Source organism: Streptomyces sp. NRRL F-525, from assembly GCF_000716605.1.
Lineage (GTDB): Bacteria > Actinomycetota > Actinomycetes > Streptomycetales > Streptomycetaceae > Streptomyces.
Map to the genome: position 1 here is coordinate 1 of NZ_JNXE01000037.1, position 103,957 is coordinate 103,957.

The following is a 103,957-nucleotide window of genomic DNA, read 5'->3' on the forward strand; positions in this document are numbered from 1 at the left end:
CCCCCCACTTCGTCCAGCTCCACGCCCCCCACGAGCCACGCGCCCTCGTCGTCATGGAGGCAGTCGCCCGCATCCTGCGTTCGCAGGGCTCGCTCGTGCGCACCAGCTGTGAGGGCCGGCCCGAATCCGAGTGGGTGGCCGTCCTCGGTGTTGAGGTCGACGCGCACGGGACCCCGGTGGCACCGGCTCCTCTCGATGTCAACGTGCGGCCCGTGCCGGTATCCGATCCCGCGGAACTGCTTCCCCTCGGCCGCGACGCCGCGCTCTGGGCCCTCCTTCACCCCGCCGCTCACGACCGGCCCCGCCTCACCGCCGACCACCTCGTGCAGCGGGAGAGCAACCCTCTCTTCCGGGTCCGTTACGCCTACGCCCGCACCCGGGCCGTCAGCCGTAACGCCGCCGCCCTCGGCTTCACCCCGGCACCGGGCGACGTACCAGAGGACACCGCCCCGCTCCTCACCCACCTCGCCGACCACCCCCGCCTCCTCGCCCGCGCGGCAGCGCACCGCGCGCCCGACCTGCTCGCCCGTCACCTGGTCGCCGTAGCCGACGCGACCCTCGTGCTCCTGCCCGCCACGCTTCCGCTCGGGGACGAGAAACCCTCGGCCGCCCACCGTGCCCGGCTCGCGCTCGCCGAAGCCGCCGGGGCGGTGCTCGCCGGTGGCCTGTCCCTGCTCGGCATCGATGCCCCCGAACACCTCTGAGCGCCAGGACCGACAAGACTCCGCACGATCTGCGCGCCAGGAAGAGACAGAAGAGAAGACGACATGAGCCGTTCCGCACACCCCGCCGGTCCCCGTCACGCCGACGTCCTGCCCGAGGGGCACTACTCCGCCCCGGCCGCCGACCTCAACGAACTCGACCCCAAGGTGTGGGCGCAGACCGTCGGCCGGGACGCGGACGGTGTCGTCACCGTCGGCGGGATCGACGTGAAGACGCTCGCCGAGCAGCACGGCACCCCGGCCTACGTTCTCGACGAGGCCGATTTCCGGGAGCGCGCCCGGGCCTGGCGTACCGCGTTCGGGCCGGACGCCGACGTCTTCTACGCCGGCAAGGCGTTCCTGTCCCGTGCCGTCGTGCGGTGGCTGCACGAGGAGGGGCTCAATCTTGATGTGTGTTCCGGGGGTGAGCTCGTCACCGCGCTTTCCGCCGGTATGCCCGCCGACCGCATCGCTTTTCACGGCAACAACAAGTCCGTGAGTGAGATTACGCGGGCCGTCGAGGCCGGTGTCGGGCGGATCGTGCTCGACTCCTTCCAGGAGATCGTGCGGGTCGCCCATATCGCGCAGTCCCTCGGCAAGCGGCAGCCGGTGCAGATCCGGATCACCGTGGGCGTGGAAGCGCACACCCATGAGTTCATCGCCACCGCCCATGAAGACCAGAAGTTCGGGATTCCGCTTGCCGGCGGGCAGGCCGCCGAAGCCGTACGGCGCGCTCTTCAGCTCGACGGGCTCGAAGTCATCGGGATCCACAGCCACATCGGGTCGCAGATCTTCGACATGTCCGGGTTCGAGGTCGCGGCCCATCGGGTGGTCGGGCTGCTGAAGGCCGTTCGCGACGAGCATGGCGTGGAACTGCCCGAGATCGACCTCGGGGGTGGGCTCGGGATCGCCTACACCAGCGACGACGACCCCCGCGAGCCGCACGAGATCGCCAAGGCGCTCACCGAGATCGTCACCCGTGAGTGCGAGTCCGCCAAGCTGCGGACTCCTCGTATCTCCGTCGAGCCGGGGCGCGCCATCGTCGGGCCGACCGCCTTCACGCTCTACGAGGTCGGCACCGTCAAGCCCCTCGACGGGCTGCGGACGTATGTGTCGGTCGACGGGGGCATGTCCGACAACATCAGGACGGCTCTCTACGACGCCGAGTACAGCGTCGCGCTCGTGTCCCGCCGCTCCGACGCCGAGCCCATGCTCGCCCGCGTCGTCGGCAAGCACTGCGAGAGCGGGGACATCGTGGTCAAGGACGCTTTCCTGCCTGGGGACCTGGCACCGGGTGACCTGATCGCCGTACCGGCCACGGGCGCGTACTGCCGTTCCATGGCGAGCAATTACAACCATGTGCTCCGGCCGCCGGTCGTCGCCGTGAAGGATGGGGAGTCGCGGGTCATCGTCCGCCGGGAGACGGAGGAGGACCTCCTGCGTCTCGACGTCGGCTGAACAAGAGGAAGCAGGAGAAGCAGGAAAGGGGTGGAAGATCTCCCGTCTTCCACCCCCGCGGAAATGAAATCGATGTCTCACGATCCGGACCATGGATAGAAACTCCCGTCCGGTGAGTGAGACTGGTCCAACCGATGACGGTATGAGGAAACGAGGTCGGATGATGCGTACGCGTCCGCTGAAGGTGGCGCTGCTGGGCTGTGGAGTGGTCGGCTCAGAGGTGGCGCGCATCATGACGACGCACGCCGACGACCTCGCCGCCCGCATCGGCGCACCCGTCGAGCTCGCGGGCGTCGCCGTACGGCGGCCCTCCAAGGTCCGCGAAGGCATCGACCCCGCCCTCGTCACCACCGACGCCACCGCCCTCGTCAAGCGCGGGGACATCGACGTCGTGGTGGAGGTCATCGGGGGGATCGAGCCCGCCCGTTCCCTCATCACCACCGCCTTCGAGCACGGCGCCTCCGTCGTCTCCGCCAACAAGGCGCTGCTCGCCCAGGACGGCGCCGCTCTGCACGCCGCCGCCGAGCAGCAGGGCAAGGACCTGTACTACGAGGCCGCCGTCGCCGGGGCGATCCCGCTGATCCGGCCGCTGCGCGAGTCCCTCGCCGGTGACAAGGTCAACCGGGTGCTCGGGATCGTCAACGGCACCACCAACTTCATCCTCGACAAGATGGACAGCACGGGCGCGGGCTATCAGGAGGCCCTCGACGAGGCCACCGCGCTCGGGTACGCCGAGGCCGACCCCACCGCCGACGTCGAGGGCTTCGACGCCGCCGCCAAGGCCGCCATCCTCGCCGGGATCGCCTTCCACACGCGCGTGCGTCTCGACGACGTCTACCGCGAGGGCATGACCGAGGTCACCGCCTCCGACTTCGCCTCCGCGAAGAACATGGGCTGCACCATCAAGCTGCTCGCCATCTGCGAGCGGGCCGAGGACGGTGGCAGCGTCACCGCGCGCGTGCATCCCGCGATGATCCCGCTCAGCCACCCGCTCGCCTCCGTCCGCGGCGCCTACAACGCCGTGTTCGTCGAGTCCGACGCCTCCGGCCAGCTGATGTTCTACGGCCCCGGCGCGGGCGGCGCCCCCACCGCCTCCGCCGTGCTCGGCGACCTCGTCGCCGTGTGCCGCAACCGGCTCAACGGGACCACCGGGCCCGGCGAGTCGGCGTACGCCGGACTGCCCGTGTCGGGCATGGGCGAGGTCGTCACGCGGTACCACATCAGCCTCGACGTCGCCGACAAACCAGGTGTTCTCGCACAGGTCGCCACCGTGTTCGCCGAGCACGGTGTCTCGATCGATACGGTTCGGCAGCAGGGGAAGGACGGCGAGGCATCCCTCGTCGTCGTCACGCACCGCGCGTCCGACGCCGCCCTGGGCGGGACCGTCGAGGCGTTGCGCAAGCTCGACACCGTGCGGGGTGTCGCCAGCATCATGCGGGTTGAAGGAGAGTAACCAGCAATGACCCACCAGTGGCGCGGAATCATCGAGGAGTACCGGGACCGGCTCCCGGTGTCCGACAGCACGCCGGTCGTCTCCCTCCGCGAGGGCGGCACGCCCCTCGTGCCCGCGCAGGTGCTCTCCGAGCGCACCGGCTGCGAGGTCCACCTCAAGGTGGAGGGTGCCAACCCGACCGGGTCCTTCAAGGACCGCGGTATGACCATGGCCATCACGCGGGCCAAGGAGGAGGGCGCGCAGGCCGTCATCTGCGCCTCCACCGGCAACACGTCGGCCTCCGCCGCCGCCTACGCCGTACGCGCCGGGATGGTCTGTGCCGTCCTCGTGCCGCGCGGCAAGATCGCGCTCGGCAAGATGGGCCAGGCCCTCGTGCACGGCGCGAAGATCCTCCAGGTCGACGGAAACTTCGACGACTGCCTCACCCTCGCCCGCGAGCTGAGCGACAACTACCCTGTGGCGCTGGTGAATTCGGTCAACCCGGTGCGCATCGAGGGCCAGAAGACGGCTGCCTTCGAGATCGTCGACATGCTCGGCGACGCGCCCGACATCCACGTCCTGCCGGTGGGCAACGCGGGCAACATCACCGCGTACTGGAAGGGCTACAAGGAGTACGCCGGCGACGGCATCGCCGCCAAGTCGCCCCGCATGTGGGGCTTCCAGGCGTCCGGTTCCGCGCCCATCGTGCGCGGCGAGATCGTCAAGGACCCCTCGACGATCGCCACCGCGATCCGCATCGGCAACCCGGCTTCCTGGCAGTTCGCGCTGGACGCGCGGGACGAGTCCGGCGGGTTCATCGACGAGGTGACGGACCGTGAGATCCTGCGCGCCTACCGGCTGTTGGCCGCTCAGGAGGGCGTCTTCGTCGAGCCCGCTTCTGCCGCTTCCGTCGCCGGTCTGCTGAAGGCGGCCGAGCAGGGCAAGGTCGACCCGGGCCAGACCATCGTCTGCACGGTGACCGGAAACGGTCTGAAGGACCCCGACTGGGCGGTCGCGGGTGCCCCGCAGCCGGTCACGATCCCGGTCGACGCGCCGACCGCGGCCGAGCGCCTCGGTCTGGCGTAAAGCCGCCTGGCGGGTATTCGCCACGGGGGGTGCACAGGGGGCTTACGACACGCATCGTGCGCCTCCTGTGCGCCCTATGTCGCCACAGAACCTTCCTTCGATAGGCTGTACCGAACCCGCCCGCCGCATATGCCTGCGCGCATGGCTCGGCACCGCGCCGTCTCCACGGCCCGAGGGTCTTCACGTACCTATCGAATCTCATCGAATGTCTTCGACAGTCACGCAGCTCAAGGAGAGTCATCGAGCGATGGCCGGTCCAGCCTTCCGCGCCGCCGCCGTCCGGGTGCGCGTCCCCGCCACCAGCGCCAACCTCGGCCCGGGCTTCGACGCCTTCGGCCTCTCGCTGGGGCTCTACGACGACGTCGTCGTCCGTGTCGCCGACTCCGGGCTGCTCATCGACATCGCGGGCGAGGGCAGCGAGACCCTCCCGCGCGACGAGAACCACCTCCTCGTACGGTCCCTGCGCACCGCCTTCGACCTGCTCGGCGGACAGCCGCGCGGCCTCGAGATCGTGTGCGCCAACCGCATTCCGCACGGCCGCGGCCTGGGCTCCTCCTCCGCCGCCATCTGCGCCGGCATCGTCGCCGCGCGCGCCGTGACCATAGGCGGGGACTCCCGGCTCGACGACACGGCCCTGCTGGAACTCGCCACCGAGATTGAGGGCCACCCCGACAACGTCGCGGCCTGTCTGCTGGGCGGATTCACGCTCTCCTGGATGGACGGGGGAGCCGCGCGGGCGATCAGGATGGACCCGGCCGATTCCATCGTTCCGGTGGTTTTCGTGCCCGGGAAACCGGTGCTCACCGAGACCGCGCGCGGCCTGCTCCCGCGCAGCGTCCCGCACGTCGACGCCGCCGCCAACGCGGGCCGCGCCGCCCTGCTCGTCGAGGCGCTCACCCGGCGCCCCGAGCTGCTGCTGCCCGCCACCGAGGACCGGCTGCACCAGGAGTACCGCGCTCCGGCGATGCCCGAAAGTGCCGCGCTCGTCGACCGGTTGAGGGCGGACGGGGTGCCGGCCGTGATTTCCGGCGCCGGACCGACCGTGCTCGCACTGGTCGACGCCGACAACGCCGACAAGGTGTCCCACCTCGCCGGCGAGGGCTGGGCCGCCAACCGGCTTGATCTCGACGCACAGGGCGCCTGCGTACTGCCGCTCGCGGCCCCCAGCGCCAATTGACTACGTACCGTCGCCGGATTTCGAGAGGGGGAATGTTTGTTGGATCCGGTAGTGTTAATCTCAAGTCTGCACCCGACCCCACCATGGCGAGGTGCTTGTTGTCCCCGTCCGGGACAGACATTCTTCCGGGAGCCTCCCAAGCCGCACCGTGTTCTGTAGGGGCACAGAGCGGTTCGCCGGGCACGCTCCGGAATTGGTGCGACCAAGCCACGTGACACAGACACTCGGTGCCACTGCTTCGGGAAGCGCCGTCACCAGCAATCTCTTCCGCCGCTTAGGCGGACCACCGCCCCGGCACGGTTCACACAGCAAGAACCGAAGCCGGACAGCACAACCGGTCGCCGAGCCAGACAGGCCGACGTCCGCTCCAGGGAAGGACCCTTCGTGAGCGACACCACCGATCTGATGGGCGCGCGTGTCGAGGAGACCGCTGCCGCGCCCGCCACGGACGCCTCCGCGCCTGCCACCGGTGCCGGCTCCCGGCGGCGCCGCGGTACCGGCCTCGACGGCATGGTGCTGGCCGAGCTGCAGCAGGTCGCATCCGGCCTCGGCATCAGGGGCACCGCGCGGATGCGCAAGAGCCAGCTGATCGAGGTCATCAAGGACGCGCAGGCTGGGGGTGCTCCGGCCAAGGCCGAGACCGCCACCGAGACCAAGCCGAAGCGCCGCGCCACCTCCAAGACCCGTACGGGCGACGAGGCGGTTGCCCCGGCCGAGCAGAAGGCCGAGAAGGTCGCCGCAGAGAAGGCCGTGGCCCAGCAGCAGATCGAGATCCCCGGCCAGCCCGCTGGGGGCCCCTCCCGCTCGAGCGAAGCCGAGAGTGGGGGAGACGACGCCCCCGTCGAGCGCCGTCGTCGCCGTGCGACCGCCGAGGCCGGCAGCCCCGAGACGATCACCGCCGAGGCGAAGAACGAGCCGAAGGCCGAGACGCCCGCCGCCGCGCAGGGCGAGGCCCGTGGCGACGCCGGTGACGACGGCCGTCAGGGCCGCCGGGACCGTCGCGACCGCGACCGCGGTGGCCGTCAGGACCGCCAGGACCGCGACCGCGGCGACCGCCGCAAGGACAACGAGCAGCAGGGCGGCGGCCAGCAGCAGAGCAGCGGCCGTCAGGACCGCCAGCAGGGCGGTCAGCAGCAGGACCGTCAGCAGCAGAGCGGTGGCCGCCAGGACCGTCAGGACCGGCAGCAGCGCGACAACGGCCCGCAGGACGACGACGACTTCGAGGGCGGCCGGCGCGGCCGTCGCGGCCGGTACCGGGACCGCCGGGGCCGTCGCGGACGTGACGAGTTCGGCGGCGGTGCCGCGGGCGAGCCGCAGGTCGCCGACGACGACGTCCTGATCCCCGTCGCGGGCATCCTCGACATCCTCGACAACTACGCGTTCATCCGGACCTCCGGCTACCTGCCGGGCCCGAACGACGTGTACGTCTCCCTCGCCCAGGTCCGTAAGAACGGCCTGCGCAAGGGCGACCACGTCACCGGCGCGGTCCGTCAGCCGAAGGAGGGCGAGCGCCGCGAGAAGTTCAACGCGCTCGTGCGCCTGGACTCGACCAACGGCATGGCCCCCGACTCCGGGCGCGGTCGGCCGGAGTTCAACAAGCTGACGCCGCTGTACCCGCAGGACCGGCTCCGCCTGGAGACCGACCCGGGTGTGCTGACGACCCGCATCATCGACCTCGTCGCGCCGATCGGCAAGGGCCAGCGCGGTCTGATCGTGGCCCCGCCGAAGACCGGCAAGACCATGATCATGCAGGCCATCGCCAACGCGATCACGCACAACAACCCCGAGTGCCACCTGATGGTCGTCCTGGTCGACGAGCGTCCGGAAGAGGTCACCGACATGCAGCGGTCGGTGAAGGGCGAGGTCATCTCCTCGACCTTCGACCGTCCCGCCGAGGACCACACCACGGTCGCCGAGCTCGCCATCGAGCGCGCCAAGCGGCTGGTGGAGCTGGGCCACGACGTCGTCGTACTCCTGGACTCCATCACGCGTCTGGGCCGTGCGTACAACCTCGCGGCGCCCGCCTCCGGCCGCATCCTGTCCGGTGGTGTCGACTCCACGGCGCTGTACCCGCCCAAGCGCTTCTTCGGTGCCGCGCGCAACATCGAGGACGGCGGTTCGCTGACCATCCTCGCCACGGCGCTCGTCGACACCGGCTCGCGCATGGACGAGGTCATCTTCGAGGAGTTCAAGGGCACGGGCAACGCCGAGCTGAAGCTCGACCGGAAGCTCGCCGACAAGCGCATCTTCCCGGCGGTGGACGTCGACGCGTCCGGTACCCGTAAGGAAGAGATCCTGCTCGGCAGCGACGAGTTGGCCGTCACCTGGAAGCTGCGCCGGGTGCTGCACGCGCTCGACCAGCAGCAGGCGATCGAGCTGCTCCTCGACAAAATGAAGCAGACGAAGTCGAACGCCGAGTTCCTGCTCCAGATCCAGAAGACCACTCCTGGCAACGGCGACTAAGGCAAGTCAGCGTTATCAAAGGGCCGCTCCCTGTTAAGGGGGCGGCCCTTCGCGTTGTCAGTGGCTCGCTGTACGATCGCGCCCTTCGGACTTGCTTTCGACAATCGTCCGAACTTCTGATCCCGAGGGGGGACTTGAGTGGGTACGCCCATGCCTGGGGCTGGTCGGCACAGACGCCGGATACGTTTCGGCCTGCCTGTCGCCGCGGCCGGTATCGCCGCCGCCGTGACCGCCGCACTGATGACGACGTCCGCCGGCGCGGCCACCGCGCTGCCGACGCCGACCGTGAAGCCCGCCGTGAGCACGACGTCGCTCGCCACGCTGAAGAAGCGCATCGTGGGCGCCGAGGCCGGTGACGACATCGCCGGGGAGAAGACCAAGAAGGCCTCCCTGAGCGCGAGCACCACCGGCACGGCGGCCGTCAGCCCGAAGATCATCGGCGGCACGACGACCACCATCAACACCGCGCCGTTCATGGCGCAGCTCTGGTACTACGACGACAAGGGCACCGCCGACGAGAGCGACGACCTCGGCTTCTTCTGCGGCGGCTCGGTCATCTCGCCGTCGAAGATCCTGACGGCCGGGCACTGCACCAAGGACGAGCACGGCAAGGCCTACGACTGGGCCAAGTACGGCGCCGTCGTCACCAGCGCCACGGTGCTGCCGACCACGGACGCCGACGGCAACGCCGACCTGCACGGCGGCCAGGCCACCGCGGTCCTGCGCCAGTGGACCCACCCGTCGTACAGCCCGACGACCATCGACAACGACATCGCGGTCCTCACCCTGGCGGCCCCCGTCAAGGCGACCCCGATCCGCATGACGACGAACACCGACACGGCGTCGTACACGGGCACGCCCGCGAAGACCGCCAAGGTCTACGGCTGGGGCCGCACCAGCTCCCAGACCGAGGACATCTCCGAGACGCTGAAGACGGCCACGCTGCCGATCCAGTCGGACGCCACCTGCACCGGCGCCTACGGCAGCCTCGTCATCAAGGCGCACATGATCTGCGCGGGCACGCCCGCCACCGGCAGCGACACCGGTACGACGGCGATCTGCAACGGCGACTCCGGCGGCCCGCTGGTCGTCGGCGGCCGGATCGTCGGTGTCGTCTCCTGGAGCGGCGACGACGGTGACGCCACCACCGTCAACGACTGCGTCGTCGAGGGCACCTACGGCGTCTTCACGAAGGTCAGCGCCTACGTCGGCGCGGCCTACGCGCAGGTCGACGACGGCAACCTGAGCTACAGCGACAACAAGGCCGACGTCTACGCCCGCAAGTCCTCCAACAAGGTGGGCTACGAGCTGGACTCCAGGGGCACCTCGCTGGCCACGCGCGTCTCCCTGGGCGACTGGGGCGGCGTCAACCTGGTCCGCTCGGCCGACCTGAACCGGGACGGCTACCAGGACTGGATCTACCGGACCGCCGCCGGCGCGGTCTACTGGGACCACTTCCAGCTCAACAGCGCGCGGGACGACGGCAGTTGGGTCAGCACGAAGATCTTCGCCAACTGGAAGACCCGCACCCGGATCATCGCCCCCGGCGATGTCACCGGCGACTACCTGCCCGACCTGGTCTCGGTCGACAGCGCCGGCGTGCTGTGGATCTACCCGGGCAAGGGCAACGGCACCTTCAGTTCGCCGTCGCGGGTCGGCGGGGGCTGGAGCCAGTACAACACGCTGGTCGGCCACGGCGACTTCAACGGTGACGGCAAGGCCGACCTGCTCGCCCGCAACAAGAGCACCGGAGTCGTCTACCTGTACAAGGGCGCCGGCAAGTCCGGCACGGGTGCCTTCGCGGCCCGTGTGAAGGTGCGCACCTGGGGCAGCTACAACGCCTTCGACGCCGTCGGTGACTTCACCGGCGACGGCAAGGCGGACCTCCTGATCCGCAACGCGAGCAACACGCTGTACCTCTACCCGGGCACCGGCAAGGCCACGAGCGAGATCTTCGGCACACCGAAGTCGCTCGGCACCGGTTTCCAGCAGTACGACATCTTCGGCTGAAATCGCAGGTGAGCGGGGCGTAACCCGCTGACGTGACTACACAGAGTGCCCATCGCTGTACGCGATGGGCACTCTGCGTTGTGCAACCCTTTCCCGAGTTTCCCTGTCTGACCTGGCGGAGCGACCATAGAGCGAGGATTGAGCGGTATCAGTCGCTTCGGCCAGGCCTGACCCTGAAAGCAGGGGGTAACCGACCCGGAACGAGATGCGAGGAGCCCATGTCCGCCGAGAGCACGCCGGAGCCCGCCATACCGGGCAAGGACGGCAACGACGGCCCGCGCCACCGCGCCGGAGGCCGTAAGAAGGAGCGCAGTCCGCGTCACAAGGCCCTGCTGATCACGGCCTGGGTCGCGGCCGGCGTCGTCGTGCTGGGCGGCACCGGCGCCGGGTACGTGTACTTCAAGCTCAACGGCAACATCAAGACCGTCGACATCAACCAGGCCCTCGGCACCGACCGGCCGGTCAAGGTCGACAACGGCTCGGAGAACATCCTGGTCCTGGGCTCGGACAGCCGCTCCGGCACGAACAAGAAGCTCGGCGGCGGCACCGACGACGGCAGCGCCCGCTCCGACACCGCGATGATCATCCACGTCTACAAGGGCCACAAGAAGGCCAGCGTGGTGTCCATCCCGCGCGACACCCTCGTCGACCGCCCCGAGTGCACCGACACCAAGGGCGTCACGCACGACGCGGCGTCCGGCGTGATGTTCAACGAGGCGTACTCCACGGGCGGCGCCGCCTGCACGGTGAAGACCGTCGAGTCCGTCACCGGCCTGCGCATGGACCACTACCTGGAAGTCGACTTCGCGGGCTTCGAGAAGCTCATCGACGAACTCGGCGGCGTCCCGGTCACCACGACGAAGGCCATCAAGGACCCGCAGAGCCACCTGGACCTCAAGGCCGGCACCCACACCCTGAACGGCCAGCAGGCCCTCGGCCTGGTCCGCACCCGGCACGGCGTGGGCGACGGCTCCGACCTCGGCCGCATCCAGCTCCAGCAGGCCTTCATCAAGGCCCTGGTCAACCAGGTCAAGCACATCGGCGTCCTCACCAGCCCGACCAAGCTCTACGACCTCGCCAACACCGCCACGAAGGCCGTCACCACCGACTCCGACCTCGGCTCCGTGAACTCCCTCACGTCCTTCGCCAACGGCCTCAAGACCATCAGCTCCAAGAACATGACCATGGTCACGATGCCCGTCGAATACGACCCGGCCAACCCGAACCGGGTGATCGTGGAGAAGTCCAAGGCGCAGCTGGTCTGGACGGCCCTGAAGAACGACCGCCCGATCCCGGCAGCAGCAACAAAGGGCACGGCGACCGGTGAAGCGAAGGGCGTCGTAACAACTTCGTAAGGCGCACCCCCTAGGGGCGCGGGGAACTGCGCGACCAGCCACAACGCACCCGCGGGGAATAGACAACATCAACCCCCCGTTTTGGGAGATGGCTCCAGTGCTGGCAGACTGGACAGTCGGCCCCGGTTCACGCGACCGCACCCGCGGCAGCGACCCGGCGCCCTCCCGAAACTAGGAGACACCCTTGAAGCGCGAGATCCACCCCGAGTACGTCGAGACCCAGGTCAGCTGCACCTGTGGCGCGTCGTTCACCACCCGCAGCACGATCACGAGCGGCAACATCCGCGCCGAGGTCTGCTCCGAGTGCCACCCGTTCTACACGGGCAAGCAGAAGATCCTCGACACCGGTGGCCGCGTGGCCCGCTTCGAGGCCCGCTTCGGCAAGGCTGCTGCAGGCTCCACGAAGTAGCGAGCTTCCCTAGGGCCTGTCCGGCGGATCCTGTCGGAGACGCGGGGCCTGGCACGCACATCTGCGGCGTTGTCGTCGGTCGCCAACGCTCCGCGTTGACTCCCTCCTCCGCCTTGCAGCTGCACGCACCAGGCCCCGCTCACCGGCACTCATGAGGTTCGGCGGATTTCCTCCGACCTGATCCGCCGGACAGGCCCTAGCGCCGGTCCACGGCCACGCCCTTTTTTCGGCGTGCCGGGACCGGCGTTTTTGGTCGCCCGCCTTCCCTTCCGTACGCATTTCAGGAGCCCAAGATGTTCGAGGCTGTCGAGGACCTCATCGGCGAGCACGCCGACCTTGAGACGAAGCTCGCCGACCCGTCGGTCCACGCCGACCAGGCCAACGCGCGCAAGCTGAACAAGCGCTACGCCGAGCTCACCCCGATCGTCGCCACGTACCGCTCCTGGAAGCAGACCGGCGACGACATCGAGACCGCGCGTGAACTCGGCGCCGACGACCCGGAGTTCGCGGCCGAGGTCAAGGAGCTGGAGAAGCACCGGGACGAGATCACGGAGAAGCTGCGCCTTCTTCTCGTACCGCGCGACCCCAGTGACGACAAGGACGTCATCCTCGAGATCAAGGCGGGCGCCGGCGGTGACGAGTCCGCGCTGTTCGCGGGTGACCTGCTGCGCATGTACCTGCGGTACGCGGAGCGCGTCGGCTGGAAGACCGAGATCATCGACGCCACCGAGTCCGAGCTGGGCGGCTACAAGGACGTCCAGGTCGCCGTGAAGACCAAGGGCGGCAACGGCGCGACCGAGCCCGGCCAGGGTGTCTGGGCGCGGCTGAAGTACGAGGGCGGAGTGCACCGCGTGCAGCGCGTCCCGGCGACCGAGTCCGCGGGGCGTATCCACACCTCGGCGGCCGGTGTCCTGGTCACCCCCGAGGCGGAGGAGGTCGACGTCGAGATCAACCCGAACGACCTCCGCATCGACGTCTACCGCTCGTCCGGTCCCGGCGGGCAGTCCGTCAACACGACCGACTCCGCGGTGCGCATCACGCACATTCCGACCGGAGTCGTCGCTTCCTGCCAGAACGAGAAGAGCCAGCTGCAGAACAAGGAGCAGGCACTGCGTATCCTGCGCTCCAGGCTGCTCGCCGCGGCGCAGGAGGAGGCGGAGCGCAACGCCGCCGACGCCCGCCGCAGCCAGGTCCGCACGGTCGACCGCTCCGAGAAGATCCGTACGTACAACTTCCCGGAGAACCGCATCTCGGACCACCGCGTCGGATTCAAGGCGTACAACCTCGACCAGGTCCTGGACGGGGACCTCGACGCGATGATCCAGGCTTGCGTGGACGCGGACTCGGCCGCCAAGCTCGCGGCGGCGTAAGGCACGGCACGGTTCGGCACGGACGAGTACGACACGGAGGACTTGCGTGAACCTGCTGCTAGCAGAGGTGGCCCAGGCCACCCAGCGGCTGGCCGACGCCGGCGTGCCCTCGCCGCGCAACGACGCGGAGGAGCTCGCCGCGTTCGTGCACGGTGTGAAGCGGGGCGAGCTGCACTCCGTGAAGGACGTGGACTTCGACGCCCGCTACTGGGAGACCATCGCCCGGCGCGAGCAGCGTGAGCCGCTCCAGCACATCACCGGCCGCGCCTTCTTCCGGTACCTGGAACTCCAGGTCGGGCCGGGGGTGTTCGTGCCGCGCCCCGAGACCGAGTCGGTGGTCGGCTGGGCCATAGACGCGGTCCGCGCGATGGACGTCGTAGAGCCGCTGATCGTGGACCTCTGCACCGGCTCCGGAGCCATCGCGCTCGCCCTCGCGCAGGAGGTCCCGCGCTCCCGGGTGCACGCCGTGGAGCTGTCCGAGGACGCGCTCCAGTGGACCCGCAAGAACATGGAGGGGTCGAGGGTCGACCTGCGGCAGGGGAACGCCCTGGACGCCTTCCCCGACCTCGACGGCCATGTCGACCTGGTCATCTCCAACCCGCCGTACATCCCCCTCACGGAGTGGGAGTACGTCGCTCCCGAGGCGCGGGACTACGACCCCGAACTCGCCCTGTTCTCAGGGGAGGACGGCCTCGACCTGATCCGCGGCATCGAGCGCACCGCACACCGTCTCCTGCGTCCCGGCGGTGTCGTCGTCATCGAGCACGCCGACACCCAGGGCGGCCAGGTGCCGTGGATCTTCACCGAGGAACGTGGCTGGGCCGACGCGGCCGACCACCCCGATCTCAACAACCGCCCGCGCTTCGCGACCGCCCGCAGGGCGACGCCATGACCAGCGCCCCGACTTTCGACCCGCAGCAGTACGTGTACGAGGAGGCCCGCTAGATATGGCACGGCGATACGACACCAATGACGCGACCGACCGCACGACGGGTCTGCGCGAGGCCGCATCCGCCGTCCGCCGGGGCGAACTCGTGGTCCTGCCGACCGACACGGTCTACGGCATCGGGGCCGACGCGTTCTCCTCGGAGGCCGTCGCCGATCTCCTGGACGCCAAGGGCCGGGGCCGCAACATGCCCACCCCCGTCCTCATCGGCTCCCCGAACACGCTGCACGGCCTCGTCACGGACTTCTCCGAGCTGGCCTGGGAACTCGTCGACGCGTTCTGGCCGGGCGCCCTCACGCTGGTCGCCAAGCACCAGCCGTCGCTGCAGTGGGACCTGGGGGACACCCGGGGCACGGTCGCCGTCCGCATGCCGCTGCACCCGGTCGCCATCGAGCTGCTGACGGAGGTCGGTCCGATGGCGGTCTCCTCGGCGAACCTCACCGGGCACCCCGCGCCGGAGGACTGCGACGCGGCCCAGGAGATGCTCGGCGACTCCGTCTCCGTGTACCTCGACGGCGGCCCGACGCCCGGCAACGTGCCGTCGTCGATCGTCGACGTCACGCGCGAGGTCCCGCTGCTGCTGCGCGCGGGCGCGATCTCGGCGGAGGAGCTGCGCAAGGTCGTACCCGACCTCGAGGTGGCGAATTGACAGCCCCTGACGCGGGGCGTGGCATAGGCAACGGGGAAGTGACGGGGAACCTGTTCGAACGAGGCCTCCCCATGGACAGCTTCCGCATCCTCCACGTCAGCACCGGCAACGTGTGCCGCTCGCCGATCACCGAGCGGCTGACCCGTCATGCCCTGGCGGACCGGCTCGGCGACCCGCTGTGGGGCGGGCTGATCGTGGAGAGCGCCGGCACATGGGGCCACGAGGGCGCACCCATGGAGACCAACGCGGCGACCGTCCTCACCGACTTCGGCGCGGACCCCTCCGGGTTCACCGGCCGCGAGCTGCTCGACGACCACGTGATCCGCGCCGACCTGGTCCTGACGGCCACCCGCGACCACCGCGCCCAGGTCATCTCGATGGGCCACTCGGCGGGCCTGCGCACCTTCACCCTCAAGGAGTTCACCCGCCTGGTGAAGGCGATAGACCCCACGACCCTCCCACCCCTGGAGGACGGCATGGTGGCCCGCGCCCGCGCCCTGGTCCGCGCGGCGGCGGCCCTCCGCGGCTGGCTCCTGGCCCCCACGGCGGAGGCGGACGAGGTCTTCGACCCGTACGGGGCACCCCTCCCGTTCTTCCGCTCCATCGGGGATGAGATAAACCAGGCGATCGACCCCGTGGTCACCGCCCTCACCGGCGTCCCCGCGAAGACGTAGCAACGCCCGCGCGCCCCTCCCGTCCCGGGCCTACATTGGACGTACGTCACCGTCGACGCCCGGAGCCTGCCATGTCGGTCATCCCTGTCCTCGAGGCCGATGTCCTGCGTCGGCAGGACCCCGAGCTGGCCGAGATCCTGCTCGGGGAGCTGGCGCGGCAGTCGACGACGCTCCAGCTGATCGCCGCCGAGAACTTCACCTCGCCCGCCGTGCTGGCCGCGCTCGGCTCCCCGCTCGCGAACAAGTACGCCGAGGGATACCCCGGCGCCCGCCACCACGGCGGCTGCGAGATCGTCGACGTCGCCGAGCGCGTCGCCGTAGACCGGGCGAAGGCGCTGTTCGGGGCCGAGCACGCCAACGTGCAGGCGCATTCCGGGTCTTCGGCCGTGCTCGCCGCCTACGCCGCGCTGCTGCGGCCCGGTGACACCGTCCTCGCGCTGGGGCTGCCGTACGGCGGGCATCTCACGCACGGGTCGCCCGCGAACTTCTCCGGGCGGTGGTTCGACTTCGTGGGCTACGGGGTCGATGCCGAGACCGGGATCGTCGACTACGCGCAGGTGCGGTCCCTTGCCCGCCTGCATCGGCCCAAGGCGATCGTCTGCGGGTCCATCGCCTATCCCCGGCACATCGACTATGCCTTCTTCCGCGAGGTCGCCGACGAGGTGGGCGCCTATCTCATCGCCGACGCCGCGCATCCCATCGGCCTGGTCGCCGGGGGAGCGGCGCCGAACCCGGTGCCGTACGCCGACGTCGTCTGCGCGACCACGCACAAGGTGCTGCGCGGGCCGCGCGGCGGGATGCTGCTGTGCGGGAGCGAGCTGGCCGAGCGGGTGGACCGGGCCGTTTTCCCGTTCACCCAGGGCGGTGCCCAGATGCACACCATCGCCGCGAAGGCCGTCGCGTTCGGCGAGGCGGCGACTCCGGCCTTCACGGCGTACGCCCATCAGGTGGTCGCCAATGCCCGGGTGCTCGCGGCCGGGCTGGCGGCGGAGGGGCTGGTCGTCACGACCGGCGGTACCGACACCCATCTCATCACCGCCGACCCGCTGCCCCTCGGCGTCGACGGACGTGCCGCACGGGGTCAACTCGCCGCCGCCGGAATGGTGTTGGACTGCTGCGCGCTCCCGCACGGGGACTCGCGCGGGCTGCGGCTGGGCACCGCCGCGGTGACCACGCAGGGCATGGGGGAGGGCGAGATGGCGGGGATCGCGGCGCTGGTCGCGGGAGTGCTCCGCGGGCGGGTCGACGCCCGGTCGGCCCGTGACGAAGTGCGGGATCTTGTGGGTGGATTCCCGCCGTATCCGGGCTGAACGGGGGTACCCGGACCCACGTGCACAGCCACACGTGCAACCATCGTCGCTACCCGGAAGTCCCCAACCATATGCGTCCCTCGCTAGGGTGTGGGGCTGTGATGGCCAGCGAGACCTGTGGGGAAGCCTGTGCGTGAATACCTGCTGACGCTCTGCGTGACGGCCGCGGTGACGTATCTGCTGACCGGGCCGGTGCGTAAGTTCGCGATCGTGGCCGGGGCGATGCCGGAGATCAGGGCCCGTGACGTGCACCGGGAACCCACTCCGCGGCTCGGCGGTATCGCCATGTTCTTCGGCCTGTGCGCCGGTCTGCTGGTCGCCGACCACCTGACCAACCTCAGCGAGGTCTTCCAGAACTCGAACGAGCCGCGCGCCCTGCTCTCCGGAGCGGCCCTGATCTGGCTGATCGGCGTCCTGGACGACAAGTTCGAGATCGACGCCCTGATCAAGCTGGGCGGCCAGATGATCGCCGCCGGCGTGATGGTCATGCAGGGTCTGACGATCCTGTGGCTGCCCATCCCGGGCATCGGCAACGTGGCGCTGACCCAGTGGCAGGGCACTCTGCTCACGGTCGCCCTGGTCGTCATCACCATCAACGCGGTCAACTTCGTCGACGGCCTCGACGGCCTCGCGTCCGGCATGGTCTGCATCGCGGCCGCCGCGTTCTTCCTGTACGCCTACCGGATCTGGTACTCGTACGGCATCGAGGCCGCCGCTCCGGCCACGCTCTTCTCGGCGATCCTGATGGGCATGTGCCTGGGCTTCCTGCCGCACAACATGCACCCCGCGCGGATCTTCATGGGCGACTCCGGCTCGATGCTGATCGGCCTGGTGCTGGCCGCGGGTGCGATCTCCATCACGGGACAGGTCGACCCGGACGCGCTCCAGCTGTTCGTCGGCTCCGAGAAGGCGGCGGTGCACCAGACGGTGCCGGTCTACATCCCGCTGCTGCTGCCGCTGACGATCATCGCGGTGCCGGCCGCCGACCTGGTGCTGGCCATCGTCCGCCGCACCTGGCGGGGCCAGTCGCCCTTCGCCGCGGACCGCGGCCATCTGCACCACCGGCTCCTGGAGATCGGCCACTCGCACAGCCGGGCGGTGCTGATCATGTACTTCTGGTCGGCGCTGATCGCGTTCGGGGCGCTGTCCTACTCGGTCAACTCGGCCTCGATGTGGATCGTCCTCGGCATCGTGTTCCTGAGCGCGATCGGACTCGTACTGCTCCTGCTGCCGCGCTTCACGCCGCGTGCGCCGCGCTGGGCCGAGCACCTGGTGCCGCCGCGATATCGCCGTCGCAGGGCCGGAGTTGACCCTGTCGTGGTGCTGGCGGAGGAAGACCGTGACCCGCGTCCTCCGGTTGTCACCGGAGTGTCAGGAGTCAACGGGGCGACCGCTGTCGGCCCCCGTTCACGCCTTCTTGACGGACGTAAAGCGGAGTCCTCGCGCTGACGCCAAGGTAAGAATCTGACTAAAGCGTTGCCATCTCGTGGGCAGACAAAGCCTCCCCATACCAGACAAGTTGGCCGCTATTTTGCACAGACGCGCACTGTCACTCTCATGTGTGACAGCAAGCACACCTTCTAGGTAAAGACCGCATCAAATAGTTTGTGATACGGTTCACGAGAACCCGGGACAGAGCCGAAGGACCGTAGTGCGACGGTCCATTGGCGTGAGGTTCTCTCTCATCCCGGGACTACGCTCGTCCATGACGACACGCCCCCCTTAGCAAGCGGAGTTGCCGCCATGCCGTCCAATGACGCCCGGATTCTCCTTCAAGCCGCTGTGCCCACAGCTGCCGTCGGCGCGATTGCCGCCGTCGTCAGTGGTGTGGTCGCCGGCGGCAAAGGAGCTATTGGGGCAGCCGTTGCGACGCTGATCGTGATCCTCTTCATGGGAATCGGGCTCTACGTTCTGCAGCGCACTGCCAAATCGCTTCCGCACCTGTTCCAGGCGATGGGCCTCATGCTCTTCGCGGCGCAGATTCTGCTGTTGTTCATTTTCCTCGCCGCGTTCAAGCACACCACGCTGTTCAATCCCAAGGCCTTCGCGTTCACGCTGCTCGCCGGAACCATCATCTGGATCGTCGCGCAGACCCGTGCCCACATGAAGGCCAAAATCCTCTACGTCGAGCCCGAGAAGTCGGAGCACTCGTCGTGAGAGGTAGGGCCGGGATAAGAGCACGTAAGCGACCCTGCTATCGTCCGGTGCCAACTGCGGCATCGCGGGCGCGGGCATCTGAGCTGACGCCTGCTCAATCGCGAGGCTCGATGCCCCACTGCCGCCCCCACATCCGTAACACCAGTCCAGTGCCGAACCGCGGCTGTCCGCCGCGCCGACACAACGAGGTTGCCGTACCTATGCGCCACGCTGAAGGAGCCCGCGGTGAGTGCTGACCCGACGCAGGTGCTCGCCTTCGAGACCGACTGCCACATCTTCGACGGCTGTGGCTTCCCGGCTCCCGGCCTGCACTCGTTCCTGTTCAAGCCCCTTCTGGGGGACGGCGACAGCAACGTGTACTTCAACAAGCCGATGCTGCTGGCGCTGATCGGCTCGGTCATCGTCGTCGGTTTCTTCTGGGCCGCCTTCCGCAAGCCGAAGGTCGTTCCCGGCAAGCTGCAGATGGTCGCCGAGTCCGGCTACGACTTCATCCGCCGCGGAGTCGTCTACGAGACGATCGGAAAGAAGGAGGGCGAGAAGTACGTACCGCTGGTCGTCTCGCTGTTCTTCTTCATCTGGATGATGAACCTCTGGTCGATCGTCCCGGTCGCCCAGTTCCCGGTGACGTCGATCATCGCGTACCCGATCGTCCTCGCGGCGATCGTGTACATCCTCTGGGTCTCGCTGACGTTCAAGCGGCACGGATTCGTCGGCGCCTTCAAGAACTTCACCGGCTACGACAAGTCGCTCGGCCCGGTTCTCCCGCTGGCCATGACGATCGAGTTCTTCTCGAACCTGCTCGTCCGGCCGTTCACCCACGCGGTGCGACTCTTCGCGAACATGTTCGCGGGCCACACCCTGCTGCTGCTCTTCACGATCGCCAGCTGGTACCTGCTGAACGGCATCGGCATCGCCTACGCGGGTGTCTCGTTCATCATGGTCATCGTGATGACGGCCTTCGAGCTCTTCATCCAGGCCCTGCAGGCCTACGTCTTCGTGCTGTTGACCTGCACCTTCATCCAGGGCGCGCTCGCCGAGAACCACTGAGCAGCACCCCCCTGCAATACCCCCTGAGCGTCCGGTGGCCAACCCCCGCCGGTCCGTATAGATAAGGAAGAATCAGCATGGCTGCCACTGAGACCCTCGCTGCCGTCTCCGGTTCGCTCGGCTCCATCGGCTACGGCCTCGCCGCCATCGGTCCCGGCGTCGGCGTCGGCATCATCTTCGGCAACGGCACCCAGGCTCTGGCCCGTCAGCCCGAAGCTGCCGGCCTGATCCGCGCCAACCAGATTCTCGGCTTCGCCTTCTGTGAGGCGCTCGCCCTCATCGGTCTGGTCATGCCGTTCGTCTACGGCCAGTGATCTGCCGTTCATCGACAGCCCACTAGACGAAAGGCACTGACATGAGCCAGATGCTCATTCTGGCGGCCGAGGCGAAGGAAAACCCCCTCGTCCCGCCGATCCCTGAGCTTGTCATCGGCCTGATCGCCTTCGTCATCGTCTTCGGCTTCCTCGCCAAGAAGCTCCTCCCGAACATCAACAAGGTTCTGGACGAGCGGCGCGAGGCCATCGAGGGCGGTATCGAGAAGGCCGAGGCCGCCCAGACCGAGGCACAGAGCGTTCTTGAGCAGTACAAGGCTCAGCTCGCCGAGGCCCGGCACGAGGCCGCGCGGCTGCGCCAGGAGGCGCAGGAGCAGGGCGCCACGCTCATCGCCGAGATGCGCGCGGAAGGCCAGCGGCAGCGCGAGGAGATCGTCGCCGCCGGTCACACGCAGATCGACGCCGACCGCAAGGCCGCTTCGCAGGCGCTGCGCCAGGACGTGGGCAAGCTCGCCACCGACCTGGCCGGCAAGCTCGTCGGCGAGTCCCTCGAGGACCACGCCCGGCAGAGCCGTGTGATCGACCGTTTCCTCGATGAACTCGAGGAGAAGGCCGAGGCCGCACGATGAACGGAGCGAGCCGCGAGGCCCTGGCAGCCGCACGTGAGCGTCTCGACGCGCTGACGGACTCCACGTCCGTGAACGCGGCGCAGCTCGCCGACGAGCTGGCCGCCGTCACCGCGCTGCTCGGCCGTGAGGTGTCCCTGCGCCGGGTCCTCACCGACCCGGCGCAGGACGGCGAGGCCAAGGCCCAGCTTGCCGAGCGCCTGCTCGGCGGCCAGGTCGGCGGCTCCGCCCTCGACCTGCTGTCCGGCATGGTGCGCTCCCGCTGGTCGCAGTCCCGCGACCTGGTGGACGCGCTGGAGGAGCTGGCGGCCACCGCCGACCTCACCGCGGCCCAGCAGTCGGGCGAGCTCGACGACGTCGAGGACGAGCTGTTCCGGTTCGGCCGGATCGTCTCCTCGAACACCGGACTGCGCGCCGCGCTGACCGACCGCGCCGCCGGCACCGCGGCCAAGAGCGAGCTGCTGCGCAGCCTGCTCGGCGGCCGTGCCAAGCCGGCCACCGAGCGACTGGTGACCCGCCTGGTGACCGCGCCCCGGGGACGTAGCCTGGAAGCGGGACTCGAGTCCCTGTCCAAGCTCGCCGCCGAGCGCCGCAGCCGCCTGGTCGCGGTCGTCACCACGGCGGTCCCGCTGAGCGACCCGCAGAAGCAGCGCCTGGGCGCCGCCCTCGCGAAGCTCTACGGCCGCCACATGCACCTGAACATCGACGTGGACCCCGAGGTCCTCGGCGGTATCCGGGTGCAGGTCGGCGACGAGGTCATCAACGGCTCCATCGCGGACCGGCTCGATGACGCCGCCCGCCGCATGGCGAGCTAGCAGCACCACAACAAAGACGTAGTAAGGCGGCCCGAGTTGGGCCGTGCAGAGGATTCACCTCGTCACGGGGGGAGTCCCCCATCCCCCCAAGTGAAACTTCGGGCCCAACAAGGAGAGCAGGGAACCCAGATGGCGGAGCTCACGATCCGGCCGGAGGAGATCCGGGACGCGCTGGAGAACTTCGTCCAGTCGTACAAGCCGGACGCGGCCTCGCGCGAGGAGGTCGGTACGGTCACCCTTGCCGGCGACGGCATCGCGAAGGTCGAGGGCCTCCCCTCGGCCATGGCCAACGAACTGCTGAAGTTCGAGGACGGCACCCTCGGTCTCGCGCTCAACCTCGAAGAGCGTGAGATCGGTACCGTCATCCTCGGCGAGTTCAGCGGTGTCGAGGAGGGCCAGCCGGTCACCCGCACCGGAGAGGTCCTGTCCGTCGCCGTCGGCGAGGGCTACCTCGGCCGCGTCGTCGACCCGCTCGGCAACCCGATCGACGGCCTCGGCGAGATCGAGACCACCGGTCGCCGCGCGCTGGAGCTGCAGGCCCCGGGCGTCATGGTCCGCAAGTCGGTGCACGAGCCGATGGAGACCGGCTACAAGGCCGTCGACGCGATGACCCCGATCGGCCGCGGCCAGCGTCAGCTGATCATCGGCGACCGCCAGACGGGCAAGACCGCCCTGGCCGTCGACACGATCATCAACCAGCGCGACAACTGGCGCTCGGGCGACGTGAACAAGCAGGTCCGCTGCATCTACGTCGCCATCGGTCAGAAGGGCTCCACCATCGCCTCCGTGCGTGGTGCGCTCGAAGAGGCCGGCGCGCTGGAGTACACGACCATCGTCGCCGCCCCGGCGTCCGACCCGGCCGGCTTCAAGTACCTGGCGCCGTACACCGGTTCGGCCATCGGCCAGCACTGGATGTACGACGGCAAGCACGTCCTCATCATCTTCGACGACCTCTCGAAGCAGGCCGACGCCTACCGCGCCGTGTCCCTGCTGCTGCGCCGTCCGCCGGGCCGCGAGGCCTACCCGGGTGACGTCTTCTACCTGCACTCCCGTCTGCTGGAGCGCTGCGCGAAGCTCTCCGACGAGATGGGCAAGGGCTCGATGACCGGTCTGCCGATCGTCGAGACCAAGGCCAACGACGTGTCGGCGTTCATCCCGACCAACGTCATCTCCATCACCGACGGCCAGTGCTTCCTGGAGTCGGACCTCTTCAACGCCGGTCAGCGCCCCGCGCTGAACGTCGGTATCTCCGTCTCCCGAGTCGGTGGTTCCGCGCAGCACAAGGCGATGAAGCAGGTCTCCGGCCGACTGCGCCTCGACCTCGCCCAGTACCGCGAGCTGGAGGCGTTCGCCGCCTTCGGTTCCGACCTGGACGCCGCGTCGAAGGCCCAGCTGGAGCGCGGTCAGCGGCTGGTCGAGCTGCTCAAGCAGCCGCAGTACCAGCCGATGCCCACCGAGGACCAGGTCGTCTCCGTGTGGTCCGCGACCACCGGCAAGATGGACGACGTACCGGTCGAGGACATCCGCCGCTTCGAGAAGGAGCTCCTGGAGTACCTGCACCGCAAGGAGCAGGGCCTCATGACCTCCATCAAGGAGGGCGGCAAGATGTCGGACGACACCCTCACCGCCGCCGCGGACGCGATCACCGAGTTCAAGAAGCAGTTCGAGACCTCGGACGGCAAGCTCCTCGGCGAGGACGCCCCGGCCGCGGCCAAGTGACGTAGGAAGGGACCTGACTCATGGGAGCCCAGCTCCGGGTCTACAAGCGTCGCATCCGATCCGTCACCGCGACCAAGAAGATCACCAAGGCGATGGAGATGATCGCCGCCTCGCGCGTCGTCAAGGCGCACCGCAAGGTGCAGGCCTCGACGCCGTACGCGAAGGAACTGACGCGTGCGGTCACGGCGGTCGGTACGGGTTCCAACACCCGGCACCCGCTGACCACCGAGGCCGAGACGCCGACCCGTTCCGCGGTCCTGCTCCTCACGAGCGACCGCGGTCTGGCCGGCGCCTTCAACTCCAACGCCATCAAGGCCGCGGAGCAGCTGACCGCGCGTCTGGTCGCGGAGGGCAAGGAGGTCGACACGTACATCGTCGGCCGCCGCGGTGTCGCCCACTACAACTTCCGTGAGCGCAAGATCTCGGAGCAGTGGACCGGCTTCACCGACGAGCCCACGTACGCGGACGCGAAGAAGGTCGCGGGTCCGCTGATCGAGGCGATCGAGCTGGACACGGCGGAGGGCGGCGTGGACGAACTCCACATCGTCTACACCGAGTTCGTCTCGATGATGACGCAGACGCCGATCGACAGCCGGCTGCTGCCCCTCAGCCTCGAAGAGGTCGCGGAAGAGGCGACGCCCCAGGGCGAGATCCTTCCGCTGTACGACTTCGAGCCGTCGGCGGAGGACGTCCTGGACGCCCTGCTGCCGCGGTACGTCGAGAGCCGTATCTACAACGCGCTGCTCCAGTCGGCTGCCTCCAAGCACGCCGCCACCCGCCGCGCGATGAAGTCGGCGACCGACAACGCGGGAGACCTGATCACCACGCTCTCCCGTCTTGCCAACGCGGCCCGCCAGGCCGAAATCACCCAGGAAATCAGCGAGATCGTCGGTGGCTCCGCAGCCCTGGCCGACGCGACCGCGGGGAGTGACAAGTAATGACGACGACAGTTGAGACGGCCGTTGCCACGGGCCGCGTCGCCCGGGTCATCGGCCCGGTCGTCGACGTGGAGTTCCCCGTCGACGCGATGCCGGAGATCTACAACGCTCTGCACGTCGAGGTGGCCGACCCGGCCCTGGACGGCGCGAAGAAGACGCTGACCCTGGAGGTCGCCCAGCACCTGGGTGACGGCTTGGTCCGCACGATCTCGATGCAGCCCACCGACGGTCTGGTCCGCCAGGCCGCGGTCACCGACACCGGCACGGGCATCACCGTCCCGGTCGGCGACTTCACCAAGGGCAAGGTGTTCAACACCCTCGGTGAGGTGCTGAACAGCGACGAGAAGTACACGGGCGAGCGCTGGTCCATCCACCGCAAGGCCCCGCGCTTCGACGAGCTCGAGTCGAAGACCGAGATGTTCGAGACCGGCGTCAAGGTCATCGACCTGCTGACCCCGTACGTCAAGGGCGGCAAGATCGGCCTGTTCGGCGGTGCCGGTGTCGGCAAGACGGTGCTCATCCAGGAGATGATCTACCGCGTCGCCAACAACCACGACGGTGTCTCCGTGTTCGCCGGTGTCGGCGAGCGCACCCGTGAGGGCAACGACCTCATCGAGGAGATGGCCGACTCGGGCGTCATCGACAAGACGGCGCTCGTCTTCGGCCAGATGGACGAGCCCCCGGGCACCCGTCTGCGCGTGGCCCTGGCCGGTCTGACCATGGCGGAGTACTTCCGCGATGTGCAGAACCAGGACGTGCTGTTCTTCATCGACAACATCTTCCGCTTCACGCAGGCCGGTTCCGAGGTCTCGACCCTGCTCGGCCGCATGCCCTCCGCGGTGGGCTACCAGCCGAACCTGGCCGACGAGATGGGTCTCCTCCAGGAGCGCATCACCTCGACCCGCGGTCACTCGATCACCTCGATGCAGGCGATCTACGTCCCCGCGGACGACCTGACCGACCCGGCCCCGGCCACCACGTTCGCCCACCTCGACGCGACGACGGTTCTGTCCCGTCCGATCTCCGAGAAGGGCATCTACCCGGCCGTGGACCCGCTGGACTCCACGTCCCGCATCCTCGACCCGCGGTACATCGCGGCCGAGCACTACAACACCGCGATGCGCGTCAAGACGGTCCTGCAGAAGTACAAGGACCTTCAGGACATCATCGCGATCCTCGGTATCGACGAGCTGGGCGAGGAGGACAAGCTCACCGTCCACCGTGCCCGTCGCGTGGAGCGCTTCCTGTCCCAGAACACCCACGTCGCCAAGCAGTTCACCGGCGTCGACGGGTCGGACGTCCCGCTGGACGAGTCGATCGTGGCCTTCAACGCGATCATCGACGGCGAGTACGACCACTTCCCGGAGCAGGCGTTCTTCCTCTGCGGTGGTATCGAGGACCTGAAGGCGAACGCGAAGGAGCTGGGCGTCTCCTGACCCCGTGCTTCACCTGAGGGGGTGGGGCGTGTCCCACCCCCTCTTCCATGCCTACTAGAATTGAACCCACACCCGGCACGACCGCCGGGTGGTGACCCGAGGAGCCCACCTTGGCTGCTGAGCTGCATGTCGAGCTCGTCGCCGCGGACCGCCAGGTCTGGTCCGGCGAGGCCACCCTGGTCGTCGCGCGCACCACGTCCGGCGACATCGGCGTCATGCCCGGTCACCAGCCGCTGCTCGGTGTGCTGGAGTCGGGCCCGGTGACCATCCGCACGAGCGACGGAGGGACGGTCGTCGCCGCGGTGCACGGCGGTTTCATCTCGTTCGCGGACAACAAGCTGTCGCTGCTCGCCGAGATCGCCGAGCTGTCGGACGAGATCGACGTCCAGCGCGTGGAGCGCGAGCTGGAGCAGGCGAAGGCGGCGGGCGACGAGTCCGCCGAGCGCCGCGCGGACGTCCGACTGCGTGCGGTGGAAACGCGCTGAACCCAGTTCTGACGCGATGACGTGACTCAGCCGCGGCTGGGACCGGAGGAATCCGGCCCCAGCCGCGGCTGAGGCGAATGTGGGTGTTTTTTCCGTTCCGTTACCTGTTTTACCTAGGAGACGAGGAGGTCGGTGTCGATGGTCCTCGCTCTGACTGCGTGCGGAATCGTGGTGGCCCTGGTAGTGGTGGGGCTGTTCGTCTTCGGCCTGCGCCGCAGACTCATCCAGCGCTCCGGCGGCACCTTCGACTGTTCGCTGCGCTGGGACGTCCCGGAGAAACCCGACACCAACGGCAAGGGCTGGAGCTACGGCGTCGCCCGCTACAACGGCGACCGCATCGAGTGGTACCGCGTCTTCTCCTACGCCTACCGCCCGCGCCGCACGCTGGAACGCTCCGCGATCGAGGTCGCCGGCCGCCGCCTCCCCGAGGGCGAGGAGGAGCTGGCCCTGCTCTCCGACGCGCTCATCCTGACCTGCCTGCACCGGGGCACGCGCCTCGAACTCGCCATGAGCGAAGACGCGTTGACGGGTTTCCTGGCCTGGCTGGAGGCGGCCCCTCCCGGCCAGCGGGTCAACGTGGCGTGATCCGGCACACCGGGTTGGGTACGTCGGCCTGACTGACGACGACCGCGTGGGGCGCGGAGCCGAGGGTCACGGTGACGTCGACCGGGCAGGCTGCCATGACAGCGGCGGCGACCGCTGTGGCGAGGGCACTGGCCGGCGCGGCCCAGGCATGGGCGGACTTCTTGGTGGTGCGGGACGTGGACCTGCGCGTCATGGTTTCCCCCGTGGTGCGGTGTTCCTCTTGCTGTCGTAGGACCAAGATGCCCACGTCAAAGAGCTGGTCACCGGCGCCGATCGGCCTTCGTTCCGGGCCGAAGAGCCCCCTGAGGTGCACGCCGGGGGCGCGCGTCACGAACAACGCGCCGCGGACAGACCCGTGAGGTCCGCCCGCGGCGCTGTCGTGCTGAGCGGTGTGGGGATCAGCTCAGCCCGCTGTTGATGGCGGTCACCAGCTCACCGTTGCTGGTGTCGCCGCTGAAGTCCCAGAAGAACGCGCCGCCCAGACCCTGGGTCTTGGCCCAGCTCATCTTGCCGGCGATCGTGCTCGGGGTGTCGTAGGACCACCAGTTGTTGCCGCAGTAGGCGTACGCCGTGCCGGCGATCGTGCCGGTGGCCGGGCAGGACGTCTTGAGGACCTTGTAGTCCTCGATGCCCTGTTCGTAGGTGCCCGCCGCCGGGCCGGTCGCCGAGCCGCCGGGTGCGGCCTGGGTCACGCCGGTCCAGCCTCTGCCGTAGAAGCCGATGCCGATGAGCAGCTTGTTGGCGGGGACGCCCTTCGACTTGAACTTGGCGATCGCGTCGGCCGTGGTGAAGCCGGGGGTCGGGATGCCGCTGTAGGTGGTGAGCGGGGAGTGCGGGGCGGTCGGGCCGTCCGCGTCGAAGGCGCCGAAGAAGTCGTACGTCATCACGTTGTACCAGTCGACGTACTGGGCCGCGCCCGCGTAGTCGGCGGCGTCGATCTTGCCGCCGGAGGTGCCGTCGGCCGTGGTGGCCGCGGTGACCAGGTTGTTGCTGCCGAACTTGGCGCGCAGGGCCTGCATCAGGTTCTTGTAGGCCGCGGCGCCGCTGGTGTCGCAGGAGAGGCCGCAGGCGTTCGGGTACTCCCAGTCGATGTCGATGCCGTCGAAGACGTCGGCCCAGCGCGGGTCCTCGACCAGGTTGTAGCAGGAGTTGGCGAACGCGGTCGGGTTGGCCGCCGCCTGCGCGAAGCCGCCGGACCAGGTCCAGCCGCCGAAGGACCACAGGATCTTGATGTTCGGGTACTTGGCCTTCAGCTCGCGCAGCTGGTTGAAGTTGCCCGCGATCGGCTGGTCCCAGGTGTCGGCGACGCCGCTGACCGACTGGTCGGCGGTGAACGTCTTCTGGTAGTCGGCGTAGGCGTCGCCGATCGCGCACTGCCCGTTCGTGACGTTGCCGAACGCGTAGTTGATGTGCGTGATCTTCGCGGCCGAGCCGGAGGTCACCAGGTTCTTGACCTGGTAGTTGCGCTGGTACGTGCCCCACTCGGTGAGGTACCCCAGCTTGACCTTGCTGCCGGTGGTCGGGGGAGTGGTCGTACCGCCCGTGGTGTGCACGGCGACCGCGCCGCTGACCGGTCCTGTCTGGTCGGCGGTGTCGCGGGCCTGCACGGTGTACGAGTAGTCGGTGCCGGCGGTCAGGCCGGTGTTCGTGTACGACGTCGTCGTCACGGTGGCGACCTTGGTGCCGTCGCGCAGGACGTCGTAGTTCTTGACGCCCTTGTCGTCGGTGGCCGCGCTCCAGGAGAGGTTCACCGAGGTGTCGGTGATCGAGGAGGCGGTGGGGGTGCCGGGCGCGGAGGGGGCCGCGTCACCGGGGACGGTGGTGCCGCCGTCACAACTGCCGCCGTTGAGCAGACAGTTGGAGGGCGAGCCGCTGCCGGCGCCGTTGAAGCCGAAGGAGACGGAGGCGCCCGCGGCGATGGTGCCGTTGTAGGACTTGTTCTTCGCGGTCCAGTGGTTGCCGGAGCTGGTGACGTCCGCGTCCCAGGCCGAGGTGACCGACGTGCCGGAGGGGAAGTCCCACTCGACCGTCCATGAACTGATCGCGCTGGTACCGGTGTTCTTGACGGTCCACTGCCCGCCGAAGCCGGTGCCCCAGTCGCTGGACTTGGTGAAGGTGGCGGTGGCGGTCGACGCGGCCTCGGCGGGCGCGGCCAGACCGACGAGAGCGGCGAGCGGAAGCAGCAGGGTCGTGAACCCGGCAACTGCTCGATGTCTGAAGCGCATTGAGCGCCTCCTCGGGGGTAAGGGGGCGCGACTGAGCCTTCGCACCCACAGTCCCGTGAGAATAGGAAGGTCTGGACCACCGGTCAATAGGTCTGGACCACTTGGGAGTTGGGGGTCAGCGCTCCCCGCCGGGCACCCAAAGGACGTCCCCTGTCTCCTTGTTGGCCGACCGGGCCAGGATGAACAGAAGGTCCGACAGGCGGTTCAAGTAGGTCGCCGTCAGGGGGTTCATCACCTCGCCGTACGCCTCCAGCGCCGACCACGTCGACCGCTCCGCCCGCCGTACGACCGTGCACGCCTGGTGGAGCAGGGCCGCGCCCGGGGTGCCGCCGGGGAGGATGAAGGAGCGGAGTTTCTCCAGCCGCTCGTTGAAGTGGTCGCAGTCCGACTCCAGCTTGTCGATGTAGAACTGCTCGACCCGCAGGGGCGGGAACTCCGGGTTCTCCACCACCGGCGTGCACAGGTCCGCGCCCACGTCGAAGAGGTCGTTCTGGACGCGGGTGAGGACCTTGACGATGTCCTCGGGGAGGGCGCCGAGGGCGATGGCGGTGCCGATCGCCGCGTTCGCCTCGTTGGCGTCGGCGTACGCCGAGATCCGGATGTCCGTCTTGGCGACCCGGCTCATGTCGCCGAGGGCGGTGGTGCCCTGGTCGCCGGTCCTGGTGTAGATGCGCGTCAGATTGACCATGCGGCCAGCGTAGTTAGGCCCCGGCCGTCCGGAACACGCGTGTGCCCACCGTCACGGCGACCGCGGCGAAGCCGAGGGCCACGAGAACGCCGTAGAGCATGTGGGCGGTGGCGTACGAGCCGACGTAGGCGTCCCGCACCGCGTCCACCAGATAGCGGAACGGCATGAGGTGCGAGAGGGCGTCCAGCCACGCCGGCGCGAGGGTCATCGGGAGCATCAGGCCGGACAGGAGCATGGACGGCATCGTCGTCGCGTTGACGAGCGGACCGAACTCCTGCGGTGTCGCCACCTTCATGGCGATGGCGTACGACAGCGACCCCAGCGAGACCGTCAGCAGCGCCACGAACGCGAAGCCGATCAGGATGCCCGGCAGCGGGGCGCGCAGACCCAGCGCCACCGCCGCCAGGACCAGCGCGACCGCCTGGACGACGAGGACCGTGGCGTCGCGCAGCACCCGGCCGAGCAGCAGCGCCGGCCGGCTCACGGGGGTCACGCGCATCCGCTCCACCACGCCCTGGTTCTTCTCGATGATCACCGAGAAACCCGCGAACGCCGAGCCGAACAGCCCGAGTTGGAGCAGCACCCCGGGAACGAGGGTCTGCCACGAACTGCCCTGCGCGCGCAACGGCAGGTGTGTCAGGAGCGGACCGAAGAAGACGAGATAGAGCAGCGGCACCAGCATCCCGAAGACCAGCGCGAAGCGGGAACGCAGCGTCTGGCGGAGACAGCGGCCGTAGATGAGCGAGGTGTCGTGCAGCAGCATGTCGTCGTCCGTCCTGTGCTTTCCGTCGTTGTTCTCATACGGCCACGGGGGCGGCGTCGGGCCGGGCCGGGCCGCGGCCGGTGATCGCGAGGAACGTGTCCTGGAGGCTCGCGTCGATCGAGCCGCCGTGCCGCAGCTTCAGCGCGGTCGGGGTGCCCTCGGCCACCACGACTCCCCGGTCGACGATGACCAGCCGGTCGGAGAGGGCGTCCGCCTCGTCGAGGTAGTGGGTGGTCAGGAAGACGGTGGTGCCGTGCTCGTCGCGCAGCCGCCGGACCAGGTCCCAGAGGCCGGCGCGGCTCGCGGGGTCCAGGCCGGTCGTCGGCTCGTCGAGGAACAGCACCTCGGGGCGGTGGGTGAGGGCGAGCGCGATGTCCAGGCGGCGCCGCCGGCCGCCGGAGAGCGTGGCCGTCCTGCGGTCGAGCTGCTCGGTGAAGTCCAGGTCGTGAGCCAACTCCTCGGCGCGCTCGGCCGCCTGACGTTTCGTCAGACGGTAGAGGCGGCCCTGGGTGACGAGTTCCTCCCGGGCGGTGATCTGCGGGTCCACGCCTCCCGACTGGGCGACGTAGCCGCACGCCCGCCGCACCCCGGCCGGGTCGGTCACGAGGTCGCGGCCCGCGACGGTGGCCGCGCCGCCGGTGGGCGGGAGCAGGGTCGTGAGCATGCGCAGGGTGGTCGTCTTGCCGGCGCCGTTCGGTCCCAGGAAGCCGAGGATCTCGCCGGGCCGTACGGCCAGGTCGATACCGCGCACCGCCTCTACGAGGCCCTGTTTCGTCCGGAAGGAGCGGGCCAGGCCGGCCGCGCTGATGATTGCCATGACCCCAGAAAAACAGAGTCCCTGAAATTTTGCAATGACCCCAAAAAACAAGCGACGCCAAAGTGACTAGCATGGACGGCATGGTCGAAGGGCTCAGGGAGCGGAAGAAGCGGCAGACCAGGCAGTACATCTCCGATGTTGCCACCGGCCTGTTCATGGAGCGCGGCTTCGACGCGGTCACCGTCGCCGAGGTCGCCGAGGCGGCCGACGTCTCGGTCAACACGGTCTACAACTACTTCTCCACCAAGGAGGACCTGTTCCTCGACCGCGCCGACGACCAGCGCGAACGGCTCGCCCGCTGGGTGCGCGCCCGGGACGCGGGGGAGTCCGCCGCCGCGGCCGTCCTGCGGGAACTGCGCGCCGAACTGGAGGCCGTCTCGCCGCGCGTGGGCCTGATGCCGGGATTCGAGCGGTTCATGGCGGTCGTCGAGGCCGCGCCCACGCTCCGGCTGCGCCTCATGGCCGTCCGGCACGAGCTGATCGAACGCCTGGAGGCCGCCCTGCGCGAGGAGACCGCGGCAACGGACGAGGACATCACCCCGCGGCTGATGGCCGGCCAGATCAACTGGCTGCACGAGGCGCTGACGGACTTCGTCCGCCGCGGCATGACCGCCGGCCGCGCACCCGGCGAGGTCTCCCGTGAGGCCCTCGGTCTACTCGACGACCTGGAGGACCTCTTGAGCGAGAGAGTCCTCAACTACGCCGTACGGGGGGTCGAATGACCCGTGCCGGTGTGATGTCCGTCAGATGAGACGTGACGCGCGTTACTAACCGGTCACACAGCGCCGCACCTTCGCTAGTGTCCGCCGAGAGGCATACGGATACACGCTGTAAGCGTTTCAAAGGGGAGTCGCACAGTGGCACGGAAGCTTGCCGTCATCGGCGCCGGACTCATGGGTTCCGGTATCGCCCAGGTCTCCGCGCAGGCGGGCTGGGACGTCGTCCTGCGCGATGTCACCGACGAGGCCCTGAAGCGTGGCACCGACGGCATCAAGGCCTCGTACGACAAGTTCGTGAGCAAGGGCAGGTTGGAGGCGCACGACGCCGACGCGGCTCTTGGGCGCATCACCGCGACCACCGATCTCGACGCCGTCGCCGACGCGGACATCGTCGTCGAGGCCGTCTTCGAGAAGCTCGAGATCAAGCACGAGATCTTCCGCGCGCTGGACAAGATCGTGCGCGAGGACGCCGTCCTCGCCTCCAACACCTCCGCCATCCCGATCACGAAGATCGCGGCCGTGACGGAGCGTCCGGAGCGCGTCGTGGGAACGCACTTCTTCTCGCCGGTCCCGATGATGGGCCTGTGCGAGCTGGTGCGCGGATACAAGACGAGCGACGAAACCCTGGCCACCGCAAGGGAGTTCGCCGAATCCGTCGGCAAGACCTGCATCGTCGTCAATCGTGACGTGGCCGGGTTCGTGACGACCCGTCTCATCTCGGCGCTCGTCGTCGAGGCGGCGAAGCTGTACGAGTCGGGCGTCGCCACCGCCGAGGACATCGACCTCGCCTGCAAGCTGGGCTTCGGCCACGCGATGGGCCCGCTGGCCACCGCGGACCTCACCGGCGTCGACATCCTGCTGCACGCGACGAGCAACATCTACACCGAGTCACAGGACGAGAAGTTCGCCCCGCCGGAGCTGATGCGCCGAATGGTGGACGCCGGTGACATCGGACGCAAGAGCGGGCAGGGCTTCTACAAGCACTGAAACCGCACACGCCCCTGCCCCATCACACGCAGGGGTGAATTCGGTATCGGTTCGCTCACAGACGGCAACTTCGTGGCGCTTCACGCAGTCAGAGGTTGCATCACCGACTTCGCCGATATCACCGAGTACGCCACCGCACTCACGGGGAGCGCATATGTACATCAGGGGCGACCACGTCGAGCTGGTCGTCGGGGGCCGCCTCGACGTCCGCAGCGCGGCGGACGCCCGTACGGTCCTGCACTCGGCCGTCGACGACGGAGTCGGCGATCTGGTGCTGGACCTGTCCGAGCTCGACTCCTGGGACGCCACCGGCCTCGGCGTCATCATGGGGGCCCACCGACGGGCCGGCCGCTGCGGCCGCCGCCTGGTGCTGCGCCGCGTACCGCCGCAGATGCAGCGCCTGCTCGTGGCCACCCGGCTGCACCGCATCCTCGCCATCGAGGGCGGGATCGGGGTCGAGTCCCTTCCCAGGGTGTGATCCCAAAGCGTGTCACTTTCGCCGAAAGTGACACACTTTTCGGAAGAGGCCCGGTCGGGGGCTCGCGAAACACGCACCGCGCACAATCCTCATGAGACTGTGACGTCTCGGACGGCGCGGTACCCCGGGCTGTCGTAGATACTGTGCGAAGGTTTAGGGTTCGGTCGCCCGCTGCCTTACAACCCTTCGAGCGGGCCCGGACCAGAAGCGACAGCGCGGTGTGCACAAGGCCGGGAGGGGCCTTGGGTCCTGTCGACCCGCACACGACGCTTTTGGGGGGCTTGGACCTATGGACCCGATCGACCGGGGACCCGAGGAGTACGGCCATGACGGCGACGACACGTCGTCACGTCAGCGCCCGCCCCGGGAACCCCTCACACCCGACTTCGGCCAGCACACACCCGCGCTCGCCCGCACCGTGCAACTGGTCACCGGTGACTTCCTGCTCACCGTCAACCCCGTCGACGGCAGCGAGATCGAGGTCTGCCCGCCCGGACAGCGGCCCGGCCGGCCCGCGAAGTTCGGCGCCGCCGAGCGCGCCGAGGCGGCCCGCGCCGCCAGGCCGCCCGTCCCGCCCGGCCTGAACCGCCCCGAACCGCCGCTCCTGGAGCGCCAGGAGGAGCGCGAGCGTCTCGTACGGCTGCTCGCCCGCGGCCGTTCGGTCCGTCTCACCGGCCCCTCGGGCTCCGGCCGCACCAGCCTGCTCGACCTCGTCGCCGAGGACTGCCTGGACCTCGCCCCCGACGGCGTGATCCGCCTCACGGGCTTCCACCGCACGTCCACCGACCTCCTGTACGACCTCTTCTACGCCGTCTACGACGCACCCCTGCACCGGCCCGGCCGGGAGGAACTCCTCGCGCTGACACGGGAGATCGGCGCCGTCGTCGTCCTGGACGACATCGAGTTCGGCGCCGCCGCCCTCGACGAACTCCTCGACGCGACGCCCGAGTGCGCGTTCCTGATCGCCGCGACCCCGGAGATCCCGGCACCGTCCGCGGACTCCGCGATCGAGGAGGTCTTCCTCGGCGGTCTGGGCCGGCCCGGCGCCGTGGAGGTCCTGGAGCGTGCCGTGGGCCGCGTCCTCACCGAGGAGGAGGCGAACTGGGCGGGCGACCTCTACTTCGAGTCCGAGGGCCTGCCCCTGCGCTTCGTCCAGGCCGGCGCCCTGCTCCGCCAGCGCGACCAACTGCGCGTCGGCACCAGCGCCGTCGAGGAGTTCGGCGTCTTCCAGGACGCGCCCCCGGTCGACGAGCCCTTCGACGCCCCGCCGCTCGACCCGGACGAGGCCGACGCCGTACCCCTGCCGTCGCTCGGGGAGGCCGCCGCGCCCGCGCCGCTGCTCGCCTCGCGGCTCTCCACCTCGGCGCGGGCCACCCTGCGCTTCGCCGTCGCGCTCGGCGGTGAGGTGCCGCACCAGGCGCATCTGCCCGCGCTCGTCGGCGACACCCACGCGGACGCCGCCCTCGGCGAACTCGCGGGCTGCGGACTGGTCTCCCCGGTCGGCTCCCGCTACCGGCTCGCCGCCGGCGTCCAGACCCAGCTGGAGGCCGCCGGATACGGCGACGACGTCGCGTCCGGTGCCCTCATCGCCGCTCTGCACTACTCCTGGTGGGCCGGGCACCCGTCGGTCACGCCCGCGCGTGTGTGCGCCGAGGCCGACGCCCTGCTCGCTGCCCTCGTCGCACTCCTGCCGGCGACGACCCCGCCCGGCGACGGCGAGGAGAGCACCACCGTCCATCTCGCCCGCACGGCGGCGCCCGCGTTCGCCGCCGGACTGCACTGGAGCGCCTGGGAGCGGGTGCTGCGCTCCGGCTTCGAGGCCGCGGGGCTCGCCGCCGATGTGAGTGAACAGGCCTATTTCCAGCATGAGTTGGGCGTCCTCGCGCTGTGCGAGGGCGACCTCGACCGGGCCCGGGCCGAACTGGAGTCGTCCATCGGCCTGCGCGGCGAGGCCGCCGACAAGCGCGGCGCCGTCGCGGGCCGCCGCGCCCTCGCGCTGGTCGCCGACCGCTCCGGCATCGCGCTCCCCCTCGGTTCCACGGCGGGCGAGGAAGTGCCGGACGCGCACTACGAGGAGTCGGCCACGCCGCCCGGCGGCATACCGGCGCCCTTCCCGCCGCTCCAGCCGCCCGGCGACACGTACACCCTCGTCGCACACCAGCCCTCGCCCCCGAAGCCGCACAACAAGGCCCGGGGCGGCCTGCGCGGCTACGCCCGGCGCAACCTCGTCGCGGCCGGCGCGGGCGTCCTGCTCGCCGCCGTCCTCGGCACGGTCGTCACCCTCGGCGCCACGTCCAACAACAACGCCGACAACCCGTCCGACAAGGTCGGCGTCAACCCGTCCGCCAGCCAGGGCACCGACGACGACAGCCTCGGCGCGGACAAGGCGAAGAAGGACGACGGCACCGGCACGGGCACCGCGACCAGCCGACCCACCGACCCGGGCCCGGACGGGACTTACGGCACGTCGGACGATCCGACGCCGACGGACAGCGGCCGGCCCTCGGACACTCCGAGCGGGACGAGCAGTTCGGGGGGCGGGCACACGACCCCGTCGCCGAGCAAGTCCACGTCCAAGCCGCCTACGTCGAGCCCGACCACGACGAAGCCGACGGACCCGAGCTCTCCGTCGTCGCCGACTCCGAGCGATTCCCCGACGCCGACTGACACGCCCACGCCGTCGGTCACCCCGTCCATGGAGACCTCGGCAAGCGGCGCAGCCTCAAGTGCCCCGGTAGAGACGGCCAGTTCGGCCGCGCCCGAGAGCGCCGGCGCGGACACGTCGAGTAGCGCGGGTGCCGTGATCTGACTCGCGTACGACAGTCCCGTAGGACATGAAAGGGCCGGCTCCGATGATCGGAACCGGCCCTTTTCGTCGTGGTGAAGTCAGGGTGAAGTCGGTGTCTGGCGACGGGTGTTCAGAACAGGCGGAGCTTGTCGTCCTCGATGCCGCGCAGGGCGTTGTAGTCGAGGACCGTGCAGCCGATGCCGCGGTCCGTGGCGAGGACGCGGGCCTGCGGCTTGATCTCCTGGGCGGCGAAGATGCCGCGGACCGGGGCGAGATGGGGATCGCGGTTCAACAGCTCCAGGTAGCGCGTGAGTTGCTCCACGCCGTCGATCTCGCCGCGCCGCTTGATCTCGATCGCGACGGTCTGGCCCTCGCCGTCCCGGCACAGGATGTCGACCGGTCCGATGGCCGTCATGTACTCGCGGCGGATCAGCGTGTAGCCCTCGCCGAGGGTGTCGATGCGGTCGGCCAGCAGCTCCTGGAGGTGCGCTTCCACGCCGTCCTTGATCAGGCCGGGGTCCACGCCGAGTTCGTGCGAGGAGTCGTGGAGGATCTCCTCCATCGTGATGATGAGCTTCTCGCCCGCCTTGTTGATGACGGTCCAGACGCCTTCGTCGTCGCCTGAACCCTCCTTCAGCGTGCAGGGCGGAGACATCCAGTTGAGGGGCTTGTAGGCCCGGTCGTCCGCGTGGATCGAGACGCTGCCGTCCGCCTTCACCAGGATCAGACGGGGGGCGGAGGCGAGGTGGGCGGTGAGCCGGCCCGCGTAGTCCACGGAACACCGGGCAATGACGAGACGCATGGTCGGCAACGCTACTCGACGGGCGTAGGTGCACGCGATTCGCCCTGGAAGACCCGTGACGCCCGTTGTTCATTCTTGGCCGATTGTGGGCCCATTGAGAGTTCCCTATGTACGCATTCTCCTGGTGCCGCCCTCCTCCGTTGCCTACCGTATAAGCGGGAGGTCGCGAGACATGTACGCAGCGTGTTCGTCATCGCGGACTCCCTTACCTGTCCGGCAACCCCCGCGCGTTGGGGGTGCGAGAGGAGAACCCATGTCGCTCGACGTCTCACCGGCCCTACTCGAAAAGGCCGAGCGAGGCGAGGTCGACGAAGCTGAATTCGTCGACTGCGTCCGGACCTCCCTGCCTTACGCATGGGAGATGGTCAGCTCCCTGGTGGCTCAGCTGAAGGTCGACGGCGGTGCGTTCGCCGACAACCAGACGCCGCCGCCGGACGAGCAGGCACGCGGTCAGTTGCTGCGTGCGCTCGCGAGTGACGCGATACGCGGCGCGCTGCAGCGGCACTTCGGTGTACGCCTCGCCTTCCAGAACTGCCACCGGGTGGCGGTGTTCCCGCTGGACGGCTCGGTCGACGAGACGCTGGCCCGCTTCACCTCGGTGCGCAGTCAGCTGCTGAACCAGTCCCCGGAGTTCAGGGACTGCTGACGCGGCGGACGGCGCACTGCTTGCCGCTCCGTACGCGGGAGGTGCTCTGTACGGGGCGGCAAGCTCCCCGCGGAACGTCCAGCGCGGTTCGCTCAGCCGAGGTGAGGGAGCACCTCGGCTCCGAGCCGCCGTACGTTCTCCTCGGTCGCCGCGAGGTCCCCGGACCCCTCGACGAGCAGCGCGAAACGGGAGATGCCGGTCCGCTCCGAGGTCGCCGCGAGCCGGTCGACGCACAGCCGCGGGGTGCCCACCGGGTGCAGCCCGCAGAGGAGTTCGGTGTACGCGAGCGGGTCGCGCATGCGGCGCTCGCGGTCATCGACCGTCACATGGGCGTCCAGCCCCTGCTTGAGCCAGCCCGGCATCGCCTTCACCAGGGCCTCCACCGCGTCGGCACGCTTGTCCGCGATCTGGCAGACACCGGCCGACACATGGGCCGCCCCGCGGATCTCCTCCGCCGGCCGCCCCGCCGCCCGCGCCAACTGCCGCCACAGGGCGACCATTTCGGCTTTCTCCTCGTCCCCGACATGCATGCCCAGCAGCATCGGAAGGCCCCGCTCGGCCGCCAGCCGCACGCTCGCGGGGGAGGTGCAGGCGACGACGACCTCGGGGCCCGGCGCGTCCGACAGCGCCTCCGACGGCCTTGGTACGACGGGTACTTCACGGAACGCGAAGCGGTCCCCGGTGCCCGCGACCGACGGCTCACGCAGCCAGCTCATCAGCAGATCGAGTGATTCCGGGAACCCCTGTTCGTACGCGGCGAGGCCCGAACCGAACACCTCCAGGTCGACCCACGGCCCGCCGCGCCCCACGCCCAGCGAGAAGCGCCCCCCGCTCGTCACGTGCAGCAGCGCGGCCTGCTCGCCGAGGGCGACCGGGTGGACGGTGGGCAGCACGCTGACCGCGGTGCCGACGCGGATGCGCTGGGTGCGGCCCAGCAGTAACGCGGCCAGGGTGACCGCGGACGGGCAGGTGCCGTAGGGCACGAAGTGGTGCTCGGCCAGCCAGGCCGTGTCGAGACCGGCCTCCTCCGCGACCTCCACCGAGCGGACCGCGCGGTGCAGGGCCTCCCCCTGGCCCTGCCCCGGGAACTGGGCCGCCAACACAAAACTTCCGACGCGCATGGCTTTTCCTGCTTCCTTGGCTCCGACACGGAGCTCCCCCACCGGGCATAACCGCCCGACACGTGCCGAGGACACGGCCTGGCAAAGAGATTTGCGGATTGTCTGCAGAATGCGCGGTCCCGAGGGGGACTTGTACGGGTTGATGCCCTTCGCGTACCCCTGTCCGCGCCACGTAGGCTGGACACAGCCCTTGCCTCCTGTATAGCCCCGTGAGGTGTTCTGTGTCCCCGCGTCGCAACCGACCCAAGGAGTCCGGTTCCTCCGGCCAGAGTGCCGACGACGAGCGCTCGGGCCGCTACGGCGGCTGGCAGTCCACGGAAGCCTGGCAGGGCGAGGAGTGGAGCGTGCGCCATGTCGCCGGGGCGAGCTCCGAGGGCAAGACGTACCGCTGCCCCGGCTGCGACCAGCAGATCCCCTCCGGCGTCCCGCACGTCGTGGCCTGGCCGGAGCACGCGGGCGTCGACGACCGCCGCCACTGGCACAAGGCCTGCTGGAACGCGAAGGACCGCCGCACCACACGGGTGCAGCGGTCCAGGAACGCGCCCAGGTTCTAGCCGGTCCTACGGCTCAGACGTCCCGCTGCTCCAGCAGCGCGACCGCGCCCGCGAACGCCACGGCCGTCACGCCGACGATGATCCACAGCGGGTCCCAGCCCGAAGGGCCGGACTCCGTCAGGGAGTTGGAGTAGAAGACGCTCAGCTGGTTCGGGATCGAGTACTCGAACAGCGCCTGGCGCACGCCCTCCAGGGACTGCGAGAACATGAACAGCGCGATGACCAGCGGGGCGAGGACCGCGCCGATCATGACGGTGATCGCGCCCGCCGAGTGCCGGATGATCGAGCCGACGATCAGCGAGAGCAGCCCGAGCAGCGCGATGTAGAGCGAGACGCCGACCGTCCCCTTGAACCACTCGCCGGCGGACGGGTCCTTCGCGCCGTTGTTCTCCAGCAGCGAGGCGTCCACGAAGGCGATGAACCCCGAGGCCACCAGCGTCACCACGAAGGCGACCCCGAAGAACACGATCGACTTCGCCGCGAGGACCCGGCCGCGGCTGGGGCAGGCGGTCATCGTCGTGCGGATCATGCCCGTGCCGTACTCGGAGGCCGTGGTCAGCACGCCGAGCGTGATGATGCACATGGAGCCGAGCAGCAGCCCGAAGAAGCCGAGGGAGAGCGGGTTCTCGCCGTTCATCTCGGACGAGGAGCTGCTGACCACGAGGGCGGCGAGCAGGCCGATGCCGACGACGAGGACCACGAACACGCCGAGCGTCCAGATCGTCGAGCGCACCGACTTGATCTTCGTCCACTCGGAGGCGAGCGCGTGCCCGAGATGCGTGCGCACCACCGGGATCGGCGAGGTGTACCCGCCGTACGAAGGACCGTTCGGCGCCTGCCAGTTGGGCACGGCTGCCTGCGGCATCGGGGGCTGGGGCGTACTCATCGGGCGTCCTCGGGCTTGGTCAGGTCGGCGGCGGGTGCGGGGGAGGAGGGCTGCGCGGGCGCGGCCGGAGCCGGAGCGGCAGCCGGGGCCTGATCCGCCGGGGCACCCTGAGCCGGGCCCTGGGGCGGCTGTGCCGCCGTCTGCGGGGTCACGGGTGCCGGAGGCCCGTACGGGCCCGGCGCGGGCGCCACGGGCGCCGCAGGGGCGCCGTACGGATTCGGGGCGCCGTAAGGATTCGCCGGGGGCCGGCCCATCGCGAACGGCTGACCGCCGTGCTGCGGTGACGGCGGCGCGTACCAGCCCGGCTGGCCCTGGCCCGGTACCGGCATCGGCGGCTGCGCGCCCGGCGGCAGCTGCTGCATCAGACCGGCCTTCTGGTCGGTCGTCGAGCGGTAGTCGACCGCGCCCTGCGTCATCCGCATGTACGCCTCCTCCAGCGAGGCCTGATGCGGGGACAGCTCCCACAGGCGTACGTCTGTGTCGTGCGCGATGTCGCTGATGCGCGGCAGCGGCAGCCCCGTGACGCGCAGCCCGCCGTCCTGCTCGGGCAGCACGTGGCCGCCCGCCTCGGTCAGCGCCGAGGTCAGCTTCTCGCGCAGCTGGGGCTCGGTGTCCGGGGTGCGCACGCGCGCGAAGTCGGCGGAGTTCGCCGAGATGAAGTCCCGCACGCTCATGTCGGAGAGGAGCTGCCCGCGCCCGATCACGATGAGGTGGTCGGCGGTCAGCGCCATCTCGCTCATCAGGTGCGAGGAGACGAAGACCGTACGGCCCTCCGCCGCGAGCGCCTTCATCAGGTTCCGCACCCAGAGGATGCCCTCGGGGTCGAGGCCGTTGACCGGTTCGTCGAAGAGCAGGACCTGGGGGTCGCCGAGGAGCGCGGCGGCGATGCCCAGCCGCTGGCCCATGCCCAGGGAGAAGCCCTTGGAGCGCTTTCTCGCCACGTCCTGGAGGCCCACCACCCCGAGCACCTCGTCCACCCGCCGGGCCGGGATGCCCGAGAGCTGGGCCAGGCTGAGCAGGTGGCTGCGGGCGCTGCGGCCGCCGTGCACGGCCTTGGCGTCGAGCAGGGCACCGACCTGTCTGGGCGCGTTCGGCAGCTTGCGGTAGGGGAAGCCGCCGATCGTCACCTGTCCTGACGTGGGGTTGTCCAGGCCGAGGATCATGCGCATCGTCGTCGACTTGCCCGAGCCGTTGGGCCCGAGGAAACCGGTGACGGCACCGGGCCGCACCTGGAAGGAAAGGTTGTACACGGCGGTCTTGTCGCCGTAGCGCTTGGTCAGGCCGACAGCCTCGATCATGCTCCGCACCCATCGAAAGGATCAGGACAGCAGGGCACACGCCCCCGTAAGGGTTAGGAGGATATCGGGGCGCTGACGGTTCCGCCCAAGAGAAAGTAAAGCAACGTCCGAAGTCGAGACCGAGTCAGGCGTCCCGGCGCTTCAGAAGGACGTAGGCGCCCACGAGCGAGGCGAGCACCCACAGGGCCATGATCCCGAACCCGCCCCAGGGGCCGTACGGCGCCGAGTCGTCGACCGGCGTGACCACCTGCATGATCTTGCTGCCGGCCTGGTCGGGCAGGTACTGGCCGATCTTCTTCGTCGCGGAGACGTTGCCGAGGATGTTGGAGATCAGGAAGAAGAACGGCATCAGGATGCCCAGCGACAGCATCGGCGAGCGCAGCATCGAGGCGACGCCCATGGAGAACAGCGCGATCAGGGTCATGTAGAGCCCGCCGCCGATCACCGCGCGCAGCACGCCCGGGTCGCCGATCTCCGCCCGGTGGGAGCCGAGCATCGCCTGCCCGAGGAAGAACGTGAGGAAGCTCGTCACCAGGCCGACCACGAGACACAGCCCCGCGGCCACCGCGATCTTGCTGAACAGGAAGGTGCCGCGCTGCGGGACGGCCGCGAGCGAGGTGCGGATCATGCCGGTGCTGTACTCGTTCGACACGACCAGCACCCCGAACACGATCATCGCGAGCTGCCCGAGACTCATCCCGGCGAAGCTGATGAACGTCGGGTCGAAGGACAGCTTGTCCTTGGCGCTCATGTCGTCGAACTGGCTCTTCGACAGCGCTGAGATCAGCATGCCGAGCCCGATCGTCACCACCAGGGCCAGCGAGAGCGTCCACACCGTCGACGCGACGGAACGGATCTTGGTCCACTCCGAGCGGATGACCTGGGTCGCCGCCATGTCAGCCCTTCTTCCAGCCGTCGCCCCAGCCCTGCTGCTGAGCAGGCGCCCCGGGGGAGGGTGATGGTGCGTCGGAATGCGCGTGGTACTCCACCGACTCCGCGGTCAACTGCATGAACGCCTCCTCCAGGGAGGCCTGTTGGGGACTCAGCTCGTGCAGCACCAGCTGGTGCGACGCGGCCAGCTCACCGATCTGCTCGGACTTGCCCCCGTCGACTTCGAGTACCCCGCTGCCGGATTCCACGACGGTGATCCCGGCCTGGTGCAGTACATCGAGCAGCCGCTCGCGCTGCGGGGTGCGGATCCGGACGTAGGACCGCGAGTTCTGGTGGATGAAGTCCGCCATGGAGGTGTCCGCGAGGAGGCGGCCCTGGCCGATGACGACGAGGTGATCGGCCGTCAGCGCCATCTCGCTCATCAGGTGCGAGGAGACGAAGACCGTACGGCCTTGCGCGGCAAGGGACTTCATCAGGTTGCGGATCCAGTGGATGCCCTCGGGGTCGAGGCCGTTGACCGGCTCGTCGAACATCAGGATCTCCGGATCGCCGAGCAGCGCGCCCGCGATGCCGAGCCGCTGGCCCATGCCGAGCGAGAACCCCTTGGCCTTCTTCTTCGCGACGGCGGTGAGCCCGACGGTGTCGAGCACTTCACGCACCCGGGCCGTCGAGATGCCGTTGCTCTGCGCGAGACACAGCAGATGGTTGAAGGCGCTGCGGCCGCCGTGCATGGCCTTGGCGTCGAGGAGGGCGCCGATGTACTTCAGCGGGTCCTTGAGCTGGTCGTAGTGCTGGCCGTCGATGCGCACGTCACCGGCGGTCGGCCGGTCGAGACCGAGCATCATGCGCATGGTCGTCGACTTGCCGGCGCCGTTCGGGCCGAGGAAGCCCGTGACGATGCCGGGTCTGACGGTGAAGGTGAGGTTGTTCACCGCCACCTTGTCGCCGTACCGCTTGGTCAGCCCCTCGAGCTCGATCATGCGGCCACGCTAAGACGGGCGTTCGGCGGATGCCACCCGAACGGGCAAACAGAGTCCGACGAGGCAGGCAACAACGGTGAACGCCGTCGCCCAGGCGAACGCGTGCGGGAAGGCGGCGCTGCCGTGCCCGTGCGCGAGGACCGTCGCCAGTACGGCCGTTCCGACGGACCCGCCGAGCTGCTGCACGATCCGGACGGTGGTGCTCGCGTGCGGGATGCGGGCGCGGTCGAGACCTTGGTACGCGCCCACCATGACCGCCATGTTGGCCGCGCTCACCCCGAGCCCGCGCACGACCAGGGCGACGAGGAGCAGGGCGGCGCCGGGATGCGGGAGAAGGAAGGGGAGGGTGCCCAGCGCGCACAGCAGCATCCCCGCCACGGTGACCGGGCGCGGCCCGAGCCGGTCGGTCAGCGGGCCGGTGACCCGGGCCAGCAGGCTGCCCAGTCCCTGCGGTGCCAGCAGCAGCCCGGCCGCGATCACGCCCTCGCCGCGCGCCTGTTGGTAGTAGAGGGGGAGCAGGAACATCCCGCCGAACAGGGCGAGCCCGTTCAGGAACGTCAGGATCGAGGAGACGGCGAACGCGCGGTCCCTGAACAGCCGTAGATCCACGAGGGGTTCGCGGACGCGCAGCGCGTGCCGGGCGAACAGGGCGATCAGTACGGCGCCCACCGGGATCGCGGTCGCGCGTGCGGCGCCGGTCTCGGACAGGCCGTAGACCAGGGCGGCGAGGCCGGGGGAGAGGAGCAGGAGGCCGGTCAGGTCCAGGTGGTGGCCGGGGCGCGGGGTGTCCTTCGGGACGCCGCGCCAGGCCAGGGCGAGGGCGAGGAGGCAGACGGGCAGGTTGACGTAGAAGATCCAGCGCCAGCTGAGGTGACCGACGATCAGGCCGCCGCCGACCGGGCCGAGGATCGGTACGACCATGGCGGGCAGGGTGATCGCGGCCATCAGACGGCCGAGGGAGCGACCGCCGGCCGCTCGCATGACCAGGGTCTGCAGGACGGGCAGGAGCAGGCCGCCGCCGATGCCCTGGATCACCCGGAACGCGATCAGTGACTCGATGTTCCAGGCGAGCCCGCAGAGGAGCGAGCCGGCGAGGAAGAGGAGCAGCGCGCCGAGCCAGACGCGGCGGGAGTCGAAGCGTTCTACGGCCCAGCCGGAGACGGGGACGACGGTGGCGAGGGCCAGGAGATATGCCGTACTGACCCATTGCAGGCTTGTCGTGGAGGCGCCCAGGTCATGGCCCAGGGTGTGCAGGGCTATGGAGACGATCGTGCTGTCGAGGAGCGGGGCGAGGGCGCCGAGGACGAGGATGCCGGCGAGTTTGCGGACGGCCGGGTCGAGACGGGTGGTGGTGGTCGACACGGTTCCCCCTTTGGAGACGGTGCGTCTCTTAACCGCACGATAAGCTGGACGGGATAGGAGACGCAAGGTCTCTTAAGGGAGGTGTGCCGGTGCCCGGGGACAGCACACGACGGCGGGGCGCGGCCCTGGAGGCCGACATCCTGGATGCCGTATGGGACGAACTCGCCGACGTCGGCTACGCCCGCCTCACCATGGAGGGCGTCGCGGCCCGGGCCCGTACCGGCAAACAGGTCCTCTACCGGCGCTGGGCGAACCGCGCCGAACTCGTCAAGGCCGCCATGCCGCACCGCACCGGATTCCTCGCCGACCAGCTGCCCGACACCGGGGAGCTGCGCGCGGACGTGCTGGCCGTGCTGCGGCTGATGGTCGTGCGGCAACGGGAGATCGGGCCCGATGTCATCCGGGGCCTGCTCGCGGAGGCGCCCGATCTCGACCCGAAGGTGTTCGGGATCATGCACGACATCCTGCTGACGCTGCTTCAGCGGGCCGTGAGGCGCGGCGAGATCCCCACCGCGGACCTGCCCCGACGGGTCGTCACCGTCCCGGCCCAGCTGCTGCGCTACGAGATGGTCATCTCCCGCGACCCGGTCGCGGACGCCACCCTCGTCGAGATCGTGGACGACGTCTACTTGCCCCTGCTGGCCGGACACGGCTGAGGCCCGCACCCTCCGAAGGGGATGCGGGCCTCAGCGTTACGACAAACGCTTGCTCAACGGGACTGCTGAGCCGGAACTCCACGAGAGATCGGCTCGTCCTCGACCGGCGAGCTCGCGGCGGCCACCGCGGCACCGGTGAGCGTGGCGAGCATCTCGCGCACGTTCGTCAGCTGGGCGTTGATGCTGTCGCGACGGTTCGTCAGGGCGGCCAGCTCGCGCTCGGATTCCGAACGGATGCGGTCGGCCTTGGCGTTGGCGTCGGCGACGATGTCCTCGGCCTGGCGCTGAGCCGTCTCCACCGTCTGACGGGCGCGACGCTCCGCGTCCGTGCGCAGCTTCTCGGCCTCGAGCCGGAGCTGCTCCGCGCGGTGCTCGATCTCCGCGAGGCGCTTCTCGGCCTTCTGCTGACGGGACGCCAGGTCGCGCTCGGACTGCTCGCGGCGCTTGGCGAGGTTCGTCTCGAAGTCGGCGGCGGCCTGCGCGGCCTTGGCGCGGGTCTCCTCGAAGAGGGCGTCGGCCTCCTCGCGCTTCTGCTGCGCGTCCTTCTGGGCCTCGCCACGCAGCTGGGCGGAGTCGCTCTTGGCCTTCTCGACGATCCGGACGCCCTCGTCCTCCGCCTTGGACTTGCGCTCCGCAGCGAACGATTCTGCGTCGTTGCGGACCTGCTGGGCAGCGGACTCCGCGAGTTCGCGGTGCTGCTCGGCCGCGCGCCGTGCCTCCTCGCGCAGGTCCTTGGCCTCTTCCTCGGCGAGGCGGAGGATCTTCTCGACCCGCGCGCCGAGACCGGCGTACGACGGCTCGGCGTCGCTTACCTGGGCCGCGGCGTTCTGCGTTTCGAGGTGGAGCTCCTCGATGCGCTTTTCGAGAGCAGTGATACGGGCCAGAGCGCTGTCACGGTCGGAGACGAGCTTCGAGATGCGTTCGTCCACCTGAGCGCGGTCGTACCCACGCCGCACAAGCTCGAAGCCGTAGGGGGAAGTGTCGCTCATGGGGTTCCTGTCGAATGAGACCGGTGAGGTGATAGGTGGAATCCTAGGGGCCGAAGCGGTGTGTCATCGAGCGGATGCGTGTTTGATCTGGAGAATGACACCCCTTTTGAGTGGCTAACCGTCGGACCGCTTGCCAAAGACTCGGTCAAAGGCCCCGTAACACCCCGAACCTCACAGGGGTTTCTTAACCTTCAACAGACTTGCCACCCGAACGAGTTGCGCCCGCCGTGGCTGCCGCCTTGACCCCGCCGTCCTTGGCCGCTGTCGGGGCCTCGAAAGACTCCAACGCTTCCAGGACGTCCTGGACACGGGAGATTTCGGCGTTGATGTCCTCGCGGCGGCGGACGAGCACTTCGAGGTCGCGCTTGCCCTCCTCGACCGTGCGGCGGGCCTCGCGGATCGCCTCCGCCTTCAGCTCCTCGGCCTCGCGGATGAGCGTGGCCTTCTTCTGCTCGGCCTCCTTGAGGAGACCCTCGGCCTTCTTCACGGCGGCGATACGGACCTTGCCCGCCTCGGAGTTGGCCTCCGAGACCAGCTCCTTGGCCTTCATCTGGGCCTTGCCGAGCTGCTCCTCGGCCGCCTTGATGAGCGCGTCGCAGCGGTCGCCGGCCGACTTCATCGTCTCGGCGGACTCACGGCGGGCCCGCTCGTGCAGGTTCTCGATCTCCGTGGTGATGCGGTCGCGCAGTTCCTCGGAGCGCTCCCTTATGGCGGTGGCGTCCCGGCGCGCGCCGACGAGCAGCTCGTCCGCGTCCGTACGGGCCTGCTCCACCCGGGAGTTGCCCTCGACCGTGCCCTCGGACACCAGCCGGTCCGCCTCGGCGCGGGCCGCGCCGACCATGGAGTCGGCCTGTGCCTCGGCGTCCGCCGTGGTCTTCTGCGCCTGCTGCTGGGCCTCGCTGAGGAGTTTGTCGGCCTCGGCCGCGGTCTCCGTGATGAGGGTGTCGACCTGCTCGGCCGCCTCGGAGCGCCGTTTGTTGGCCTCCTTGCGGGCCTCGTCCAGCGTCCGCTCGGACTCCTCGCGCGCCGCCGAGGTGACCCGCTCGGCGTCCGCCTCCGCGTTCGCCTTGAGACGTGCGGCCTCGCTGCGGATCCGCTCGGACTGCTGCTGCGCTGAACCCACCGTGTCGGCGGCCTCGGCGCGCAGCCGCTCCGCGTCCCCGGTCGCGTCCGAGATGAGTTTCTCGGCCTTGGCCACGGCCTCCGAGCGCACCCGCTCGGCCTCGTTGATCGTCTCGGTCTGGAGCCGCTCCGCCTCCGCCGTCACCTCGGTGATGAGGGTGTCGGCCTGCGTCGCCGCGTCCGAACGGATCCGGTTGGCGTCCTCGCGGGCGTCCGCACGGGCCCGCGCCGCGTCCTGGTCGGCCTGCGCGATGGTGTCCGAGGCCTGGGCGCGTGCCTGCTGGGCGTGGTCGGCGGACTCCGCCCGCAGCCGCTCCGCCTCCGCGATCGCGTCCGAAACGGTGCGCTCCGCGAGGGCCTTGGCCGCGTCCGTCTCCTCGGCCGCCCGGCGCCGGACGCGGTTGGCGTCCTCGGTGGCCCGCTCCCGCTCGCTGTAGGCGTCGGCGCGGACCCGGTCCGCCTCCTCCTGCGCCTCGCGCCGGGTGCGGTCCGCCACGTGCTCGGCGGCCGACCTGATCCCGGCGATCTCCTCCTGGGCCTGCTCGTGCAGTCCGGCGACCGACTCCCGTACCTGCTGGGCGTGCTGCTCGGCGCCCGACACCATCTCGGTGGCGCGCCGGTCGGCCTCCTCGACCAGCCGGACGGCCTCGGACTGCGCCTCCTCGACGCGGTTGCGCGCCGAGGCCAGCAGCTCCTCGCTCTGCTCGCGGGCCCGCTCGCGCTCCTGCCCGGCCTCCTCACGGGCCGACCCGAGCAGCTCCTCGGCCTCACGACGACGTCGTACGGCCTCCTCCTGCGCGGCGGCCAGCGTCTCCGACGCCTCCGTGGCCAGCCGCTCGGCGGCGGCCTGGGCCTCCGCGCGGACGCGGTCGGCGGTGTCCTGCGCCTCGGTCTTGAGCCGCTCGGCCTCCGCGGACGCCTCGGACCGCAGGCGTACGGCGATGGCCTCGCCCTCGGCGCGGGAGGCGGACGCGTCGGCGGCTGCCTCGTTGCGCAGCCGGTCGGCCTCCGCCTCGGCCTGTGCCTGGAGGGAGCGGATGCGGTCGGCGGCCTCGCCGCGCAGGCGCTCGGTCTCCTCGGCGGCCTCGCGGCGGATCCGCTCGGCCTCCTCGCGGGCGTCGGTGAGCGCCTGTTCGGCGGCGGCGAGCCGTTCCTCGGTCTCCGTGTGCAGCCGCGTCAGGCCCTCGGCGGCCTCCTCGCGGCGTGCCTCTATGGCCCGCTCGGTCTCGTCGCGCAGATCGCGCGCGGCCTGTTCGGCGTCGGCCTTGATGCCCTCGGACTGCTCGATGACCTCCGCGCGGTGGCGCTCGGCCTCCTTGCGGGTGCGGTCGAGGGTCTCCTCGGCCTGCCGGCGCAGGGTGGTGGCGCGCTCGATGGCCTCGGTGCGGACCTTCTCGCTGTCCGTGGTGGCCGTCTGGCGCAGCTCGTCGGCGTCCGCGCGGGCCTTCGACAGCAGTTCCTCGGCGGTCTTGGCCGCCTCCTCGATCTGCTGGACGGCTTCACGGCGGGCCTCGGCGCGGATGCGCTCGCCCTCGCCGACCGCGTCGGCCCGCAGCTGCTCGGCCTCGCCGCGCAGCCGGCGGGCCTCCTCCTGCAGCTCGACCGTCTTGGCCCGGTACTCCTTGGTGTCGTCCTTCGCCGCGCCCTTGAGCCCCTCGGCGATGTCGTGCGCCTGGGCGCGCAGCCGGTCGGCCTCGGCCTCCGCCTCGGAGCGGATCCGCTCGGCCTCCTCGGTGGCGGCCTTCGTGGTGTTCTTGGCGTCCTCGGACGCCTTGTCGAGGACTTCCTCGGCGGTACGGGCGGCCTTCGCGAGCTGGGAGGCGGTCTCCTCGGCGGTGAGGCTGCGGGCGTTCTCCTCGGCCTCCGCGACGATCTTGTCGGCCTTGGCCTGGGCCTCGGCGACGACCTGCTCGGCGTCGGACTTGGTGGCCTCGGCCTCCTTGGTGGCCTCCGTGACCAGCCGGGCGACCTGTTCCTTCGCGGTCCGCGTGCGCTGCTCGTTGGCCGACTCGGCGCTGGAGAGGGCCTTGGCGGCGGCTTCCTTCGCTTCGCTGAGGACCTTCTCCGCCTCGAGCCGCGCCTCGCGCAGTGAGGTTTCGGCCTCGGCCATGCGGGTCTCGGCGGCCCGGCTCAGCTCGGTGGCCTGACGTCGGGCGGAATCCGACTCGTTGACCGTGGAGCTGCGCAGCTGCTCGGCGTGGTCGGTGGCCTCCTGGGCCTGCGAGGACGCCGCGTTCAGCAGCCGCTCGGCGTCCGTGCGGGCGCGGCGCAGCAGCTGCTCGGCCTCCGCGCGGGCCGCCTCGGCGTCCATCTCCAGCCGCTGCCGGGCCTCGGTGGCGACGCGCTCGGCCTCGGCGCGGGCGGCGGCCAGCGCTTGCTCGGCCTCGGCGCGCGACTCGTCGACGAGACGGCGGGCCTGCGACTCGGAGCGGGCGCGGAGCTGCTCGGCCCACGCCACGTTCTCGTTGACGTGCGACTCGACGGTCTGCCGGCGCTCGGCGAGCTCCTGGTCGAGCTGCTGGCGCCGGGTCACGGCCTCCGTGTGCAGCTCGGCCTGGAGGCGCGCGGCCTGCTCGGCGTGCTCCTGGAGGATGCGCTGGGTCTGCGCGCGGGCCTGGCTCAGCTCCCGCTCGGCGTCCTGCCGCAACTGGTCGGCCTGGACCTGGGCATTACGAAGCATCTGCTCGGCCTGATAGCCGATGTCACCGCCGTCGTAAGCCGGTCGGGACATGAGGGTGCGGCGCGCCTCGTGCAGCTTGGCGCGCAGCACCTCGACCTGGTAGCCGAGGTCCTCGGCATGCTGGATCGCCTTTTCCCGCTCGGTCTTCAGCCGCTCCATCTCGGCCTCGAACCGAGAGAGGTGGTCGACGTCAGCCGCCGGCTCTCGCTCCTGGCGTTCGTAGCCCCGCACTGCGCGGTCCCATCCGTCCCCTGGTCGCGGTTTACTCCAACGAGCGCCGTCCATCCACCGAACGGTGCTCCCGGGGAATGGTGTCAGATCAACGACGGAGCATGGGCTGCTGCCCGACGCTCGCCCCCCGAAACCCGGACCCCGGCATGCCGTTGCCCTGGTTGCGAGCGACGACCGACCCCAACCCTACCGGCCCATATGTACGAGGGTCAGTGCTCAGGTGACTCAACAGGCGCCGAAGTGACCAGTTCTGTCAGTACGCCATGGCAATCCTTTGGGTGCAGGAACGTGATCCGTGACCCCATGGAACCGCGCCGGGGCTCCTCGTACAGAACGCGTACGCCCTTCCCGCGGATGTCCTCGGAGTCCGTGTCGACATCCGCCGTACCGAAGGCGATGTGGTGGACCCCCTCCCCGTTCTTCGCCAGCCACTTCCCCACGGCGGAGTCCTCGCGGGTGGGTTCGAGGAGCTGGAGGTAGGAGGCGCCGCCGTCGTCCGTGTTGTTGATCTTCAACATGGCCTCGCGCACGCCCTGTTCCTCGTTGACCTCGGAGTGGAACACCTCGAAGCCGTACGTGGCCCGGTAGAACTCGACTGTCTTGTCGAGGTCGAAGCAGGCGATCCCGATGTGGTCGATTCGCGTCAGCATGTATGTAGTGCAGCGCTCGCGCGGTGGTTACGCAACGTGCGCGCGATCACACCGACGGCCCGATGACGGGGTGGACTACCGCTCAGTACATTTCAAGTAAACCCTCGTTCACTCCTCAGCTGAAACACGCTGGAAGGGGATCGCACCTCATGTCTGGAACGAACAGCACGACCTCGGTGATCGTCTCGGGCGCCCGGACGCCCATGGGACGCCTGCTGGGCTCCCTGAAGTCCTTCTCCGGCGCCGATCTCGGCGGCTTCGCGATCAAGGCCGCCCTCGACCGTGCGGGTATCGGTGGCGACCAGGTCCAGTACGTGATCATGGGCCAGGTGCTCCAGGCCGGGGCAGGGCAGATCCCGGCACGCCAGGCCGCCGTCAAGGCGGGCATCCCCATGAGCGTCCCGGCGCTCACCATCAACAAGGTCTGCCTCTCGGGCCTCGACGCCATCGCGCTCGCCGACCAGCTCATCCGTGCAGGTGAGTTCGACGTGATCGTCGCGGGCGGCCAGGAGTCCATGACCAACGCCCCCCACCTGCTCCCCAAGTCCCGCGAGGGCTACAAGTACGGCGCGATCGAGATGCTCGACGCGATGGCCTACGACGGCCTGACCGACGCCTTCGAGAACATCGCGATGGGCGAGTCCACGGAGAAGCACAACACGCGCCTGGGCATCCAGCGCCCCGAGCAGGACGAGATCGCCGCCCTGTCCCACCAGCGGGCCGCGGCCGCGCAGCAGAACGGCGTCTTCGAGGCCGAGATCACCCCGGTCGAGATCCCGCAGCGCAAGGGCGACGCGGTCGTCTTCAGCAAGGACGAGGGCATCCGCGCGGAGACCACGGTCGAGTCGCTGGGCAAGCTGCGTCCGGCGTTCACGAAGGACGGCACGATCACCGCCGGTTCCGCCTCGCAGATCTCGGACGGTGCGGCGGCCGTGGTCGTGATGAGCAAGACCAAGGCGCAGGAGCTGGGCCTGGAGTGGATCGCCGAGATCGGCGCCCACGGAAATGTGGCGGGACCCGACAACTCCCTCCAGTCGCAGCCCTCGAACGCGATCCTGCACGCCCTCAAGAAGGAGGGCCTGGAAGTCGAGAACCTCGACCTGATCGAGATCAACGAGGCCTTCGCCGCCGTAGCGGTCCAGTCAATGAAGGACCTCGGGGTGTCCACGGAAAAGGTGAACGTCAACGGCGGCGCCATCGCCCTGGGCCACCCCATCGGCATGTCCGGCGCCCGGCTCGTCCTGCACCTGGCCCTGGAGCTCAAGCGGCGCGGCGGCGGGGTCGGCGCGGCGGCACTGTGCGGCGGCGGCGGTCAGGGTGACGCGCTGATCGTGCGGGTACCCAAGGCCTGAGCCCGTACATACGTCGCTAGGAATGGAGCTGTGATGCAGGACGTCGCCTCGCTGGTGGCCCAGGCCAGGGAAGGCCGGCCGCGGGCCGTGGCCCGGCTGATCTCCCTGGTGGAGGGGGCGTCCCCCCAACTCCGGGAGGTCATGGCGACCCTCGCACCGCTGACCGGCGGGGCCTACGTCGTCGGCCTCACCGGATCGCCGGGCGTGGGCAAGTCGACATCCACGTCCGCGCTGGTCACGGCGTACCGCAAGCAGGGCAGGCGGGTCGGCGTCCTGGCCGTCGACCCGTCCTCGCCGTTCTCGGGCGGCGCCCTGCTCGGCGACCGCGTCCGCATGTCGGACCACTCCTCCGACCCCGGCGTCTACATCCGCTCGATGGCCACCCGCGGCCACCTCGGCGGCCTCGCCTGGTCGGCCCCGCAGGCGATCCGCGTCCTGGACGCGGCGGGCTGCGACGTGATCCTGGTCGAGACGGTCGGGGTGGGCCAGTCGGAGGTCGAGATCGCCTCCCAGGCGGACACGTCGGTCGTCCTCCTGGCCCCCGGGATGGGCGACGGCATCCAGGCGGCCAAGGCCGGAATCCTGGAGATCGGCGACGTCTACGTCGTCAACAAGGCCGACCGCGACGGCGCCGACGCGACCGCCCGCGAGCTGAACCACATGCTGGGCCTCGGCGAGTCCCGTGGCCCCGGCGACTGGCGCCCCCCGATCGTCAAGACGGTCGCCTCCCGCTCCGAGGGCATCGACGAGGTCGTGGAGGCGCTGGAGAAGCACCGGGCGTGGATGGAGGAGCACGGCGTCCTCGCGGAGCGCCGAACGGCCCGCGCCGCCCGCGAGGTGGAGACGATCGCGGTGACGGCCCTGCGCGCCCGCATCGGTGACCTGCACGGGGACCGACGGATCGGGGTTCTCGCCGAGCGGGTCGTGGCGGGGGAGTTGGACCCGTACCGGGCGGCGGACGAACTGATCGCGGGCATCACGGAGGGATGATCGCGGGGGCCACGGACAGCCAACTCGATGGTCAACACCCGTGTCCCGTTGGTACGTTGACCGTGTGTTCCTCCTCTTGGCATAGGGCCCGCCCCGGCCCGCGCACGGCAGACGACAGTCGCATCGCCGTCGCGCGGCCCACAGGCGTCCCCTTCTCCTGCCTCCAGTTGAGGAACTTCTCGCATGTCCGCGTCTTCTTCCACGCCGGCTCCGGCGTGCCCTTCGTATGCCGCCGTACTCCAAGTCCCGTACGCCCGCCGCACGTTCGCGGCCGCGCTCGTAGGCCGTCTGTCGTACGGCATGGTCTCCCCGGCGGTCCTGCTCGCGGTCGTCCGCGCCACCGGCTCCTACGCCGCCGCCGGCACGATCATGGCCGTCTTCGGCACCGCGACCGTCCTCCTCCTGCCCCTGCGCGCCGCCCTGGTCGACCGCCACGGCCCGCGCCGCGCCCTCCTCCCCATGGCGATGCTCTACGGCGGTCTCCTGTGCGTCCTCGCGGCGGTGAGCTGGAGCCCCGGGACGCCGGAGGTGGTGCTCGGCGCGGTGGCCGCGCTGACGGGCATGTGCGCGCCCCCGCTGGGACCCACGATGCGCTCCGTGTGGGCCGAACTCGTCGGTGACCGTGGGTTGTTGCAGCGCGCGTACAGCCTCGACGGTGTCGCGGAGGAACTCCTGTACGTCGTCGGCCCGTTGGCCGTCGGCGGCGTGCTCAGTTTCGCTCCACCGGCTGCGGGGGTGCTGCTCAGCGCGGCCCTCATCGTGACCGGGACGATCGCGTTCGTCCTGTCACCGGCGCTGTCGGGTGTGCGTGTATCGGCAGGCGCGGGGCGGGGGTTGAGGCCGGCGCGGGTTCGTGGGCTGCTCGGTCCGGTGGTCGTGGCCGGGGGGATGGGGCTCGCGTTGAGTGCGGTCTATCTGCTGGTGATGGCGTTCGTGGAGCAGCGGGGGTACGGCGATGACGTGGTGCCGTGGGTGTTGGCGGCGTTGTCGGCGGGCAGTGCGGTGGGTGGGCTTCTGAACGGGGCGGTCAACTGGCGTGTGGCTGCGCGGGTTCGGTTGTCCGGGGCCGCGTTGGGGCTTGGGGTGGCGTTGGCTGCGGCCGGTTTTGCCTCGGGGGTGTGGTCGCTCACCGTGGCGGTTGGGTGTGCGGGTCTCTTTGTGGCGCCGGCGTTGACGACTGCGTATCTGCTCGCCGATGAGGTGGCTTCGCCGGAGGTGCGGACGCAGGTGGGGGCGTGGGTCAACATGGCGGTGAACGCGGGGAGTTCGGGTGGGTCGGTGGTGACGGGGCTGCTTGTGGGGCGGGTGCCGTTGGGGGTTTGTTTCGTGGTTGCCGGGGTGGTGGCTGGGGGTGCGGGGGTCGTGTCTTGGCTGCCGGCTCGTGGTGGCTGGTCGCGCAGTTCCCCGCGCCCCTAAAAGCAGGGCGTTGTCGTGCCCCGGCATTGCAGGTCCCGGGCGGTTGCCATGCAGCCGTCCGGGACCTCTCCAGCGCAGGTGGCCAATATTCAGCCGGCCCGTCCCTGCCTCTCCACCGCAGGTCGGCGCAATCCGGTCCGTCCGGTGCCTCTCCAACGCAGGGCGGCAATATTCAGCCCGTCCGGCGTTTGAGGACGAGGCCCCTTTAGGGCCGATGGGGGTCTGGGGGCGGAGCCCCCAGAACGGCCTCGGCGCGACGGACGGTCAGGGGCGTCCCCGTTGGCCCCTCAGGTGTTCCGCGATCGGCTTCAGCGTGCTGCTGAGGTCCGACAGGCCATCGGGGCTGACGAGGTCGATGAAGTGGCGGCGTACGGAGGCGACATGGTGGGGCGCGACCTTCTTCATCGTCTCCAGGCCGTGGTCCGTCAGCACCGCGTACAGGCCCCGGCGGTCCGACTCGCAGTTCTCCCGGCGGACCAGATCCGCGTTCTCCATGCGGGTGATCTGGTGCGATAGGCGGCTCTTGGACTGGAGCGTGGCGGCCGCGAGGTCGCTCATCCGCAGCCGTACGTCCTCCGCCTCGGAGAGGTTCACCAGGATCTCGTAGTCGTTCATCGTCAGGCCGAACGGCTGCAGGTCCTTCTCGAGTTGGTACGTCAGCAGCCTGTTGACCTCCAGATGGGTGCGCCAGGCGCACTGCTCCTCATCGGTCAGCCAGCGCGTGGCCGTCTCGGTCTCCATGAATGAAGTCTACCTAAAATGTTGAAAGGCGAACTAGTGAGGGTGGCGTGACGGCGCGCACACGTTCGACGTCACACTCCGCAGACTACCGCTCACAGCCCGAAGCGACGCTGGAGGTCCCCCAGCTGTCCGGGAAGGCGCGGTGCGCCCGCTTGCTGTGCGGGGCCTGTGGGGACCCCGCCCCCGCCCGGTACCCCCGGCTCGTGCGGCACAACCCCTGTGGCCTGCTCGGGCATCAGGTTCTCCGACGACTGGAGCAGCACCGTGCCCGCCCCGACGAACTCGAACTGGTGCTCCTCCCCGGAGGCCCCGCCGATGCCCGTCATCGCACGTAGACCGCCCATCAGGCCGGTCATGTACGCGTGGTCGTAGTGATGGCAGGGGGAGGGGCAGTCGGCCCAGCCGACGAGGGCCTGCGGATCCACCCGGATCGGGGGTTCCACGAACACCACCGGGCCGCTCGACGCGGCCACGATCTTGCCCGTTCCGATGAGTGTCAGAAACCCGGGAACAATCGACTGCTTGAGAGCGAGACTTGGCTGAAAAGCGAGCAGGTTGCCCGAGCGAATGGTCATGTTGGCGTCTTCGAGGTCGTACGCGTTGACGTCGAAGGCCCGGTCGGCGAGCAGCATCTTGCCCGAGCCGTCCGCCACGACCCAGTCGCTCGCGTGCAGAGGCGAATGGAACGACGTACGGACAAGTCGGTCGAGTCGCCCGTGCCCGATGCCGTTGAACTCCATCGAGCCGTAGTAGGCGATCATCTTCCCCTTCTGCAGGAACCACTGGCTCCCCTTGAGCTCCACGCAGAAGGTGTACTTGTTGACGTTGTCGTCGACCGGGAGGGTCATCGGGTCGTAGATCGTGGGGCCCGATCCCGCGTACTGGCTCACAGCTTCTCCTCGGACGCCTGGACGTACACCGCGCCGTTGCCGCTCAGCTCCAGCTGGAACGCCTCGCCGGAGCCCCGGCCCACCATGTCGCGCCAACCGAGCGCCGCGGACAGCTTGTTGCGTACGTCGCCGTGGTGGGCGACGTAGGCCTGCGGGTCGACGTGGACGGGTCTGCCGGGGGTGATCGGGACCTCGAAGACGCCGCCGTGGGCCATCACGGCGACCGCGCCCTGACCCTGGAGGGTGGTCGTGAACAGGCCCTGGCCGGTGACCTGGCCGCGGACCATGCCCATCACGCCGCCCTGCGAGCCCATGAACATCGTGCCCTGCTGGAGGGTGCCCTCGAAGGCGAGCAGGCGGTCAGCCTCCACGTAGAGGGTGTCTCCGGTGAGGTTGATGATCTGGATGTGGTGGCCGCCGTGACCGAACATCACGGTGCCGCTGCCCTCGACGGTCATCAGGGGGGTCGCCTCGTTCGCCACCCGGCGTCCGAGCATCGACATCACACCGCCCTGGCCGCCCTGGATGTTCGGGGTGAAGGAGACGTCGCCCTTGTAGGCGAGCATCGCGCCGCGCTGACTGAACAGCCGCTGGCCCGGCACGACCGTGGCCTGGATCATCTTCGAGTTGATCTCGGTGAACGCCATGTCACACGTCCCCCGCGATCGTGTTCCGCTCGCTGGGCTGGACGTAGACGAGCCCGTCGCCCTCGAAGCGGATCTGGAAGGCCTCGCCGCCGCCCTCCCCGAAGAACGTGCGGAAGGTCACACCGGACTGGAAGGACTGCTGGAGATTCCCCTGGTGCGCGATGTACGCGCCGGGGTCGACGGTCAGCGGGTACTGCCGGCTGACCCGCAGCACCACGGCCGGACCGTCCGACATGATCGCCGCCTGGCCGTGCCCCTCGACGGTCGTCGTGAACAGCCCGTTCCCCTGCGAGGCGCCGCGCAGCCCGGTGAACGTGGTCCCCGTCCGCAGCCCGGCGTCGGTCACGAGCAGATTGCTCGACTCCACGTACAGCTTGTCCCCCTGGAGATTCACGAGGTTGATCTCGGAGGCCCGGTCCGCGAACCAGCACGTCCCCTGCCCCCTCACCTCCATCACCGTCATCTGCTCACCGGTGAGCCGCCGGGTCACCATCCCCCGGATGCCCTCACCGCCGCCGGTCATCTTCTTGAAGGCCATCTGTCCGTCGTACGCGACCATCGAGCCGTTCTTCGCCTTCACGGCGTCCCCGGTCATGTCGACGGCGAGCACCTTGCTGCCCTGGAGTCGAAACATCGCCACGCAGCGAAGGTAACCGCAGGGGCGCGGTCGAGGACAGGGCCCGTGGGTGGAGAACGACCCTGACCTGCCCCCTAAGGGCGGCCTACGCCGTGTCTCGGGGTGGGGTCAGCCGGATGACCGCGGTCCCCGCGCGCAGGTCGACGGTCGACCAGGGCGGGTCCCCGTCCTCCTCGTCGTCCCGCATGACCAGCGCGCTCTGCCGTTCCTTCAGCTCGGTCTGCTTGCCCGGCGACAGGCTCGCGTGCAGCTGCTCGAAGCCGGTCGCGGATATCTGCCCCTGCCGCCCGGAGTTCCGCCAGGGGAGCATTCCGGCGCGGCCGGCCTTCAGGAGCAGCTGGTCGAGGAACGCGAGCGCGGTCAGCAGCACCACCAGCCCGGGCAAGGTCATGAAGAAGACGAACTGCACGAGCACTCCCGAGACGTCGGCTGCGGACCCCCAGTCTCGGCTCGCTCAGCCGTTTGCCACAATGGGTGAACGTTTGTGCTCGCGTTCACAAACCGTCGACGTACCTCCCACCGAAGGTGACCCGTGGACATCAAGACCGCCTCTGCCATCCGCCGCCTCCGCCTGATCTCCGTGCCGGAGGGCATCTCCTGGCTCGTGCTCGCGACCTGCACGGTCATCAAGTACACGGTTGACTCCGGCGTCGACGTCGCCCGCTGGCTCGGGCCGATTCACGGCGTTCTGTTCATCCTGTACGTGCTTTTCTGGCTGGACGCCTGGAACCGCACCAAGTGGGACCGGAAGACCGCTGCCTGGTACTTCGCGTACTCGATCATTCCTGGCGGTGGCTTCGTCGCCGAACGTCGCCTGCACCGCGCGAGCCAGGACGCGATCATCGCGGCGCGCGCCCGCCAGGAAGGGATCGTGAACGCATGATCGTCGCCTTCTCCGTGACGCCCCTCGGCGTCGGCGAGGACGTCGGGGAGTACGTAGCCGACGCCGTTCGCGTGGTCCGCGAGTCCGGCCTGCCCAACCGCACCGACGCGATGTTCACGTCCATCGAGGGCGAGTGGGACGAGGTGATGGACGTGGTCAAGCGCGCCGTCGCCGCCGTCGAGGCCCGCGCCCCGCGCGTCTCCCTCGTCCTCAAGGCAGACATCCGCCCCACCGTGACGGACGGTCTCACGTCCAAGGTGGAGACGATCGAACGGCATCTGGCGGAGTAGTGGGGGCGTTGCCCGGGGCGGGGAAGTCGGAGGAGCCAGGGCAGTCAGGGAAGCCAGGGCTCGAGGCCCCGCCCCACCGCCTCCAGCACCTCACCCGGCGTCAGCTCATCCGCTCGTTCCACCACAACGAGCCCCCACCCATGCCCCCGCACCGAGCCAAGCGTCACCGCGTGCTCGCGCCGTAGGTAGGTCACGGCCGACGCGAGGTCCGACACCGGCGGGGTCACCTCGTACGCGGTGAGTTTGCCGACGTACCGGTCGAGCCACTCCGGTCCCTCCCGTTCCCCGGCGCGGGACAGCGCGACCCCGGCGTCCCCGTCGAGGAGGACCACCACCGGGCGGACCGGGGCCGGCACACGCGTGAGGTCGGCCATGAACGTGGCGATCGTCTCCTCGCCGTGCCCCATCGCCAGCAACGTCGGTACGAACGGCACCAGCGCGTCCGCGACCACCACGTCGTCGCCGTGAGCCGGCACGGACGCGACGAACCGCTCCGTCGCCGCGACCAGCGTCTCCAGACCGACCGCTCCCGTCGCCCCGAACTCCTCGGCCACCGCCCCGAATTGAGGCCGGGTCAGAATCTCCTCCTCGCGGAAGTGGTCCACCCGCAGCCCCGCCCCGACGAGCGACCGGGACAGCCCGGCGCACAGCGTCGACTTGCCGATCCCGGGAGCCGCTCCCCACACCGACACCAGAACCGTCACCCCCAACTCCCCACCACAGCCCCGCAGTCGCTCACCCCACCCGCCCCACCGCCGCACTCAACCGCGACACCACCCCCAACTCCGGCACCCACCCCATCGCGGCGACAGCCTGCCCGCTCCCGAACTCCCGCTGCGCCGCCGTCACCGCGGGGTCGATCGCGCACTCGGCCTGTACCCGCACATAGTTCAGCGCGGTGGCGAAGAGCATCGAGAACGACTGCGGACCCTGTACGACGGCGCGTCCCCCGGCACTGTGATACGCCCGCGCCACCCGCACGCCCACCTCCACATCCCCCTCGTTGCCGCCCGACCACATGAACAGGGCGCGGGCCAACTCCCGTTCCGCGGAAGCGGATCCGGCGTTGTCCCAGTCCAGGAGGACGGGACCGTCCCGGCCGATCAGGACGTTCTGGGGCTGCAGGTCGAGGTGGGACGTCACCAGGTCGGCGGGGTCGGACGGGGTCACCCAGGGCGCCAACTCCCTTGCGGAGGTGGCGATGAAGCGGCCCAGCTCGTCCGCCCACGGGAGACCCGCGCGCCGCACCTTCCCGTGCAGCTCCTTCCACTCCGCCTCCTCCGGGCACCGTTCGTACCAGGAACCCGGCAGCTCCCTCTCGCCCTCGCCCGCCCGGTGCAGCAGCGCCATGGTCCGCCCGAACCAGTCCAGGACGTCCGGGTCGGACACGTCCGCGGGGGTGCCGTCGATCCAGTCGTACAGCTTGATGTCAGAGCCACCGGAGGGGCCGCCGGAAGAGCCGTCGGCGTCGAGGTGTGAGACGTACGCCCCCTCCCGGTTCCGCATCAGCCGCGGCGACGCGATCCCCAGCCCCTCCGACGCCTCCCGTAACGCGGCCTCCCGGCGGACCTGGTCCTCGTCGCAGCCGAAGAGGAGTTCCTTGACGGCCCAGGAGGAACCGTTGCCCGACAGCTTCCAGATCTGTCCCAGCGCGCCCCGCGTGACGGGCGCCAACGTCCACGGTCCGGCGCCGAGCGCGTAGGTCTCGGCGATGAGATCGACGGTGTCGTGCATACGGATGCCTCCCGGGGCGCTGCTGCGGATCATGACGGGCGCATTCTTCCCGAGCCGCTCCCCGGCCGGGGTTCCGCCGCCGGAGTCAACTCCCCACCCACCTGGACGCACCCAGTTCGACACGCCCCTATATGTCCACTTGTGTGTGGGTATCGGCCCGGTCGATCTTGGGAACCCAGCGGTTCCTCGGACCCGGGCGTCGATCACTCCTCAATCATTGGAGGGCGCTGTGCGGCCGGAGGGCTACGACTACGACACCTACAGCCGACTGGCCGGGCCGCTCACCGAGCCGTCCGGTGGGTCGTACCAGGTGCAGTACACCTCGCTCCTCTCGCGCGAGCCCCACCGAATACGCGCTGTCCTCCTGATGAGCCTCGCCCCGGTGCTCACCGCCGCCCTGCTCGTCTATCTCGTCTGGCCCTCCCACTGGGTCGAGCGCGAGGGCGGTCAGGAGTGGATGGTCGGGCTCGACGTCACGATGCTGATAGCCATCGGCCTCATCGAGCTGTTCATGGTCGTCAACGTCGCCTCCGTCGCCCACGCCACGCTGGTCGCCCGCGACCCGATCCCCGTCGTCCCCGCCCCCGGCACCCGCGTCGCCTTCCTCACGACGTACGTCCCGGGCAAGGAACCCCTCTCCATGGTCCGCGCCACCCTCGAAGGCGCGGTCAGGGTCACGCACACCGGGCCGGTCGACGTCTGGCTCCTCGACGAGGGTGACGACGAGCAAGCCAAGGCCCTGTGCGCCGAGTTGGGCGTACGGCACTTCACGCGGCACGGAGTTCCCGAGTGGAACCGCCCCAAGGGTGTCCACAAGGCCCGTACGAAGCACGGGAATTACAACGCCTGGATCGCCATGCACGGCGGCGACTACGAGTTCTTCGCCTCCGTCGACACCGACCACGTGCCGCTCCCCAACTTCCTTGAGCGGATGATGGGTTACTTCCGCGACCCGGACGTCGCCTTCGTCGTAGGACCGCAGGTGTACGGGAACTACCACAACCCCGTCACCAAGGCCGCCGAGTCGCAGCAGTTCCTCTTCCACGCGCTGATCCAGCGCGCCGGAAACCGCTACCGGGCCCCCATGTTCGTCGGCACCAACAACGTCGTACGGATGGCCGCCGTCAAGCAGATCGGCGGGCTGTACGACTCCATCACCGAGGACATGGCCACCGGCTTCGAGCTGCATCGGCACCGCAATCCCCTGACGCGTACGCACTGGCGGTCCGTCTACACGCCCGACGTGCTCGCGGTGGGGGAGGGGCCGGCCTCCTGGACCGACTTCTTCACGCAGCAGATGCGGTGGTCGCGCGGGACGTACGAGACGCTGATCAAGCAGTACTGGAAGGCGCCGTTCACGATGCCTCCGGGGCGGCTGTTCTCGTACACGATGATGCTCGTCTACTACCCGATGACGGCCGTCAACTGGCTGCTGGGCATCATGAGTTGCTTCCTGTTCCTGTGGTTCGGGGCGTCCGGTACGCAGGTCGCCGCGTCCGTGTGGCTGATGCTCTACAGCGACGCTGCCGCGCTTCAGATCGGGCTGTATCTGTGGAACCGGCGGCACAACGTCTCCCCGCACGAGCCGGAGGGGTCGGGCGGTCTGGCGGGCATGGCGATGTCCGCGCTCTCCGCGCCCATCTATCTGAAGTCCTTCGGTGAGGCGCTGATCCGTCGGCCGAGCCGGTTCGTCGTCACCCCCAAGGGCGGCGACGCCAGTCCGGACCGGGTGATGACCTTCCGGATCCACCTCTTCTGGGCGATCCTCCTGGCGACCTCGCTGGCCGCCTCGGTCGTCCTCGACCACACCCACGCGGCCATGCGCACCTGGGCCGTCCTCGCGATGGTCATCTCCCTTGCCCCGCTGGGGGTCTGGGTCGGCTCGCTGCTCAAGGAGCGCCGGGAGCGGCGGTCGTTGCTCGGCGGCACGCGCACCCTCGACACCGCCGAGCCCGCGCTCGCCACCACCGGGGCCGGTCCGTCCGTCTCCAGCACCACGACAGGGGGCAACTAGACCATGGCCTTCCAGCCGTCCCAGAAAACCAGGAAGACCGTCCTCGGTATCGGCGGCATCGCCGTCCTGGCCGGTCTCAACGCCCCGGCCGCCCTGGACTTCGCCGGTGAGCAGTACCACGAGTACAAGATCACGCGGCCCGACTACATGGCCAAGTACGGCTCCTGGGACCAGATCGACATCCCGAAGGAGTACCGCACCAACGCCATCCACGCCTCGCTGCTGCACACCGGCAAGGTGCTGATCGTGGCCGGGTCGGGGAACGAGCAGAAGAAGTTCAACGCGGGTTCGTTCGACACCGTGCTGTGGGATCCGAAGGCCAACACCTTCAAGAAGATCCCGACCCCGGTCGACTTCTTCTGCGGCGGACACAGCCAACTCCCCAGCGGCAACCTGCTGGTGGCCGGTGGTACAGCTCGCTACGAACTGCTCGACGGCGAGGTCAAGCGGGCCGGCGGCGGTATGCGCGTCAAGAACGAGAGCCCGAACAAGGCGATGTTCCTGAAGAAGGGCACCGTCTTCCGCTCCCCGGCCGGCGTCGACTACGTCAGCAAGTTCGACGTGACCGTCCCCAAGGCCAAGCGCGAGTTCAAGGTGACGTACAACGCCCGCGGTGTGATGCAGCCCTGGCAGACCAAGGTCACCGCGAGCGAGGTCCGCGTCTTCGTCGAGGCCGCCGAGGCGGGCCCGATGTCGGTCACCGAGAACCAGGCCCAGTACGACATCGTCGGCCTCAAGGGCAAGGACGCGAACAACACGTACGGCCTCTCCGAGAAGATCACCCTGGAGAAGCAGGACTACCAAGGCATCCGCGCCGCCTACGAGTTCGACCCGAGGGCCGAGCGGTACATCCCCGTCGACCCGATGGAGAAGGCCCGTTGGTACCCGACCCTCGTCGGCCTCGACGACGGCCGCGTCCTCGCCGTCTCCGGCCTCGACGACGTCGGCGTGATCGACCAGGGCGACAACGAGATCTACGACCCGAAGACCAAGAAGTGGACCCCGGGCCCCAAGCGGTACTTCCCGACCTACCCGGCCCTCTTCCTCACCAAGGGCGGCAAGCTCTTCTACCCGGCCTCGAACGCCGGCTACGGACCCGCCAACAAGGGCCGTGAGCCCGGCATTTGGGACCTGAAGACCAACAAGTTCACCAAGGTCGCGGGCCTCAACGACCCCGACGAGACCGAGACCTCGTCCTCCCTCCTCCTGCCGCCCGCGCAGGACCAGAAGGTGATGATCCTCGGCGGCGGAGGCGTCGGCGAGTCCAAGAAGTCGACCCCGCGCACCGCGGTCGTCGACCTCAAGCAGGACAGCCCGGTCTTCAAGGACGGCCCCAACCTCCCCCAGGGCACCCGGTACTTGAACAGCGTGATCATGCCGGACGACTCGGTCTTCACCACCAACGGCTCCTCGGACTACCGCGGCCGCAGCGCCAGCAACATCTTCAAGGCGCAGTTCTACGACCCGAAGGGCAACGCCTTCCGTGAGGCCGCCGCCCCGATGGTCGGCCGCAACTACCATTCCGAGGCACTGCTGTTGCCCGACGGCCGGGTCGTCACGTTCGGCTCCGACCCGCTCTTCGACGACCAGGCCAACACCAAACTGGGCCACTTCGAGCAGCGCATGGAGATCTTCACCCCGCCCGCGCTGCACAAGAACGGCACCAACAGGCCGGTCCTGCAGGACGGTCCGGAGACCCTGGACCGGCACCACCGCGCGACCTTCCGCACCGACCACCCCGAACGGGTCGTCAAGGCCCGTCTGATGCGGCCGAGTTCGGTCACGCACACGACGGACGTCGAGCAGCGCTCCATCGAACTCGGCCTCGTCAAGGACGGCAAGTCGGTGACGGTGGACGTCCCGAACGACCGGGCCCTGGTGCCGCCCGGCTGGTACATGCTCTTCGTGACGGACGCGCAGGGCACGCCGTCGGAGGCCAAGTGGATCCAGGTCCAGTGACCAACCGGGTTGCTACGCCTTGGAGTTGCGCGCCAGCTCCAAGGCGTACTCCGGCCACCACTGACCGGCGTCCGGGCCGCCCTCGCAGGTGCCGTCCGAGGCGCCGGGCCGCTTGATCCACAGATAGGCGTCCAGGGCCTGCTCGCCGGTGTCGGTCGTCGGCCGGGTGCCGAGGCCCCGGCCGGGCGGGTTGCACCAGGCGCCGTCCAGCGGGCCGTTGCCGTTGCGGCTGGTGTCGACGACGAAGTGCTTGCCGCCGAGGTCGCGCGACAGTTGGACGCCGTACTTCTTCGTCACCGCGTCCGTCTGGAAGTTGGACACGTTGAGCGAGAACCCGTCGGCCTCCTCGACCCCGGCCCGCTTCAACGGCTCCACGAGCTTCGAGGAGTCCTGGATCCAGGACGGGTTGCCCGCGTCGAGATACACCCGCGTCCCCGACTGCTGCTTCAGCCGGACGACCGCCTCGCTCAGCAACTGCTCCCGCTCGCCCTGGTATTCGCCGGGCGTGCAGCCGTCCACCATGTGCGCGACGGCGTCGGGTTCGAGCACGACGAGTGCCTTCGCGTCACCCAGCGCGTCGGCGAACTTCCCGATCCACGCCCGGTAGGCGTCGGCGTCCCCCGCTCCGCCGGCCGAGTGCTGACCGCAATCGCGGTGCGGGATGTCGTACGCCACGAAGAGCGCCGTCCGCCCCTCCTGGCGCGCGGCCGCGGTCGCCGCCGTGATCACCGGGCCGGGGTCGATCTCACCGGCCGGCCACAGCGCGGTCGGCTGGTCGGCGATCCGCTTGAGCAGGGCGGCGTCCTGCTTGCGCCCCTCCCGCTCCCACATCTGGATCTGCTCGGCCGCCGGGCTCGCCGGGTCGACCCAGAAGGTCGTGTCGCCCATCGGCCCCTTGGACCGGGCACCGGCGACGGAGGCCTCGTCGACGTCGGACGCGGACGAACAGCCCACCGCGAGCCCGAGGACCGTGAGTGCCGCGAACGTGCGGATCAGCCGGGACATGCTGCTCCCTTGCGCGAGGAGATATTCAGTGACAATCAGTCAGTAAGCCTGGCAATCCTGACACAGGGCGGTTGGTCCGCCCGGGCGCGACACCGGGTGCGTCGGCGCGGCCCCCGGGACCGATGGGCGAGACGGGGCTGACCACGATGTGACCGGCCGGTAAGGTCTGGTGCCGTGTCAAAGCCGCTCAGTCTTCCTTTCGACCCCATCGCCCGCGCCGACGAACACTGGAAACAGCGCTGGGGAAACGTGCCGTCCATGGCCGCCATCACCTCGATCATGCGGGCGCAGCAGATCCTGCTCGCCGAGGTCGACGCGGTCGTCAAGCCGTACGGACTGACCTTCGCGCGTTACGAGGCACTCGTTCTCCTCACCTTCTCCAAGGCGGGCGAGCTGCCGATGTCCAAGATCGGCGAGCGGCTCATGGTGCACCCCACGTCGGTGACGAACACCGTGGACCGGCTGGCGAAGTCCGGTCTCGTCGCCCGGCGCCCCAACCCCAACGACGGCCGCGGCACCCTCGCCTCCATCACCGACAAGGGCCGCGAGGTCTGCGACGCGGCCACCCGCGACCTGATGGAGATGGACTTCGGGCTGAGTGCCTACGACGCCGAGGAGTGCGGGGAGATCTTCGCGATGCTGCGGCCGCTGAGGGTCGCCGCGGCGGACTTCGACGAGGAGTGAGCCGGGCCGCCGACCCGGGGAAAGATCGCCCGGAACGGGTGGTTACGCTCGTCCTCATGAAAAAGAGCGTGTTCACCCGCTACCGCGTTTTGGCGTACACCACGGGTGTGCTGCTGGTCCTGCTCTGCCTGAGCATGATCGCCAAGTACCTCCTGAAGATCGACGGCGCCGGGAGCTTCACCGAGGTCGTCGCGATCGCGCACGGCTGGCTCTACGTCGTCTACCTCCTCTTCGCCTTCGACCTGGGCTCCAAGGCGAAGTGGCCGGTCGGCAAGCAGCTGTGGGTGCTCCTCGCGGGCACGATCCCGACGGCCGCGTTCTTCGTCGAGCGGAAGATCAGCCACGAGCTGGAGGGCCGCTTCGCCGAGCCGGCCCCGGTCGCCGCGAAGGTCTGAGCCGCACCGCTTCCACCGCCGTACGGGTCGCGTACGGCGGTCAGCCATCGACATTTACTAGGACGTCCTAGTAAATTCGAAGGTATGGACGCTGACGCCATCGCAGAGGGCCGCCGACGCTGGCAGGCCCGGTTCGACGCCGCACGCACGCGTGAGGCCGATTTCACCACGCTCTCGGGGGATGCCGTGGAGCCGGTGTACGGGCCTCGCCCCGGGGACACGTACGACGGCTTCGAGCGGATCGGATGGCCCGGCGAGTACCCCTACACGCGCGGGCTGCACGCCACGGGCTACCGGGGGCGCACCTGGACGATCCGGCAGTTCGCCGGGTTCGGGAACGCCGAGCAGACCAACGAGCGGTACAAGAAGATCCTGGCCAACGGCGGCGGAGGCCTCTCGGTGGCCTTCGACATGCCGACCCTGATGGGCCGCGACTCCGACGACCCGCGCTCGCTCGGCGAGGTCGGGCACTGCGGGGTCGCCATCGACTCCGCGGCCGACATGGAGGTCCTCTTCAAGGACATCCCGCTCGGCGATGTGACGACATCGATGACGATCAGCGGACCGGCCGTCCCGGTCTTCTGCATGTACCTGGTGGCGGCCGAGCGGCAGGGTGTGGACCCCTCCGTCCTCAACGGCACGCTCCAGACGGACATCTTCAAGGAGTACATCGCCCAGAAGGAGTGGCTCTTCCAGCCCGAGCCGCACCTGCGCCTCATCGGCGACCTCATGGAGTACTGCGCGACCGGCATCCGCAACTACAAGCCGCTGTCCGTCTCCGGCTACCACATCCGCGAGGCCGGCTCCACGGCCGCGCAGGAGCTGGCGTACACGCTGGCGGACGGCTTCGGGTACGTCGAACTCGGCCTGTCCCGAGGCATGGACGTGGACGTCTTCGCGCCCGGCCTGTCCTTCTTCTTCGACGCGCACGTCGACTTCTTCGAGGAGATCGCCAAGTTCCGCGCGGCGCGCAGGATTTGGGCCCGCTGGATGCGGGACGTCTACGGCGCGAAGTCCGAGAAGGCCCAGTGGCTGCGCTTCCACACCCAGACCGCCGGCGTCTCGCTGACCGCGCAGCAGCCGTACAACAACGTGGTCCGTACGGCAGTCGAGGCACTGGCGGCCGTCCTCGGCGGGACCAACTCGCTCCACACCAACGCCCTGGACGAGACCCTCGCGCTGCCGAGCGAGCAGGCGGCGGAGATCGCGCTGCGCACGCAGCAAGTGCTGATGGAGGAGACCGGGGTCGCCAACGTCGCGGATCCGCTGGGCGGTTCGTGGTACGTCGAGCAGCTCACCGACCGGATCGAGGCGGACGCCGAGAAGATCTTCGAGCAGATCAGGGAGCGCGGACTGCGGGCCCACCCGGACGGACAGCACCCGATCGGGCCGATCACCTCCGGCATCCTGCGCGGCATCGAGGACGGCTGGTTCACCGGCGAGATCGCCGAGGCCGCGTTCCAGTACCAGCGGTCCGTCGAGAAGGGCGACAAGCGGGTCGTCGGCGTCAACGTCCACCACGGCTCCGTCACCGGCGACCTGGAGATCCTGCGCGTCAGCCACGAGGTGGAGCGCGACCAGGTCCGGGAGTTGGGCACGCGCAAGGGCGCACGGGACGAGGCGGCCGTAGGAGCCGCTCTGGACGCGATGCTCGCGGCGGCGCGGGACGGGTCGAACATGATCGGGCCGATGCTGGACGCGGCGCGGGCGGAGGCGACGCTGGGGGAGATCTGCGGGGTGCTGCGGGACGAGTGGGGGGTCTACACGGAGCCTGCCGGGTTCTAGGGCCGCTTCTTCGTCTACGTGCCGCTGAGCGACGTCAGGCCCAGCAGCAGGACCTGGGTGAAGCTGTGGACCCAGCGTTCGTCGGCCGGTTCGGCGCTCACCAGGGTGCGGTGGACCACCGCGCCCGCCACCACGTCGAAGATGAGGTCGGCCGTGCGGGCGGCTTCCTCCGGGTCGGTTTCCGGGGGGAGTTCGCCGCGGGCCTGGGCGCGTGCCCTGCCCTCCAGGACCAGGCATTTCTGGCGGTCCACGATCGACTCGCGGATGCGGTCCCGCAGGGCGTCGTCGCGGATGGACTCCGCCACCACCGCCATCAGGCCGCTCTTGGCCTCCGGGCGGGCCAGGATCGCGGCGAACTGGAGGACCACGCCCTCGATGTCGGCGGCGAGGCTGCCGCGGTCGGGGAGTTCCAGCTCGTCGAAGAGCGCCGCCACCGCGTCGACGACCAGCTCGTTCTTGCCTGCCCAGCGGCGGTAGAGGGTCGTTTTCGCAACCCCCGCGCGCGTGGCCACGTCTCCCAACGTGAGCTTGGACCAGCCGAGTTCGACCAGCGCCTCCCGGGTCGCCGCCAGGATCGCGGTGTCCGCGGTGGTGCTGCGGGGGCGTCCCGCGGCGCGTGGGGCGGGAGTGCTGCTCTGCATCCCTTGACCATAACCGGCGGTTCCTGTGGTGCAGTGAGGGAGATCACCGGGTATCGGTATCCGGGAAGGGGCCCGTGCTATTACGCTACGGGTCGTAGCGAAACCACGGGCGCGGGGTGGGGACCCGGCGCCGAACAGCTCGCGGCAGACTCACAACAGACTTGCGGCAGACCGGCTTTCACAACGCTTTTCATTCACACGCGCGGACGGGGGAGGATAGACGCATGCAGCCACGGAACATGTCCATGAGCGGAGTCGTCGACCTCGCCGCGGTGAAGGCGGCCCAGGAGGCCAAGGTCAAGGCGGAGCAGGCGCGCGCCGAGACCGCCAGGCAGGGCGGCGGCGGTGCCGTCTCCCCGGCCGACCTGGTGATCGACGTAGATGAGGCGGGGTTCGAGAGCGAGGTCCTGCAGCGGTCCACCGAGGTCCCGGTCGTCATCGACTTCTGGGCCGAGTGGTGCGAGCCGTGCAAGCAGCTGAGCCCGCTCCTGGAGCGGCTCGCGCTTGATTACAACGGGCGCTTCGTCCTTGCCAGGATCGACGTCGACGCCAATCAGATGCTGATGCAGCAGTTCGGGGTGCAGGGCATTCCGGCCGTCTTCGCGGTGGTCGCCGGCCAGGCGCTCCCGCTCTTCCAGGGAGCCGCCGCCGAGCCGCAGATCCGGCAGACCCTCGACCAGTTGATCCAGGTCGCCGAGCAGCGCTTCGGCCTGACCGGTCTCGACGTCGACCCCGACGCCGCGCCGGGCGACCGTCCCGAGGCCGTCGCCGAGGTGCCGGCGGGACCGTACGACGCGCTGCTCGAAGCCGCCGTACAGGCCCTGGACGCGGGGGACTTCGGCGGGGCCGTACAGGCCTACAAGAACGTGCTGAGCGACGACCCGGGCAACTCCGAGGCCAAACTGGGGCTCGCCCAGGCCGAGTTGCTGCACCGTGTCTCGACGCTCGACCCGCAGCAGGTGCGCACCGAGGCCGCCGAGAAGCCGGGTGACGTGCCCGCGCAGATCGCCGCCGCCGACCTGGATCTGGTGGGCGGCCATGTCGAGGACGCCTTCAGCCGGCTGATCGACACCGTGCGGCGCACGGTGGGTGACGACCGGGACGCCGTACGGCTGCGGCTGTTGGAGCTGTTCGAGGTCGTCGGGGCCGATGACCCCAGGGTGACGGCGGCCCGGCGGGCGCTGGCGCGGGCGCTGTTCTGAGCGGGGCGCGGGGCCGGTTCTGACCAGTCGGTAAACCTCGTGACCTGTGTTGCCGGAGTGAAAGATTTGCCGACGGAGTGTCACTGCGGCCGCGCTTTACCAAATCTTGGTAATCGCGGCCGCTGTTACTTGGAGTAAGTCGAGGCTGTTGATCTGTCGGATTCCGTCCGAATGTCAACTGATTTGTCCTGGCCCACGATGACACCCAGCGTCGTCGACCGATACCGGCGGGTCGTTGTTCGGTTATCCGGCCGTTACTACCCAGTAACGAAGCCCCTTGTGCGGGCGGCGAGAATGCACCACGATCGGCGACGCTCGGTCCATTTCCGTACCCCGACAGCCGGTCGGGCGGACGGAGTTTCCTGGGTCCCCACCGAGTAGAGCCGGAACAATGGAGTCGGCTCTTGGGCAGGGGGGTCTTCGCCGTACGGCGGAGCCTGTCCAGCAAGGTTGTGCGTGATGTGCGTCAGGCGCGACCAGTGGTTGTCGCTCGGGGGTGATCGCCGGTGATCGGTGCGCGGTTCGCGCCTCCGAGGACGGGCGCTCCCCTTCCCGAGGACGTAGCACTTCTCCCATCCCTGCCCGGCTGAGCCGCCAACTGGGGGCAGTCAGGGCCAGGAGATGTACGTCCGAGAAGGAGGAAATATGGAGTCCCAGGTGCGTGGCGGGACGAGATGGAAGCGCTTCGCTGTGGTCATGGTGCCCAGCGTCGCCGCTACGGCGTGTATAGGTGTGGCCCTCGCGCAGGGTGCCCTTGCCGCGTCGTTCAGCGTTTCGGGTCAGTCTTTCAAGGTGACGGCGGACAAGCTCGTCGGCACGGGCTTCGCGCAGTACGGAGCCATCGACTCGGGGTACAACCTCGACGGCACGAAGACGGCGCACCCGGTCGCGGTGTCGTCGTTCAGCAGTGCCGAGATCACGAACATGTGCCAGTCCGTGGTCACCCCGAACATCCCGCTGCTCGGCTCGGTGAGTCTGACGCTGAAGGCGGGCGGTGACGGCACCCCGGTCGAGGCTGACAATCTCTACATCGACGTCGACAACCTCCAGGCCGACGCGACGTTCGAGAACATCCGGATCGGTGTGGCCGGCAAGGACCTCAAGGGTCCCGGCATCAGGAGCGGCGACGCCGCGAACCCGTTCGGATTCGGTCAGGACGCCGACAAGGCGACCCTGGTCGGAGTCAAGCAGACGGCGTGGGCGACCACCGCGGGGACCTTCAAGCTCAGTGGGCTGAAGATGTCGCTGTCGGCGGGCACCCACGAGTGCTACTAGGCACTTGACGGCGGGCGGGGGAGCCGGTGGCGCCCCCGCCCGTCCACCTTCCACCAGCGCCTTCACACAAGGTGCGACTCTCCACCACAGCAACGCCGTACCAGGGAGCTGTTTTCCATGAGCGCCGAGACTCCTGCCGCATCCGGTCAGTTCACCCACCGGAGGGTGCAGTTTCGTGCCTGGCGTGGCACGAGGCCGTTCTGGGCCGGTCTGTTCGTCATGCTCGGCGGACTCCCGATCGCCTACTTCCCGTACGCGCATCTCCAGATCGGGCATCTGACGCTGGCGATGGCCACCACCGCGGGCGCCGGGTCCCTGATCATCGGCGTACTGCTGGTAGTCCTGGGCTTCAGCCTCTGGTTTCAGAAGCACGTCCGCACGTTCGCGGGTGTCGCGGCGATCCTGCTGGCGCTGGTGTCCATCCCTGTGTCCAACCTCGGCGGCTTCCTGATCGGCTTCCTCCTCGCCATGGTCGGCGGGGCACTGGCCGTGTCGTGGGCGCCGGGCGCACCGCCGGAGCCGCAGGCGCTGCAGGACGTCGCACAGGGAGAGGGCGGCGCCCCCGCCGCGGCCACGCCGTACGAGGCCGCGCCGCACGACTCCGCGTCGTACTACGCCAAGCCCCAGGAGCCCGCGCCGTACGAGTCCGCCGAGGGTACGGGCGAGCCGAACGATCTGTCAGGAACGAGCCCGGTGAACAACGGGGCGAACGGGAGGCACAGTGCCGGCTGACGAGGTGACCCACGGGACTGATGTGGACGAGTCCCGTGTGAGAACCGGGCCGCGGCATGCGGCACCCAAGAAGCCGCTGTTCACCAGGTTCCACATGCCCGCCGGCAAGGCGATAGCCACGGTGGCGATGCCGACCGCCGTGATCATGGGGTTCGGGTTCACGTCCTCGCTCGCCCTCGCCGACAACGGATCGACGACCTCGCCGTCGTCGAAGAGCCTGACGGCCGACGAGTACAAGGACTGTGTCGCCGCCCTCGCCGGGACGACGGCGAGCCCTTCGGCGACGCCGTCCACCAGTGCCAGCGAGTCCGCGGACTCCTCCACGGACGAGGCGACTCCGTCGGCGTCCGCCACGAAGGACACCGACTCGGGCAAGGCATCTTCCGATTCGTCGGATTCAGGTTCCGACGACAAGGCCGCCACGCCCACGCCGTCCGCGTCCGCGAGCAAGTCGGCGGACACGAGCGGTTCGTCGAGCGGCACCGCCACCGCGACGCCCTCCGCGTCCGCGAGCAGCGGCAACCTGCTGGACACCATCGGCGACGCCATCACCGGGATCCTCACCGGCGGTTCGTCGAGCTCCGACTCCACGGCGAGCGCCACCCCGACGCCGACCGCGTCCGCCTCGGCGAGCGCCACGAAGGACGCGTCCTCGGACGGGTCCTCCAGCGGGTCCGACACCGTCAAGGACACGACGAAGAAGGTCACCGACACGGTGAACGACACCGTGAAGGACACGACCGACACGGCGTCCAAGGCGGCCGAGGACACGGCCACCGCGACCGCTTCGGCCACGGCCACCCCGAGCCCGTCCGCGAGCGCGAGCACCGACACCTCGGACTGCCCGGTCGCCACGGACGACACCAGCGGCGTCGACAACAAGGTGCTGCTGCCGGACGATCCCTGGTACCTGAACGCGAGTTCGCTGCTCCTCAAGGGCGCCGACTACCAGGGCGTCGTCGAGGTGAAGACGGCCGACGGCACGGTCAAGAAGGTCCTGAAGTACGTCATCTCCGGCGGCACCGACATCGGCGACCTGCACCAGACGGTCGACGACAAGCAGTCCGGCAAGACGTACCACGTGCAGGCGGCCTCGGGCTCGACCTCCACGATCCGCGACGGCGACACCGTGATGTACACGGAGTCCATCTCGGGCAACCTGTTCGGGCTGATCCCGATCACGTTCGACCCGGACAACCCGCCGCCGCTGAACATCCCGCTGATCTACTTCACCAACGTGAAGGTGGTCCAGGCCGGCCAGTTCGGCGGCACGCTGACCGTCCCCGGACTGCACAGCTACCAGACCGACTGAGCGTCCGCACAGGCCCGTTCGGGAGCCGCGCACAAACTGAGGGCGCCCCCCTTTTCCTGGGGGGCGCCCTCAGCGCCGTACAAGTGCCCTCAGCGGTGCGTCAGTCGCGCTCGCCGCCGCCGAGGTGGTGGACGCGGAGCATGTTCGTGGTGCCGGGGACGCCGGGGGGCGAGCCGGCGGTGATGATGAGGGTGTCGCCCGGGTTGAAGCGGTTGATCTTGGCGATCTCCGCGTCGACCATGTCGACCATCTCGTCGGTGCTGTTCACGAACGGCACCACGTGCGACTCGACGCCCCAGCTGAGGGTGAGCTGGTTGCGGGTGCTCTCGTCCATCGTGAAGGCGACGATCGGCTGCGAGGCGCGGTAGCGGGACAGCCGGCGGGCGGTGTCACCGGACTGCGTGAAGGCCACCAGGGCCCGGCCGCCGAGGAAGTCGGCGATCTCGCACGCGGCACGCGCGATCGAACCGCCCTGCGTCCGCGGCTTCTTGCCCGGCACGAGCGGCTGCAGGCCCTTGCTGAACAGCTCCTCCTCGGCCGCCTGGACGATCTTCGACATCGTCTGCACGGTCTCGATCGGGTAGGCGCCGACCGAGGACTCGGCGGACAGCATGACCGCGTCCGCGCCGTCCAGGATCGCGTTGGCCACGTCGGAGGCCTCGGCGCGCGTGGGGCGGGAGTTGGTGATCATCGACTCCATCATCTGGGTCGCCACGATCACCGGCTTGGCGTTACGACGGCACAGCTCCACCAGGCGCTTCTGCACCATCGGGACCTTCTCCAGCGGGTACTCCACGGCGAGGTCGCCACGGGCCACCATCACCGCGTCGAACGCCGCGACCACGGCCTCCATGTTGGCGACCGCCTGCGGCTTCTCCACCTTGGCGATGACGGGGACCCGGCGGCCCTCCTCGTCCATCACCTTGTGGACGTCGTACACGTCGCTCGCGTCGCGCACGAAGGACAGGGCGACCATGTCGCAGCCCATCCGCAGCGCGAAGCGCAGGTCGTCCACGTCCTTCTCGGACAGCGCGGGCACGTTCACGGCCGCGCCGGGCAGGTTGATGCCCTTGTGGTCGGAGATGACGCCGCCCTCGATGACGATCGTCTTCACACGCGGGCCCTCGACGCTGAGGACCTTCAGCTCGACGTTGCCGTCGTTGATGAGGACCTGGTCGCCGCGGGAGACGTCACCGGGCAGGCCCTTGTACGTCGTCCCGCAGATGGTCTTGTCGCCCTGGACGTCCTCGGTGGTGATGGTGAACTCGTCACCGCGCACCAGCTCGACGGGACCCTCCGCGAAGGTCTCCAGGCGGATCTTCGGGCCCTGCAGGTCGGCGAGGACGCCGATGGCACGGCCGGTCTCCTTGGCCGCGGCACGGACGCGGTCGTACCGCCCCTGGTGCTCGGCGTGGGTGCCATGGCTGAAATTGAAACGGGCCACGTTCATACCGGCCTCGATCAGCGAGACCAGTTGTTCGTGGGAGTCGACCGCGGGGCCGAGAGTACAGACGATTTTCGAACGGCGCATGGGACGATCCTATCGGTTTGTTTCGCTACGGAATATTCCGTCTGGCGGAAGATACAAATGGGCGGGCATGCGCTCAGGCGTTGTAATTTCCGACCAGTGCATAGGTCTGTGTCGCGATCTCCAATTCCTCGTCCGTCGGCACCACCGCGACCGCGACCCGCCCGGACGCGGGCGAGATCAGCCGCGGCTCGTCACTCCGTACGGCGTTCAGCGCGCCGTCCACCTCGAGCCCCAGCAGCTCCAGGCCCTCGACGGCGGCCTCCCGCACGGCGCTCGCGTTCTCCCCGACCCCCGCGGTGAAGGCGACCGCGTCCACCCGGCCGAGTACCGCGCAGTAGGCACCGATGTACTTCTTCAATCGGTGAATGTAGATGTCGAAGGCGAGTTCCGCCTGTTCGTCGCCCTCGTCGATCCGGCGCCGGATCTCCCGCATGTCGTTGTCCCCGCACAACCCGATCAGACCGCTCTTCTTGTTGAGAAGAGTGTCGATCTCATCGGTGGACATTTCGCCAACACGCATCAAATGGAAGATGACGGCCGGATCCAGGTCTCCCGACCGGGTCCCCATCACCAGCCCCTCCAGCGGCGTCAGCCCCATGGAGGTGTCCACGCAACGGCCCATTCTCACGGCCGAGGCGGACGCCCCGTTCCCGAGATGCAGCACGATGACGTTGACGTCCTCGGGCGCCTTCCCCAGCAGCTTGGCCGTCGCCCGTGACACATACGCGTGCGAGGTCCCGTGGAACCCGTACCGCCGGATCCGGTACGCGTCCGCGGTCGCCACGTCGATCGCGTACCGCGCGGCCGACTCCGGCATCGTCGTGTGGAACGCGGTGTCGAACACGGCCACCTGCGGCAGATCGGGCCGCAGCGCCATCGCGGTCCGGATCCCGACGAGGTTCGCCGGATTGTGCAATGGCGCGACGGGGATGAGCCGTTCGATCTCGGCGAGCACGGCGTCGTCGATGACGGTCGGTTCGGTGAAGACCAGCCCGCCGTGCACGACCCGATGCCCGATGGCCGCCAACTCCGGTGAATCCAGCCCGAGTCGGTCCTTGGTCAGCTCCTCGGCCACGGCCTTCAGGGCGGCCTCGTGATCAGGGATCGGCCCAGCGGACTCCCGTACGGCACCGGTCGTGAGGCAGCTGTGCTTGAACCGGGAGGTCTCCTCACCGATCCGCTCGACGAGTCCTACGGCGAGACGGGTGCCGGCCGCCATGTCGAGCAGCTGGTACTTCACCGACGAGGAGCCGGAGTTGAGGACGAGGACGCGGGTGGGGCTCACTGGGCGGTTGCCTTCTCGGTCGGGTGCTGCGCCTGGATCGCCGTGATGGCGACGGTGTTGACGATGTCGGAGACGAGGGCGCCCCGGGACAGGTCGTTGACCGGCTTGCGCAGCCCCTGCAGCACTGGCCCGACCGCGATCGCGCCGGCCGAACGCTGCACGGCCTTGTACGTGTTGTTGCCGGTGTTCAGGTCCGGGAAGATCAACACGCTTGCCTGACCGGCGACTTCGGACTCCGGCATCTTGGTGGCGGCGACACTCGGCTCGACGGCGGCGTCGTACTGGATGGGCCCCTCGATGCGCAGATCGGCGCGCCGCAGCCGGACCAGTTCGGTCGCCTCGCGCACCTTGTCGACGTCGGCGCCCGAACCGGACGTACCGGTGGAGTAGGAGAGCATCGCGATCCGCGCGGCGACGCCGAACTGCTCGGCGGTGGCGGCCGATTGGATGGCGATGTCGGCCAACTGCTCGGCGTTCGGGTCGGGGTTGACCGCGCAGTCGCCGTACACCAGGACCTTGTCGGCGAGGCACATGAAGAAGACGGACGAGACGATGTCGGCGTCCGGCTTGGTCTTGATGATCTCGAAGGCGGGCCGGATGGTGGCGGCGGTGGAGTGCACGGCGCCGGAGACCATGCCGTCGGCGAGGCCCTCCTGGACCATCAGGGTGCCGAAGTAGTTCACGTCGGCGACGACGTCGTAGGCCAGCTCCACGGTCACGCCCTTGTGGGCGCGGAGGGCGGCGTACTTCTCGGCGAAGCGGTCGCGGAGTTCGGAGGTGTGCGGGTCGATCAACTGGGCCGCGGTGAGGTCGATGCCGAGGTCGGCGGCCTTCTTGCGGATCTGGTCCTCGGGACCGAGGAGGGTCAACTCGCAGACACCGCGGCGCAACAGCACCTCGGCGGCGTGCAGGACGCGGGCCTCGGTGCCCTCCGGAAGGACGATCCGGCGCTTGTCGGAGCGGGCCCGCTCCAGGAGCGTGTGCTCGAACATCATCGGGGTGAGCCGGTCGCTGCTCGGCGCCGAGACGCGCTTGAGGAGGTCGCCGGTGTCGACGTACCGCTCGAAGAGGCCGAGTGCGGTCTCCGCCTTGCGCGGGGTCGCCGCGTTCAACTTCCCCTCCAGGGAGAAGAGTTCGGCGGCGGTGGGGAAGGAGGTACCGGCGACGGAGACCACCGGGGTGCCGGGCGCGAGGCGGGCGGCGAGGGTGAGGATCCCCTGACTCGGTACCTCGTTCAGGGTGAGCAGGACGCCCGCTATCGGCGGGGTGCCGGCGCTGTGCGCGGCGAGGGCGCCGATGACGAGGTCGGCGCGGTCGCCGGGGGTGACGACGAGGCAGCCCGGGGTCAGGGCGTTGAGGAAGTTCGGCAGCATCGCGCCGCCGAAGACGAAGTCCAGCGCGTCGCGGGCGAGCCCGGAGTCGTCCCCGAGAACCACCTTGCCGCCGAGAGCGTGGGTGATCTGGGCGACGGTCGGCGCGGAGAGGGCGGGCTCGTCCGGTACGACGTAGCAGGGCACCGGCAGCCGGGTGTCCAGCCGGTCGGCGATCGCGTCGCGGTCCTCGCGGGCGACCCGGTTGGTGACCATGGCGAGGACGTCGCAGCCGAGGCCGTCGTAGGCGCGATAGGCGTTGCGCGTCTCGGCGAGGACGGACTCGGGGGTCTGCTTGCGGCCGCCGACGACGGGGATGACGGAGGCGCCGAACTCGTTCGCGAGGCGGGCGTTGAGGGACAGCTCGTCCGGGAACTGGGTGTCCGCGAAGTCGGTCCCGAGCACGAGGACGACGTCGTAGTCACGCGCGACGAGATGGAACCGGTCGACGAGCGTCGACACCAGCTCGTCCGTCCCCTGCTCGGCCTGGAGGGCGGAGGCATCGTGGTAGTCCATGCCGTAGACGGTCGCGGGGTCCTGGGAGAGCCGGTAGCGCGCACGCAGCAGTTCGAACAGGCGGTCGGGGCCGTCGTGGACGAGGGGCCGGAACACCCCCACCCGGTCGACCTGCCGGGTCAGGAGTTCCATGACCCCCAGCTCGACGACCTGACGGCCGTCGCCGCGGTCGATCCCGGTCACGTACACGCTGCGGGTCACAGGGTTGTTCTCCCTCTCCGTGGTGGTGTTCTCCGTGGTCATAAAAAGGGCCCACCTGGGTGAGCGGAACCCTCTTGACAGTACCTCCGGGGATGGTTAAGGCGCCCGCCGGTCCGACGGGAGCGGCACCGCCCTGAGGGACGTGAAACAATCGGGTCCGGCTCACCGGTGTCAACAGCGAGCAGGAGACACAGCACGATGCGTATCGGAGTTCTCACCGCAGGCGGCGACTGCCCCGGCCTGAACGCCGTGATCCGGTCGGTCGTGCACCGAGCGGTCGACAATTACGGCGACGAGGTCATCGGCTTCGAGGACGGCTACGCCGGACTGCTCGACGGCCGCTACCGCACCCTCGACCTCGACGCGGTCAGCGGCATCCTCGCCCGCGGCGGCACGATCCTCGGCTCCTCCCGGCTGGAGCGGGACCGCCTCCGCGAGGCCTGCGAGAACGCGCTGGACATCGCGCGCGACTTCGGGATCGACGCGCTGATCCCGATCGGCGGCGAGGGCACGCTGACGGCGGCGCGCATGCTGAGCGACGCGGGCCTGCCGGTCGTAGGAGTCCCCAAGACGATCGACAACGACATCTCGTCGACGGACCGCACGTTCGGCTTCGACACGGCGGTCGGGGTCGCGACGGAGGCGATGGACCGCCTGAAGACGACGGCGGAGTCCCACCAGCGGGTGATGGTCGTCGAGGTCATGGGCCGGCACGCGGGCTGGATCGCGCTGGAGTCCGGGATGGCGGCGGGCGCGCACGGCATCTGCCTGCCCGAGCGCCCCTTCGACCCCGCCGACCTGGTCAAGATGGTCGAGGAGCGCTTCGCCCGCGGCAAGAAGTTCGCCGTCGTGTGCGTGGCCGAGGGCGCGCACCCCGCCGAGGGTTCCATGGACTACAACAAGGGCGAGATCGACCAGTTCGGCCACGAGCGCTTCCAGGGCATCGGCACGGCGCTGGCCTACGAACTGGAACGCCGCCTCGGCAAGGAGGCCAAGCCGGTCATCCTCGGCCACATCCAGCGCGGCGGCGTACCGACCGCGTACGACCGGGTGCTGGCGACCCGCTTCGGCTGGCACGCGGTGGAGGCCGCGCACCAGGGGGAGTTCGGGCGGATGACGGCGCTGCGGGGGACGGATGTGGTGATGGTGCCGTTGGCGGAGGCGGTCACCGAGTTGAAGACGGTGCCGAAGGATCGGATGGACGAGGCGGAGTCGGTTTTCTAGCCGGTTCGTTTCTGGCCGGGGGTTCGGGGCGGGTCAGTTTCCGGCGGGTGCTGCTCGGCGGCCGCGTGCTCAGTACGTACTCCTCTCGACCATCGACCAGAACCGGCTGATGATCTGGTCGAGGAAGTCACGGCCGGCCTCGCCCGCCTCGACGGCGGAGTTGCCGCCGCCCCAGGTCAGGGTGGCGACCATCTGCGCCTGGTAGTCCTCGTGCAGCTCCTGGAGGGAGTCCTCCAGGAGGCGCCGGTCCAGGGGCACGATCTTGCCGATCGGGCGTACGTACGCCTGCCACCGCGTGGTCATCGCGCTGCGCAGCAACTCGGCGAGCCTGCTGTCGCGCCCGGTGACGCTGATGAAGTCGGGCAGCGAGAGGTCGAGGAGATCGGCGAGCGCGGAGGACTGGCGCTCGGTGCCGCGCCACTGGTCGTGCTCCTCCATCCGCAGATACGCGAGGAGTTCGAGCCCGACGGCCCGCGCGACGTCCTCCGGCGCGAGCCCGCGCGCGAGGCGATGCTCACGCAGCGTGCGTGGCTTGCCGATGAGTTCGGCCGGCGAACACCACAACACGCCGGAGAGCGCGGTGAGTTCGGGCCCGGAGGGCGCGGTGAGCCCCCGCTCCCAGGCGATGACCAGGTCAGGCGTGACATACGGCAGCCCGTACGAGGCACGCATGCCGTAAGCGACGTGTTCCGGGCCCATGTTGAGCGCGGTACGGAGCCGGTGGGCGGCGGGCGCGTTGAAGGGCGGAGTGGGCGGTGTCGGCGGCGTGGACTGGCTGGGTTGAGCTGGGGGTCGGCGCACGGGCCACAAGCTAGGGGTGCCTGGGTGCGGTGACTACGGTCTGTTCGGCCAGGATTACGGATTGTAGGAACGTACGGATTCGGTCGGACCGCGGAGATCCATCACGGGTGGGGTGGGGGTGATCGGTGACGGTGAGTGGTGGCCTGGGGGTGACTGGGGGTGCTTGGTGGCGACTGCCGGGTGGGTGAATATGCCGCTCTACCTTGCCATTCGGTTGGCGTGGCGGGGGCTGGGGGCCGGCGGGGGGTGCTCGGTCGGCGTCGGGTCGGCGTCGGGTGTGTGGGCGGGGTTCGAAGGGGAGTGCGTTTGTGGTGGGGGTGGTGATCGGGTGTGGGGGGAAGTGGGGGGTGGCGCAAAGTCGTCGGTCGGCTGCGGCGGGGTACGGCGGTTGGCGGTTCGGGGGCGCACGGCGTCTTTCGCGACGTCGAGTGTCGGGCCTCGGGGGGACTCCTTCGGGCTGACTTGGTCCCGGGGGTGAACTGACGTTGCTGTGAGGGGAGTTGGCGCAGGGAATGGTGGCTGCGGGGCGTGGGCCGACTGGCTCGACGTCCCTCGCCTGGCCCTCTCCGCTACGTCGGCCCCCGCGCAGGGCGTCGACCTCTCGCCGATCATGGTCACGACGGTGAGCGAGCGGTGGGGTGGCGCCGGGTTCGCGTGCGGTGAGGTTCTGGAGTACCTCGCCTCGTGCGGTGACACGTAGGACGCGGTCTACTCGATGAGCGCGGTCTACTCGATCTTCGGGGCGGCATGGTTCACCGACCCCGGCCGGGTTCTCGTCTGCTGTGGCGGCCGTTGTCGATGCGCCTGAGCCTGGCCGTATGGGGACTTGGCGTTCAGCTCGTGTCCGATGCTGTGGCCGCACCATGCGTACGGGAGGCGCTGGGCTCGGAGCCAGGCGCACAACCTGCGGTAGGGAGGCGCCCGTTGCGTGGGTTGCCGGCCACGGGCGCCTGCTCGGCTACGCCTTGGGCACGGTCCAGGTGACGGGGTCGCGGCCGCCAGGGCCGTAGATGATCCGGTCGGGGCGGGTGCCCTTCGCCATGCCGAACGTGATCTTGCCGCGCAGGCAGGTGCCGGGCTGTACCGCGGTGCCCTCGACGGGGTACTCCGGCTTGGGGATGCCGGCGCCGCTGACGCCGGGTGCCTGGATCCGGGTGTCGTCGGGGTAGCCGAGGGCCCACGGGCTCTGGGCGACGATGACGTTGGTGCTGGTGGCGTCGGCGCAGACCTTGACTTCGAGGATGGCCCAGGTCGGGTCGGGGAAGTCGGCGAGCGCGTCGGGGAGGTCGACCTTGGCGGGCTGGGTGTAGCTGATGACGCTGGTGGTGGCGCTGATGTGGCTGCCGTCGAGGTCGGTGTCCGACCAGTGGCGGCCGGCGCCGATGGAGAGAGCCTTGGGCTTGGCGACCGCCGTCGCGGTGGTCCCGCTGGTGGGGTTGGCGGCGGTCGTGGGCGCCTTGCTGTCGTCGCTGCTGGTGTTGCTGCTGCAGGCGGTGGCGGCCGCGATGAGCAGGGCCGCGCAGGCGGCTGTGCGGGTGTTCATGGTCTCCCCGGGGCGTGCTGATGCTGAGGGTGCATCATGGCGCCCCGGGTGGGGCGATGCGGGGGCGTGTGGCCGTCTTGTGATGTTGAGGTCCGCCGCCCGGCGCTGCACATCTCGCGGGGTCACCTTTACCCCGGCGTCGAGCGGCGAACGCTGACACGACGAAGCCCCGGCCGGTGAGCAGTCGGAAGGACTGGGCTGTGCCGGCTTCTGTGTCACTAGCGCATCAGACGGTCTGTGACATGACGAAGGCCCCGCTGGTGTGCGGGGCCTTGGGCGTCTGTGGTGCCGACTGAGGGCGCAGTTGTTCACCGAGATCGCTCCACGTTGTCTGACTTGCGGTCAGGACGGCGACCGTGGGCGATGTGTCGGAGTCGTCTTCACGGTACTGCCAAGTGGGCTGGCCGGAGCTGGGGTTGGGTGGGGGGTTGGCGGGGGCCCGTGGGCGTACCGTGTTGGCACGCGATTCGGGGGCAGCGGCACGGGGACGGCAGGATGGGCGAGCAGTACGGCGGGGATCACCAGGATTTCCGGGGTGGGAAGTTCAGAGGGCCGTTCACCGCGAAGAAGGTGGAGTACCACCGGCATGGGCCGGCGCCCACCGCGTTGGATGCCCTGCCTCCGAAGGCGGCTGGGTTCACCGGTCGCCGTGACCAACTCGGGGAACTGCTCAGCGCGTTCGACCCGGATGGGGGTGAAGCGCCGGGTGCCGTGTTGGTCGCTGCGGTGTCCGGGCTCGGCGGTATCGGCAAGACCGCGCTCGCGGTGGAGGCGGTGCATGCGGCCTGTGGCAACGGGTGGTTCCCGGGTGGGGTGCTCTTCGTCAACTTGCATGGGTACGACGATGATCGCCTTACGGCGGAACAGGCGCTGGAGACTCTGCTGAGGGCGCTGGGGACGCCTCCGGAGCACATTCCCAACGGGGTTGATGCGCGGGCTGCGTTGTATCGATCGGTGCTTGCGGAGCGGGAGCGGGAGTTGGGGGCGGTGCTCGTCCTGGCCGACAACGCGTCCTCGGCGGAGCAGGTGCGTCCGTTGCATCCGGGGGGTGTGCGGCACCGGCTGCTTGCCACCTCACGGAGCAAGTTGCCTCAACTGGGGGCGCGGCTGCTGGCGTTGGGGGAGCTGAGTCCGGAAGAGGCGTACGACCTTCTGGACCGGGCGTTGCGGATCGCCGCGCGGGATGATGCGAGGGTGGCGAATGAGAGGGAGGCGGCTGCTGAACTCGCCTTGCTGTGTGGGTACTTGCCCCTGGCGCTTCAGATCGCCGCTGCCTTGCTCGTTCTCGACCGGGACAAGCCAGTGGCCGAACTCGTGGCGGAACTGGCCGAGTCGGGTGACCGGCTCCAGCACCTTGATGACGGTGAGCGCAGTGTGCGGGCCGCCTTTGACCTGTCGTACCGGCGTCTGCCGGCTGAGCAGGCCCGGTTGCTGCGGCTGTTGGCTCTGGCTCCGGGGCCGGAGGTGACGGCCGAGGTCGTCGCTGTGCTGGACGGGGCGGACACGCCGCCAGTGCGTGTGCTCGATGCGTTGTGCCGTGCTCATCTTGTTGAGCGGGGGAGTGGGCGTGGGCGGTGGCGGTGGCGGTTGCATGACTTGGTGCGGGTGTTCGGGGTGGGTGTGGTTGAGGGGGATGCGGGGTTGTGGGAGGAGGGGGAGGCGGCGCGGGAGCGGGTGCTGAAGTTCTACTGCCGGTGGGCGAGGGCGGCGGATGGCCGGTTGCGGTGGCTGTCGGGGAGGCCGGAGCCGGAGCGGTTTATGGATCGGGCGTCGGCGTTGGCGTGGCTGGACGCGGAGCGTGCGGGTCTGGTGGCAGTGATGCAGTGGGCGCTGGAGGAGCGGTACGCGGACACAGCGGTAGGGCTGTCGCAGTATCTGGCGGAGTATCTGTACTGGCGGCGTTCTTTCGACGACCTGATCACGGTCTGCGTTGTCGCGCGGGAGGCCGCGCACCGCGCCGGTAGCCGGGCGGGGGAGGCCAGGGCGTGGAACAACCTCGGCATGGCCCTGCGGGAGACAGGCCGGGCGGAGGAGGCCATCGATGCCCACGCGCGCGCTCGCGACCTGCACCAGGCCGTCGGGGACCGCCCCCGCGAGGCCAGCGCGTGGGACAACGTCGGCATCGCCCTGCGGCAGGCGGGCCGGGCGGAGGAGGCCATCGATGCTCACACGCGCGCTCGCGACCTGTTCCAGGTTGTCGGGGACCGGCTCCGCGGGGCCAGCACGTGGGACAACCTCGGTAGCGCCCTGCGGCAGGCGGGCCGGGCGGAGGAGGCCATCGATGCTCACACGCGCGCTCGCGACCTGTTCCAGGTCGTAGGGGACCCGCTCCGCGGGGCCATTGCGTGGAACAACCTCGGCAACGCCCTGTGGGAGGTGGGCCGTGTGGAAGAAGTAGTTGAGGCGTACGAGAAGGCCCTGGAGGGCTTCCGGGAGTTCGAGGACTGGTACGGGACGGGCCAGACTCTCTTCAACCTGGCCCTCGCCCACCATCACGCTGCTCGCCCCGCTGAGGCCCGCGCCCACTACCTCCAGTCTGCCGACGCCTACACCCGCGCCAACGCCCCCACCGAAGCAGCAGAAGCCCGCACCTGGGCGAACGCCATTACCCCTTAACCGCCCCACCCAAAGCAAACCCCCCACCCAACCGCCTCGCCACCAGCACATACAACAAAATCACCGGCGTCGAATAAACAACGGAAAACGCGGCCAGCTGCCCATAAGCCACCATCCCCCGGTTCCCGAAGAACTCATTGATGCTCACGCTCGCCGGCATCTGATCCGGCGTAAGCAGCAGCATGAACGGAACGAAGAAGTTCCCCCACATCATCACGAACGAGAAGACGGTCACCACCGCGACCCCCGGCCCCATCAGCGGAAGAACAATCCGCACCAGCGACTGAAGTGACGACGCGCCGTCGGTCCACGCAGCCTCCTCCAACTCCTTCGGTACGCCGTCCATGAAGTTCTTCATCAGCCAGATGGCGAACGGGAGTTGGGACGCGGCGAAGAAGAAGATCGTGCCCTGCATGGTGTCGATGAGGTTCACCTGCACGAACAACGCGTACACCGGCACCATGATCGCGGTGATCGGAAGGCTCGTCGCGAAGAGGATCGTCAGGAGGAACGGGCGGTTCAGGCGCGACCGGAACCGGGACAGCGGATACGCCGCCAGCGCCGCGCACACCACCGTCAGCAGCGTCCCGAACCCGCACAGGATCAGGCTGTTGAGCAGGGGCGTGAAGGTGATGTCCGAGTTCAGGATCGCGTGGAAGTTGTCCAGGGTCAGGCCGTCGGGGGCCTTCACCTTGAGGTCCGCGTGGGCGTCGAGGGACGACAGGACCACCCAGAGCAGCGGCAGCGCGAACGTCGCCGCGACCACCAGCAGCCCCGCGTCCGCCGCCAGGCGTCGGCTCGTGCGGCGGGAGGAGAGGGTGAGTGCCATGGGTCAGACCTCCGTTCGCAGCAGGCGCATGTAGATCACCGAGAAGAGCGAGCCGACCAGGAGCAGGAGCAGCGCGACCGCCGTGGCGTAGCCGATCATGCTGTTCTGGAAGGCCTGTTCGTACATGTAGAGGGGGAGGGTCTGGCTCTTGTTTCCCGGGCCGCCTCGCGTCATCACCCAGATCAGGCCGAAGACGGACAGGGTCTGCAGCGTGTTCAGCATCAGGTTCGTGCCGATCGAACGGCGGATCATCGGCAGCGTGATGTGCCACATCCGCCGCCAGCCGCTCGCGCCGTCGACCTCCGCCGCCTCCGTTATCTCCTTGGGGATCTCGTTCAGGGCGGCTGAGTACACCAGCATCGAGAAGGCCGTTCCCCGCCACACGTTCGCGAACGACACCGCCAGGATCGGAAGCGTGAACAGCCAGTTCTGGGACGGGAGATGGAGCCAGTCCAGGATGGCGTTCAGGGTGCCCTCGCGGCGGAAGAAGGCGTAGAGGAGGAAGCCCGCTACGACCTCCGGGAGTACCCATGCCGTGATCACGATCGCGCCCGTGAGCGTGCGCACCGGTTTCGACGCGCGCTGCATCAGCGCCGCTAGGCCCAGGCCGATCGTGTTCTGGCCGATCAGGGACGACAGGACCGTGAACACCAGTGTCAGCCATACGGCGTTGAGGAATTCCGAGTCCTTGAAGGCCGTGCGGAAATTCGCGAAGCCTACGAAGGAGGGGTGGGCCTGACCGGTGAGTTGGAGGTTGGTGAAGGCGATGTAGGCGCAGTAGCCGATCGGGACGGCCAGGAAGAGGAGCAGGAGGACCACGGCGGGGGAGAGGGGGAGGAGGCGCGTGAGGGTTTGGGTGAACGGGCGTTTGGAGGTGGGGAGTTGGGGTTCCGGGGCCGCCGGGCCCGGGGGGACTTCCCTCACGCCCGGGCCCGTGTGCTGCGGTGCTGTCGTCATCGGCGGTCGCCGCCGTTCATTTCTCGGTGACCTGGTTGTCCGTGGCCGACTTGAGCTCGTCGTCGTACGAACTCGCCGCCTTGTCCACCGACATGTCACCCGTCGTCACGCCCTCCATCGCCTCCTGGATGGCGGTGGAGACCTTCGGGTACGCCGGGTAGGCGGGACGGTAGTGCGTGCTCGCGACCAGGTCCGTGAAGAACTTGATGCCGGGCTGGGCGGTCGCGTAGGCGGGGTCGGCGGCGACGTCCTTCCGCACGGAGATACCGGAGTTGGCGATGTACCACTTCTCCGCGTTCGCCTTCGTCTGCATCGTCTTGATGAAGTCGAAGGCGAGGTCCGGGTTGCCGGCCTTGGAGGGGATCGCCCAGGTCCAGCCGCCGGACATGCTCACCTTGCCGGGCGCCTGGCCGTTCTGCGTCGGCATGTACGCGAGACCCAACTCCTTTGACCAGTCCGGCCATTCGTGCCCGCTGCCCTTCAACCAGGCCTGGGGCAGCCACGATCCGTCCAGCGCGATGCCGAGTTTGCCCTTGGGGAGCAGTTCACCGGCCACGTAGGTCTGGATGTTGGGGTCGAGGGCGTCGGACACGTCCGGGCCGAGCTTCTCCTTGTACACCGTGTGCACGAAGGAGAGCGCGTCCTTGAAACCCTGGCCGCCGGCGATCCACTTCTTCGACGACTTGTCGTAAAGGGGGTCCGTGGAGCCGTCGTTGGTGCCGTAGAGCAGCATCTCGAAGCCCTGCATGGTCGCGGCCTCGCCGGCAGGTTTCCCCGTGTAGACGTTGAGCGGGGTGACGTTAGGGACCTTCTGCTTGATCGTGCGGGCCGCGGCGAGGACGTCGTCCCACGTCTTCGGCTGCCAATTCGCGGGCAGACCCGCCTTCTTGAAGATCCCCTTGTCGAACCAGAGGCCTCGGGTGTCCGTCCCGTCCGGCACGCCGTACGTCTTGCCGTCCTCGGCCTTGGCGGCGGACTTCGCCGTGTCGATGAACTGGTTCCAGTCCGGCCACTTGTTGAGGTACGAGTCGAGGGGCTTGAGGTAGCCGGAGGTGATGTCGCTGTTGATGAGGAACGTGTCCTCGTAGACCAGGTCCGGGGCGGTCTTCGGCGAGCGGAGCATCTGCTGGAGCTTGGTGTAGTACTCCGAGTCCGGGGCCTTGATCGGGACGAGCTCGACCTTCTTGCCGGGGTACTGCTTCTCGAACTGCTTCTTCATGTCGGCGAGGTAGGTGTCCATCACCTTGATGGAGTTGTCCGTCGACTGTTTGAAGGAGATCTTGACTGTGTCGGGGCTGCTGCCGGAGCCGCTGCTGCAGGCGGTGAGGGCGGTCGCGGCGAGGGCGAGAGCAACTAGCGGCGTGAGTACGGCAGTTCGGTGGGGGCGGGCGGCGGTGGGGCGCACGGGCATGACCTCCTACGGGCTCACTACGTTGTGGCCTGGGCGGATGGCTGCCCGGTGAAGGTAAGTGGAGTGGTCTAGTCAGGTCAATGCGTCTGCGTCGGATTGGGCTTCGGCGGCTTCGGCGGGGGCGTTGGCTCGGGTGTAGGCGTCGGCGGCCTGGAGGTAGTGGGTGCGGGCTTCGGCGGGGCGGGCGGCTTGCTGGTGGGCGCGGGCCAGGTTGGAGAGGGTCTGGCCTGCCCGGTACCAGTCGTCGAACTCCCGGTAGCCCTCCAGGGCCTTCTCGTACGCCTCAATTGCCTTTTCCACACGGCCCGTGGCACGCAGCAGGGTAGCGCCGAGGTTGTTCCACGCCATGGCTTCGCCGTAGCGGTCTCCGACAGCCTGGTACAGATCGCGGGCGCGGGTGTGGGCGTCGATGGCTTCCCCCGCCCGGCCCGCCTGCCGCAGGGCGATGCCGAGATTGCCCCACGCGATGGCCTCACGGAGGCGGTCCCCGATGGCCTGGAACAGGTCGCGGGCGCGGGTGTGGGCGTCGACGGCCTCCTCCGCTTGGCCTGCCTCCTGCAGGGCGTTGCCGAGGTTGTCCCACGTGCTGGCCTCGCGGTGGCGGTCCCCGATGGCCTGGAACAGGTCGCGGGCGCGGGTGTGGGCGTCGATGGCCTCCTCCGCTTGGCCCGTCTCCCTCAGCGCGTTGCCGAGGTTGTTCCACGCGGTGGCCTCCCCCACCTGGTTACCGGCGAGGTGGGCGGCCTCCCGGGCGACACCGCACACCGTGATCTTGTCGTCGAAAGAACGCCGCCAGTCCAGATAGTCTGACAGGCGCTGCGACAGCCGCACCGCCGTGTCCGCGTACCGCTCCTCCCGCGCCCACTGCACCGCCGCCACCAGCCCTGCCCGCTCGCCGTCAAACCACGCCAACGCCCCCACCCGATCCGCAAAGCGTTCCGGCACAGGCATCCCCGGCAGCCACCGCAAGCGGTCGTCCGCCGCGTCCGCCCACCAGAGGTAGAACTCCAGCACCCGCTCCCGCGCGGCCTCCCCCTCCTCCCACAACCCCGCATCCCCCTTGACAACACCCACCCCGAACGCCCGTACCAGGTCATGCAACCGCCACCGCACGTCCGCTCCTCCTGGAACAGGCGTCACAAGGTGGGCTGCCGCGAGCTCTTCGAGCAAGGGGAACGTCCGATCGACGCCGAGGTCCGCCATTGCAGCGGCCGTTTCGCTGCCGACTTCGGTTGCCGGAGCCAAGGCGAGCAGACGCAGCAATTTGGCTTGCTCAGACGGCAGTTGCCGGTACGCCGCTTCGAAGACCGGACGGATTCCCACAGCCGCCGTCACGTCCTCGGCACCCCGCAACTCGTTCACGAGGGAGACGACGGAACGGTGGCGGCGCTTACGCAGCATGCCGGCGGTGATCCTCAGAGCGAGCGGGTGGCGGCCGCAGAGCGTGGCGAGCTCCGAGACCGCCTCCGGTTCGCGCGTCGCCCGATCGTCGGCGCGGTCGCTGAGCCGCAAGGACCTGTCGATGAGGTCTGCGGCATCCTCCGCGTTGAGCACATCGAGGTCGATCAGCTGAGCGTCCAGTTCGGTGAGCCGGTCCCGGGAGGTGACCAGCACCCGATGATGATCCGTCCCTGGCACGAGCGGCATCACCTGCCCGGGATCCGAGGCGTTGTCGAGCAGCAACAACATGGGCCGCTGCTCCCCGGCCAACAGCCGCCGATACAACCCGTACTGCCCCGCCACCGTCTGCGGAAGATCCGCCCCCCGCACCCCCATCCCGTCCAACAGCGCGACCACCGCCTGATCCGCCGTAACGGGATCCTCGTCGTACCCCCGAAAGTCGACGAACAACGTCCCGCCCGGAAACCACCCGTCCCTGACCGCCTGATGGGCCGCACACAACGCCAACGACGTCTTCCCGATCCCGCCAAGACCGGACACCGCGCAGATCACCACCGGCAGTTCGGACTCCGCGGCCGGGTCCAGTACGGGATACAGCCGAGCCAAGTCCTCGTCCCGGCCGGTGAACCCCGCAGGCACCGCAGGCAATGCGGCCGTGGCAACCGGCACCGGCCCATGCACAGAACCGCGCCCTGAACTACCCTTCCCCGTCCCGCCGTCCCACTTGCTTGGCGACGAACGGCCCGTTGAAGGTGCTACCCCGAAAGTCGAGGTGGTCCCCTCCGTACGCGGGCCCGGAATGGGGCCCCTCCTCAGGGTCCTCGGCGCTGCGTGCATCCGATGACGCACGCCCTCTGAACGGCCGTAGCTCCCGCAACACCGCCACCACCGCCGCAGCCGCACTCGCCGCAGCCCTGGGCTGCCAACCTGCCCCGTCCACACGGGACTTGTCGTCGTCGGCTCGATCGCTGATCCCGCGAATCACGAGCGCGTCCCCACCGGCGAGATCGACGGCGCTCACGAACCCCGACCCCTCCATCTCGATGGCGGCCGCGTCGTTGTAGTTCTTCCGCAGATGTTCTGCCAGCGCGGACTTCGCCGCCGCCAGCACCACATCCCCCGCCGCGATCGGCTTCAGATGCGCCCGAGGATCATCCCGCAGCGCGTCCCGCGCCGCCGCGGCCAACCGGTGAGAAGCACGCCACGCTTCCGGTCGTACATGGAAACCCTCCGCAGTCTCCTTGCCGCCGTGCACCGCGTACACCTTGGTCGCCACCACGACATCCCCCAGCGCGATGTCGCTCTTCAGCCCTCCGGCGACTCCGACGAAGAACATCGCCTCGGGCTCCAGCCACTCCATCACCCGCTCGGTGAGTGCCGCGGCCGTCAGGTTTCCCTCACCCAGCTCCACCAGCGCGACGGACCAGCCCGTACCCGGCAACCGTCCCACCTCGGCCCTGGTGCCACGGCGATGCTCGCGCTTGCGAAGGTCCGTAAGGTGACCCCGCACGGCCTTGTACTCCAGCGGCAGCGCGGTCAGCACCGCGACAGTGGGTTGCAACTCAGGCATCTCAGACACTCCCTTAAGGTACTTCCAAGTCGCCTGCGCAGACGCTGTGTTGGCACCACCCGGGGGAGAGGCGAGGGCAATGCCGGAACGTGACGTCACCGTGGGCCAGTTGCTCCTCGCCGAGTACCAGACCGTCAAGGACGAGCAGAAGACCCGTATCGGATTCCGCGACAACCTCCTCTACGTCACCCTCACCGTCGTCGCCGCCGTCATCGCCGCCGCGGCCCAGGCCAAGCAGCCCGAGATGCTGCTCGCGCTGCCGCCGGTGTGTGTCGTGCTCGGCTGGACCTACCTCGTGAACGACGAGAAGATCTCCGCGATCGGGACGTACGTACGGGACGACCTGGGACCCCGGCTCGCCGAACTCACCGACGCCCAGGGGGTCTTCGACTGGGAGACCGCCCACCGTTCCGACAGCCGCCGCCGTTCCCGCAAGGTCATCCAGTGCGTGATCGACCTGCTGGCGTTCTGCGTCGTCCCGCTCGCCGGTCTCCTCGTCTACTGGTTCGCGGGGCGGACGTCCTCCGGCCTGTTCGTCCTGTCCGTGGCCGAGGCGCTCATCGTCGTCGGCCTCGGCCACCAGGTCCTCAGTTACGCGCGGCCCTTCAACTCGCCCCGCCCGCCTACCCCTTGACCCACCGATACTGCAACTCCGGCCGCCCCACAGTCCCGTACTGCGGACTCCGCGCCGCCCGCCCCGCCTCCACCAGATGCTCCAGATACCGCCGAGCAGTGATCCGAGAAATCCCCACCGCCTCCGCAACCCCCGCCGCCGTAAGCCCCTCCCCGCAGTCCCGCAGAGCGACCGTCACCTTCTCCAGCGTCGGCGCACTCAACCCTTTGGGCAACGCCGCGGGCGACGGCGCCCGCAAGGCAGCCAACGCCCGGTCGACCTCGTCCTGGCCGCTCGCCTCACCCGCCGCCGCGTGGAACTCGGCGTACCGCACCAACCGGTCCCGGAGCGTGGCGAACGTGAACGGCTTCAGCACGTACTGCACGACTCCCAGCGACACCCCCTCCCGCACCACGGCCAGATCCCGCGCTGACGTCACCGCGATGACGTCGGCGTGGTAGCCGGCCGCCCGCAAGGACCGCGCGAGTTGCAGCCCGTGCGCGTCCGGAAGGTGCAGGTCCAGCAGCAACAGGTCCACCTGCGTCCGCTCCAGCGCCCGCCGCGCCTCCGCCCCCGTGTGCGCCTTGCCCACCGCGACGAACCCCGGCACCCGGCCCACGTACATGACGTGTGCGTCGGCGGCGACGGGATCGTCCTCGACGATGAGGACGCGGATCGGTTCGGCCGTAGTCACGAGGTACCACCTTTGGAAACAGAACCCTGGGACGAAACCGAACCCTGAGTCGACGTAGACGCCGATGCCGACGCCCCCACCCCGTCGTCGTCGCCCCCCGCCCCCCACAAAGGCAACCGCACCTCGAACACCGCCCCGCCCCCCTCCGCCTCAGCCACCGTCAACGTCCCCTCATGCCGGTTCACCGCCTGCCGCACCAACGCCAACCCCAGCCCGCGACCCCCCGGCCCCGCCGGCTTCGTCGAGAAGCCGCGCTGGAAGACCGCCTCCGCGTGCGCCGGATCCACCCCCGCCCCCGTGTCCGCGACCCGCAGCACCAGCGCGGAGCCGTCCGCCCCCGCCTCCGCCTCCGTGTACGCCGTCACCGTCACCCGCGCCCGCAGGCTCCCCTGCGCCGCGTCCACCGCGTTGTCGATCAGGTTTCCGAGGATCGTCACCAAGTCCCGCGCGGACAGCGAATCCGGCAGCAGGCCGTCGTCCATGCTGCTGTCCTCGGACACCACCAACTCCACGCCCCGCTCGTTGGATTGGGCCGTCTTGCCCAGCAACAGGGCAGCCAGCACAGGCTCGTTCACCGCCGAGACCACCTGATCGGTCAGCGTCTGGGCCAGCTCCAACTCGGCGGTCGCGAAGTCCACCGCCTCCTCCGCGCGTCCCAGCTCGATCAGCGAGACGACCGTGTGCAGGCGGTTCGCCGCCTCGTGGGCCTGCGACCGCAGCGCCTGCGTGAAGCCGCGTTCGGAGTCCAACTCGCCCATCAAGGACTGGAGTTCGGTCACATCTCGCAGGGTCACCACCGTCCCCCTGCGCTCACCGCCCGACACCGGCGAGGTGTTCACCACCAGCACGCGGGACGCCGTCAGATGGACCTCGTCCACTCGCTCCTCCGACGACAGCAGCGCGCCCGTCAGCGGAGCGGGCAGGCCCAGGTTCGCCACCGACCGGCCCACCACATCCCCTGTCACCCCGAGCAGTTCCCGCCCGCCGTCGTTCATCAGCGCCACCCGGTATTGACCGTCGAGCATCAGCAGCCCTTCGCGCACCGCGTGCAGCGCGGCCTGGTGGTAGTCGTGCATGTGACTCAGCTCGGTCGCGTTCATGCCGTGGGTGTGGCGGCGCAGGCGGGCGTTGACGACGTACGTCCCTACGGCACCCAGTGCCAGGGCACCGGCCGCCACCCCGATCAGCGCCGTGACCTGGTCCTGTACCCGCTGCGTGATCGCCTCCACCCGGATACCGGCACTGACCAGGCCGATGACCTTGCCGCCGCTCGTGACGGGGGTGACCGCGCGGACGGACGCGCCGAGGGTGCCGGTGTAGGTCTCCGTGAAGGAGTCGCCCTTCAGCGCGGGCCCGATGTGGCCCAGGAACTTCTTCCCGATCTGCTTCCGGTCCGGGTGGGTCCAGCGGATGCCCTGCGGATTCATGATCGTGATGAAGTCGACCTGGGTGTCCCGCTGGACCTTCAGGGAGTACGACTCCAGGTGCGCGGTCGGGTTCGACGTACCGATCGCCGCCACCACCGACGGCGAGTCCGCGACCGACCGCGCCACCGCCATGGCCTGCCGGCCCGCCGCGTCCTCGGCCTGGCTGCGGTCGCTGACGTAGGTGAACAGCGCGTACCCGGCGACGACGACCGCTATCAGCACGGCCTGCATACCGAAGAGCTGGCCGGCGAGGCTGCGGGGACGGGGGACGCGGGGGATGCGCATGTCGTCAGTGTGCCTCTCCTGTTAAGCGCGAACTAAATGAACGTAAGGGTGACCGCCCTCACAAGCCGGGAGATAGTCACCGCAACCCCGGAAGCAGCCGCCTCCCGGGCCAGGCCGCGCAGGGCATCGGATCGGTGCGGACCGCCGTAGGACCCGTAGAACCCGTAAGACCCATGAATCCCCGGACGTGAGCCGCACTCGCCACCCGGGTTCCGCCGGTCGTGAGCCGCACGCCGGATGATGCCGACGACGTCGTCAAGGAGGGCAGCCGTGGCCAGCACCCCCGCACCCGCACCTGCCGCACCCGCAGCACCGCCCGTGAAGCGGGACCGCACCCACTACCTCTACATCGCGGTGATCGTCGCGGTCGCCCTCGGCATCGCCGTCGGGTTCGCCGCGCCGGGCTTCGCCGAGGAGCTCAAGCCGCTCGGTACCGGCTTCGTCGCGCTGATCAAGATGATGATCTCGCCGATCATCTTCTGCACGATCGTGCTCGGCGTCGGTTCCGTACGGAAGGCCGCCCAGGTCGGCAAGGTCGGCGGGCTCGCGCTCGGCTACTTCATCGCGATGTCGTTCGTGGCGCTGGCCATCGGCCTGGTCGTCGGCAACATCATCCACCCGGGCAGCGGCATGCACCTGACCGAGGCCGTCAAGGGCGTCGGACACACGCAGGCCCAGGCCGCCGCCGAGGGCCCGGTCGACTTCCTGCTCGGGATCATCCCGACCACCTTCGTGTCGGCGTTCACCGAGGGCCAGGTCCTCCAGACGCTGCTGATCGCGCTCCTCGCGGGCTTCGCGCTGCAGGCCATGGGCCGCACGGGCGAGCCGGTGCTGCGCGGTGTCGAGTACATCCAGAAGCTGGTCTTCCGCATCCTCGGCATGATCATGTGGGCCGCGCCCGTCGGTGCCTTCGGCGCCATGGCCGCCGTCATCGGCGAGACCGGCATGGACGCGCTCAAAGCACTGGGCACGATCATGGTCGGCTTCTACATCACCTGTGCGCTCTTCATCGTCGTCGTGCTCGGCACGCTGACCAAGCTGGTCGCCAAGGTCAACCTCTTCCAGCTGCTGAAGTACCTCGGCCGTGAGTTCCTGCTGATCGTCTCCACCTCGTCCTCCGAGTCCGCGCTGCCGCGGCTCATCGCGAAGATGGAGCACCTGGGTGTCAGCCGCCCGGTCGTCGGCATCACCGTGCCGACCGGCTACTCCTTCAACCTCGACGGCACGATGATCTACCTGACGATGGCCTCGCTGTTCATCGCCGACGCGATGGACCAGCCGATGAGCATCGGCCAGCAGATCGGCCTGCTGCTCTTCATGATGGTCGCTTCGAAGGGTGCGGCCGGTGTCTCCGGCTCCGGTATCGCCGTACTGGCGAGCGGTCTGCAGTCGCACAAGCCCGCCCTGGTCGACGGTGTCGGCCTGATCATCGGCATCGACCGCTTCATGAGCGAGGCCCGCGCGGTCACCAACTTCGCCGGCAACGCCGTCGCCACGCTGCTCATCGGCACCTGGACCGGCGAGGTCGACAAGGAGCGCGTCAACCGGGTCCTCGCCGGTGAACTCCCCTTCGACGAGAAGACGTTGCTCGACGAGAAGGACGGCGACGACCACCTCGACGCCGTACCCGAGCAGGGCGGCGAGAAGGAACTCGCCAAGGCCTGAGCGCTCCTGCTCAAGCGTGGCGCCCGGGCCGACCTGAACACGGTCCGGACGCCCACGGACTCCGGGCGGCTGGGTGTCCCCCCGTCGCTCAGCCGCCCGGTCCTTACAGGGACGTAGTAGGGATGTACTAGCGTGCCGTGCCGTGCCGGAAACCTCCGGCGCGGCACGGCACGTTCACGTCGGGTAGGAGTCACGGGGGCCATGGGCATGAAGATCGACTGGGACCGGCGGCACTGCGCACGCCACGGGCACGCGACGTACGCGCCCGACGAGACGGCACTGCGGGAACGGCTGCGCGCCGAGACCGGGTTCGGGGAGGCCTGGCGCTGTCTGCGCTGCGGCGACTTCGTCCTCGGCGAACCGCACGGCTCCGGACCCGCCGAGCACGCGCCCCTGGTGCCGCGCGGGAAGGTGCTGCGGGACCTGTTCATCCTGCGGTTCCTCGCCATCGAGCGGGCCGTGCGCGGGGTGTTCATCGTGCTGGTCGCCGCCGCCGTGTGGAAGTTCAGCAACAGCCAGGACGCGGTGCGCAAGCTCTTCGACGACTATCTCAACGTCTTCCGGCCCGTCTTCAAGCACTTCCACTACGACCTCGACCACTCGCCGATCGTCGGCAGCATCCAGAAGACCTTCGGCTACAAGCACTCCACGCTGGTCCTGGTCGCCGTACTGCTGCTGGCGTACGCGCTGATCGAACTCGTCGAGGCGGGCGGGCTCTGGTACGCCAAGCGCTGGGCGGAGTATCTGACGGTGGTCGCCACCGCCGCGTTCCTGCCGCTGGAGATCTACGAACTCACCGAACACATCAGCTGGTTGAAGATCGCCACCCTCGTCCTGAACATACTCGCTGTCCTCTACATCGCCCTGGCCAAGCGGCTGTTCGGGCTGCGCGGCGGTCGGAAGGCCTTCGACGAGGAGCGGGAGAGCGCGTCCCTGCTGGAGGTGGAGACGTCGGCCGGAGTCATGGTCTGACACCCTGGTCCGAAACATCGGAACCTGGGCTTTACGGAGGCAGACATGGGCGAACCGGGCGGAGTGGAGTTCATGAGCGAGGCCGAGTACGAGCGCCGGTACGGCGCCGAACGCGAGGCCTCGCCCCTCTCGTTGCAGCAGATCAGCGAACTCTTCTACCAGTTCCTCGCCGCGGTCGCCCGCCCCAAGTCCAAGGACTACGACCCCGCCCGCAACCTCACCGAACGCCTCCGCGCCCACCTCGGCACCGCCCCCGGCGACCGGCCCGTCGTCAAGGCCGCGTATCCGCCGTACGACCTCCCGAACGTGCATCTCGCGCTGGAGCACTGGTTCGCCGGGGAGGGCCGCTCCTACGAACTCGTCGGCATGCGCGGCGCGTCGAACCGCACCGACCTCACCCTCGGCGACATCCTCGAAGCCGCCGACCGCCACGACCGGTTCACCATCGGGGCCGTCGACTACGCCCACCTCCCCGTCTCGCCCGACGCCGAACTCGCCTGTGTCTCCTGCGGGTTCTACCTCGGCGCGGAGGGCGAGGACCGGTTCGCGGTGCTGCTGCGCGGGCCGGGGGACGAGTACGGGCGGAACACGGTGGACATCGAAGTCCTCGCGCAGGACAAGGAGTTCGCGGACCGGCTGCTCGCCGAGATCGACGTCCTCGTCCGCGAGCACAACATCTTCCGCGGCCAGGTCCTCTCCTTCGAGGGCTCCGAATTCGGCCACGGCCTGGGCCCGTTCCGCTTCCACCGCCGCCCGACTCTCACCCGCGAGGACATCGTGCTCCCCGAGGGCCTGCTGGAGCGCGTCGAGCGCCAGGTCGTCGGCGTGGCCCGCCGCCGCGAGCAACTCCGCGCCGCGGGCCAGCACTTGCGCCGCGGCCTCCTCCTCTACGGCCCGCCCGGCACCGGCAAGACCCACACGATCCGCTATCTCCTGTCCCACCTCCCGCAGTTCACGGTCGTCGTCCTGTCCGGCACGAGCATCGAGGCGATCGGCCCCGCCTGCGCCCTGGCCCGCATGCTCCAGCCGGCGCTGGTCGTCCTGGAGGACTGCGACCTCATCGCCGAGGCCCGCGACCACGGCAGCGGCGAACAGCCCCTGCTCTTCCAGATCCTGAACGAGATGGACGGCCTCGGCGACGACGCCGACGTCGCCTTCCTCCTCACCACCAACCGCGCCGACCTTCTCGAACCGGCCCTCGTCCAACGCCCCGGCCGCGTCGACCTCGCCGTGGAGATCCCCCTCCCCGACGCCCCGGGCCGCGCCCGCCTCCTCGACCTCTACGGCACCGGCCTGGACCTCGACGAGGCGGTGGCCGCCGAGGTGGTGACCCGCACGGAGGGCACGACGGCGTCCTTCACGAAGGAACTGGTACGACGGTCCGTGCTGATCGCGGCCGAGCGGGAGTCGGCGCGCACGGAACCGGCCGACCTCCGGGCGGCGCTCGACGAACTCCTCTCCGACCGGGACCAGTTGACGCGTCGGCTGCTCGGGGTGCGTGGGGCGGGGGAGGGTGAGAGCGCGGACGATCCGGCGTTCCCCTGATGCCGGCGTCGTTTCCTTGATGCCGACGTCGTTGCCTTGACGCCCACGTCAAGGACTACCGTCGTAGGCATGCGAATCGGCGAGCTGGCCGCGCGGGCCGGGACCACGACGCGGGCCCTGCGGTACTACGAGGCGCGGGGGCTGCTGCCCGCGCGGCGGGGCGGCAACGGGTATCGGACGTACGACGAGGGGGATCTGAAGCTGCTCCGGCAGATCAGGACCCTGCAGGACTTCGGGTTCGACCTGGAGGAGACGCGGCCCTTCGTGGAGTGTCTGCGGGCCGGGCATCCCGAGGGGGACTCGTGTCCGGCCTCGCTCGCCGTCTACCGGCGGAAGCTCGCCGAACTCGACTCCCTGATCGGGGAGTTGCAGGCGGTGCGCGCGGAGATCGGGGTGCGGCTGGCGACGGTCGAGGAACCGGTGCCGTTGTGCGAACTGGGAGGGCGGGAACTGTGAGCGGCGTTACGGACGTTACGGACGAGGATTTCGCGGCTGAGGTGATCGGGGCCGAGTTGCCGGTGCTGGTGGAGTTCACGGCGGACTGGTGTCCGCCGTGCCGTCAGATGGGGCCGGTGCTGCGCGCCCTCGCCGCCGAGGAGGGCGACCGGCTCAAGGTGGTGCAGTTGAACGTGGACCAGAATCCGGAGACCACGAACGCCTACAAGGTGCTCTCGATGCCCACGTTCATGGTCTTCCAGGGCGGTGAGCCGGTGAAGGCCATGGTGGGGGCCCGGCCCAAGCGCCGGTTGCTGGAGGAACTGGCCGATGTGATCCGAACCCCCTGAAGAGCCCTTGAACGAAAGAATCCCCCGAGCAATTGCGCTCGGGGGATTCTTTTGCGTATATTCAATGGTTCGCGACTTCACGGGAATTGAGTCGCAAAGAGGCTTAGTGAGCACAGTATATATGTCCGGGAGTGGAATTGTCAAACAGCGATGAAATTCACGGTGAGCAGGAATTCATCGACGGTCTGTACGCACGCGTGGACGCGCTGCGCGGCGCCACCGAGGACTCCGTCACGGACGCGCTCGGGCAGGGCAACACGCCCATGCAGGCCCGGCTGGAGCGGGACATCCTGGTCGCCGAGCGCTCGGGGCTGCTCGCCGCGCTGAACGCCGTGGACGGCTCGCTCTGCTTCGGCCGGATCGACCTGACCTCCGGCGTCACCCACCACATCGGCCGTATCGGCATCCGCTCCGACGACGCCGACCTCACGCCGATCCTGATCGACTGGCGGGCCGACGTCGCCCGCCCCTTCTACCTGGCCACCGGCCACACCCCGATGGACCTGCGCCGCCGTCGGCACCTCACCACCGACGGGCGCCGCGTCACCGCCCTGCACGACGAGATCCTCGACCTCGGCGACGCCACCCGCACCGGCCACGAGGACCCGAGCGGCGACGCCGTCCTGCTCGCCGCGCTCAACTCCGCGCGCACCGGCCGGATGAGCGACATCGTGCAGACCATCCAGGCCGAGCAGGACGAGATCATCCGCGCGCCCTACCGCGGGGTGCTCGTCGTCGAGGGCGGCCCCGGCACCGGCAAGACCGCCGTCGCGCTGCACCGGGCCGCGTATCTCCTCTACGAATACCGGGAGTTGCTCGCCAAGCGGGCCGTCCTGATCGTCGGTCCGAACCCCGCGTTCCTCGGCTACATCGGCGAGGTGCTGCCGTCGCTGGGCGAGACCGGCGTGCTGCTGGCGACCGTCGGCGAGCTGTTCCCCGGCGTGAAGGCGACGGCGACCGACAGCAGGGCGGCGGCCGCGGTGAAGGGCCGCGCCGACATGGCCGACGTCCTCGCCGCCGTCGTACGCGACTGGCAGTCGCTGCCCGACCCGGTGATCGCGATCGAGCACGACCGCGAGATCCTGATGCTCGACGACGGTCTCGTACGGGTCGCTCGCGACCGCGCGCGCGAGGCCGGGCTCCCGCACAACGCGGCCCGGGAGCACTTCGAGGGCCACATCCTCAACACGCTCACCGAACTGTTCGCCGAACGCATCGGCACCGACCCCTTCGACGGCAGCAACCTCCTCGACCCCAGCGACATCACCCAGATCCGCGACGAACTCGCCGAGAACCCCGAAGTCTGGGCCGCCATCGACCAGTTGTGGCCGCGGCTGACCCCGCAGTACCTCGTCGCGGACTTCCTCGCCGACCCCGTGGGCTACGTCTCCGACGACGACGCGGATGCCATCCGGCGGCCGGTGACGCGGGAGTGGACCGTGGCGGACGTACCGCTGCTGGACGAGGCGGCGGAGCTCCTCGGGCGGGACGACCGGGTGCGGCTGGCCCGCGCTCAGCGGGAGAGGGAGGAGCAAGTGTCGTTCGCGCAGGGGGTGTTGGACGTGTCCTTCGCTTCCCGGACGTTCGAGTTCGAGGACAAGGAGGAGGGCGATCCGGAGGGGTCCGAGGTGCTGTCGGCGCACGACATCATCGACGCGGAGCGCTTCGCGGAGCGGCACGAGGAGGAGGACCACCGCAGCGCCGCCGAGCGCGCGGCGGCCGACCGGACCTGGGCGTTCGGGCACATCATCGTCGACGAGGCGCAGGAACTCTCCCCGATGGCCTGGCGGTTGCTGATGCGGCGGAGTCCCACGCGGTCGATGACGCTGGTCGGTGACCCGGCCCAGACCGCGGAGGCGGCGGGCGTCGGCTCCTGGTCGGAGATCCTCGCCCCGTACGTCGAGGACCGCTACGACCACACCCGCCTCGGCGTCAACTACCGCACCCCCGCCGAGATCATGGACCTCGCTGCGGCGGTCGTCCGCGCGGAGAATCCTGACTTCGAGCCGCCGAGTTCTGTGCGGGCCACTGGGGTACGGCCCTGGGTGCGGGCGACTGACGATCTGCCGGGGGCTGTTGCCAAGGCCGTGGGTGAACTTGCCCCTGCGGAAGGGCGGTTGGCGGTGATCGCGCCTCGGGATCTGCATCGGCGGCTTGCGGCGCGGCTGGACGGGGTGACGGCCGGGGCCGAGCCGGATCTGACGCGGAGCGTCGTTCTGCTTGATCCTCGGCAGGCGAAGGGGCTGGAGTTCGACTCGGTGTTGGTTGTCGAGCCGGGGCGGTACGGGACGAGTGATCTGTATGTGGCGTTGACTCGGGCTACGCAGCGGTTGGGGGTGTTGCATACGGGGGCGCTGCCGCTGAGCTTGGCGGAAGCGGGGGCGTAGTGAAGGTGGGCGTCCCTGGGGGCTGCGCCCCCAGACCCCCATCGGCCCTGAAGGGGCCTCGTCCTCAAACGCCGGACGGGCTGGATATTGCCGGCCTGGGTTGAAAGGTCCCGGCCAGCGCTGTGAAGTTGCCGGCCGGGAAGTGGAGTTGTGGGTGTTATGCCGGCCTCAGCCACACCGTCGCCAAGGGAGGCAACGTCACTCGGATGCTCGTCGGGCGGCCGTGCCACGGTTGGGGTTCTGGCTTGATGGGGTCGGGGTTGGTGATGTCGCTGCCGCCGTAGCGGGCCGTGTCGGTGTTGAGGGTTTCGTGCCAGGCGGGGATGTCTTCGGGGGTGCCGAGGCGGTAGTCGTGGCGGACTACGGGGGAGAGGTTGCTGACGGCGAGGAGGGGGGAGCCGTCGGTGTCGTAGCGGAGGAAGGCGAAGACGTTGTCCTCGGCGGCGTCTCCGGTGATCCACTGGAAGCCGGACGGGTCGGTGTCGAGTTGCCAGAGGGCGGGGGTGTGGCGGTAGACCGTGTTGAGGTCGCGGACGAGGTCGCGTACGCCTCGGTGGTCGGCCTCGGCGCCGTAGGAGGGGTCCAGGAGCCACCAGTCGGGGCCGTTCGTCTCCGACCACTCGGCGCCCTGGGCGAACTCCTGGCCCATGAAGAGGAGTTGCTTGCCGGGGTGGGCCCACATGAAGGCGAGGTAGGCGCGGAGGTTGGCGCGTTGTTGCCACCAGTCGCCGGGCATCTTGGAGACCAACGAGCGCTTGCCGTGGACCACTTCGTCGTGGGAGATGGGGAGGACGTAGTTCTCGCTGTAGGCGTAGACCATCGAGAACGTCATCTCGCCGTGGTGGTGCTTGCGGTGGACGGGTTCGTGCGACATGTAGTCGAGCGAGTCGTGCATCCAGCCCATGTTCCACTTCAACCCGAAGCCCAGGCCGCCGAATCCGCCGGGGCCGATGTGGTGCGTGGCGCGGGTAACGCCGTCCCAGGCGGTGGACTCCTCGGCGATCGTCACGACACCGGGCACCCTGCGGTACACCGTCGCGTTCATCTCCTGGAGGAAGGCGACGGCGTCGAGGTTCTCGCGGCCGCCGTGCTCGTTCGGGGTCCACTGGCCCGGTTCGCGTGAGTAGTCGAGGTAGAGCATCGAGGCGACCGCGTCCACGCGCAGGCCGTCGATGTGGAACTCCTCGCACCAGTAGACGGCGTTCGCCACAAGGAAGTTGCGCACCTCGCGGCGGCCGAAGTCGAACTCCAGGGTGCCCCAGTCGGGGTGCGCGGCCCGGAGCGGGTCCTCGTGCTCGTACAGGGGGCGGCCGTCGAACTCGGCCAACGCCCAGTCGTCGCGCGGGAAGTGGGCCGGGACCCAGTCCATCAGGACGCCGATACCGGCCTGGTGCAGGGCGTCGACGAGGAACTTGAAGTCGTCGGGGGTGCCGAGGCGGGCGGTGGGGGCGTAGAAGCCGGTGACCTGGTAACCCCAGGAGCCGCCGTACGGGTGCTCGGCCACCGGCATCATCTCGACGTGGGTGAAGCCCAAGTCCTTGACGTAGGCGGGGAGTTGCTCGGCGAGTTGACGGTATGTCAGGCCCGGGCGCCAGGAGGCGAGATGGAGTTCGTAGATGGAGAGGGGGGCTTTGTGGGCGGGGAGTTCGGCGCGCTGGGCGAGCCACTCCGCGTCGTTCCACTCGTAGTGCGAGGCGTGGACGATCGAGGAGGTGGCGGGCGGGACCTCGGTGCGGCGGGCCATGGGGTCGGCGCGCATCGTCTTCGAACCGTCGGGCCGGGTGATCTCGAACTTGTACAGCTCGCCCTCGCCGACGCCCGGCATGAACAGTTCCCAGACACCGGTGCCGCCGAGTGAGCGCAGTGGGGCGCCCGTTCCGTCCCAGAAGTTGAAGGTGCCGGCGAGGCGCACGCCCTGGGCGTCCGGTGCCCACACGGTGAAGCGGGTGCCGGTGACCCCCTGATGCGTCATCGTCCGTGCCCCGAGCGCCTGCCACAACTCCTCGTGCCGGCCCTCACCGATCAGGTGGAGATCCAGATCGCCGAGCGCGGGGAGGAACCGGTAGGCGTCCTCGACCTCTTGCACGGCGCCGTCGTAGGCCACGAGCAGTTTGTACTCCGGCACGCCTTGCAGCGGCAGCAGCCCGGAGAAGAATCCGTCCCCGTCGTTGTGCAGCTCGGCCTTCAACTGGCCTGCTACGACTGTGACTCCGAGGGCGAACGGCCGGAACGCGCGGAAGGCTATGCCGCCGGGGACCGGGTGGGCGCCGAGTACGGAGTGGGGGGCGTGGT

92 protein-coding genes are annotated in these 103,957 nt (G+C 69.4%); 55 read left to right on the plus strand and 37 right to left on the minus strand.

Going from position 1 to position 103,957, the window contains the following annotated elements:
- From OO69_RS37430 to OO69_RS37550, 25 genes are all read left to right on the plus strand, one after another.
- Positions 1-704 (plus strand): DALR anticodon-binding domain-containing protein (locus OO69_RS37430; RefSeq protein WP_033285387.1); only part of this gene is annotated, 704 nt, incomplete at its 5' end.
- 63 nt (positions 705-767) lie between these two features.
- Positions 768-2,159 carry a diaminopimelate decarboxylase gene (lysA, locus tag OO69_RS37435; RefSeq protein WP_033285388.1) on the plus strand — a complete coding sequence of 464 codons (1,392 nt, stop codon included), beginning with the start codon at positions 768-770 and terminating at the stop codon, positions 2,157-2,159.
- Positions 2,160-2,319: 160 nt separating this feature from the next.
- Positions 2,320-3,612, plus strand: a complete 1,293-nt coding sequence (locus tag OO69_RS37440) for a homoserine dehydrogenase (protein WP_033285389.1) — start codon at positions 2,320-2,322, stop codon at positions 3,610-3,612.
- A gap of 6 nt (positions 3,613-3,618) precedes the next feature.
- On the plus strand, positions 3,619-4,677 hold the full coding sequence (gene thrC, locus OO69_RS37445; RefSeq protein WP_033285390.1) for a threonine synthase: 1,059 nt from the start codon (positions 3,619-3,621) through the stop codon (positions 4,675-4,677).
- A 247-nt stretch (positions 4,678-4,924) separates the two neighbouring features.
- Positions 4,925-5,854 (plus strand): homoserine kinase, encoded by a 930-nt coding sequence (thrB, locus tag OO69_RS37450; protein WP_033285391.1) that lies wholly within the window; start codon positions 4,925-4,927, stop codon positions 5,852-5,854.
- A gap of 384 nt (positions 5,855-6,238) precedes the next feature.
- The gene (gene rho / locus OO69_RS37455; protein ID WP_033285392.1) at positions 6,239-8,317 is read left to right on the plus strand and encodes a transcription termination factor Rho; all 2,079 of its coding nucleotides are present in this window, start codon (positions 6,239-6,241) and stop codon (positions 8,315-8,317) included.
- A 150-nt stretch (positions 8,318-8,467) separates the two neighbouring features.
- Positions 8,468-10,327, plus strand: coding sequence for a trypsin-like serine protease (locus tag OO69_RS37460; RefSeq protein WP_033285393.1), 1,860 nt, complete (start codon positions 8,468-8,470; stop codon positions 10,325-10,327).
- Between the two features lie 218 nt (positions 10,328-10,545).
- On the plus strand, positions 10,546-11,682 hold the full coding sequence (locus OO69_RS37465) for an LCP family protein (RefSeq protein ID WP_033285394.1): 1,137 nt from the start codon (positions 10,546-10,548) through the stop codon (positions 11,680-11,682).
- Positions 11,683-11,866: 184 nt separating this feature from the next.
- Complete coding sequence (rpmE, locus tag OO69_RS37470; protein ID WP_019060712.1) at positions 11,867-12,091, plus strand: 50S ribosomal protein L31; 225 nt, start codon at positions 11,867-11,869, stop codon at positions 12,089-12,091.
- Between the two features lie 293 nt (positions 12,092-12,384).
- A complete protein-coding gene (gene prfA / locus OO69_RS37475) occupies positions 12,385-13,461 on the plus strand; it encodes a peptide chain release factor 1 (RefSeq protein WP_033285395.1) in 1,077 nt (358 codons plus the stop codon).
- Positions 13,462-13,507: 46 nt separating this feature from the next.
- Entirely contained in the window at positions 13,508-14,353 is an 846-nt protein-coding gene (gene prmC / locus OO69_RS37480) for a peptide chain release factor N(5)-glutamine methyltransferase (RefSeq protein WP_019073183.1), read from the plus strand.
- A 55-nt stretch (positions 14,354-14,408) separates the two neighbouring features.
- Positions 14,409-15,056, plus strand: coding sequence for an L-threonylcarbamoyladenylate synthase (locus tag OO69_RS37485; protein WP_033285396.1), 648 nt, complete (start codon positions 14,409-14,411; stop codon positions 15,054-15,056).
- Positions 15,053-15,730 (plus strand): low molecular weight phosphatase family protein, encoded by a 678-nt coding sequence (locus tag OO69_RS37490; protein ID WP_033285397.1) that lies wholly within the window; start codon positions 15,053-15,055, stop codon positions 15,728-15,730. The genes OO69_RS37485 and OO69_RS37490 overlap by 4 nt, the downstream gene beginning before the upstream one ends.
- A gap of 71 nt (positions 15,731-15,801) precedes the next feature.
- Positions 15,802-17,040, plus strand: coding sequence for a serine hydroxymethyltransferase (glyA, locus tag OO69_RS37495; RefSeq protein ID WP_033285398.1), 1,239 nt, complete (start codon positions 15,802-15,804; stop codon positions 17,038-17,040).
- Between the two features lie 129 nt (positions 17,041-17,169).
- Positions 17,170-18,489, plus strand: a complete 1,320-nt coding sequence (locus tag OO69_RS37500) for an MraY family glycosyltransferase (RefSeq protein WP_033285399.1) — start codon at positions 17,170-17,172, stop codon at positions 18,487-18,489.
- A gap of 294 nt (positions 18,490-18,783) precedes the next feature.
- Positions 18,784-19,197 (plus strand): hypothetical protein, encoded by a 414-nt coding sequence (locus OO69_RS37505; RefSeq protein WP_033285400.1) that lies wholly within the window; start codon positions 18,784-18,786, stop codon positions 19,195-19,197.
- A gap of 210 nt (positions 19,198-19,407) precedes the next feature.
- Positions 19,408-20,244 (plus strand): F0F1 ATP synthase subunit A, encoded by an 837-nt coding sequence (gene atpB / locus OO69_RS37510; protein WP_078652744.1) that lies wholly within the window; start codon positions 19,408-19,410, stop codon positions 20,242-20,244.
- Positions 20,245-20,321: 77 nt separating this feature from the next.
- Complete coding sequence (locus tag OO69_RS37515; RefSeq protein WP_033285402.1) at positions 20,322-20,558, plus strand: ATP synthase subunit C; 237 nt, start codon at positions 20,322-20,324, stop codon at positions 20,556-20,558.
- 41 nt (positions 20,559-20,599) lie between these two features.
- Positions 20,600-21,145, plus strand: coding sequence for a F0F1 ATP synthase subunit B (locus OO69_RS37520; protein WP_033285403.1), 546 nt, complete (start codon positions 20,600-20,602; stop codon positions 21,143-21,145).
- Positions 21,142-21,957 carry a F0F1 ATP synthase subunit delta gene (locus OO69_RS37525; RefSeq protein WP_033285404.1) on the plus strand — a complete coding sequence of 272 codons (816 nt, stop codon included), beginning with the start codon at positions 21,142-21,144 and terminating at the stop codon, positions 21,955-21,957. The genes OO69_RS37520 and OO69_RS37525 overlap by 4 nt, the downstream gene beginning before the upstream one ends.
- A gap of 129 nt (positions 21,958-22,086) precedes the next feature.
- The gene (atpA, locus tag OO69_RS37530) at positions 22,087-23,676 is read left to right on the plus strand and encodes a F0F1 ATP synthase subunit alpha (RefSeq protein WP_033285405.1); all 1,590 of its coding nucleotides are present in this window, start codon (positions 22,087-22,089) and stop codon (positions 23,674-23,676) included.
- Between the two features lie 20 nt (positions 23,677-23,696).
- Positions 23,697-24,614: a F0F1 ATP synthase subunit gamma gene (locus OO69_RS37535; RefSeq protein WP_033285406.1), complete on the plus strand. Its 918-nt coding sequence runs from the start codon at positions 23,697-23,699 to the stop codon at positions 24,612-24,614.
- The gene (gene atpD / locus OO69_RS37540) at positions 24,614-26,050 is read left to right on the plus strand and encodes a F0F1 ATP synthase subunit beta (RefSeq protein ID WP_033285407.1); all 1,437 of its coding nucleotides are present in this window, start codon (positions 24,614-24,616) and stop codon (positions 26,048-26,050) included. The genes OO69_RS37535 and atpD overlap by 1 nt, the downstream gene beginning before the upstream one ends.
- A 110-nt stretch (positions 26,051-26,160) precedes the next feature.
- Positions 26,161-26,535, plus strand: a complete 375-nt coding sequence (locus OO69_RS37545) for a F0F1 ATP synthase subunit epsilon (protein ID WP_019060727.1) — start codon at positions 26,161-26,163, stop codon at positions 26,533-26,535.
- 138 nt (positions 26,536-26,673) lie between these two features.
- Complete coding sequence (locus tag OO69_RS37550) at positions 26,674-27,120, plus strand: DUF2550 domain-containing protein (RefSeq protein WP_033285408.1); 447 nt, start codon at positions 26,674-26,676, stop codon at positions 27,118-27,120.
- On the opposite strand, the gene OO69_RS37555 is transcribed toward OO69_RS37550, so the two are convergent.
- From OO69_RS37555 to OO69_RS37575, 5 genes are all read right to left on the minus strand, one after another.
- Entirely contained in the window at positions 27,107-27,313 is a 207-nt protein-coding gene (locus tag OO69_RS37555) for a hypothetical protein (RefSeq protein WP_033285409.1), read from the minus strand. The two genes, OO69_RS37550 and OO69_RS37555, sit on opposite strands and share 14 nt — an antisense overlap.
- A 205-nt stretch (positions 27,314-27,518) precedes the next feature.
- Positions 27,519-29,345 carry a glycoside hydrolase family 18 chitinase gene (locus OO69_RS37560; protein WP_033285410.1) on the minus strand — a complete coding sequence of 609 codons (1,827 nt, stop codon included), beginning with the start codon at positions 29,343-29,345 and terminating at the stop codon, positions 27,519-27,521.
- 115 nt (positions 29,346-29,460) lie between these two features.
- The gene (locus OO69_RS37565) at positions 29,461-30,033 is read right to left on the minus strand and encodes a cob(I)yrinic acid a,c-diamide adenosyltransferase (RefSeq protein WP_033285411.1); all 573 of its coding nucleotides are present in this window, start codon (positions 30,031-30,033) and stop codon (positions 29,461-29,463) included.
- Between the two features lie 13 nt (positions 30,034-30,046).
- Positions 30,047-30,796: an ABC transporter permease gene (locus OO69_RS37570; protein WP_033285412.1), complete on the minus strand. Its 750-nt coding sequence runs from the start codon at positions 30,794-30,796 to the stop codon at positions 30,047-30,049.
- Positions 30,797-30,830: 34 nt separating this feature from the next.
- Positions 30,831-31,613, minus strand: coding sequence for an ATP-binding cassette domain-containing protein (locus OO69_RS37575; RefSeq protein WP_033285413.1), 783 nt, complete (start codon positions 31,611-31,613; stop codon positions 30,831-30,833).
- 80 nt (positions 31,614-31,693) lie between these two features.
- On the opposite strand from OO69_RS37575, the gene OO69_RS37580 reads away from it, so the two are divergent.
- The 4 genes from OO69_RS37580 (at position 31,694) to OO69_RS37595 (ending at position 36,606) form a co-directional block, all read left to right on the plus strand.
- Positions 31,694-32,335, plus strand: a complete 642-nt coding sequence (locus OO69_RS37580) for a TetR/AcrR family transcriptional regulator (RefSeq protein ID WP_033285469.1) — start codon at positions 31,694-31,696, stop codon at positions 32,333-32,335.
- 135 nt (positions 32,336-32,470) lie between these two features.
- Complete coding sequence (locus OO69_RS37585) at positions 32,471-33,319, plus strand: 3-hydroxyacyl-CoA dehydrogenase family protein (protein WP_033285414.1); 849 nt, start codon at positions 32,471-32,473, stop codon at positions 33,317-33,319.
- A 154-nt stretch (positions 33,320-33,473) separates the two neighbouring features.
- On the plus strand, positions 33,474-33,797 hold the full coding sequence (locus tag OO69_RS37590) for an STAS domain-containing protein (RefSeq protein ID WP_019060737.1): 324 nt from the start codon (positions 33,474-33,476) through the stop codon (positions 33,795-33,797).
- Positions 33,798-34,086: 289 nt separating this feature from the next.
- Positions 34,087-36,606 (plus strand): ATP-binding protein, encoded by a 2,520-nt coding sequence (locus OO69_RS37595; RefSeq protein ID WP_033285415.1) that lies wholly within the window; start codon positions 34,087-34,089, stop codon positions 36,604-36,606.
- Between the two features lie 109 nt (positions 36,607-36,715).
- Here the strand turns inward: OO69_RS37595 and nucS are convergent, their stop codons facing one another.
- Entirely contained in the window at positions 36,716-37,387 is a 672-nt protein-coding gene (gene nucS, locus OO69_RS37600) for an endonuclease NucS (RefSeq protein ID WP_033285416.1), read from the minus strand.
- A 253-nt stretch (positions 37,388-37,640) separates the two neighbouring features.
- Here nucS and OO69_RS37605 point away from each other — a divergent pair, with 253 nt between their 5' ends.
- A complete protein-coding gene (locus OO69_RS37605) occupies positions 37,641-38,033 on the plus strand; it encodes an SCO5389 family protein (RefSeq protein WP_033285417.1) in 393 nt (130 codons plus the stop codon).
- A 92-nt stretch (positions 38,034-38,125) separates the two neighbouring features.
- Here OO69_RS37605 and OO69_RS37610 read toward each other — a convergent pair whose 3' ends face one another.
- A complete protein-coding gene (locus tag OO69_RS37610; RefSeq protein ID WP_033285418.1) occupies positions 38,126-39,154 on the minus strand; it encodes an LLM class flavin-dependent oxidoreductase in 1,029 nt (342 codons plus the stop codon).
- Between the two features lie 221 nt (positions 39,155-39,375).
- Here OO69_RS37610 and OO69_RS37615 point away from each other — a divergent pair, with 221 nt between their 5' ends.
- Positions 39,376-39,708 (plus strand): hypothetical protein, encoded by a 333-nt coding sequence (locus OO69_RS37615; RefSeq protein ID WP_033285419.1) that lies wholly within the window; start codon positions 39,376-39,378, stop codon positions 39,706-39,708.
- 13 nt (positions 39,709-39,721) lie between these two features.
- Here the strand turns inward: OO69_RS37615 and OO69_RS37620 are convergent, their stop codons facing one another.
- The 5 genes from OO69_RS37620 to OO69_RS37640 all read right to left on the minus strand — a co-directional run bounded on the left by OO69_RS37620 (position 39,722) and on the right by OO69_RS37640 (position 45,125).
- Positions 39,722-40,594 (minus strand): ABC transporter permease, encoded by an 873-nt coding sequence (locus OO69_RS37620; RefSeq protein ID WP_033285420.1) that lies wholly within the window; start codon positions 40,592-40,594, stop codon positions 39,722-39,724.
- Positions 40,591-41,892 (minus strand): ABC transporter ATP-binding protein, encoded by a 1,302-nt coding sequence (locus OO69_RS37625; RefSeq protein WP_033285421.1) that lies wholly within the window; start codon positions 41,890-41,892, stop codon positions 40,591-40,593. The genes OO69_RS37620 and OO69_RS37625 overlap by 4 nt, the downstream gene beginning before the upstream one ends.
- Before the next feature lie 124 nt (positions 41,893-42,016).
- Positions 42,017-42,787 (minus strand): ABC transporter permease, encoded by a 771-nt coding sequence (locus tag OO69_RS37630; protein WP_033285422.1) that lies wholly within the window; start codon positions 42,785-42,787, stop codon positions 42,017-42,019.
- Position 42,788: 1 nt separating this feature from the next.
- The gene (locus OO69_RS37635) at positions 42,789-43,763 is read right to left on the minus strand and encodes an ABC transporter ATP-binding protein (RefSeq protein ID WP_033285423.1); all 975 of its coding nucleotides are present in this window, start codon (positions 43,761-43,763) and stop codon (positions 42,789-42,791) included.
- 9 nt (positions 43,764-43,772) lie between these two features.
- A complete protein-coding gene (locus OO69_RS37640) occupies positions 43,773-45,125 on the minus strand; it encodes an MDR family MFS transporter (RefSeq protein ID WP_033285424.1) in 1,353 nt (450 codons plus the stop codon).
- 89 nt (positions 45,126-45,214) lie between these two features.
- On the opposite strand from OO69_RS37640, the gene OO69_RS37645 reads away from it, so the two are divergent.
- Positions 45,215-45,781, plus strand: a complete 567-nt coding sequence (locus tag OO69_RS37645) for a TetR/AcrR family transcriptional regulator (protein ID WP_033285425.1) — start codon at positions 45,215-45,217, stop codon at positions 45,779-45,781.
- A gap of 53 nt (positions 45,782-45,834) precedes the next feature.
- Here the strand turns inward: OO69_RS37645 and OO69_RS37650 are convergent, their stop codons facing one another.
- The 3 genes from OO69_RS37650 to mce form a co-directional block, all read right to left on the minus strand.
- Positions 45,835-46,770, minus strand: a complete 936-nt coding sequence (locus tag OO69_RS37650) for a cellulose-binding protein (protein WP_033285426.1) — start codon at positions 46,768-46,770, stop codon at positions 45,835-45,837.
- A 184-nt stretch (positions 46,771-46,954) separates the two neighbouring features.
- A complete protein-coding gene (scy, locus tag OO69_RS37655) occupies positions 46,955-50,803 on the minus strand; it encodes a polarized growth protein Scy (RefSeq protein ID WP_033285427.1) in 3,849 nt (1,282 codons plus the stop codon).
- A gap of 209 nt (positions 50,804-51,012) precedes the next feature.
- Positions 51,013-51,453 (minus strand): methylmalonyl-CoA epimerase, encoded by a 441-nt coding sequence (gene mce / locus OO69_RS37660; RefSeq protein ID WP_033285428.1) that lies wholly within the window; start codon positions 51,451-51,453, stop codon positions 51,013-51,015.
- A gap of 149 nt (positions 51,454-51,602) precedes the next feature.
- Here mce and OO69_RS37665 point away from each other — a divergent pair, with 149 nt between their 5' ends.
- The 3 genes from OO69_RS37665 (at position 51,603) to OO69_RS37675 (ending at position 55,211) form a co-directional block, all read left to right on the plus strand.
- A complete protein-coding gene (locus OO69_RS37665) occupies positions 51,603-52,805 on the plus strand; it encodes an acetyl-CoA C-acetyltransferase (protein WP_033285429.1) in 1,203 nt (400 codons plus the stop codon).
- Between the two features lie 33 nt (positions 52,806-52,838).
- Complete coding sequence (gene meaB / locus OO69_RS37670; RefSeq protein WP_033285430.1) at positions 52,839-53,795, plus strand: methylmalonyl Co-A mutase-associated GTPase MeaB; 957 nt, start codon at positions 52,839-52,841, stop codon at positions 53,793-53,795.
- A 183-nt stretch (positions 53,796-53,978) separates the two neighbouring features.
- Positions 53,979-55,211, plus strand: a complete 1,233-nt coding sequence (locus OO69_RS37675; protein ID WP_033285431.1) for an MFS transporter — start codon at positions 53,979-53,981, stop codon at positions 55,209-55,211.
- A 264-nt stretch (positions 55,212-55,475) separates the two neighbouring features.
- Here OO69_RS37675 and OO69_RS37680 read toward each other — a convergent pair whose 3' ends face one another.
- From OO69_RS37680 to OO69_RS37700, 5 genes are all read right to left on the minus strand, one after another.
- Positions 55,476-55,952, minus strand: a complete 477-nt coding sequence (locus tag OO69_RS37680; protein WP_033285432.1) for a MarR family winged helix-turn-helix transcriptional regulator — start codon at positions 55,950-55,952, stop codon at positions 55,476-55,478.
- A 92-nt stretch (positions 55,953-56,044) separates the two neighbouring features.
- Positions 56,045-56,842 carry an AIM24 family protein gene (locus OO69_RS37685; RefSeq protein WP_033285433.1) on the minus strand — a complete coding sequence of 266 codons (798 nt, stop codon included), beginning with the start codon at positions 56,840-56,842 and terminating at the stop codon, positions 56,045-56,047.
- Positions 56,839-57,489, minus strand: a complete 651-nt coding sequence (locus tag OO69_RS37690) for an AIM24 family protein (RefSeq protein WP_033285434.1) — start codon at positions 57,487-57,489, stop codon at positions 56,839-56,841. Before OO69_RS37690 ends, OO69_RS37685 begins: the two co-directional genes overlap by 4 nt.
- Position 57,490: 1 nt before the next feature.
- Positions 57,491-58,123 (minus strand): AIM24 family protein, encoded by a 633-nt coding sequence (locus tag OO69_RS37695; RefSeq protein ID WP_033285470.1) that lies wholly within the window; start codon positions 58,121-58,123, stop codon positions 57,491-57,493.
- Positions 58,124-58,211: 88 nt separating this feature from the next.
- The gene (locus tag OO69_RS37700) at positions 58,212-58,535 is read right to left on the minus strand and encodes a DUF6191 domain-containing protein (protein WP_033285435.1); all 324 of its coding nucleotides are present in this window, start codon (positions 58,533-58,535) and stop codon (positions 58,212-58,214) included.
- 123 nt (positions 58,536-58,658) lie between these two features.
- Here OO69_RS37700 and OO69_RS37705 point away from each other — a divergent pair, with 123 nt between their 5' ends.
- The gene (locus OO69_RS37705) at positions 58,659-59,009 is read left to right on the plus strand and encodes a DUF3817 domain-containing protein (RefSeq protein ID WP_033285436.1); all 351 of its coding nucleotides are present in this window, start codon (positions 58,659-58,661) and stop codon (positions 59,007-59,009) included.
- Positions 59,006-59,299: an MTH1187 family thiamine-binding protein gene (locus OO69_RS37710; protein ID WP_033285437.1), complete on the plus strand. Its 294-nt coding sequence runs from the start codon at positions 59,006-59,008 to the stop codon at positions 59,297-59,299. The genes OO69_RS37705 and OO69_RS37710 overlap by 4 nt, the downstream gene beginning before the upstream one ends.
- A 44-nt stretch (positions 59,300-59,343) precedes the next feature.
- Here the strand turns inward: OO69_RS37710 and OO69_RS37715 are convergent, their stop codons facing one another.
- Both OO69_RS37715 and OO69_RS37720 read right to left on the minus strand, forming a co-directional pair.
- Positions 59,344-60,003: a hypothetical protein gene (locus tag OO69_RS37715; protein WP_051801501.1), complete on the minus strand. Its 660-nt coding sequence runs from the start codon at positions 60,001-60,003 to the stop codon at positions 59,344-59,346.
- Positions 60,004-60,034: 31 nt separating this feature from the next.
- On the minus strand, positions 60,035-61,033 hold the full coding sequence (locus OO69_RS37720; protein WP_033285438.1) for a phosphotransferase: 999 nt from the start codon (positions 61,031-61,033) through the stop codon (positions 60,035-60,037).
- Positions 61,034-61,262: 229 nt separating this feature from the next.
- On the opposite strand from OO69_RS37720, the gene OO69_RS37725 reads away from it, so the two are divergent.
- On the plus strand, positions 61,263-63,047 hold the full coding sequence (locus OO69_RS37725; RefSeq protein WP_033285439.1) for a glycosyltransferase family 2 protein: 1,785 nt from the start codon (positions 61,263-61,265) through the stop codon (positions 63,045-63,047).
- A gap of 3 nt (positions 63,048-63,050) precedes the next feature.
- Entirely contained in the window at positions 63,051-65,006 is a 1,956-nt protein-coding gene (locus OO69_RS37730; protein ID WP_033285440.1) for a kelch motif-containing protein, read from the plus strand.
- 12 nt (positions 65,007-65,018) lie between these two features.
- On the opposite strand, the gene OO69_RS37735 is transcribed toward OO69_RS37730, so the two are convergent.
- Positions 65,019-66,011 (minus strand): glycoside hydrolase family 6 protein, encoded by a 993-nt coding sequence (locus OO69_RS37735; RefSeq protein ID WP_033285441.1) that lies wholly within the window; start codon positions 66,009-66,011, stop codon positions 65,019-65,021.
- A gap of 174 nt (positions 66,012-66,185) precedes the next feature.
- Between OO69_RS37735 and OO69_RS37740 the strand changes: the two genes are divergently transcribed.
- From OO69_RS37740 to OO69_RS37750, 3 genes are all read left to right on the plus strand, one after another.
- On the plus strand, positions 66,186-66,695 hold the full coding sequence (locus OO69_RS37740) for a MarR family winged helix-turn-helix transcriptional regulator (RefSeq protein ID WP_033285442.1): 510 nt from the start codon (positions 66,186-66,188) through the stop codon (positions 66,693-66,695).
- 56 nt (positions 66,696-66,751) lie between these two features.
- Positions 66,752-67,090, plus strand: coding sequence for a DUF3817 domain-containing protein (locus OO69_RS37745; protein WP_033285443.1), 339 nt, complete (start codon positions 66,752-66,754; stop codon positions 67,088-67,090).
- 84 nt (positions 67,091-67,174) lie between these two features.
- Positions 67,175-68,875: an acyl-CoA mutase large subunit family protein gene (locus OO69_RS37750; RefSeq protein WP_033285444.1), complete on the plus strand. Its 1,701-nt coding sequence runs from the start codon at positions 67,175-67,177 to the stop codon at positions 68,873-68,875.
- Positions 68,876-68,889: 14 nt separating this feature from the next.
- On the opposite strand, the gene OO69_RS37755 is transcribed toward OO69_RS37750, so the two are convergent.
- On the minus strand, positions 68,890-69,516 hold the full coding sequence (locus OO69_RS37755) for a TetR/AcrR family transcriptional regulator (RefSeq protein ID WP_033285445.1): 627 nt from the start codon (positions 69,514-69,516) through the stop codon (positions 68,890-68,892).
- A gap of 224 nt (positions 69,517-69,740) precedes the next feature.
- On the opposite strand from OO69_RS37755, the gene OO69_RS37760 reads away from it, so the two are divergent.
- From OO69_RS37760 to OO69_RS37775, 4 genes are all read left to right on the plus strand, one after another.
- Positions 69,741-70,718, plus strand: a complete 978-nt coding sequence (locus OO69_RS37760) for a tetratricopeptide repeat protein (protein ID WP_033285446.1) — start codon at positions 69,741-69,743, stop codon at positions 70,716-70,718.
- A 645-nt stretch (positions 70,719-71,363) separates the two neighbouring features.
- A complete protein-coding gene (locus tag OO69_RS37765) occupies positions 71,364-71,993 on the plus strand; it encodes a DUF6230 family protein (protein ID WP_033285447.1) in 630 nt (209 codons plus the stop codon).
- 117 nt (positions 71,994-72,110) lie between these two features.
- Positions 72,111-72,725, plus strand: coding sequence for a DUF6114 domain-containing protein (locus OO69_RS37770; protein ID WP_033285448.1), 615 nt, complete (start codon positions 72,111-72,113; stop codon positions 72,723-72,725).
- Positions 72,715-74,037 carry a hypothetical protein gene (locus tag OO69_RS37775; RefSeq protein ID WP_033285449.1) on the plus strand — a complete coding sequence of 441 codons (1,323 nt, stop codon included), beginning with the start codon at positions 72,715-72,717 and terminating at the stop codon, positions 74,035-74,037. The genes OO69_RS37770 and OO69_RS37775 overlap by 11 nt, the downstream gene beginning before the upstream one ends.
- A 100-nt stretch (positions 74,038-74,137) precedes the next feature.
- On the opposite strand, the gene pyk is transcribed toward OO69_RS37775, so the two are convergent.
- The 3 genes from pyk to pta all read right to left on the minus strand — a co-directional run bounded on the left by pyk (position 74,138) and on the right by pta (position 78,940).
- Entirely contained in the window at positions 74,138-75,568 is a 1,431-nt protein-coding gene (gene pyk, locus OO69_RS37780; RefSeq protein WP_033285450.1) for a pyruvate kinase, read from the minus strand.
- Positions 75,569-75,641: 73 nt separating this feature from the next.
- Complete coding sequence (locus tag OO69_RS37785; protein ID WP_033285451.1) at positions 75,642-76,853, minus strand: acetate kinase; 1,212 nt, start codon at positions 76,851-76,853, stop codon at positions 75,642-75,644.
- Complete coding sequence (gene pta, locus OO69_RS37790; protein WP_033285472.1) at positions 76,850-78,940, minus strand: phosphate acetyltransferase; 2,091 nt, start codon at positions 78,938-78,940, stop codon at positions 76,850-76,852. The genes OO69_RS37785 and pta overlap by 4 nt, the downstream gene beginning before the upstream one ends.
- A gap of 198 nt (positions 78,941-79,138) precedes the next feature.
- Here pta and OO69_RS37795 point away from each other — a divergent pair, with 198 nt between their 5' ends.
- Positions 79,139-80,164 carry an ATP-dependent 6-phosphofructokinase gene (locus tag OO69_RS37795; protein WP_033285452.1) on the plus strand — a complete coding sequence of 342 codons (1,026 nt, stop codon included), beginning with the start codon at positions 79,139-79,141 and terminating at the stop codon, positions 80,162-80,164.
- A gap of 69 nt (positions 80,165-80,233) precedes the next feature.
- On the opposite strand, the gene OO69_RS37800 is transcribed toward OO69_RS37795, so the two are convergent.
- The gene (locus OO69_RS37800; protein ID WP_033285453.1) at positions 80,234-80,863 is read right to left on the minus strand and encodes a hypothetical protein; all 630 of its coding nucleotides are present in this window, start codon (positions 80,861-80,863) and stop codon (positions 80,234-80,236) included.
- Between the two features lie 1,060 nt (positions 80,864-81,923).
- Complete coding sequence (locus tag OO69_RS37810; protein WP_033285454.1) at positions 81,924-82,508, minus strand: hypothetical protein; 585 nt, start codon at positions 82,506-82,508, stop codon at positions 81,924-81,926.
- A 495-nt stretch (positions 82,509-83,003) separates the two neighbouring features.
- Here OO69_RS37810 and OO69_RS37815 point away from each other — a divergent pair, with 495 nt between their 5' ends.
- Positions 83,004-85,124, plus strand: a complete 2,121-nt coding sequence (locus OO69_RS37815; RefSeq protein ID WP_033285455.1) for a tetratricopeptide repeat protein — start codon at positions 83,004-83,006, stop codon at positions 85,122-85,124.
- On the opposite strand, the gene OO69_RS51550 is transcribed toward OO69_RS37815, so the two are convergent.
- The 5 genes from OO69_RS51550 to OO69_RS37840 form a co-directional block, all read right to left on the minus strand.
- Positions 85,114-85,953 (minus strand): carbohydrate ABC transporter permease, encoded by an 840-nt coding sequence (locus tag OO69_RS51550; protein WP_033285456.1) that lies wholly within the window; start codon positions 85,951-85,953, stop codon positions 85,114-85,116. The genes OO69_RS37815 and OO69_RS51550 overlap by 11 nt on opposite strands.
- A gap of 3 nt (positions 85,954-85,956) precedes the next feature.
- Positions 85,957-86,910: a carbohydrate ABC transporter permease gene (locus OO69_RS51555; protein ID WP_033285457.1), complete on the minus strand. Its 954-nt coding sequence runs from the start codon at positions 86,908-86,910 to the stop codon at positions 85,957-85,959.
- Positions 86,911-86,926: 16 nt separating this feature from the next.
- Positions 86,927-88,321 (minus strand): extracellular solute-binding protein, encoded by a 1,395-nt coding sequence (locus OO69_RS37830; protein ID WP_033285458.1) that lies wholly within the window; start codon positions 88,319-88,321, stop codon positions 86,927-86,929.
- A 72-nt stretch (positions 88,322-88,393) separates the two neighbouring features.
- Complete coding sequence (locus OO69_RS37835) at positions 88,394-90,391, minus strand: tetratricopeptide repeat protein (protein WP_234444635.1); 1,998 nt, start codon at positions 90,389-90,391, stop codon at positions 88,394-88,396.
- A 28-nt stretch (positions 90,392-90,419) separates the two neighbouring features.
- Entirely contained in the window at positions 90,420-91,292 is an 873-nt protein-coding gene (locus OO69_RS37840; protein WP_033285459.1) for a 5'-methylthioadenosine/S-adenosylhomocysteine nucleosidase, read from the minus strand.
- Positions 91,293-91,371: 79 nt separating this feature from the next.
- On the opposite strand from OO69_RS37840, the gene OO69_RS37845 reads away from it, so the two are divergent.
- The gene (locus tag OO69_RS37845; protein ID WP_033285460.1) at positions 91,372-91,926 is read left to right on the plus strand and encodes a hypothetical protein; all 555 of its coding nucleotides are present in this window, start codon (positions 91,372-91,374) and stop codon (positions 91,924-91,926) included.
- Here OO69_RS37845 and OO69_RS37850 read toward each other — a convergent pair.
- Positions 91,916-92,599, minus strand: a complete 684-nt coding sequence (locus OO69_RS37850) for a response regulator (protein WP_019073117.1) — start codon at positions 92,597-92,599, stop codon at positions 91,916-91,918. The two genes, OO69_RS37845 and OO69_RS37850, sit on opposite strands and share 11 nt — an antisense overlap.
- Positions 92,596-94,311 carry a sensor histidine kinase gene (locus OO69_RS37855; RefSeq protein WP_033285461.1) on the minus strand — a complete coding sequence of 572 codons (1,716 nt, stop codon included), beginning with the start codon at positions 94,309-94,311 and terminating at the stop codon, positions 92,596-92,598. The genes OO69_RS37850 and OO69_RS37855 overlap by 4 nt, the downstream gene beginning before the upstream one ends.
- A gap of 237 nt (positions 94,312-94,548) precedes the next feature.
- Here OO69_RS37855 and OO69_RS37865 point away from each other — a divergent pair, with 237 nt between their 5' ends.
- The 6 genes from OO69_RS37865 (at position 94,549) to OO69_RS37890 (ending at position 101,665) form a co-directional block, all read left to right on the plus strand.
- A complete protein-coding gene (locus tag OO69_RS37865) occupies positions 94,549-95,976 on the plus strand; it encodes a cation:dicarboxylate symporter family transporter (RefSeq protein WP_051801507.1) in 1,428 nt (475 codons plus the stop codon).
- A gap of 207 nt (positions 95,977-96,183) precedes the next feature.
- A complete protein-coding gene (locus tag OO69_RS37870; RefSeq protein ID WP_033285474.1) occupies positions 96,184-96,948 on the plus strand; it encodes a DUF2127 domain-containing protein in 765 nt (254 codons plus the stop codon).
- Positions 96,949-96,993: 45 nt separating this feature from the next.
- Positions 96,994-98,493 carry an AAA family ATPase gene (locus OO69_RS37875; protein WP_033285464.1) on the plus strand — a complete coding sequence of 500 codons (1,500 nt, stop codon included), beginning with the start codon at positions 96,994-96,996 and terminating at the stop codon, positions 98,491-98,493.
- A gap of 69 nt (positions 98,494-98,562) precedes the next feature.
- Positions 98,563-98,949, plus strand: a complete 387-nt coding sequence (locus OO69_RS37880; protein WP_033285465.1) for a MerR family transcriptional regulator — start codon at positions 98,563-98,565, stop codon at positions 98,947-98,949.
- A complete protein-coding gene (locus OO69_RS37885) occupies positions 98,946-99,278 on the plus strand; it encodes a thioredoxin family protein (protein WP_033285466.1) in 333 nt (110 codons plus the stop codon). Before OO69_RS37880 ends, OO69_RS37885 begins: the two co-directional genes overlap by 4 nt.
- Before the next feature lie 155 nt (positions 99,279-99,433).
- A complete protein-coding gene (locus tag OO69_RS37890) occupies positions 99,434-101,665 on the plus strand; it encodes a HelD family protein (RefSeq protein WP_106971179.1) in 2,232 nt (743 codons plus the stop codon).
- 157 nt (positions 101,666-101,822) lie between these two features.
- Here OO69_RS37890 and glgB read toward each other — a convergent pair.
- Positions 101,823-103,957, minus strand: a 2,135-nt coding sequence (glgB, locus tag OO69_RS37895) for a 1,4-alpha-glucan branching enzyme (protein ID WP_033285468.1), incomplete at its 5' end; no start/stop codon positions are given.

Coding starts and splice junctions, on each gene's coding strand:
- OO69_RS37620 (WP_033285420.1), bottom strand. CDS start 40,594: ATGAGTACGCCCCAGCCCCCGATGCCGCAGGCAGCCGTGCCCAACTGG.
- OO69_RS37755 (WP_033285445.1), bottom strand. CDS start 69,516: ATGCAGAGCAGCACTCCCGCCCCACGCGCCGCGGGACGCCCCCGCAGC.
- OO69_RS37570 (WP_033285412.1), bottom strand. CDS start 30,796: ATGCTGCTGCACGACACCTCGCTCATCTACGGCCGCTGTCTCCGCCAG.
- OO69_RS37440 (WP_033285389.1), top strand. CDS start 2,320: ATGATGCGTACGCGTCCGCTGAAGGTGGCGCTGCTGGGCTGTGGAGTG.
- OO69_RS37590 (WP_019060737.1), top strand. CDS start 33,474: ATGTACATCAGGGGCGACCACGTCGAGCTGGTCGTCGGGGGCCGCCTC.
- OO69_RS37665 (WP_033285429.1), top strand. CDS start 51,603: ATGTCTGGAACGAACAGCACGACCTCGGTGATCGTCTCGGGCGCCCGG.
- OO69_RS37730 (WP_033285440.1), top strand. CDS start 63,051: ATGGCCTTCCAGCCGTCCCAGAAAACCAGGAAGACCGTCCTCGGTATC.
- OO69_RS37605 (WP_033285417.1), top strand. CDS start 37,641: ATGTCGCTCGACGTCTCACCGGCCCTACTCGAAAAGGCCGAGCGAGGC.
- OO69_RS37810 (WP_033285454.1), bottom strand. CDS start 82,508: ATGAACACCCGCACAGCCGCCTGCGCGGCCCTGCTCATCGCGGCCGCC.
- prfA (WP_033285395.1), top strand. CDS start 12,385: ATGTTCGAGGCTGTCGAGGACCTCATCGGCGAGCACGCCGACCTTGAG.
- OO69_RS37745 (WP_033285443.1), top strand. CDS start 66,752: ATGAAAAAGAGCGTGTTCACCCGCTACCGCGTTTTGGCGTACACCACG.
- pyk (WP_033285450.1), bottom strand. CDS start 75,568: ATGCGCCGTTCGAAAATCGTCTGTACTCTCGGCCCCGCGGTCGACTCC.
- OO69_RS37550 (WP_033285408.1), top strand. CDS start 26,674: ATGGTCCTCGCTCTGACTGCGTGCGGAATCGTGGTGGCCCTGGTAGTG.
- OO69_RS37710 (WP_033285437.1), top strand. CDS start 59,006: ATGATCGTCGCCTTCTCCGTGACGCCCCTCGGCGTCGGCGAGGACGTC.
- thrB (WP_033285391.1), top strand. CDS start 4,925: ATGGCCGGTCCAGCCTTCCGCGCCGCCGCCGTCCGGGTGCGCGTCCCC.
- OO69_RS51555 (WP_033285457.1), bottom strand. CDS start 86,910: ATGACGACAGCACCGCAGCACACGGGCCCGGGCGTGAGGGAAGTCCCC.
- mce (WP_033285428.1), bottom strand. CDS start 51,453: ATGCTGACGCGAATCGACCACATCGGGATCGCCTGCTTCGACCTCGAC.
- OO69_RS37675 (WP_033285431.1), top strand. CDS start 53,979: ATGTCCGCGTCTTCTTCCACGCCGGCTCCGGCGTGCCCTTCGTATGCC.
- OO69_RS37770 (WP_033285448.1), top strand. CDS start 72,111: ATGAGCGCCGAGACTCCTGCCGCATCCGGTCAGTTCACCCACCGGAGG.
- OO69_RS51550 (WP_033285456.1), bottom strand. CDS start 85,953: ATGGCACTCACCCTCTCCTCCCGCCGCACGAGCCGACGCCTGGCGGCG.
- OO69_RS37880 (WP_033285465.1), top strand. CDS start 98,563: ATGCGAATCGGCGAGCTGGCCGCGCGGGCCGGGACCACGACGCGGGCC.
- OO69_RS37630 (WP_033285422.1), bottom strand. CDS start 42,787: ATGGCGGCGACCCAGGTCATCCGCTCGGAGTGGACCAAGATCCGTTCC.
- OO69_RS37870 (WP_033285474.1), top strand. CDS start 96,184: ATGAAGATCGACTGGGACCGGCGGCACTGCGCACGCCACGGGCACGCG.
- OO69_RS37595 (WP_033285415.1), top strand. CDS start 34,087: ATGGACCCGATCGACCGGGGACCCGAGGAGTACGGCCATGACGGCGAC.
- glyA (WP_033285398.1), top strand. CDS start 15,802: ATGTCGGTCATCCCTGTCCTCGAGGCCGATGTCCTGCGTCGGCAGGAC.
- nucS (WP_033285416.1), bottom strand. CDS start 37,387: ATGCGTCTCGTCATTGCCCGGTGTTCCGTGGACTACGCGGGCCGGCTC.
- OO69_RS37560 (WP_033285410.1), bottom strand. CDS start 29,345: ATGCGCTTCAGACATCGAGCAGTTGCCGGGTTCACGACCCTGCTGCTT.
- OO69_RS37720 (WP_033285438.1), bottom strand. CDS start 61,033: ATGCACGACACCGTCGATCTCATCGCCGAGACCTACGCGCTCGGCGCC.
- OO69_RS37535 (WP_033285406.1), top strand. CDS start 23,697: ATGGGAGCCCAGCTCCGGGTCTACAAGCGTCGCATCCGATCCGTCACC.
- OO69_RS37515 (WP_033285402.1), top strand. CDS start 20,322: ATGGCTGCCACTGAGACCCTCGCTGCCGTCTCCGGTTCGCTCGGCTCC.
- OO69_RS37750 (WP_033285444.1), top strand. CDS start 67,175: ATGGACGCTGACGCCATCGCAGAGGGCCGCCGACGCTGGCAGGCCCGG.
- OO69_RS37555 (WP_033285409.1), bottom strand. CDS start 27,313: ATGACGCGCAGGTCCACGTCCCGCACCACCAAGAAGTCCGCCCATGCC.
- OO69_RS37695 (WP_033285470.1), bottom strand. CDS start 58,123: ATGTTTCGACTCCAGGGCAGCAAGGTGCTCGCCGTCGACATGACCGGG.
- meaB (WP_033285430.1), top strand. CDS start 52,839: ATGCAGGACGTCGCCTCGCTGGTGGCCCAGGCCAGGGAAGGCCGGCCG.
- OO69_RS37485 (WP_033285396.1), top strand. CDS start 14,409: ATGGCACGGCGATACGACACCAATGACGCGACCGACCGCACGACGGGT.
- OO69_RS37840 (WP_033285459.1), bottom strand. CDS start 91,292: ATGCCTGAGTTGCAACCCACTGTCGCGGTGCTGACCGCGCTGCCGCTG.
- OO69_RS37830 (WP_033285458.1), bottom strand. CDS start 88,321: ATGCCCGTGCGCCCCACCGCCGCCCGCCCCCACCGAACTGCCGTACTC.
- OO69_RS37855 (WP_033285461.1), bottom strand. CDS start 94,311: ATGCGCATCCCCCGCGTCCCCCGTCCCCGCAGCCTCGCCGGCCAGCTC.
- OO69_RS37460 (WP_033285393.1), top strand. CDS start 8,468: ATGCCTGGGGCTGGTCGGCACAGACGCCGGATACGTTTCGGCCTGCCT.
- OO69_RS37800 (WP_033285453.1), bottom strand. CDS start 80,863: ATGGGCCCGGAACACGTCGCTTACGGCATGCGTGCCTCGTACGGGCTG.
- OO69_RS37765 (WP_033285447.1), top strand. CDS start 71,364: ATGGAGTCCCAGGTGCGTGGCGGGACGAGATGGAAGCGCTTCGCTGTG.
- OO69_RS37580 (WP_033285469.1), top strand. CDS start 31,694: ATGGTCGAAGGGCTCAGGGAGCGGAAGAAGCGGCAGACCAGGCAGTAC.
- OO69_RS37650 (WP_033285426.1), bottom strand. CDS start 46,770: ATGAGCGACACTTCCCCCTACGGCTTCGAGCTTGTGCGGCGTGGGTAC.
- OO69_RS37625 (WP_033285421.1), bottom strand. CDS start 41,892: ATGATCGAGGCTGTCGGCCTGACCAAGCGCTACGGCGACAAGACCGCC.
- OO69_RS37680 (WP_033285432.1), bottom strand. CDS start 55,952: ATGGAGACCGAGACGGCCACGCGCTGGCTGACCGATGAGGAGCAGTGC.
- OO69_RS37760 (WP_033285446.1), top strand. CDS start 69,741: ATGCAGCCACGGAACATGTCCATGAGCGGAGTCGTCGACCTCGCCGCG.
- OO69_RS37520 (WP_033285403.1), top strand. CDS start 20,600: ATGAGCCAGATGCTCATTCTGGCGGCCGAGGCGAAGGAAAACCCCCTC.
- OO69_RS37465 (WP_033285394.1), top strand. CDS start 10,546: ATGTCCGCCGAGAGCACGCCGGAGCCCGCCATACCGGGCAAGGACGGC.
- OO69_RS37635 (WP_033285423.1), bottom strand. CDS start 43,763: ATGATCGAGCTCGAGGGGCTGACCAAGCGGTACGGCGACAAGGTGGCG.
- OO69_RS37505 (WP_033285400.1), top strand. CDS start 18,784: ATGCCGTCCAATGACGCCCGGATTCTCCTTCAAGCCGCTGTGCCCACA.
- OO69_RS37690 (WP_033285434.1), bottom strand. CDS start 57,489: ATGGCGTTCACCGAGATCAACTCGAAGATGATCCAGGCCACGGTCGTG.
- OO69_RS37525 (WP_033285404.1), top strand. CDS start 21,142: ATGAACGGAGCGAGCCGCGAGGCCCTGGCAGCCGCACGTGAGCGTCTC.
- OO69_RS37845 (WP_033285460.1), top strand. CDS start 91,372: ATGCCGGAACGTGACGTCACCGTGGGCCAGTTGCTCCTCGCCGAGTAC.
- atpA (WP_033285405.1), top strand. CDS start 22,087: ATGGCGGAGCTCACGATCCGGCCGGAGGAGATCCGGGACGCGCTGGAG.
- thrC (WP_033285390.1), top strand. CDS start 3,619: ATGACCCACCAGTGGCGCGGAATCATCGAGGAGTACCGGGACCGGCTC.
- OO69_RS37610 (WP_033285418.1), bottom strand. CDS start 39,154: ATGCGCGTCGGAAGTTTTGTGTTGGCGGCCCAGTTCCCGGGGCAGGGC.
- lysA (WP_033285388.1), top strand. CDS start 768: ATGAGCCGTTCCGCACACCCCGCCGGTCCCCGTCACGCCGACGTCCTG.
- OO69_RS37735 (WP_033285441.1), bottom strand. CDS start 66,011: ATGTCCCGGCTGATCCGCACGTTCGCGGCACTCACGGTCCTCGGGCTC.
- OO69_RS37865 (WP_051801507.1), top strand. CDS start 94,549: ATGATGCCGACGACGTCGTCAAGGAGGGCAGCCGTGGCCAGCACCCCC.
- atpD (WP_033285407.1), top strand. CDS start 24,614: ATGACGACGACAGTTGAGACGGCCGTTGCCACGGGCCGCGTCGCCCGG.
- OO69_RS37565 (WP_033285411.1), bottom strand. CDS start 30,033: ATGGTCAATCTGACGCGCATCTACACCAGGACCGGCGACCAGGGCACC.
- OO69_RS37575 (WP_033285413.1), bottom strand. CDS start 31,613: ATGGCAATCATCAGCGCGGCCGGCCTGGCCCGCTCCTTCCGGACGAAA.
- OO69_RS37795 (WP_033285452.1), top strand. CDS start 79,139: ATGCGTATCGGAGTTCTCACCGCAGGCGGCGACTGCCCCGGCCTGAAC.
- OO69_RS37875 (WP_033285464.1), top strand. CDS start 96,994: ATGGGCGAACCGGGCGGAGTGGAGTTCATGAGCGAGGCCGAGTACGAG.
- OO69_RS37815 (WP_033285455.1), top strand. CDS start 83,004: ATGGGCGAGCAGTACGGCGGGGATCACCAGGATTTCCGGGGTGGGAAG.